This window comes from Salsuginibacillus kocurii DSM 18087, assembly GCF_000377705.1.
GTDB classification, from domain to species: Bacteria; Bacillota; Bacilli; order Bacillales; family Marinococcaceae; genus Salsuginibacillus; species Salsuginibacillus kocurii.
The window spans coordinates 690,652-805,994 of the sequence record NZ_KB898623.1; the positions used below are offsets into that span (position 1 = coordinate 690,652).

The following is a 115,343-nucleotide window of genomic DNA, read 5'->3' on the forward strand; positions in this document are numbered from 1 at the left end:
TGTATAAATCGACACGCAGATTGGTCATAACTCCGCGCACGAGCGAGTCATTACGGATAACTCCGCTTTCCGCCCGCTCATCCCACAACTCAGCTTCGTGGTCGGTCAATTCGCGGCGCTGCTCATCCGTAAGCGGCGGATAGTCCCGGTGCTGCTGTTCCTGCAGGCGCCCATGCACATCCTCAAGCATCTCATTGTACTCTTCGACAAACCCTTCAATCGTCTCAAAGATGTCGTCTGTCTGAATGGAAGTCTCCAGACGAACCGGCGCGCTCCCAGCTTCAAAGGTATCATTTAACGTCAGTTCCACATCACCGACTTCAAATGTATTTGACCGCCGCTCGGTTTCAAGTCCATTAATCGTAAATTGTGCATTGGCTGCACCTTGCAACCCATTATACACCAGTCTGCCCTGCTCATCTGTATGGCCAACCACCTCGCCATCCACAATCAGCTCTTCATTAGCCAGCACACCATTCTCGTCACTCAGTACACCGGCAAAACCCCCGGCAGATGGTTCAAAGGTTACCTCTTCCGGAGCAGTACCAGAAGCCAATTCCCAATCCATTGCCGCGCCAGTGCCGTCAGCAATCACAAGCTCGTCATTCTCACCTGTAGCAAGCTCTGAGTTTTGCAAACCGAGAAAATCAGTAAACAACGCCCCGCTGAATTCAATTTCTTCCCCGGCTTCATTAAAAACACCAGTATCATTTCTCGTTACAGAAAGACGGTCTGAGTAGTCATCATAGAACGCGCTCACGCCGATATCAGCATCATTCAGACGATCAAGAACATCGTCGAAGGCATCATCCCCGCTTACGAGAAAGCGGGCTTCCTGCGGTTCCCCGTCTTCATTGTAGGTCGTGACGCTTCCAGCTGCATACTCTTCTGTGAACTGGACATGAACGTCTTCGGCCGTTGCTTCCCCGAGGACCATCTCCCCGCTCTCAGCGTCGACAAACACATCGCCTGCGCCTAATTCAGCATCAGGATCGGTCACTACATTCAAAGCTGTGGTGCTGTCGCCAACAAACACTTCCACGTTCTCTGCCACAATCCCGCCACGGGCAAGCTCTAGCTCTGTGCGTTCTTCGCGACCCTCAAAATGTTCAGAACCATGAGTTGCAATGCCTTGGATTTCAATTGTTTCATCACCGGGAGCTTCATGAAAAGTCAGTTCAAGCGCGCCATTCACAACCTGCGCACCAACTTGTCCTTCTTCAATGTCACTGCCATCAGTTACAACTTGAAGCGACAATCCATCCTGATCTACAACAAGCTCGTCCAGGCTGTCTTCATCCCAGGCTTCCCCATCTAACGTAATGACTTCATTTGTTTCTCCGCTAATGGATTCACGAACTACGTACCCTTCCTGCCAGGCTTCCCCTTGCCAATCCTGGTCGGCAAACGAGGCATCAGGGTCAATCGATCCAGTGGTGGTTAATGATTGAGCGCTTGAAGCGGAGGCTTCCGAAGCAAGCTGGTCTACTGCTGAAATTGAATACGAAACATCAGAACTAGAACCAGTGACCTCAGCAGATACCCGATCGGCATCCGTCGAAGTTACATCGCGAGCCACCATATTCGAACGCATCATCACCGTATCAAACAAGTTTGTGCGAAGGTCATTGAACTGCGTATTCACTTCACGATACGCATCAATTTTCAATTGTTCCAACGCCATGTCTTGTTCAATTCGTTCGAGCGGCTGCCGCTCCACCTGCATCAAATCGTTAACCATTGAATCAATGTCCATCCCCGAGGCAAAGCCTGCCATTCTCATAACGGGTCACTTCCTTCATCTATATTCTTTTTTGGTTACTATCCAATTGTCTAAAACTTCTTTCCTACTTTTTATATCGGCTAGATGTTTCAAAACGTTTAGCCCGCCATGGAGGTTTTTGTCATCTTTTTAGAAAACATGCAAAAACCCTATGAGGAGCCTTTTGTATGTCCAGTGATAGCTATAACGGCCAGTAACGAAAATACGTTGCCCAATGGTTTTGAAAATATTAGCTTTAAAAACTGGTTGTCACCATTATTTAGTGTCTATAATAAAAGAAAATGATTGGGATCGGAGGGCATTAAAATGTGCGGACGCTTTACGCTAACCGTTGATTTGGAGCACCTTATCGAACAGTTTACTATTGATGAAGTAACCATTGAAGAGTTCGAGGTAAGCTACAACATTGCCCCGTCGCAACAAGTCGTAGCTATCATTAATAACGGAGAAAATAACCGTCTGGGTAAACTGCGCTGGGGATTAATCCCTTTTTGGGCAAAAGACAAAAAGGTCGGATATAAAATGATCAACGCACGAGCTGAAACAGTCGCGGAGAAAACAAGCTTCAAACGTGCCTTAAAAAAACAGCGATGTATCATACCAGCAGACGCTTTTTATGAGTGGAAACAAGTCGATGGTCAAAAGCAGCCGTACCGAATACACCAATTAGATAACACTATCTTTGGGTTTGCAGGTCTGTGGGAAAAATGGACAGATGAGGACGGTACGGATATCTTCTCTTGCACGATCATTACTACTAAGGCAAATGAATTCATGGCTGAGATTCACGGACGCATGCCGGTCATTTTACCGAAAAAGCACTACAAGGAGTGGTTACATCCAGCTACCCAAGACACTCATGACCTCCAGGAATTACTGCAACCAATTGAGTCTTCTAATTTGACCGCCCATGAAGTTTCAAGCGAAGTAAATAACCCCCGTAATAATTATCAAGAGCTCATCAATCCTTTATAAATGAATGGATTTCATCATTCAAAATAAGATGTTAACCTCCGACTAATGAATGTGACCTTCACTTCAGACGGACGCTTTCCCGAGGGCTTGTCTTCAGCTACCTTTTTCGAAAGTAAAACCATCGAAACAGTGGATCTTCAGACTGCGCTTTATCCTCTGGGAGTCGCCGTCTTACGTTTCAGCCACTTTTGAAATGCCGTATAGTAAATAAAAATCAATAGATCGTATTCGTTTTATTGCTCATAAAACGTCATGATGAAATTGATTCAAATAACGGTTAATTTATTTATGTATATCAAGTCATTTATTACTACCAGTCACCGCTATGGAGGCTGGGCTTTTACTTTTAATGAGTACGTACTTGCACAACCTTGCAGAGAGGGGGGATCAAAAAATTGACCATTTCACAGCTTCAACCGCCTAGTAAACGTCATTGAGGAACTGGTTGTCATACGATTAATTACAAGGAATTTATAAACAAGTAAATAGGAGGCTGGTTATCCGTGCTACTTAACATTGAAAATACATTTGTGTTCTTACCTGCTGTTCACAAGTTTAATAGCCGTACATTTGGCATACCAACCATAAATGACTTAACAATACAAGTAGCACACAAAAACGCACAGAACTTAAATCTGTGCGTTTTTACTCATAGTTTCTTCCTTTCTTCAACTAATGCATCCGTTAAAATCATTCTTAGTTAGTGTTCGTTCACTTCTTTTATGTTTTCTTTAGGAACCCAACCTTCTTCTGCATTAGCTCTCCTTTTTACCCATACCCAACCATTTAGTTCCTTAATTTTTATTAGCTGTTCATCAATACTTACATCTAATTCTTTTGCAATATAATTCTCTAAAACCAGTCCCCGCTTATCTTGGATATGGATTATTTGTTTGGGAACCCACCCCTCTAGCTGATGTTTATCTTTCGTGTAACAATATATCCAGTTATTCCAACCCTCATTACCCTCATACTTTTTGCCAACAATAACATCCTGCCCTTTTAACAGTATAATTGGATTGGGATAGTTGCTTGTATGTTGTTTAGTTACTTTATAGACATTGTTATTTCTTTTATCCTCCAAAACTATCCACCTCTTTCTTTAAGTAAACTCTCCATTAGTTGAAAAGTGGCTCTTTTTTCTTACTTGCTCACCCACACCTACAACTAAAATTTTATGACCCGCTAGAAAATTCCTTATTTGTTTCAACTAACGCATGTCGACGTTTATATAAATCCCATATTGCATTAGTTCCAAAGGCTACGAAGGGGAAGGCAGCTGAAAATAGAAACACGTATACTAATGAATAATTCGCAACCGGACTTAACAACATCGAGCCAACTCCCACTCCCATGTATGACATGAGACCAAATATGGCATATGCATCTGATTTTGCTTTAGTTTCTTTTACTACAGCAATTCGATTGTAAAACAGGTTCATAACCCCTCCATAGAAAAAACCGAAAATCATGGCACTTAGTATAAGCAAAAAATAGCCAGGAGATAAGATTAAAAGCAAATTACTACTGCTAATGAGTAAAAAGCTAATGGATAATAATAAGTTCTCACTTATATATTCTTTAAGTTTCAGCATAAAGATTTGAGATAAAATGAAAAAGCTCCAAAAGAAAAAATAAAAAATATCTATTCTTAGGCTTAATCCCTCTAAATATAGGGGGAGAAAAGCAATAACTGCACCATAACTGATAGATGTTAACAGAAAAGTAACGTAACTGGGTAAGTACTGTATACTAAAGGCTTGCTTATTTAACGTATTAGCTCTAAGGGGCTTTCTCTTCCCATTGCGCTTTACTAAATAACTCACTGCCAGGGCAGACAAGGAGGAAATTAATAAAACGAGATAAACAAAAGTCCTTTCTGAATAAGTGTAATATAAAAAAACACCTAAGAAAGGAGCAACAGCAGAGGCTACGCCTAGAAAGGAATTATGAAAACCAATGACTTTTTTAGGATTATCTCCCCTACTTGTAATGATTGTTAATAAAATGGGAGCCACAACCCCTACACCCATACCTAACGTTATAGCCCCGATATAGAAGGCTATAATAGATGTTGATTTAATAAAGAGTATCAAAAAACCTGTGCAATATAAGAAAAGCCCTACTTTAAGCAATAGGTACTCATCTACCTCGTATTTTAATAGAAAGATCCTAGAGACTAATAAAGCTAGCATGAACGTTGTTAACACATAACCCGAAGTGGCAGGGGATTGAGTCACTTCAACTACTAATAAAGGTAAAATGGCGGTCAAAAGGCTGAATAAGAAATTAAACGTAAAAACAATATACAATAATTTTTTCATTTATTTTCGCTCCCATTTTTATGCAAACGCACTTTCTTTTTCATCAAACTTCACCACGATCCGCTTGTAGGCTTCAGCCATTTGTCTACAGATATAGAGGACAGTAATGTGTATCTCTTGGCAATGATCTTAACAACGTCCATACCTCTCTGTAGCAGAGGGAATTTCGGCTCTTGAACTTTCACGAACACAACTAACCTCCGTTTTTAACACCTTTTATAACACTTTCAAGATAGTGATCTATAAGTGATTCATGTTGAACCCAGGGGAAGTCTTTATACGTTATTAATAAAGAAGTAATGCCGTGCAATTGTCCCCATATCATTTGACTAATTAACCTTTCATCAGGATGGATAAAATAGTTGCTTTCAGTTCCCTCCCTCACTAATGAAATGAGTATTTCAAAAGCCTTAGCTCTCTCATTTTCAACTCCCATTAAGGAGTCGTCTTTATCAATGTTGCTGATAAACATCAATTTATAATAATCTTTATGAGACAATCCAAATTCAATGTAAGCACTCAATATGCTTTTGAATTTGAGGTCAAAATGCTCCTTTTTATTGGTCTGATAGGTTGAGTCAAGAGTTTGATAAAACAACTCATACCCTTGTTTTAATAACTCGAATAACAATTCATTCTTATTTTTAAAGTAGTTGTAAATAGTTGTTGGGGAATATTCAATTTTATCTGCAATTTTTCGCATGGAAACATGTTCATATCCATAAAGAGAAAAAAGTTCTGTTGCTGCATTAACGATTTGTTCCTTAATAAAAGCCTTTTCTCGATGTTTACGTTCTGAAATACTCATGAATTTAATCACCTCAACAAAGATACGGTTAACATCGTTATTTAAATTAACGGTGTTAATTTAAGGGTAAAATAACCATTTCTTTTTGTAAAGGAATATTTTTTCCATGTTTAAAAATGGTACATCTCGTTACCACTATTGGAGTTTTCTTATCTTAGCCTCTCATCTAAGGTAAAGCTTGATGGAGCTATTCTTGAATATCGATAAGATTATTCTAATCATTAAAATCTTTAACTCTATTTAGTCAAGAAATCATTCATTTACAGTATAAATCTAATGAGAATAAACATTACGAGAATATCATGATTTTGGTTCTCATTTATCTTCCTCTCTTCGTGCTAAAGGAGTCATTTAAGAAAAGCTGATGGTTTTCTGTTTAGGTAAAACTGACAGAGATATGTGACCTTTTTTCTTCTTTGTTCTGCTATAATATCTTTTACATGAGTTCACAGAAGAAAAAGGAGGAAAACATGCATTTCTCAAACTCAATGATTCTTCCAGCCATACGCGACTTGAAGGATCTGGATAAAGTCGCTCAAACAGATTATGAATACATCGTCCTATTAAATACTCATATCGGCCAGCTGAAATCCATCGTTAAGATGCTCCGCGATCACGATAAGAAAGTATTGCTGCACGCGGATTTGGTACAGGGTTTAAAAAGCGATGAATACGGAGCACAATTTCTGTGCAGGGACATCAGGCCGGCAGGGTTAATATCAACGAGAAAAAATGTTTTGTTAACAGCTAAAAAAGCTAAGTTAATAACTGTCCAACGATTGTTCCTCCTCGATTCGATCGCTTTGGAGTCGAGCTATAATATGCTCGAGACCATACAGCCTGACTGCATCGAAGTGCTCCCGGGCATTATTCCGCATATTATTCAGGAAATTTATGAAAAAACAAATACGCCTATAATAGCTGGGGGACTCATCCGGACAGAAAACGAAGTTCAGACTGCGATTGATGCCGGGGCCACTGCTGTCTCAACGTCCAGAAAAGGGCTTTGGGACCGGGATTACTGACTTTAGTTAAATATCAGACAATTAATTATTTTAATTGTCTCTATTTTGTTGACAACGCTTACATCCTCTGTTTTAATATAGAATAAGTTAATAATTTTTTCGTGGAGACTATGGAGACCAACGGAAATTCACCTGGAGTGAGACTCTAGGGGAATTCTGTTGGTCTTTTTTGTCTTCGAAACTTTTAAAGGGGGAAAAGGAATGTCACCTGTATTAGCTGAATTTTTAGGTACGATGATGCTTATTATCTTTGGAGGGGGTGTCGTAGCAGGGGTAGTCCTTAAAGGGACAAAATCAGAAGGCACAGGATGGGTATTAATAACTTTTGCCTGGGGTCTTGGCGTGGCCATGTCGGTTTATATGATTGGAGAAATAAGTGGAGGACATATTAACCCTGCCGTAACAGTAGGATTAGCGTTAATAGGGGATTTTGCGTGGTCAAGTGTTCCAGCTTATATTGGGGCACAGTTAGCCGGCGCATTTACCGGTGCCGCACTGGTTTTCTGTGTGTATTATCCGCATTTCAGAAATACAGAAGATCAAGGGGCAAAACATGGTGTATTTGCTACAGCTCCGGCAATCAAACATACACCTTCAAATTATTTTAGTGAAGTTTTAGGTACATTTGTATTATTATTTGGAATCGTTGCATTAGGTGCAAATGATGCAGGGGGACTTGACCCTCTTCTGGTTGGATTTTTAATCGTTGTCATTGGTATGTCTTTAGGTGGGACGACAGGGTATGCAATTAACCCTGCCCGTGATTTAGGACCAAGAATTGCTCATGCTATATTGCCCATTCATAACAAAGGCGATTCCGGCTGGGCATATGCGTGGGTGCCTATCGCAGGACCGATTATAGGAGGTGCGTTAGGAACATTAAGTTACGTGGCTTTATTCGAAGGAGTTGTCAATTCGGCTCTATGGCTTTTCATTGCATTGTTTTTCATTGTTTTGTTTATCTCTTATAAAATGGATCAAAAAGAAATACAGCCTAAGAGTTTGGAAGACACTTATCACAATCCTGAACAAAAACAAGCATAGGGGGAATTTAACATGGAAAAGAAATATGTATTAGCTTTAGACCAGGGGACTACTAGTTCAAGAGCTATCTTATTCAACAAAGAAGGGAAAATCGTAGATGTTGCCCAGAAAGAGTTCAGGCAGATTTTCCCTAAGCCAGGCTGGGTAGAGCATAATGCTAATGAAATCTGGTCCTCAATCTTAGGGGTTATCGCAGAAGTACTAAGTAATCAAGATGTCTCACCTAAAGAGATTGCTTCAATCGGGATTACAAATCAGCGTGAAACAACGGTGGTATGGGAAAAAGATACAGGCCGGCCGATATACAACGCTCTTGTATGGCAGTCACGTCAGACTGATGATATTTGTCAGGAACTAAAAGAACAAGGCCATAACGATCTTTTCAGGGATAAAACGGGCTTATTAATCGATGCTTATTTTTCCGGTACCAAAGTAAAATGGCTCCTTGATAATGTTGAAGGGGCGAGAGAAAAAGCAGAACAGGGCAAACTTTTATTCGGAACGATTGATACATGGCTTATATGGAAACTTTCTGGAGGCAAAGCCCACGTGACTGATTATACAAATGCTTCCCGAACGCTTATGTATAATATTCATGAATTGAAATGGGATGAGAACCTTCTTGATATTCTTGGTGTTCCAAAATCGATGCTTCCTGAAGTAAGGCCGTCCTCTGAGGAATACGCTAAAACGGTCAGTTACCATTTCTTTGGAGAAGAAGTGCCTATTGCCGGAGCTGCCGGGGACCAGCAGGCAGCTTTATTCGGCCAGGCATGCTTTGAGAAAGGAATGGCTAAAAATACCTACGGGACAGGGTGCTTTATGCTTATGAATACAGGAGAAGAGGCAGTTAAGTCCAATCACGGGCTATTGACTACCATCGCCTGGGGAATAGACGGAAAAGTCGAGTATGCGCTGGAGGGAAGTATTTTTGTAGCTGGTTCAGCGATTCAATGGCTTAGGGACGGGTTAAGAATGGTTAAATCGGCACCGGAAAGTGAAGGATATGCGTCGAGAGTGGATTCAACTGACGGTGTCTATATGGTGCCTGCGTTTGTCGGACTGGGGACACCTTACTGGGACAGTGAAGTTCGCGGTGCGATATTCGGCCTTACGAGAGGAACGGAGAAAGAACACTTTATACGTGCGACACTTGAATCCCTTGCTTACCAAACACGTGATGTACTGGACGCCATGGTTGCTGATGCCGGTATCGACGTTAAAACGTTACGAGTTGACGGTGGAGCAGTGGCCAACAACTTCTTAATGCAGTTCCAAAGTGATATTCTAGACGTGCCTGTTGACCGGCCGGAGATCCAGGAAACTACCGCCCAGGGGGCCGCTTATTTGGCAGGTCTCGCTGTAGGATTCTGGCAAAATAAAGAGGAAATCGCCCAGCAGTGGCATATTGATAAAACGTTTAAAACCGAAATGGATAACGCCAGACGTGAAGAATTGTATGAGGGCTGGAAAACGGCGGTCGAGGCAACGATGAAGTTTAAGAAAAAGAAAAAACAGACGATTTAATACAATTAAATTAAAAACTATGATACAATGTCCTTAAATTAATAATGAAGGTCTGGAGATATGGAGAGACCACAGCACCTAAGCATAAAAGGATTTCCTTTCATGCTTAGGATGTTGTGGTCTTTTTCTGTATACCCACCTTCTCACCAGGAAGGGATGTCTCAGATGGTAAAACCTTTTTCAGCAATTCAGCGGCAATCCTATTTAAACCAAATGAGTGAAAATGAACTTGACCTTCTAGTAATCGGTGGAGGGACCACAGGAGGCGGGATCGCATTAGATGCAACTTCCAGAGGCATGACGACCGGGCTTGTTGAAATGCAAGATTATGCTGCAGGAACATCAAGCCGCTCGACAAAGCTCGTACATGGCGGATTGAGATATTTAAAACAATTTGAATTTAAAATCGTTGCAGAAGTAGGAAAAGAAAGAGCGATTGTTTACGAGAATGCACCTCACGTGACGAACCCTGAATGGATGCTGCTTCCGATTATCCAGGGGGGGACTTTCGGGAAGTTCGCTACGTCGATAGGGTTAAAAGTCTATGATTTTCTAGCAGGCGTTAAACGTAAAGAAAGACGAAATATGTTAAACAAAAAAGAAACGATGAAAAAGGAACCCCTACTCCGCCAGGATACGTTAAAGGGGAGCGGCGTATATGTCGAATATAAGACGGATGACGCAAGATTAACTCTCGAAATTATAAAAGAAGCTGTGCACAGAGGGACAAAAGCAGTCAACTATACGAAAGCCGAGTCGCTCTTATATGAAAATGGCAAAGTAACTGGTGCTAAAGTAAAAGACCTGGTCAGTGGAGAAACCTATCACATCCGGGCGAAAAAAGTCATTAACGCTGCAGGGCCGTGGGTCGATGAGTTAAGGGAAAAAGACCGCTCTAAGAAAGGGAAGTTCCTTTATTTAACGAAAGGTGTCCATATTGTCATCGACCAGTCACGCTTCCCTTTAAAACAGGCTGTTTATTTCGACACAGAGGGAGACGGCAGAATGGTCTTCGCGATTCCAAGAGACGGGAAAACTTATGTCGGTACGACGGACACTCATTACGCAGAAGATATTGCATCTCCTCGAATGACCGAAGAGGATCTTACCTACCTTATTAATGCGACCAATTATATGTTCCCTGCAGTAAAGCTTAAAAGGGAAGATGTGGAATCGAGCTGGGCAGGGCTTCGCCCGCTTATTCATGAAGAAGGGAAGGATGCTTCAGAAATTTCACGTAAAGATGAGATTTTTGAATCAGAATCTGGTCTTTTATCCATTGCCGGAGGAAAGCTGACAGGTTACCGGAAAATGGCTGAACGTATTGTTGATTTGACAGCAAAAGAACAGGGAATTTCTAAAAAGTGCACCACAGAAAAAATAGTTCTGTCGGGCGGTGATGTCGGAGGCTCTCATCAGCTGGAAACGTTTATAGAGAACTGGACGAAGAAAGGAAAAGAGATTGGTCTGAGTGAGAAAGAGGCCAGGAAACTTACCCGTCTTTACGGTTCTAATGTAGCGAGAGTTTATGAGATTTTAGAAACCTCCGGTGATGAAGGCAAACATTACGATTTACCTGCAAGTGTCTACGCTTCTCTCGTATATGGAATCGAAGAGGAAATGGCAGTTTCACCAATTGACTTCTTTAACCGCCGTACGAGCGCCTTATTCTTTGATATAGATTTTGTTAAACAACATAAAATAGGAGTCTTGAAGTATATGAATGAACGTTTTCACTGGAGTAAGGAAGAACATGACCGGCATATTGAACTTCTTGAAAAAGAAATTTTCTATGCTGAAAATCCTGTGGCAACAGAAGAAAGCAATTAACGTGTGAAAACACAGGGAAGGTTCTCTTGCTACAGAAGCAAAAGAACCTTCCCCTTGTTTTCTAGAATGAATTCACCAATCACTATGATCCCCCGATAAGCTGACCTACCTACTAGCTTATATACATGGTCTAACATCTCGTTAACACTATTGGAGTTTTCTTATCTTAGCCTATCATCTCAAAACAGAATGACTCGGCTGCTAGCCTTGGCTGATTTAAACGCAAATATAAGTATCATCTTTTAAACAAGTTTATCCAGCCTATAGATGTTGCTTCACTTGCTTTATTATATGTAATTTCTTGCATTTGCTGTACTAAGTTAATTTCTCTCATATATTTATCATGTCGTTTTTCTTGTTCAAAAAGATTTAATGCCTCTTTTAAAGTATCAGCTCTTTTATCAACTAAATAAGTTTCTATCCTAGTCAATGCGTAAATGTTTATATAGCTATTAGGTATATATTTTGGCCGTATGTTATTTTCTAAGTCTTCAATTAAACTTTGAATCTCTCTAATTCTAGGTTGATTTCTTATTAGTTTTTTCTTCACATGTACCTTTGGCCAAACAAATAAAAAGTATATGCTTCCTACAAAAGTTATAGTGAATAACAATACATTATCAAGAATAGAAATAAATACAATACCAGATATTAGATATAGCACAAATAATTTTACGAGCTTATTCCAAAGTGTTAAATTGGCTAACGGCTTCGTATGATAATCATTAAATTCATTTTGTAGAGTTACAAATTTATTAACTAGATTCTTGTAATATCTCACCTCTGACAACAACTCTTCTTTACTTTCCATAGATCCCCTTACCATCCTTTCAGTTTATTTTATTATTTCTACTATATTGTATATCGGAAAAAGATTGATTTCTTTTATAAACTTTTCCTATTTTACTTCCTTCCTGTTACGAAAGAAATAAAAAACGAAGCTCCCCACAAGTTTAATAAACTAATGAGAAGCTTCTAAATTTATTTTCAGCACCAGTTTTAGCATTTTAATAACTTACACGTTAGGGAAGTGAGCGGATCTCGGACTAAAATCGCGACGTTCTGTTGCAACACCTAAGCCATCACATTCATGTGAAAGTTACATCATGCCGCCCCTATGGTAAGAGTGTGTAATATCTTACACGCTGTGTGCGTGGAGTGCGGTATATCAAGATTTTGTTAAATTTTGTCTGTAACATCTTTAACGTGAATTGACCGTTTTTAATGAAGTCCGTGAGCATTTATGTGAGCAAATGAGAGCAAGTAAACTTTTACATTCGCTACATTCATTTCCTACGATTAAGTGGTGTTCACCTATATATTTCTTTAAGAGTGTTTCAAAGATCTAGCCCAATTTTTCTGTTGAATAGTATCGTTGTACTGTGCAGTAGTGTACTTCGTTTGTTGCTTTTGCACCAACATAAGTTATCTGTTGACTCAATAAGACCTTTAGACCTTTTACAGTGTACATTTAACTATTTAAAAATGTACAATTGTATTTACTGTGTACTCTTGAAAGTTTATCTTAGCATATGTCAAATTAACAACTGCATATTCTTTAATGTCATTACCCCAGTAAACATCATCAATACTGTTATAACGGCAAAAATCATAACAATAGTCCATACCTCAACACTAGGTGTGGACTATTTTACACTTACAGAAAAAACTAGTTCTATAAAAATATTATACATACCTCTGAAAAAGTCATAGTAATCACCTTCCTTGTCGACAAGTTGCTTATTCTTGATTTGCTGCAGTCTGCTCCATCGCCAATTGGATTTCTTTCGTAGCTTCATGTTCGATAGATTCTTTCTCACCTTCCATCTGAAATTCGCCCATCATCATTACAAAATGTGAATAGTGATTGGAATTAATAAAGATTTGTTTAAATACATTAAAATAAATTTGATTTAACTCCTGGTTACTGTCGACATATAAATCATCATTAATGTGATGAGAACCATCATTTGCCCAAGATAATAGAGAATTACAAACAACCTTATCTTCATCCAAAAACTCTTCAACAATTTCATTCACATCAATGTTACCGAAAAATTTAAAGTAATTCTCCAATATTCTCCTCATTATATTTGGTGTTGTTATTGAATTTGGATTTTCTCTTAATTCTTTCCAAAGTAGCTCATAAGAGTTTTTTATAGGATTTTCTTGATAATCACTAATATAAGATATATTATCCACCTTCCTTACAATCCAGAATGTTTCATCAAGTTGCTTTTGACTACCATGACCTTTATTAAATGAAATTTCCTTGTGAAAATAAACATTATGCGTCAGTATTATTAATTGTTTAAAGTTTGAATCATTACTACGTACCTTTTTCTTCAAATTACTTATCAGATTACTTACCATAAACAATATATTGCTGTCAAGACTAGAAATTGGGTCATCAATTGCAATAATTCTTGATGTATTAACTTTATCGTGATCGTTGCTTCCGTTGATAAGTTGATAGAAATACAAAAATGTAATAAAGGTTTTCTCCCCTTCACTTAATGTTTCATTTGCAACTTCACCATTTTCTCTTACAATCTTGTAATTACCCTTTTCATTAGATTCGGCCAACTGAAAATTTGTGAAACCAAATGATTTAAGAAGAACATTGATTTCATGAATAGAAGGTAAGACACTTGTAAGTTTATTCTGTAAATCAATCGCCTCTTCTTCTAGTCTCTTTTTATGACCCTTTTGAGCTTCCTTACTTCTTTTCATTCCTTCTAAAGCTCTGCTATCTCTTCTAAAATTACTATTATAATGTTCATAATCACTCTTATTCTCTTTTACAATAAATCGCCATACATCGTTTATTAACTCGTCGCTTTCCTCGTTGATATTATCAATTACCCTATTTAATTCTGATATTTGTACATTCGCTAGTTCAATCTCTGAGTTTATCTGATCAATATAACTCATTATTGAATTTAACTCGACACTTATACTTGGTTCATTTCTCTTCTTTTCAAGCAACTGCAGGTTTTCTTTATATGCTGAATTTATTAGTTCAAATAGAGATTCTATTTTCTCTTTATTTATATAAGGTTTATCTTCATTTATAAGAAAATTGTACTTTTCAAAAAAGCCAATTGTATTTTCTCTATAATCTTCTATGGATGAATTTAGAATTTGTATTTGTTCCATGTATGTTTCGTCAAAATACATTTCCAATTTTCCCTTAAAATCCCTAGGTAACTCTTGTTGACAAAATGGACATATCCCATCTGTACCTTCCATATGTATATGCCCTTGCTGTACCCAGTCACTTATATTTAGTTCTGATATTAATTTAGCAATATCTATATCCTTTTTACCTATTATTTTTGTTTGAAATATTGAGTGTTTTTCTAAAGAATTGTCGTAGTTTAACACCGGAATTGGACTGGCTTTATCACGGGAGTTTTTAAAGACGGTATCCACTCTGTTCTTTAGTTCTTCATATGTATATATTTCATTGTTATTATTTGTAGCTTCGACCAAACACCTTTCCATAAATTTCCTTTTATTATTGCGAAGGCCAGAAAATGCCTCTTCGAAAACTTCATCATATTTCTGTTTTAAATCCCAACATTGATTTATAAACCATGTTTGTAAGTTTTCTATCTGTCCTTTTTTTTCCTCTATATTCATTTCTAAGTTTCCAATTCGTTCTTGATGCTTTTCCGCAACTTTCCTTTTTTCGTCAATTAAAGTTAAAATTTCCGTAGATTCCTTACCTAAGGTAAAAATTCCCTTTATATCATTGCGTATATTGAAATTTTCTTCAACAAAATGTCTATTATAAACAAATATGTCAAAGTCAGAACCGCCTGGTCTCCATTCAATATTACAAGAAGAAAACTTTTGATTGTCACTATTTCGTAGCAATTCAGAAATAGTAGTTTTTCCTGTTCCATTACTTCCAAAAATGTAATTGATTTTATCCAAATTAACCTCAATTCCTGTAGAATCATAGGAAGCAACTGTCTTTACCTTAATTTTTTCTATCATTGTATTACTCCTCCCTAACTTTATTTTGCCTAATATCAGCTTCTATTTTACAGGAAAGGTTTTACAAATATAACCAAAACAATAAATATTCAAACGTTTTATATCTTTTTGCGACATTATAGTAACAAAAAGTTTCCTGAACTTTTTGTGATAATTCTTAAAATTTCAATTGTTTGATCTTACAAGCTTTGATTTTATTCCTCTTTCTCACAAAGTCTTCTAACATTCTCATGCGCAGTAAGAGTCTATTGTTAATAGGGAAAAAGCGAAAATCTTATTCAGCTATTGTGCTCGTAAAATTAATGTAGTGATTTATTACAAATGAAAAATCCTTACACGAAAGAATGAGAAAGGACGGAAGAGATGGTCACATTGCTGGCCATCTCTTCCTTGTTAATAATATTAATTCATTTGTTTATCAAACTTTCGCTTCGGCTTAAATCCTTCTTCAAGTAAATATTGCTTCGCTTCATTATACGATGGAAACGTTCCGTCTAGTTGTTCACCTGCATAGACGTTCCACATGTCATCTTCAAGAATGATAGTAAGCTTATGCCCTTCTTTGTCCATCCATATTTCATCAATATTTTGAAGAGTTTCCTCTACTTCACTAACTGCGTTTGATTGCAGAGAGTCAATTGAGCGTTCAATGATCGAACGTAATTCTTCTTCTGAAAAATCACGGATATTAACCATCCCTTTAGGATCTTTTTTCGGCACTTTAAGTGTTGCAGCATAAACAAACCCATTTCCGTTTGGATGCAAATGGTATACGACATTTTTTTTATCACTGTCGCCTCCCACATAATGAAAATTAACACGATTTAGCGATATATCGCGGCGTTCTAATTCTGGGAAAGACTCGATAAGTGCAAGTTTTTGATCAAATGTAAGCATAGTTCCTCCAAATAATTCTAATTTAATAATCCATTATATCATTAGTATATATTAACAAAAAATACACTAAATTGCACATCAACTAATTTTCAGATGGCCTAGTAGTGGGCTTCCCGCGAAAGAAACGAAGTTATGGAACGATGGCTTCTTATTGGTGCAAAAAGCCTTACTACCAGTACCTCTTCTGTAGTAAGGCTTTATCTTTGTTGCGCAGTATCAGTCTACTATGTAATACAAGATTTAACCTGATCCTTTAGCAGAAGACGCATTTAATTGATAAGCCATAATGCATCACTTTCTATCGGAAGCAAGAGAAAAAGGCTTCTCAAAAATTTTCAAAATTAATGAGAAGCCTACAATAATATTCTTTATGTTAGCAAAACACTCTCATCTTACCAACAAATCCTTATAATCAAGGGGTTCAGGGGCAGATCACATCACCCACCCATGCCTCCGCCGCCCATTTGCGACATCATCTGTTGTTGTTGCTGCTGGGCTTCCATCATGGCTTGTTCCATTTGCGTGAACTGGTCCCAGTAGCGGTCTTCGGTTTGTTGGAGGCGGCGTTCAAAGTTCTCTATGTTATCATTTTCGCGTTCGAGTTCTTGGCCGAGGGTGAAGCTTTCATTGGTCATCGAAAACTCATTGCCGGCGCGCTCGCCAATTTGGTCAGAGGTGTGGCTAATTTGGTCACGGAGCTGTTGGGCTACGCCCTGGCCGCTGCCGTCTTCGTCAGAGCCGTCGCTGTTAAACAATTGATATACGGCTTCCGGGTCTTCTTCTACCGCTTCACGGAGCTCGGCTTCATCTACTTCGAGCCGGCCCCCCTGGCGGTAATCTTCTGTTGTCGTAATCCCAATTTCAAATAGGTGAGAGTAAGATGCATTGTCGCCCGTATCGATTTCACTGTACATTGTTTGGCGCATGCTGGTCACGGCTCCAGAGAGAATATCATCATTGCGGAGCAGTCCGCTTTCCGCCAGCTCTTCCCACTGCTCAATTTCTCCGTCGTCTAATTGCGCGCGCTGGTCATCGGTAAGCGGCGCATAGTCGCGATTATACTCTTCATTTAAACGCCCATTCACACTATCAACTAGCTCATTGTAGCCATCGACAAAATTCATGATCTCATCAACCATGTTATCTGTGTCTGTTGAAACCGATAAGTTGACTGGTCCGTCTTCAGCTTCGAATTCATCATGCAGATCAATGTGCACGCCTTCGTGCTCAAAGGAGTTCTCCCGGCGTTCAGTCTCGAGCCCATTCAGAGTGAAAACGGCATTTTGAGCATCTGTTTCATTCTCTTCTGCCAGATTCAAACCGTCTGTCATGAACCCTTCTTCAAATTGGATTTCAGTACCTCCTTCAATGCGTCCGTCGTCATCTGTGCTTTCTTCATTAAAAATGCCCGTGTCTTCACGTGTAATTGAGATTTGCCCCGATTGTTGGTCGAAAAAAGCCTGGACACCAAGATCAGACGTATTAATATCATCAAGGAGATCGTTTAAGGAATCGCCTTCTGCAATTTCAAATGTTTCATTCACTTCTTCTCCATTTTCATTAAAGGTGGTAATCGTAAATTCTTCTTCATCGTAGTCCCACCCATCGATGTACTGAGCTACATCTTCCAACGCCTCGTCCGGATCAAATTCATTTGCTTCAGTATCATCTGTATAAATACTTCCAGCCGATACATTGCTCGCCGCTGCTGCCAATTGATCCACTTCATCAATCCGATAAGCAGCGTCATCCACATCGGCGTTAGCTGTCGCGCTGACTAAATTCTCGTTCGAGCTTTCCACTTCTTTTGATGTCATGTTGCCGCGGCGGGTGACGCCTTCAAACAACTGCTCGTCAAACTCGGCAAATTTCGTGTTCATTTCCCGGTACTGCTCGGTTTTGATTTCAATTTCATTGCGGTCCGCTTTCATGTCCTGGAGTGGTTCACGTTCTGCTTCCATAATTTCGTTTACTTGCGAATCAATATCCATGCCAGAAACCATGCCAGCCATGCGCATCTGCGTATCCATAGGTTAGCCTCCTTAGTTTACTTTACATCGTAGGAAGAAAGGTGAAAAAACAGCAAAAGACAAGCGCTCAAGGTTCGCTTGCCTTTCTTTGATTTTCAGCAGCCCTTAAATTCTTTCATCAACGAGCATGCCGACGTTTTCCATCATGTGAGCCACCATATCGAGGAACTTCTCAGGCGGAACTTCTCGAATGATCTCTTCCGTTCCGCGCTCAAGCACTTGAACGAACACACGCTCCAAATCATCATGAATATTGAACTTCAAATCGCGGAAATTCGCAGAAAGAAATTCATTCATAGAGTCCACTTTTTCCTCGAGCACTTGGTGATCCCACTGATCTTCGCCTTTTTTCACGGTCTCTCGAATAGATTCTGCCAGCGTTTCCTGTCTTTGCGTCATCGGGTTTCTCGTGGTTGCAGCAGGTTCGAGCTGGCTACTCGGAAGACGCACCGAATTACTTGTATTCATCCGCATGGACACTCCCTTCCCACGACGTAAAATAGGGAATCTATATCTAGTATCGGAGAAAATTTAAGGAAGTTTAGCATTATGTGGATTTTTATTTTCAGGCGCACGCAATTGTAGATTTTTGTTTTTTAAAAAATAAAGCACACGGTTAATAGAGAGTTCCGTATTGTTAGCTACCTCCATGGCATTCGCCTGCGGATGATGCTGAAGATACGAGCGAATTCGTTTATAATCTAGACGGTCTGCCTCTTCACACGTCTCGCAAAACGTTGTAGACTGATCAGACTTAATGCGACCACAGTGTGGGCAAAGCCGCCCGGCAGAGTTATGGTTATTCATTCCTCCAACCTCCCAGTGTATGGTGGTACAGCTTATCATACCGCCTCCGAAGAAACGATGGATACCTTTGTAAAACACCATTGTTGATGGATACAAGAGCCGTCGCCTGCGCTGTATTTATATTTAACTAACCTCATTTAATGGAGCCCAATTAACAAGCCACCCGACAACAGTCGAGCGGCCGTAAATGCAAACGTTATAAAGAAACGTCAATGGAGCTGCCTTTGTGCGGTTCTGCTGCTTGCTGCATTTTCATCGATTCCGTCATGTCCTGAATGAAATCCTTCTGTTGGTCGCCGCTGTCCATCGCTTTTTTCATAAGCGACACGTCAACCTGCTGAGCAGCCCGCTGCTCGGACATCACCATAGAAAGACCGCCAATATCCATACTTCCACCTCCCCTACTCGAATTAATGTTCTGTCACTAACGGTCCAAAGAGCGTATTCATTTCATGCTGCCATTTTTTTAAACGGGGGATGAGCGTAAATTGAAGAATTTCATTAGCCTTCCCGTATGTTTCCTCTTCAAAAGCTGTGACGATGTGTTCGATGCTTGCTTCCACCTGTTTCCCCTGCTCCAGCACGGGAAATAGATCTATTTGTTCAGGGTCAATTTGTTCAAGCGCTGACTGTACCGAAGAATATCCAGTCATCACATCATTCATAAGGCGCACGCTCTCATCATAGTTTTCATTGGTCAGAAGCGTTTGCGTATGTTCTGCCCCTTCTATAATCGTTGCGGATAAGTCTAATGATTTTTCAAAAACTTCACGGAGATGTTCCACCTCGGGTCCTCCTAACTATGTAACACAAAATAATCTTCCTCCACTAATATCGGTTAAAGACTGAAAAATATTAAATGAAAAATCGAGCCATGTATAAGCGTAACACACCATGACACGAGAGCAACGGAAGTTTAAGACTCACACTTTTTTCTCAAACAAAGCCCCGTTGTAGAACACAACGGGGTCTTTGCTCTTATGAAAAAAATCCACTTACAAAATCATCGCCGTAATTAAGCCGAAAATGAGTAACGGAATGTTGAAGTGTAAAAACGTCGGTACGCACGTATCCCAAACGTGATGGTGTCTGCCATCGGCATTTAACCCAGCGGTCGGGCCGAGGGTGCTGTCTGAAGCCGGGGAACCAGCATCTCCGACGGCACCTGCTGTTCCAATGAGCGCAGCGGTAGCCATTGGCGAAAAGCCTAACACACTGCATAGTGGCACGAACAACGCAGCCAGGATCGGGATCGTTCCAAAGGAGGATCCAATTCCCATCGTGATAATTAAACCAACGATAAGCATCGCCATGGCTCCGATGAACTGATTGTCACCAATTACAGCGGTAGAAGCTTCTACAAGTTCATCCACTGCCCCGGTCTCTTGCAGGACAGAAGCGAAACCGGAAGCGACGAGCATAACGAACGCGATCATGCCCATCATTTTAATTCCGTCGTTTACAACATGCTCGCCTTGTTTAAACGGAATGACTCTAAACACGACCATTAAAATAATACCTGTCAGCGCCCCTAATATGAGTGAGTCGGTAATTAATTGCACCGAAAGCGCGACAACAATCGCAACGATTGTGAAGATATGATAAATCGAAAACGTGGTCTCTTCTTCTTTCGCCGCGGCTGACTCTTCTTCCGCCCCTTGATGCGCACCTAGCTGAGCACTAGGCTCACGGTCTTTTCGGTACGTAATTAATATCGCAACCAACAAGCCCAAAAACATGCCAAACCCGGGCAGGAGCATAGCAAGTGGAATCTGGCCAAGGCTGATCTCCATACCATTTTCAATCATTTCATCCTGAATGACGCCATGAAAAATAAGGCCGAAACCTACAGGAATCATCATATACGGAGCTTTCAAACCAAACGTTAATGAAGTAGCCACCGCTCTGCGGTCCAATTTCATGCTGTCAAATAAACTCAAAAGCGGCGGAATCAAAATCGGAATAAATGCAATGTGCACAGGCACGACGTTTTGCGACAAACTCGCCACCCCGGCAATAGCAAAGAGCAAGAATGCCTTCTTCCCTTTTAAAACATTGATTAAATGACGAAGCAGAAAACCAGTAATGCCAGAGTAGCCGATCATCACGGCAAACGCTCCCAGCAATATATAACTTAACGCCGTATCGGCCTGTCCACCCATCCCGTCTACGAGTAATTCAACCGAGTCAGTCAGCGATAAACCAGAAATAAGGCCGGCAGTGATCGCAGCAAGTAAAATCGCTACAACCACATTCACCCTCAACAAACTTAAAACAACCATCAAGAGCACTGAAATTACAACAGCATTAAACACAAGATCCATCCTTCCATATAAGAGGAAGCTTCTATCCATATAAGAGCTTCCTTCATTTTCAAATTCAGAATGTATTTCTTTCCTTTTGTTCCTTATCAAATCGTCAGGTGGCGAACACCTTTACTACTTTATCAGACTAAAACAAGCAAAAAAAGAAGCTGTACCGAAAAAATCGTGACAATTTTTCTGGTACAGCTTCCTGCATTCTCCTATTCGTTTTGAAAGCCTGGGTTATTGAATAAATGCTAGTGCATGAGAAGAGGGCACATATTGTACTGTGCCCCTCTTTTATCAATTAACTAAATGCTTTGGTGTTTCCCCTTTGAGCCCTAGTAAAAGATCTTCAGCTGCCACAGCAGCCATTTTCTTCCGGGTGGCAATACTAGCACTTCCGATATGAGGCAAGGTAACTACATTGGAAAGTTCCAATAAAGGATGATTTAGACTGACTGGCTCTTCATCAAATACGTCTAAGCCAGCAGCCCAGATCTTTTTTTGTTTTAATGCAGAGTACAGAGCATCTTCATTCACGATGCCGCCTCGTGATGTGTTTATCAGACAAGCTGAACTTTTCATCAGTTGTAATTCTTTTTCACCAATCAGATGGTGAGTTTCAGCTGTATATGGAGTTAAAATTGAGATGAAATCTGAATCACTTAGCAGCTCCTCCAAGCTTGCATATTGAAGTCCTAGCTCTTCTTCAATTTTTGGTTTGCGTGAGCGGTTATAATAATACACCTCCATATCAAAACCTTTTGCTCTTTTAGCTAGCGCCTGCCCAATTCTGCCCAGTCCGATGATCCCCAATTTCGCTCCATGAATATCTTGTCCTGTTAATTGCATGGGGCTCCATGTTGACCACTTTCCAGCGCGAAGGTAATTCGATGATTCTATAAGACGACGAGCTGTACTCATCAACAAAGCAAATGTTAAATCAGCAGTGGTTTCAGTTAATACGCCCGGAGTGTTCGTAACCATAATATTTTTTTGTGAAGCTGTTTCTACGTCAATGTTATCGTAGCCCACTGCCATGTTACTCACAACTTTTAAATGACTAGCATTTTCAATGATCTCTTTATCAATAGCTTCAGTTAATAAACAAAACAAACCATCTACTTCTCGTGTTTCTTTTACTAACACTTCTCTGGGAACTGGCTGATCTTCTTTGTCCCACATCTTGACATTGCACTCTTCTTCTAGTATTTGTAAGGCTTCATCCGGTATTTTTCTCGTAATATAAATGGTTGGTTTCATACATGTCTCCCTTTTAAAACGATTGAATGAAAGAAAAACCTATTCTAAACAATTAAGAATAGGTTTTTTCAGCTTCCGCGTAAACGAGCGAATGTTTACGGTAGAGAGGCTTTATTGTAGGGTAAATTTCACAAAAAAACTGATAAAGATCTTGGTAGAACGTTTGAAGCTCAGTTTTTGGTTTTATCGTTTTATAAGTTGAATTCTTTAACTGAAAGCTGGACTCTTCAAAACTTGAAATATAACCTAAAGCTTTGGCAGCTAGTAGACAACATCCTATCACTGCTGTTTCAGAAACATTTTTCACGTTAATGTTAGCGTTCAAAATAGTAGCCTTTGTCTGAGCCCAATGTACATTCTTTGACCCACCACCAATTGAACAAAAGGAATGAGGATCCTTTAAATTATAATTGGTGTTAATAATGTCGTAGATTTGTTTCAGGCCATAAGAACAGCCTTCGTATATGGCTTGTAACATATCGGCTTTACTCGTATTAAGATGAAGCCCGAAGAATACTCCCCGGGCATCTCCATCCCAAATGGGTGCCCTTTCCCCTAACATATAGGGAAGAAAAAAGACGCCACTTGCCCCTGGAGCGGAAGATTTAGAGTACTCTTCTAAGACTCTGTCCTTACTTCCATGTTCAGTATTTTTCAAAAATTCATTGTAAAACCATGCTATGCTCGCTCCAGGAGTTGACATTGGTCCATGGGAGAGCCATTCGTTTTTAATGACATGGCATCTGTTTAACATTCTTGTGTCCAGCTCTTTTGGGTTGTCTGTACATACTGTTAACACATTCGAAGTCCCCACAGATTCGAACATTTCTTGTGGTTTTAATCCAATCGCTAAGGAAGAACAAGCAGTATCAGCCGCTCCCGCTACCACCATAGCTCCATCGATAGTCGGGTGCAATGAAGCAACATGCCCTACTTTTTTAGCTGGATCTACTACTTCAGGCAATAAGTTAGAAGGTATGCCGGCAGCGGTTAAACGTTCTTGGGACCAATTATAAGTTTCAATGTTAAATATCCCTGTAAAAGAAGCTTGCGTCCAATCCATGACAAACTGATTGGTTAACTTGTAAAGTATAAACGACGACAGATGCCCCCAATAGGCCGTTTGTTCATAGACATGTGGCAGGTGATTCCGCACCCACATTAAGTTAGTGACGGAACTCATGCCAGGATCAATTCTATTCTGTACATTCTCCTTTGCCTGCGGGGACAAGGCACTCTCCAGCTGGTTAACCTCCTCCTCGCCCCGTCTATCCATATACATGATGCCATTCATAAGAGGAGTGCCCTCTTGGTTTAAAAACACAGAGGCATGGCAAAAGGAAGAAATAGAGATTCCCTCTACGGTGCCACCTAGTCTTTCTACCTCTTGCCCAGTTTCAATCAATAATCCACTAATAACCTGCCAGATATCTTCTAAATCTAGTTCCACTCGATTTTGCTCAAATAGTAATTCATATGATTGGTATTTATAGAATTGAAACGAGCCATGACGATCAAACATTCCAATCTTAATACCACTGGTCCCAATATCGATCCCAACTATATGAGACATAATTTATGCCTCCCTAGGTCTGGCTTACTTTTGTTAGGTCTTCATAATATTCTAACGCTTCTTTTACGCTGGCCTTGCCATGGATAATATATTTTAAGGCTTTGACTATAGAGGTAGGGTCATTCGTATTCCAAACAAAACGGCCAAAGGTGATCCCTGTGCCTCCAGCATCAATTACGTCTCTAGTCATTTTAAAATAATCTTCAGGCTGATCCCCGATATCTCCCCCGGCAACTACAACTTTTGCAGGTGATGAGTCAACAACTCGGGAAAAGGTTTCAGGATCTCCAGTATATTTGGTTTTGACGATATCCACACCTAATTCTGCCCCTGTACGAACGGCATAAGCTACATGCCTCCAATGATCTTTCTCTTCAGTTGGAATCTGGTTTCCACGCGGGTAAATGTGCGCAATTAAAGGAAGTCCGTATTTAAAGGCTTGTGATGAAATGAGACCTAAGTTTCTAAGTTGTTCAGGTTGGTCATCCCCACCAACTATGCATCCCATCGAAACAGCGTCTGCGCCTAATTGCATAGCTTCTTCTGCATCTGCTACCCAGGTGTCGTAATTTGGCTGCCACGGACTAAATGTTGAACATTTTAAAATAAAAGATGTTTTAGTGGCATGCTCCTGGAAACAGGAATGTGCCAGCCCTTTGTGCATGGTAATCGCATCTGGGCCACCTTCAATGATTTCACTAACTTTTCTTTCAATCGGCATTAATTCATCAAACATACCCCGAGCCATTGCTTGATCCACAGCTACTGCCAGCAATCTTCCGTCTTCCTCATTCAACAAACGTTTTAAGCGAATTTCTTTTCCTAGTACACTCACACTATCACTCCTATTAATTATTTAGATCTAGTACTGTTTTCATTCCAGTCCCATTCATCACATCCTGAATCGCTTCATTGATTTGTTCAAGTGAATATCCAGGAGTAGTGAGAACATCCGTATCGATTCTGCCATTTGCAATTAATGATAAGGCTTCGATGTTGTCTTGCCTTGTAGAAGCTGTAGTTCCAACAATATTAAGTTCTTTGTAATGAATCGCATTAGGGTCGATCTCGCTTAAGTCGTTTTTAGTAAAACCAGCAAAAAGATTAAGGGTTCCACATTTTTTTAGTAAGCTTATACATTCAGAAACAAGACCTGAAACTCCAATAGCCATCACCACTTTATCTACGCCTTTGTTCTCTGTGATTTGCATTACTTCATCATAAAGCGATTGTTCCTGCGGATTTACCACAACATCAGCCCCAGCTTGAAGCGCTTTATCACGGCGATGGTCGACAATCTCGCTCACAATGACTTTGCCGGCTCCGGCAATTTTGGCTAATTGAACATGCATTAACCCGATCGGCCCGCTTCCAATAACAACGACGGTATCATTTAATTTGATGTCTGTTTTTCGCAAGCCGTTCACACAACATGCTAATGGCTCTGTAATAACAGCATCTGATAACGCTACTTCCGGTGGGATCTTTAGTAAGTTGCGGTTGCTTACCGCTTCTTCCGGAATTTTCACGTATTCTGCAAACCCTCCATCAAATTCATAACCTATCGCTTTCCGATTTTCGCAAGCATTTTCCATTCCATTTAAGCAGGCATAACAATGTTGACAAGGTATAATAGGGATAACGCTAACCCGGTCACCTGTTTGATAATGCTCCACCCCCTCTCCGGTTTCCACAATTTCTCCAACTGTTTCGTGGCCAATTATTGATGGGGTTCTTACTCCTTTTGTTTTCTTGCCAGTGTAAATGCGTACGTCAGTCCCACACACCGCGCTGTTAATAACTTTGAGAAGCACCTCCCCTGCATGTACTTTAGGTGTTTCTACCTCTTTTACCTGTATATCTTCTTGTTTATTAAAGATTGCTGCTTTCATCTTTCTCCACTCCTAACTTTGCGCTTATAAATCTAACCGTTGGATTGGCTCTGTAATTAGGCCAGGGAAAAATATAAAGATTGAAATCATTAGGATGACAACGATCATCCACGGAAGAATGCTTTTTGAAATCTGTTCGATCGATAAGCCTGTAATATTGGATGCTGCATATAAACAGACGCCTACTGGAGGAGTAATTAATCCAAAAGATAAAACAATGACCATAAATACTACGAAAAAGAGTGGATCAATTCCCACCATATTGATAGTTGGTAATAGGATAGGTGTTAATACAAAGATTGCCGCTGTCGCATCCATAAACATGCCTACTACTATCAAAAAGCCGAACAACAGCAATAATATAACTACCGGATTTTCACTAACCTCGCTAATAAAAGCAGCTACTTGCCCTGGTAAACCATCATATTGAAACACCCATGTTGCTACTTGAGCTGTAACAGCGATAAATAGGATAGTCCCTGTCAACTTGGCTGTGCGATAGAACACACTAGGCAAATCCTTTAGCCCCAAGCCCTTGTATACTAAGGTGGAAATAATTAAAGTGTATAAAGCAGCGATACCGGCAGCCTCTGTCGCTGTAAAGTAGCCGCTTAATATACCACCCAAAAGAATGACCGGAGCCAACAAAGCGGGGAACGCTTTTATAAAACTCTTACCAATTTGAGGGAAAGCAAATTCGGTTCTCTCTCCAATGTTATTCTTCTTGCAGTAAATATAGTTAATCACCATTAGCATCAAAGCTATAGATAGACCTGGAATTAACCCTGCGAACAATGCCTGACCAATTGAAACTCCTGCCGTAGCTGCTGCGATAACCATTAATATGCTTGGTGGTATAACGGTGGCAAGCATGGATGAGATTAATGTGATCGCTGTCGCATAGCTTTTCGAATAACCGTTGCGATGCATAGCATTTATACTGATACGTCCTGTACTTGCCACATCTGCTACTGAAGAACCGGCCATGCCTGCAAATATAAGACTTGCTACTATATTTACATGGCCAAGCCCTCCAGCCATCCACCCCACAATGCTTTTAGCAAAATCAAATATTGATTCCGCCACTTTCCCCTCATCCATTAATATTCCAGTTAGAATAAACAGAGGCACAGCCACCATGATAAAGCTATTCATCGCACTAAACATCGATTGAGCAACAATGTTCAAGGAAATTCCTTCTAATAAAAAAACAGTGGCGAGACTTGATAAGCCGAGCGCTACAGCTATAGGCAAGCCAGTTAACATTAATACAAAAAATACAATTATTAGAAAAATCGACAAGTCATTCTCCTCCTTTCCCTAGAGCATTGGAAGAGGAGAAAACAGACTGTAACAAATTAAATATACTCAGCACTGCACAAAGGGGGACACATAGCCCGATCCAGGCAAGTGTTATTCGAAGCACTGCGCTCGTATCACTTAATTGTTGTGCCATTAAATTAAGCCCAGTAACAAACAATAATACGAAAAAACAAATGGTTAACAATGTGGTGATTACAGCTAATACATTTTGAAATGAACGAGGTAATAACTTTATAAAAAAAGTAATACGTGGGGATTCATCATTGCGAAAACCAATCGCTACCCCTAAAAAAATGATCCAGATAAAAATAAATCTTGTAAGTTCTTCTGTCCAAACGGTTGATAAATCGAGAGGACGACTTATAATCTGAAGTAACACAACAATTAACAAGGAAAGGGTTAATATAATAACAGCAGTATCTACCACATAGTTCACAGAGTTAGTACATTTCTGTAATAATCCTACCTCCTTCTTTTTTTGCATAAATGTGAACCCCTCATCTCTGTTTTTTATATAGAGAAGTTGAGCTATACTAGCACAACTCCTCTTTAATGAACATTAATCTTTTCCAACAAACTCCAAGACTTCGTCAAAGTAATCATCGTCTTCTACAACTTCACGAAACTCCGGATACTGACTTTGAGAAATTTCAACAAATTGCTCTTGATCTTCAGAAGACACTTCGTTAACTTCCATTCCTTCTTCTTCCAAGGTAGCAATCATGCCATCAACTTCTTCATTGTCATAATCGCGAAGCCATCCCTGCATTTCCTCACTCTGATTTTCAATTACTTCTTGCTGCTCGTTAGACAAATCATTAAACGTGTCTTGATTGATTCCTACAACCCATGCATCTGCCATATGGTTTGTCATGCTAATATAATCCTGGACTTCATAGAAGCTGGAATTAACCGGAATTTCTACTGGGTTTTCCTGACCGTCAATGGTTCCTAGCTGCAACGCATTATAAACTTCACCAAAATCCATCGGTGTAGGTGAAGCTCCTGCCTCTTCAAAAAATTCTACCCACAACGGATTATTAGGAACTCGAATGTCTAACCCTTCAAGGTCAGAAGGTTCATTGATTGGATTTACTGAGTTTGTGATTTGACGAAAGTTACGGGGCCAGTAAGTTAGTCCTTCAATATCCAAGACATCAATATCATCTAATAATTGAAGAGCCAATTCATCATTCAACAGGTCTAGATATTGATCTTGGTCATCAAAAAGATAAGGAACACTAAACATGTTAAACCTTGATTCTGAATTCGCGTAAACAGTAGAGGAAAGGGCAAGCATATCCAAAGAGCCATCCCCTAGTTGATTAATTGCAGCTGATGGATCTTCCCCATATAAAGAGCCATCCCCATGAACTGTAACTTCAATGGAACCATTGCTTTCTTCTTCAACCTGTTCAGCAAATTCATTAGCTGCTACAGTAATTGAAGCGCTTTCAGGATCGGGCGTAGCAAAATTTAAAGATACAGACTCAGATTCACTTTCTTCTGCTTCCTCTTCACCATTTTCCTCCTCTACTTCGTCCTCCGTTGCTTCCTCATCTTCGTTTGTACCCTCTGCTTCTTCTACATCGGCATCTTCATCTCCACACGCACTAAGCATAAAAACTAAAGACAGTGAAAAAAGACTCAATTTCCACTTCATCGTATCCCCCCGAATTTTTATTTGAATATTCGAACTCTAAATAGTTCGAATATTCATGACAATTAATTTCTTAAATTGAGTATATAACAAGGTGGTGATTTCCTTCAAGTTTTTTTAAAAAAAATAGAGATTTTTTTCAAAAACATTTTTACAGGCGCTTATTAATAGTAGAGGACCGTGTTTTTTGAATGTTGTTATAAGCGCTGTCATACCTGTTGTTTGCCACTCCAGCAAACAATGTATCGATAATTGTTAATTGAGCAATTCGTGAAGCGGTAGCATCAGTGCGAAACATGGTTTCTTTTGAAGTTGTGTATAACGTGATATCAGCTACCTTGGTGATTGGTGACTTTGAAATATTAGAAATACTTATAACCGTAGCCCCTTGTTCTTTTGCCAGCTTTAAAGCATGCAACGTATCAGTGTGGCTGCCTGTATGAGAAATTCCAATTGCAATATCATTTGGTGTTAACACACTCGCTGACATGGCCTGCAAATTCGCATCTGTATAGGCAAAACACTTAATTCCTACTTTTAAAAACTTATGTTGAGCATCTAAGGCAACATTCCCAGAGCCACCAGCTCCGTAGAATTCAATAGTATTTGCTTTAGAGATGACTTGAATTGCTTGTTCAAGTTCTTCATCCGAACAAATTTCCATCGAATCATACAAGGCTTGAATATTAGACTGGAAGATTTTTTTCTTAATCGTCACTACCTCATCGTGCGGGTCAATAACTTCATGTATATGCTGCTCAGGTTTAATGATTTCTCGCGCTAAATTAATTTTTAAATCCTGAAACCCTTTATAACCTAACTTTTTACAAAATCTCACAACAGTGGATTCACTCGTATTACTTAGTTCAGCCACTTCCGTGATAGATTGGTGAATAATTTTTTCATAATCATTGAAGATATACTCCGCTAATTTTCGTTCTGCTCCTTTTAGTTTTGGAAAAATTGAATCAATACGGGTTAACAAACCCGTGTTAGCATTGACATTAAGTTTAGCCATAATGGTGAACCCCTTTCTAAAGTTATTACGAAGAACCCCTCTCCCCAATAATAAAAATTACATGAGGATAAGGTACGTTTTCTTTTTGTTTCCCTTACTGACCATTATAAAGAAAATCTGCAATTCATTTTACCTAAAATATATAATATTTGCATCATTAAGTAAGTGGCTAAAAAAATAATAGAATCTCCCTGGGAAAATACTCTTTAAAAAAATCCTGCGACGAATAATCGCAGGAATAAGAAACACTATTGTTTAGCACGAATCTTATAAGGAAAGCCACACGCCTACCGCACGCAACTCCTCCGTGGTCCAATCAGAGAATTGAACTTCAATTGTTGTGCCTCCGGAAAGCTCATAAATGTAATCGTAAGTTCCGTCATGCTCGTTTGAAAAGGTGCGAGTTGGCTGACCCCACACATTTCGTACTTCTTGCTGAGTCATGCCGGTTTGGTCTTCCACAAAAATTTCAAGAGTTAGAACGTCATGATTGCCATACGTGTTGTATTGATAGCTCATGTCTTCCACAATGTAGTAGTTACAGTGGTTATAGACGTGATATAACCCGCCGCGCCAATACGCGCTGTCATCCTTGGGTCCATAAGCCTCATACAAGGTTGCGGCTGTGTTGGTATTGTAGCGGGAAATGCCACAGGTCGTGTAATTACCAATTTCGTAGTTGGCCATCGTATTCTCATTAATCACCTGCTGGGAGAGCGGCGTGATATGAGCATCTTCGCTTCTAAAATGCTGCGGCGTGGTCATCCCCTGCTGATTCATTCGATAAAAGAACGTCGCAGCTTCAGCTCTCGTTAACCCACTGTCAAAGCCGAACCGATCAAGTCTGCTGCCGACCGTACTCTGCCCTGTGCTTAAGCCTTCATCAAATAACCAATCAACCGCTGCAGGCAGATCATTTCCTTCCAAACCTTGATGTGCGCTTAAGATCTGCGCCACGATCCCGCGTGGTACATCCCCATTTTTAAATGTTTGATGATATGTACCCGGCAGATAAATGCCTTCATCCGTTAAACGATCGTATTGTCCCTGCGCCCAGTGACCGGTTGCATTCCCATTTTCAGTCTGATTGAAATACCGATTCGTCATGGTGACAAATTCGGCTTCCGTGACATTTGCATTTGGTCGGAAGTCCCCGTTTTCAAAACCGGTGACCAACCCTTCTTCAGCCGCCCATTCAATCTCTGTGTTGGCCCAGTGATCCTGTGATACATCAGGAAAGCCGGCTGCATCCCCACTTTCTACTCCTGCAAATAATATAAAGCCCCCTACCAAGCTGAACAGCCCTGTCTTCAAAAAATGTTGCTTCTTCTTCAATTTCCCCCACCCTTTCATGATGTTTGAGCTAAAAGACTTAAGTCTTTTATATTAGTATAATAGCTGAAACTTTATAAAACTTCCAGTGCTTTACCTGGTTAAAATAAAAAAGAAGCTTTGGGTCCCAAGGATATCTGCCTCACATACCTGGCACCACATAATAGTGGTAAATATCACTCAAAAACTTACTCCTCTATCATACATCTGGATTAGAGCGGTAATATCCTCCACCTTCTTCAGCAGTAAGATCTACAGAAGTGTCTCCATCACCGTCTCTCCAATACGAATCTACTTCTACCCCATCTTCGCGAACATATCCATCTACATGGTGAGGTTCTACGAAGTGTTCACCATTATACTCCACACCTTTTACATCGCTTGTTTCTTCACTTCCAAAGTCTCCGGCTACATCCACAATGCCGACAGCAATTGTGCCAATTGTAGCTGTCTTCGCAACTTCTGCTGCGCCTTTTTTCATTTTCTCTGAATCATTAGTTTTATAACCTTCATAAATATCTTTTCCGCTGTAATATGTATTCTTTGCCGTTCTAGACAAACCTTTAGCAGTCCTAGTTACTGAATCTCCCAATTATGTAGCCCTTGATCCCGTTTAGCCGTATCATCTTGAATGAGCCCATATGTTGTATCTACTACCCCCTCAGTAGCTTGTCCTACTGTATCACCAGCAAATTTTGAAGAGTGATATATTCCATCTCCAATTGAAGAAATAGATTCCTTATTTGATAGTTCCCCGACTATTTTAAACGGACTCCCTAACACTGCACCTGCAGCTCCCCCAAGAAACTTCCCTGTACTTCGAATAAAACTCATTCAAATAGCCTCCATTTATCATAGTTCTTTATGATTATATGGCACAGTGGTAAAAGATACTACTATTTTACCAAATTAAACAAAATATTTAAGATTTTTATTGTTTTAGAAAGATGGTAATCGCTTGTTAATCTTTTATCGCTACTAAAAAAATATAAAAAAAGAGCCCTATGGGTTAAAAGCCATAGAGCTGTTTCTGACTACTATGTTAATAGAAAGCTATTAGTACAATTACTTATTGTTTCTCTGTTAATTGCTTAATTTGTTGTTCTAATTCGTGAATTCGATTTTCAAGGTGATCACTATAAGCATGTGTTTGATGAAGTGAGTTAGAAAACTCGTTTAGTGGACTTTGATTATGATAGACACGGTTCATTGAAATTGTTTCCCAAGCACTATCCCGACCTGTTACATCAATTGTCGCTTTTCATAACGATATTTTATCTAAATCTATTTCTGCATATAATATTCCTTCTTCATTAAGTAATGGACCGGCAAGTCTCAGTATTTCCATAGGGGTAAGTCAGTCCAGTCTTGTTTCTTATAATATGTGATATAGGCAAACTAGAACCGGCTTTGCTTCTACTATGCTCAACACAGAGCTCTTTATTTACAGTTATCACTAGATTACATTAACAATTGCAACACGACATCTGCTCGCTGATTGGCCTGGGCTTGCATGGCGATGGTTGTTTGAGAAAGCAGGTCTGCTCTTGTTTGTTCCATCATTTCCTTTGCCATATCAGCGTCACGAATACGCGATTTGGCTTGGGTGAGGTTCTCACTTGTTTGGTCGTTATTTGCCTGAATATGGTCCAGGCGGTTGACCTTGGCCCCAATATTGGAACGTTCAGTCAGGGTGAAGTCTATCGCATCATCGATGACTTTTAAGCTTTGTTGGGCGTTGTCGTAATTGCGGACGCAAATTTGTTCCGTTTCTAGCAGCATGTTGTCGAATGACCGGACAGTTGCAGTGATCGAATCACCAGATGAAGGACCGACATGGAAGGTGCTTTCATTACTTTCGTATGCCGTAACGTGGCGCACCCGGTAGTCCACTTCAATCGTGTGATTCTCTTCCGGATCGAGACCAAGCGACTGGTCATCAAGCTCGACGGTATCACCAACAAGTGCAAACTGATCGGAAGACAGACGTTCACCGTCTAGTCGCACATCAATGGTATCTGGATCAATCTCTGTAAATAAATGCTTAAGTTCTTCTTCGTTACATTTTACGCGTAAATCCATAGACATGGGGGTTTTGTCGAGAGGAACATCTGTCGAGTTATGATAAAACGCTTCGAGCTTTGTATCTTCCAGTTCGCCTTCGACGTCCGGACGCCAATCACCTACTAAACGAACTTCCCCATTTTCATGAACATATCCTTCGCTCGGTACTTCTTCTCCGTTCCATTCCACCTTGTACACTTCTTTGTCCTCTAGTACAGCCGTGCGAATGGCTTGTTCCTTTAATGTATGCACTTCATATTTACCGGCCTCTTCGCCAGCTTTTGGCCGTGCGTCTCCGTGCAAACGTACTTTACCGCTGCCTTCATCCACCGTAAATCCGTGCTCGCTGTCATTTGCCAGTTGTTCACCGTCTTTAGTAACAGCCACAGATTTTGGCGTTGAATCATCTTCATCCACCCCGTATACAAGAGCGTCAGAAGATAGGCGAAAGTCGTAAGTATCATCCTGCAAACTTACCTGGGGATTTTCATACGCATAGCTGACTTCTATGTCTTCATCCGAGTCAGGACGAGAGTCACCAAAAATGTTAATACGGTTTGTATCACTGTCATACGTGAAGCCATCATTCTCTTTAGGGTCGTACTCTATTTCTTCTCCATCGACTTTCACTTTAATGGATGAGCGGTCTCCATCCAAATCATACGTTTCAGGTTCTTCAGCCAAATCAACCTCAACAACGCCATCTTGCGTAGTGCTATTAATTGCTTGAATAAACTCTACTTCATAGGTGTCGCTCACATTCGGACGTGCATCTCCAAACAATTCAAGCCGATTGTCACTTTCATTGAACTGAAAACCATTTGTATCGTCGTACTCTATTTCTTCGTCACCGTTTCGATACAACCGAATCGAGCGCGGCTGATCTTCATCTTCTTCCCCTAAGTTATAATTTTCCGGTACGTCACTCCTCCAGTTACTAAAATCATCAAAGTGAATGCCATAAACATCTTCATCAGTGGCTCCCGAAATAGCTTCTTCTACGTACTCAACTCGCACGGATTCTCTTTCAGGAATATCCGGCCGCGCATCACCGTGCAGTGTTACTTCACCATTTTCTGGATCGAATGAAAACCCTTCTTCTTTGTTTTCATCATACTCAATTTCTTCGCCGTCTACATAAATTCTCAGCGGCCGAACTTCATCACTGTCTTCCTCAAAGTTATAATCATTCATATCATCAGGAAGGCCATCGTATATGTATACTTCGTTGTTTCCAGCTCCATCATCGCGATAATGAACATTTACATCTTCATGATGCGCTGGCCGCTTGTCTCCGTATAAAATGATTTCGTCGTTGTCCTCATCAACATAAACTCCATCTGCTTCCGCAGGCTCAGAAGGTTTTTCAGCCAGCAGCTCGTCCCGTTCTACAGAAGTGCCGCCAATCTGAATATCAAGGCTCCGCGGGCCATCGCTGCCGTCCATATTATACACATCCGCATTGGCAGGCAGGCTCCGAACATAAGTGTCATGGTCAGTATCTGAAGAACTGACATAGGAAATATCATAGTAGTCTTGCGCGCTGTCTGCCTCTTCTTCTCCAATAATAGCATCACCGAAAAACTCAATCTCTCTTCCGTTTACGATATAACCTTCGTCTGGTGCTTCTCCTTCACCATCCCAAAATTCCAGGCTCCGCTCACCGTCACCGTTCACTTTCTTTACTTCGAGTGAAGCGTTACCTTCATTCATTCGGTAAAGGGAAGGGGCTTCTGAGAGAGAAAGCGTATTGTTTTGTGCGTCTGTATTCAGATTTAAGTCGTCCTCACTTGAAATCAGCATCTTTTCATTAACAACTTCTCGATCCTCTACATCGACACGATGAATACGTCCTTTCTGATCCGAATAGACAAATGAAGCATCATCTGCACTTGAATCCGAGGAAAAACTAAAACTTCCACCAGCGTAGTCAAAACTTTTCACATTCTCCCAACCATCATTGTATTCTTCTAGAATAAGAGAATTGTCTATCGAATTCTCACGTAAACGAAGCGTCTCATCAATTTTGGTAATTTGGTCAACCATTTTAACGTCTTCTGGCTCGTGTTCTACAGAAGGATCACTCCCATCGGCTGGCACTTCATATTTACCGCCATCACGTTCTGAGGTGAAAACAATCTTTTCTCCATCCTCAGACCAGCGCGGTTCAATATCTGCCACTGTAGTGCCCACTTCCTGCAACGATCTGTCTCGATGGTTGGTTATTCTAGGGTTCACCTCACTTGTATGATCTATCCTTTCTGTCATTGCGGGCAATCCATCTGTTCTTGTGCTGTTTTCGACCGTATCCACAGTACGACTTGTAGTAGAGGTTTCTGTGGACGTGTCTTTTGAAGTGGACCGATCTTCGTATACATAATCTTTCGGATCTGTGTTGGAGAACGGCTTCATCGTATTAAATTCCGTCTTCGTCACTAAATCGTTTAGCTCTTTTTTCAACTCATCGATTTCTTGTTGAATGACTTGTCGGTCAGCAGCCACCTTGGTGCCGTTGGAAGCTTCTATAGTTAATTCACGGGTTCGTTGCAGAATCTCATTAATCTCTTCCATTCCACCTTCGGCCGTTTGCAAAAAAGAAACCGCATCTCTAGTGTTGCGGGAGGCCTGCTCCATGCCGCGAATTTGCGCGCGCATTTTCTCTGAGACCGCCTGACCCGCCGCATCATCACTCGCACGGTTAATCCGCAAACCGGAAGCCAGCCGTTCCGAAGCATTCACCTTGGCCCGCTGATTTTGCTGTAATTGCTGGGTGTATTGCATCGATGGACTATTGGCATGAATCATGATAAAACTCCTACGATAATAAAGTATTTAAAGTTAATATCGGCATAATTTTACATATTTAAAGAGGTTTACATAGAAAAGAATCATTTTTTTGCAAAAAATTGATTCCTATTATACAAACAGTTGGACGTAGAATAAACGTTGATTGAGGGACTGGGTTCCTATTGGATAGTAGAGCCATAATAAAAGTAAAAAAGCTCCGGACAAAGTCCGAAGCCTTAAAGAAAGGATACTTCTTATTGCAACAACTGAAATACGTTTTGTGGATCTTGGTTCGCTTGAGCAAGCATCAATTGAGAACCTTGGTTCAAGATATTCACCGGAGTCTGGTTCCTCATCTCTTCAGCCATGTCAGTATCCCCGATACAAGACTCGGCAAACTAGAACCGTCCCTTTGCTTCCCGACGCCGAGACACTTTTATTGTAAAGCATCATTGATTTGATTACGGAATTCCTCCCATCCCTCTGGGACATTTTGATTGCTCCTGAGGAATTGTAATCCCTTTATAATTACTTCATTTACAGGGTCCCCCTCCTCTCGTAGCATTTCGTATCCAAAGTTATCAGCATCCTGTTCGATACGAGACTGAGGGTTTCTAATATAATGTGTTGCTTCCTCTCTTTCCTGATCGTTTAAATCTTTAATTTGACTAACATGTTTTAACTCATGAGCTAATAGAAATTTCATTATAATATGTAAGATTGCCAGTTGGTTCTTTTTTGAGGCAATTGAAATACAGAAATAATTCAGTGCGCTAATAATAGTAGAGCTATAAAAGTATATATCGCCCTTATCATAATACAAAGATGCAAATGAATTTTCTTTTCCATAAGGAGGGTTTCCTTTTATATAAAGGTTGTTATATGAATTTTCAATTTTCAAAATCTCGTTTATAAGATTTTGAAAATGCATGAAATCTTTTGAGTTCATTGTACCTTCTAGATCATTACGTTCTAATATAACCATTTTAATCTTCTCTCTTTCATATTGTAAAAGAGGCCCCGACTTATCGGAGCCTCTTTTATTTCTTTCGTTCTTATTGCAACAACTGAAGTACGTTTTGTGGTTCTTGGTTAGCTTGAGCAAGCATAGATTGAGAAGCCTGGTTCAAGATGTTAGCGCTTGTCTGATTCATCATCTCTTGAGCCATGTCGGTATCACGGATACGAGACTCAGCAGCAGAGAGGTTCTCAGACGCGTTGTCTAGGTTATCAATTGTGTGCTCGAGACGGTTTTGAACCGCACCTAGATTTGAGCGTTGTTCAGATACTGATTCGATGGCATCGTTAATATCAGTAATGGCTGAGTCAGCGGCTTCTTGAGAAGAAATATCAATTCCGCCTACACTGATTTCATTACCCAAGTCGTTCCCCTCATCAGTTACATTAATAACTTGGGTTGCATCACCAAAATCAATAGCATCGTCCGTATCTAACTCTAAACTATCTAACGCATAAAATTCACCATTCTCATTTTCTACGGCTACCGTATTACCAGAAGAATCCTGTAATACTGTTTCATCGCTAAAAGTTTCACCATTTACTTCGACATCCTCTTCACCAATAGTGTATGTGCCGGCCTCTAGACCATGCCCATCAATCGGTCCAATAGGTTCATCGTCAGTACCCGTAACAATTTCTCCATCATCATCTAAGAGTTCTGCGTCAGCAACCACTCCTAAATTATTGGAACCCATATCATCAATAGAAAGTTCTAAATTTTGTCCTTCATTTGCCCCAATATGAAAAGTACCTTCAAAGCTATCATCTAAAAGCTCCTGGGTGTTAAACTCCGTATTTTCAGAGATACGAGAAAGTTCTTCGGCAAGCTGGTCGACTTCTGCTTGAAGCGCGTCACGGTCTTCATCAACGTTCGTATCGTTTGCAGATTGTACAGAAAGTTCACGCATGCGCTGAAGGATGTCGTGGGACTCATCAAGCGCTCCTTCTGCTGTTTGAATAAGAGAGATGCTATCCTGTGCGTTTGTAGATGCTTGATCCAAACCGCGAACCTGTGCGCGCATTTTTTCAGAGATAGATAGACCAGCAGCATCGTCACCTGCGCGGTTGATTTGCTGACCGGAAGAAAGCTTTTCCATTGCAGATTGCTGTTCGCCTTGGTTGATGCCCATTTGGCGGTGCGCGTTCATTGCGGTTACGTTAGTGTTAATAATCATGTGATTATTCCTCCTTGAATGTGTCCGTTCTTGTCCACGTCCTTGTGAACAGTCGGTTTTGATTTTTCAAACGGTACGGATGTGTCGGCCGCCACATCTATGTATCGTTTGACTCATTCTTTATATCGGAGGGATGGGAAAAAAGTTTAGTAAGTTTTGTTATTTTTTTAGATGTTTTCTAAAAGAATGTTGCTTTTTAAAAAAGAGGATTTTTTTATCGATACAGTGGGCACTTTCTGTGAGGCAATCTTCAGCTAGTTTAGTGACCTCCTTGGGGTATCTTTTTTATCCATGGGAAGGCAACATTTCGCTTTGTCTGTTTATTGAGCCATACAGCTTTGCGAAAATTTCTTTTTTTGGCTCTGTCAAAATTCCTTATTGTTTAAGAACATTGATATTTTAGGAATGGCCGACACTCCTGCGGGCCAAGCGAGCCTGGCGAGACCCCGCAAGGCGTTAGCCTGAGGAAGCTCGCGGCTCGCCCGCGGAAAGGGAGGCCATGGATGAAATATCACACCACCTCTTTAACTGAGCCTTCTTTTTATATAGGCTTTGTTGAAGTTTGTTATTAATAAGTAAATACTAAGCGTAAGGCGGCGAGTCCAGCGGATTGAGGTGAAGACCCCACAGGCGGCAAAGGTTGCTGCCGAGGAGGCTGAGGCCAAGCCCGCGGAAAGCGCGTCCGCCTGAAGCGAAAGGCGAATGATATATAAATAATATTCGCATGGAAAGATGAAATTTGAGTTATGAAATTCATTCTAGCTGCTGTTATTCCTTAATAATATTCAACTCAATCGCTCGTTTGACGGCGTGGGTGCGGTCGTTGGCGCCGATTTTGCGGGTCAGGTGGCTGACGTGGTTGTTGACGGTTGAAAGGGCCAGGTAACAGTCTTTGGCGATTTGGCCGTTTGATTTTCCTTTTAAGATTTCATCCAAGATCATCGCTTCGGTTTCAGTTAATAGATGCATCGCTTTGTCGAAGTTAAGTTGGATATTACCCTGTCCTCTGTATTCTTCTTTCAACGGTTGAAAGATAGCTAGTAAATGATGCTGCAAGACGGGATCAACGTAATCTGAGAAATGAATAGCTTCTTCAAGCCGGCTTAGTTTGTCATAGGGCTCTCGTTCTGCTGCCACAAAGCAGGAGCACTCTTTTTCCAGCAATTCATCCAATTTGCTGCTGTTGTCTGGATCAATCAGGGCCCCGATTCGTGCTTCTTTTTTTAATTGTTCGTAAGTCATCTCATCATTTACAATTTCTTCACTCTCTGTTTCCGAAGCGATAAATATGTCATACGGTGAAGCTTCACTTCGCTCTCGAAAGGATTGCAGCGGGAAAATCTGCAACCTTGATTGGTATGTAGTTTCTTTAAGTGTCTTTTCCTCGTTTGGGTGGGACCACTGCAACAGAATCATCGGCCGGTTCAAGTTCTCTCTATTAGTAGGAGCTTTCATACGTGTTTTCATAGCAGCCGGAGCTCCCTCCTTTCTTTGCACCGTAAGAATGTATAAGTAGTTGAAGGAAACGGTACAAGAGCAACTAAGGCTCAGCCTACGCCGTAGCCTTGGCTTTGCCAAGTTTTCTTTATCGAAAAGTGTAGACTCTGTTCACTATACTAAATGGTATAGTTCCAGAAAGCCGGTGACAAGAAAGCAAAGGGACGAAAAACGATAGGGATGAGACCTATCTTGTTGGGTTTATATGGAATTTTTAATATGTTTTAAATGTTTTAATCAGACCTTCCTATCGAGTTTCGACATATTTTTCAATGTGGTTGTACTATTGCTCTAATTCTTTGGAAATAAGTTCAAGGATATTCTTCTCAGCGGAGGCAGCTGCGCTGTTTTCTTCTTGAATGGAGAGATATACTTCCTGGCGGTGAATGTCGACGTGGCGTGGGACTTCGATGCCTAGTTTCACCTGTTCATTCTCATTATAGACCTATAGACCGTGCGTATTTGCTGATCCATCTTATTTAAAAGTAGAACAGGCTGACCTGTTTAATCAGCCTGCTCACTTAATGCTAAATTAACTTCACGTTTTATTCTTTTAATTTTATCCTCTGTTCTTTCATGAGAGTAAAAGCTCTTCCGTTTGTATTTCGGTCTTTGAAGTCATTTGAAGAGCTTCCATTACTTGTTGCAATCGCTCTAAAGTTGCTCCGTAATACTCGTTTCGTTCATCACGGGAGACTTGGGCCGCTGAAACGTCAAGACGGTTAGCTAACTCTTGTTGAGTCAGTCCAATATATATGCGATAAGCAATTAACATTTTCCCTAATTCATGCAAATTAATAATGGGATCAAATTCTCCTCGTTTAATTCGTTCATAATATACTACTTCTTCTTTTAATTGTTCGTGAAAGCTAATAGAAGGGGCTAGCGCACGTTCTACTTGTTCAGAAGTTAACTTCATCTCCTCTAACGTCTGTTTTTGCTTCTCAATCATATCTTTATCTTCTCTTAGTCTTTTCAAAGCTTTTTGGTAGGCAGCTTCCGTTTTAATCATCCATCATACCTCCTCTTCATTTTATAATTTTTATAATCCCTTTTTGGTGAAAAGTGTCTCTTGTTTTTCTGAAGGCTGCAGGAAATTGTTGTTGGTGCCCGTATTCATCAACGATTCCAGACAGTTGCCCATAGTGAGGGTAGAGTTCTACACGATAACGGTGCCACATTGGAAGTTGTTTTTTTGTAAATCCTTTATAAGGTTTTCGACTGTTACTATCCCAAGTCCAAATTTTATAAGGATCAAGAGCATCTAATTGATACTGCAAATCTCCTGATGCTAATTCTTTTAACTCACACTCAAAATAACCATCGATGTCGTTAGGATGAGCTTTTTCTTCTACAAAGGAACCATCAATATAAATTTGTTCAATACCCGATTAATTATCATTTTTGTTAACTTTAATAAACATGATCAATGGTTAAGTTAACTAATATGTTAACTTTACTCCCTGAATTATATCATGATTTGTTCCCTGCACAAAGAAACTCCCCTTTTCAAGATTGAGAAATGGGGAGTTAGTTAACAATTTGGCTAGCTGTATTCATTATTATTTCTCTAATTCTTTGGAAAGAAGTTCAAGGACATTCTTCTCAGCAGAGGCTGCGGCGCTGTTTTCTTCTTGAATGGAGAGATAGACTTCTTGGCGGTGGATATCGACGTGGCGGGGGGCTTCGATGCCGAGTTTCACCTGGTCGCCTTCGACGCTGACGACTTTAATTTCAATATCGTCGCCGATGCGGATCGCTTCATTTGTTTTTCGCGTAAGTACGAGCATCGGTTAACCCCCTTGCCCTGGTTGTCTGGCTTCTGAGGTGGCAAAGATCGTATGCTTGCGACCGTAGCGGTTGTCGTTTAAAGCGATTTGCTTACCGAGGCGCGCTTCTAGATTGATAATGACAGGCCCTTGCAGATTAACCGTAGAGTCGGTAAACGGTTCTTCTACTGTCATAATCGTGAAAATAGCGACATCTTCTTCTTTTTCAATCGCAAGGGTTTCAAGGGTGGCTTCCGGGATTTCGACCTGGTAATCAGAAAAGAATTCGAACGGGTTCACCAGTACAAAGGCAAGTCCCGGCGTATGGACTGACTGGAGGGTAAAAAGCGGCGTTCCTTCTTTAAAGGGCAGCAGGACGTATTCTTTTTCATCTTCAAAGGCAGGGAGGCCGTTTTCAAAGGTCAGAATTTGTTCTTCTTTGACTTCCACCGTGCCTGCGTATTTTGTTTCAATTTGCATATTTATCACCTTTATATTTGTCCACTTGAGCGTGGGAAAGTTATGTTGTCTTCATTGTACGTTGCCTCTTGCAAAATGAAAAGACAGGCTGATCGTTTTTACAACGTGTGATCAACCTGTCCTCCGACGACGTCAAATTGGATCGACGCTTTTTGTTCAATATAAGGATTTAACTGCCAGTTGGGGATGTGGACGTCGGCCCCGCCGCGCTCGACGTTAAAGTCCGGCATCGCTGACTCGATATCAACATGAAGGTCTCCTGACTGGAAATCGATTACCGTTTGGTCGAGGCTCGCTGGCATGTAGCCAATGTTGGCTTCTTTTTGCGGCGGAGCCCAGTTCTCGCGAGCGATGTGTGGAATTGCGCTTTGGCCATTGGCGATGTCCATCATCTGATCGCCCTGACGCACCGTTTTCGATGTGTATTCACTGGCGGTCACGTCAGCCTGCGCATAAAATTCCTGTGCGCTGCGGAGTGGGGCGACAAGGTTAGCCGCATGGAAGGCTTCGGTCTGGTCGACGTTCAGCTCCATCGGTGTATGCGATATCGTAACTGTATCCACGTGATTATTGATGGTATAAATCTCGGCATCATGCTGCTGAATCTCCATGGGCGGGCGTTCCGTTTGCACGCCGAGTTTCGCATCTGTCGTTGAGATTTGAATGTGGGGCATTTGCACCTACACCCCCTCCTCATCTGTTAAAGCGACAGGTCGCTTCCAATTAGTTGAGAAAGTCCATTAAGGTTGGCTGAATAATGCGGGCGCCGGCACCTAGAGCGGCCTGATGGACCGCTTCCTGAGTGCGCAGCTCCGTGATTACTTCTTCCATGTCCGCATCTTCATTATCAGACATAACACGGTTGGCGACGATCTCCTGGTCAGCCAGCCGGCCTTCAATCATTTCCACGCGGTTGACGCGCGCCCCGAGCTCGGCTTGTTCCGAGACGATGTTATCAATATGGCCGTCAAAGATCTCCATTGTTTGTTCGAGTTCCTCACTCGTTGTATCTTCATCACGCAGTTGATCTTCAAATTGTTGAAGATCCTCGAACAATTCCTCAGAAAACACGTTTTGAGGGTTAACATTAACTGGAACCTCAACCCCTTTGTTCAATTCAAATTCAACATTATCTTCGTTATCAGAAACAGCAGTCACTTCTCCGTTCACTTCTTCAACCGGAGGATTGGTCGTATCTGTTCCATTAAAGATGTATTTATCGTTGGAGCGTGCATTCGCATTGGAGATAATGTGTTCTTTTAACTGCCCGACTTCATTGGCCATATTGGCGCGTTCATCGCTGTCATACGTATCGTTTGACGCTTGGACGGCAAGCTCGCGCAACCGGTGCATCGCTTGCGTGGTATCGTCCAACGCACTCTCGGACTCATCCATCCAATTGTGGGCCTGGCCAAGATTTCTTTGAAATTGTTCAATTTCCGTTACGGACGTACGGTTCTTCATCCCGTTCATAGCAACGACTGGGTCTTGTGAAGCACGGGTGATTTTTTTACCCGTGGCAAGCTGGTCTTGATTCATTTCCAATTTACTGAAGCTATTTTGAATGTGACGTACATTGTTATTTGCCATCATCGATTCAGTTACACGCATTTAGCTTTTGCTCCCTTCCTTACCGGCCGACAATACCCATATTGTTAATTACTCGCTCCAGCATTTCATCAATCGCCGTGATGTTACGAGCTGCTGCGTTGTAAGCGTGTTGGAACTGGATGAGGTTTGTCATTTCTTCATCTAATGATACGCTTGAGGTAGATTGGCGGCGATGGTCCACATTATCTCGCAAATTCTCTGCGTTTCCTCTCATTTGCTCCGCTTCGCTTGTATTTACGGCCATTTGGCCAATGAGGCCTTCATAAAAGCTTTGCACATCGTCCGTGGAGTCACCGAATTCCAGTTCTTCATCTTTCACGTTAGCAAGCTCGAGGGCGTTGGAACCGTCGCCGGACGATCCATCAGGCCCTGCGGCTGCAATATTGTCAAGACTGTCTTCAATCTCAGCTGCAACTCTAAGGCTGCTTGCGGCATCTTCTGTGCTTTCATACGTGAAGAAATTCCGCCCTGTCTCGCCATCTAAACCTGATCCTTCCCTGTGCTGCTCATTGAATTCATCGACAAATGTGCTTACCATTTCATTCAAATCAGACAACATATCGGGATACAATCCAGCTTCTCCTCCGTCATCAGTATAGCCGTAGGCTTCAATCATTCCTGTTAACTTCCCGTTCACGTCAAGAATTTGGTCCCCCACGGAGCTGCCGCCAATCTGGACATCAGTGACGGGGCTGCGATTGTCCTCTTCGTCTTGGAATTCGATATTCATTTCTTCAAAGCTAAGATTAGCTCCATTCACAATAGGGTCCGGGTCCCCTGGCCCCATTCGATTACCATCCTGGTCTAACAGATAGATATTATATGCTCCTTCAGCAAGCTCATCGGCTAAACCTTTGCTTTCTTCCGGCTCCACCTCTACATCTACCATTTCCGACAGCTCATCTACAACCTGATCACGTTTATCATAGAGGTCATTAGGTAGGAATCCATTTGGTTCCACACTTGCGATTTGTTGGTTTAATTCGTCAATTTCCCTGAGCATATTGTTAATATCTTTTTCAGCTTGACCGATTTGATTTCCCAGGTCACGCTGGTTTGACTTTAAAGAATCTGAAGTGGTGTTAAAAGCTTCTGCGAGCGCATGACCTTGTTGACGCACGACGGAGCGGTTTCCAGAGTCTTCCGGGTTGGTTGATAAGTCTTGCAACGAGTTCCAAAATTCATCCATTGATTGAGAAATACCTTCTTCACTTGGTTCATTCATTACGTCTTCCATGCGTTCAAGAGCTTGATGCTTGCCGTCCCAGTATCCGAACTTGGCATTTTCACCGCGGAATTGGTCGTCCAGGTAATGTTCACGAACCCGCTGGACCGAACCCGCTTCGACGCCGGTACCAATCTGGCCTGGCTTGCTCGGGGCGTTGCGGCCCGCGGCCGGGTAGGCTTCGGTCTGGTTGAAATTGACGCGCTGGCGCGTATAGCCTTCGGTGTTCGCGTTGGAAATGTTATGGCCGGTTGTATTAAGCGCGGACTGGTGGGTCGTCATGCCGCGGACGGCGGTTTGAAGCCCGTGAAATGTTGAAGTCATGTGTTCTTCCTCCGTTTTTTATGCTTTCGAATCAAACATGGAATAGCCCTCTGCCGGCATGGCTTCGCGTTCATGCGGGGCCGAATAGTTGATGTCGTCGTCCGGGGACGGCTGGATTAAATCAAGCGACATGTGCACGAATTGAAGCGAATCCTTCAGCATTTGCTGGTTGAGTTCGTTTTGCTGCTGGAGGGCGTTCAACTCGCGGACGAGCTTGTCCTGAAACGTGTCGAGCACCTCTACATGCTCGGCTGGAATGAGCGGCTTCAGGTCCTCGAGCGTCGCTTCGGCCGGGACGAGGTCCGCTTTTCTTTCCATAACCAGGCTTGTAATGGCTTTGAGGCGCTCGGATTCGGTGCGGCGCAGGGCTTGCATGGTTTGGTTTTCTTGTTTGGTTAGTTGGGTGAGGGTGTCGAGGTCCTCGGTCTTGATAGCTTGCATTTTGTCTTTGGCCAGCTGGTTGAGGTGCTGGTGTTGTTTGATTAGGTCAGCGAGGGTTTGGAATAGTTGTTTCACTGCCATTTGGTTTGGTGCCCCGCTTTCTAGTTATTGGTCCAGAAGTCGTACATGTTCTGGGCGGTTTGACGTGGGTCTACGTTGTATTCGCCGGCGTCAATTTTTTGTTTGAGTTCGTTGATTTTATCTTGGCGGACGTCTCCGGTTTTTTCGCCTTGTTGCATTTCTTTGGCGGTCTCGGAGATTTCGAGTTGGTCCTTTTTGCCGGGTTGCTGGTTTTGGGCTTGTTGTTTATCTATTTGTTGGCGATACGGGTTGTTCATCGGCCCGAGTGGGTTGATTTTCATTCCGGTCACCTCCGCGGGTTGTTTTCGGATTGGTATTTTTTATATCGGTTGTTTTTTTGAAATGTTTACCTTTTATTTTCGCTTTTCCCCATCGAGGTCGAGCGATTGATAGGTTTTGTATTTGGCTCGTTCTTCTTGAGTGAGGCGGTCTTTGACGTTTTGTTCGGTTTCTAAGGTTTTTAGGTCCTTGTTAATGCCTTCGCGGCAGCTTTCACAGATGCGTCCTTCTTGGATGGCGGTACCGCACGCATCACATGGATAGGTCAGGTTTGGGAATTGACGGGGCTTCAGCCGTCCTTCCTTGACGAAGCGGCTGATATCATCTTCCGGCACTTCGGTCGCTTCGACGACTTGCTCGATCGTGGCGGCGCGGTTTTCGCGGACGCGCATGTATTTATACACTTTTTCAAAGCGTTGGTCGAGCTCTTTTTTACAATGATCGCATATGTCGCGCAACGCTTTCATAAATAACCTTCCACAGCGTGGGCAGTTATCGACATTTTCCATTTATAATGCCTCCTCCACGTACTTTCTTTATTATAATACAACGGCTAGCGCCTGTTAACTGCGGGCAACCGTGAGTGCTGCGACCGAGGCAGCACCGGCTTCGATGAGTGGGCGCGCCGCTTTCCGTACAGTAAGTCCTGTAGTGTATATATCGTCAATGAGGACAAAATGTTTAGCGTGGATTTGTTCGGGATGAGCGGCGAGTTCGAAGGGCCGCGAGGTTGTGTCGTGAAGGCGGGAGTGGCGCGAGCGTTTGCTTTGTTTCTGCTCATGGGAGGTGCGGGTGAGATAGTGGCGAGTGGGAGCCACGGCAGCGATGATGTCGGTGAGCTGCTCGGATTGGTTGAAGCCGCGCTCGCTGTGGCGTTCTGTGGAGAGAGGGATAGGGACGGCGATGGAGCGATCAAAATGTTTGCGATATGTGCGGAGGAGATCGTGGCGGAAAGCAGTGGCGAGGACGGCGTCACCGCGGTATTTCCAGCGGGCAATGTAGTCTTTGAGGAAGTCGTTGTAAGCGTAAAGCGAGATGTTGTGGGTGATGAGATCGTGCCAGTGCGCGCTTTCGGACCAGCGGCGGCAGTCGTTGCAGGGAGTGGCGTGTGGCTGCGGGCGGCTGCAAGTCGGGCAGGTGGTGGCGTGGGTAGCGTGGGCGATGGCAGAGAGGTGGGCGGCGCTGGTGGTGCGGGCGCTCGCTTTAGCGGTGGACGTTTTTGGGGCGGCGTGGAGGAGCGGGAGCTGGGAGCGGCACTCGGCGCAGAGCGGGTCGGGGCGATTGAGGCCGAGCAGGTCGGCAAGCGTGCGGCGGGCGGGGCGCGGGCCGGCGCAGTAGAGGCAGATTTCGTCGGAGGCGGCGTAGAGATCGGTGAGTTTCATAAGGGGGCAGGCTCCTTTCAAGGGTGGGGGTGTGGGGGTTGTGCAGTCACGTTGGTTTGTTGCGCAGTGGCGCTATTTTGTTGCGCAGTCACGCCGTTTGACTGCGCAGTGACGCTACAATGTTGCGCAGTGACCCCTATTGCTTGCACAGTCGCGCCGATTCATTGCGCAGTGACGTTACTTCTTCGATGTAATGACAAAAGATGTAGGGTAGCGCTGCGGAGGCAGCGCTTCATTATGATAATTCAAAAATGCTGTTGCGCTGCGATCGCAGCGCTTCAAAATATATTTTATGATTTTAATTCTTCCTTATTTCAAATAGTATACTCGGTTACTTTGTTTACCATTGTGAACTAATCTCATTGAGCGCAACAGTGTCCTGGCGGTTGTGCGTGAACGTATATTCAAAAACTCTCTGGCTTGTTTGTTGGTGATGGTGTTTCCGAAGAGAAGCGCGTATTCGTTGAGGGCGGTGTGGTGGGCGGTTCTGGAGGTGTGCGCGCAGGAGGGGCATCTCCAGAGGTAGCGTTGTCTTTGCATGAGGCGGCTTTCGCAGTGCGCGCAGTAGACGCCTCTAGTGAGGGCATGTCGGTCTATCTTGTATTTTTCCAAAAGGTTGCGGTTTAAGGGTTTGTGGGATTGGGCGAGGTCGCGGGAGAGTTCGGTGTGGGGGACGGTGTCGGGATCGTAGTGTTGGAAGAGCTCGGGGAGTTGTTCGCTTTGGTGGAATTCGGCTGGGCAGTTGGTGTCTAGGATGGTGTCTGGGTTGGTGAAGATGACGGTGGTGTGGATGGGGAGTTGGGGGTGAGCGCGGGCGCTGAGCCAGTGGCTGAGGGCGGCGTGCTGGCGTTTGATTTGGTGGAGGGGGTTTCTGATGCGTTCGGTCTGGCCGGCGAGGGTGCGGGTGGCTTGGCCGGTGCGGGGGTCATAGTGGATGGTGCCGGCGATGTTTTTGATTTCGATGATGTGGAGGGTGCTGGCGGTGATGATGAGGAGGTCGAGTTGGAAGTAGTTATGTGGGCCTTTGAGGCGGAGGTCGTGGAGGAGATGGGCGGATGCGGGCGCGGTGTGGAGGTAATATTCGATGGATTGTTCGCCGTGGTAGCCGGCGCGGGTTTGGGCGAGGTCGTCATTGATACGCGGTGCGGACGGATGGCGCGCGGGCAGGCGGCGGGCGAGGGTTTCGAGTTTGCTGAGTTCGGTGGATTTGGTGCGGGGTTTGATGGTGATGGGCATGGGGGTCTCTCCTTTTTAGTTGGATTGCGTGGTGGGCTCGTCGTGTTGCGTAGTGGAGCGTCGGGGTTGCGTAGTCACGCTGGTTGATTGCGCAGTGGCGCTATTGTGTTGCGTAGTCACGCCGTTTGATTGCGCAGTCACGCGACTGCCTTGCGCAGTGAGGCTATTTCGGCGTTGTGGATGACAAAAGATGTAAGGTGGCGCTGCGGAGGCAGCGCTTCGTTTTGGTAATTTGTAAAATGCTGTTGCGCTGCGTGGGCGCAGCGCTTCCGAATGGAATTACGGGGGATTGGTTGTTTGGCGGGGTTGTGGCGTCACTCCCCCCGGTTGTGGCGTGATGCTCCTCTGTTGTGGTGTCGAAATAATTTGTTGGGGCGTCGTGTTCTCCTCTTGTGGCGTGACGTCCAAATGTTGTTGCGTCGTGCTCTCCTCTTGTGGCGTGACGACCAAATGTTGTTGCGTCACGCTACGTGAGCGCGCCGTGCCGCGTCATTCATCTTCTACAACGGGGCGCGGCCGTGGTTCATGGCGTCGATATAGCGGCGGCAGGCGACGATGGCGTCGGTTTTGCCGTGGTGGAAGAAGGTGACGTCAGCAGCGGGGGCGCTAGCGCTGCGGCCGGCGCGGCCTGCTATTTGCGTGAGTGCGCTGGCGGTGAAGATGTCGTCATCGGCGCCGATGACGGCGACTTGGGCGTTGGCGATGGTGACGCCGCGTTCTAGGATGGTGGTGGTGATCAACACGGGAATGTGGCCGGCGCGGAAAGCGGCGACGCGTTCGCGCCGCTCGGGGTCGCTGGCGTGGACGGCGGGAGCGCCGGTGAGCTCCGTCAGTTGTGCGGCAGAGGAGATGCTCGGCACAAAGAGGAAGACGGAGCGGCCGGCCTTCTCGTGGGACTCAAGCCAAGAGCGCAAAGCGGGCGGGACACGGCCCTTCTCCATTTGCTTCTGCCAATTACCGATCCACTGCAGGCGCGGCCGCGGCAGATCGAAGCCGTGGTAGCGGCGCGGGATGAGCGTGTAAGGAAGGGTACGGCGGCGCAAACGGGTCTTAAGGGCGTTTGTTGGCGTGGCGGTCAGATAGATGGTGGTTGCGGTCGGCCGGGCCGCTTGCGAGACGGCGTATTGCAGCGTTTCGTCAAATGTATAGGGAAAGGCGTCGATTTCATCAATTATGACGAGGTCGAAGGCGCGGGCGTAGCGACGGAGCTGATGGGTGGTGGCGATGACGAGCTGGCCGTAGCGGTCACGGTCGGAGCTGCCGCCGTATAAGCCGGTGATCTCTGTCTCGGGGAAGGCTTGCTTGAGGCGCGGGAGCAGCTCCAGAACAACGTCGGCGCGCGGCGTGGCAATCACGGCGCGTTCGCCGCGGGCGAGACTTTTCAGAAGCGCGGGAAAAAGCATTTCTGTTTTGCCGGCGCCGCAGACGGCCCAGATGAGGTGTTCTTCTCCCCTGCCGACGGCGGCTTCGAGCGCGGCAGCGCCTTGCTGCTGCGCGGGCGTGAGTGTACCTTCCCAGGCGAGGCGGGCCGGACGGGCGCTGGGCGCCGGTCCGCGCCAGCTGTAGAGAATGTCTCCTTCGGTCATGCGGCCCATGTCGATGCAGAGGCGGCAATAGGTACGGCCGTCGGGGAGCTGGGTGAAGCCGGCGGCGGACGTGTTGCCGCAGCGGGTGCAGCGCCAGGCGGTGCGCCGCGGGAAGCGGTGGAGCGGGCTGAGGGCTGGCTCCCGCTTCAGGAGGCGGAGAACGTCTAGGAGCGCGAGGTCGCTGGCTGTGCCAGGGACCTCGCGCGTGGGGAGGCGGCGGCCGCTGAGGTGGCGGCTGGTGCCGTGGAGGCGGGCTCGGGCAGCCGGGGGCTGGGCGAGGGCGGCGGACGGGAGGCGTGTCCATATATAAAAGCTGAGTTGCTGCGTGGCGGTGTGGAGGGGATTGGGATCGGGAAGGTGCATGTGGGTATCTCTCCTTGTGCGGGGGTTTTGGTGGGGGTGAGTCGGGCGTATTTGGTCCGCGCCCTTGGAAGACGATTGGTCAGCTAAACAGCTGGCCGCCCCCACGGATGGGCGCGGCTGCAGTCGTTCGCTCTATACAGGACGTCTATGCTTTTGTTTTATACCAACCAAGACCTAGGCTGTGTTCGCCGAGGTGGGTGGCGATGACGGGGCCGAAATAGCTGATGTCGATGGTGATGTTGTCGTGTTTGGCTTCGAGTTCGGCTTTCATTTTTTCGGCTTTGTCGGGGTGGTTGGCGTGGATGATGGTGGCGCGGATGTGGTCGTTGGTGTTGGCGTCTTCGGCAAAGAGTTCGTAGACGCGGTTTAGTGCTTTTTTGGCGGTGCGTACTTTTTCGTACGGGACGATGAGCTTGTCTTCAAAGTGCAGCACTGGTTTGATTTGAAGCAGGCTGCCGACGAGTGCTTGGGCGCCGCTTAGTCTGCCGCCGCGGTGCAGGTGATTGAGATTATCTACGACGAAGTAAGCTCTCATGTTTTGTTTCATTTCGTTGAGTCGGTCAAGAATATCGTCGACGGTGTAGTCTTCGGCTGCCATTTTGGCTGCTTCGATGGCGTAGTAGCCTTGGGGGGCGCAGCTGATTTCGGAGTCGAATCCGTATACTTCGATGTTTTCGACGGATTCACCGGCGCTTAGGGCGGTTTGGTAGGTGCCGCTGATGCCGCTCGATAAATGGATGGTGATGATGGCGTCGTAGGTTTGGCCTAGTTCTTCGAAAAGCTCGAGGAAGCGGCCGAGTGGCGGTTGAGACGTGGTTGGCAGCTGGTCGCTGGCGCGCATTTTGTCGTAAAACTCTTCGGTGGTGAGGTCGATTTCTTCTTCATAGACTTTGTCGCCAAAAACGACGCTTAGTGGGATCGTATGGATACCGTATGCGTCAATGGTTTCTTGGGATAAGTAAGCGGTGCTGTCTGTTACGATTGCTATGTTTGCCATGGGTAAGCCCTCGCTTTTTAATTTCGTTTTAGTCTTTTGGCTCTAGTTTTTCTTGCATAGGTCGATTCTCATCTCTTTTTATCTTATCCTGCGCTTCCATGTGATTCAAGAGAGTTTGGAGATTATTTTCAGGAGGGCTAAAAAAAGGTTGGTTTGAAACTGCAGTGTTCTCGTATAAGTAAAGATAAAAGGAGCTGTCCCTTCGCTTGAGACAGCTCCTTTTATCTTAGCGGACAATAACGTAGCCTTTTTTGATCGATTCTACGACGGCTTGGGTGCGGTCGTTTACGTTCATTTTTTGCAAAATGTTACTGACGTGGTTTTTGACTGTTTTTTCACTGATGTAGAGGGTTTCGCCAATCATGCGGTTGCTGTATCCGTCAGTCATAAGTTGGAGCACTTCGCACTCGCGGCGTGTGAGTAGATGTAGCGGTTTGCGGTATTCGACTTCTTTGTAGCCGATTTCGTTGTCGCTGTCCTCATCGCCACCCGTGGCCAAACGGCGGTACTCTTTAATGAGGTTATGGGTGACTTTAGGGTGAATGTAGGCTCCGCCTGAACTAACGACTTTCACCGCTTCAATTAAAGCATCGGCATCCATTTCTTTTAATAAGTAGCCGGCGGCACCAGTTTTTAAGACGTGAGTTACGTAGGATTCATCATCATGTATTGAAAGAATGAGGACTTTCACGCCAGGGAATTGAGCAGTAATTTCTTTGGTTGCTTCTACGCCGTTTACTTCCGGCATGTTGATGTCCATAAGCACGACATCCGGCTGGTATGTGGCTACAAGAGTTGCGGCTTCGTTACCATCATCGCCTTCTGCTACAATATCAAAGCCTGGTTCCATGGCAAGGATACGCTTCACTCCTTCACGGAACAATTTATGGTCATCAATTAATAGTAATTTTACTTGGTTCTCGATCCGTTCTTGCATATTCTCTCATCCTTTCAAAGTCGTTCATGTCATTTTGTATCTTGGTGTATAAACTAAGCTGAGACGAAAGATGCCCTCTTTTTGGTACACTTTCCTATTATTTTTGTTCCCATTTCTAGGTTTTTTTACGCATGACTATTCGTTCAGAGGGACACGAATAATAATCTTTGTCCCTTGATTAGAGGCAGATTGGATGTCCAGCTCTCCTTTTAAGTTCTGGACACGCTCTCTCATACCGATTAATCCAAAGGAATCGTCTCGTTTGTTTTCCTGGTCGAAGCCTTTGCCATTATCTTGAATAATCATATTAATGTGCTGAGGCCTCATTTCGATTTTTACGTGGATGTCTGTTGGTTCTGCGTGTTTTAGTGCGTTTTGAACAGCTTCTTGAACGAGTCGAAACAGCCCGACTTCGAAGTTAGGAGGAAGGCGTTTCTCATCCCCATAATTCGAAAATCGAAGGGATAGATCCGTATTTTCATTTAAGTTCTGCAAGTATTTCCGTAAGGTTGGAACTAACCCGAGATCATCTAAAGCCATCGGCCGCAAGTCATAAATAATGCGGCGAACTTCTGCTAGACTCGTTTTGACCATTCCTCGTACGTCTCTTATTTCAGCAAGAGCTTGTTGAATGCCTTCTTCTTGATACACTCGTTCGACAAGCTCTGAGCGCAGCAAAACGTTTGCTAACATTTGGGCCGGACCATCATGAATATCCCGTGCTACCCGTTTTCTTTCTTCTTCTTGCGCTTCAATAATCTTAAGACCAAAGGCCTGTTTTTCTTCAGCATCAGCTACTATTTCGCCAACCTTTTGTAAATCTCCTGTTAAGAAGTTTTGAACGACTGATACTTGTCCAACTAGTGATTCTGCTCGATCAATGGTTTCTTCTAGGTTTAAAAGGCGCCGTTCAATTCGGTCTCTTCTCGACCTAAGCTGTTCTTCTTCTTGTTGCAAAACAGCTAATGTTACTTGGTATTCATTGGCGTCTTCATAAGCCTTACGAACCTCTTCATTGGAGAAATTCTGAAATTCTCGGCTGACTTGGGCAAGCCGATTTCTTGCAAGTTTGGCCTTATTCTCGTTAGTATCAACCTTATCAATCACTTCATTGACTCGAATTCGAACGGCTCTTAATTCTTCTTCTAATGTCTGATATTCGGCGCGAGACTGCTCGCTAATGTTAAAAATCTGTTCTTTGCTTTCACTCACTGTATCTAGCATTTTGCCAATCACTTGATCCAAATTGTTCGTTGGCTGCATGAGAAATCCCCCAGCTTCACATAACGAAGAACGTTTGTTTATTTTAAACAAAATCGCTTCGTTATGATTATTTTAGCACATTCATGAAGACCTATTAGGGGAAGAAAAGTAAATCTTCATGAAATCACACAATTCTGCGAGAATAGACGCCTAAGACATCCGACCCTATTAGCATATCATGACCCGTCCTTTGCAAGTTTTACAATCCGATTATGGTATAATTACAGTAAGAAAGGCGGAGGGCGTTTGTTCAGGGGCGACAAGTTTTTCTAGAACTGCGTAGAGTTGCCCGAAACTCGGAGTCAGGACTAGAAAAAACCTCGAGCCACTAACGCCCGCAGCCAGACAAGAAAGGCGGAGTGTGCTTGAATAACGACGCAGAGCTCTTCTCTCCCACCGAGGAGGACGCGTCCGCCACAGTGTGGGAGAAAGAGATCTCAAGTCGTTAGCACGCGCAGCCAGACAGTAAGAAAGACGTAGTAGGAGCGACCAATGCAATATCGAACTATACATACGTCTCTTTTAAAGTAACAAGCTTCAAACTGGGAAGCGCTTATTTACAAGCTCACCCTTCTCCCCCCTAAGCTATAGAGGACGTGCTTGCTGGCTTAAAGTGATAAAGCGGCGGTTAGCGACGTTATTCCGATGGCCAATCAGCTATCATTGTGTTATATAAATATTTATTAAGCCCTCTACTCAGCTAGAGCGGTTTGCCGGCACGGTAATTCGTGAGGTCTTTACATAGAGCAACTTTCATCTACATTAACCAAAGGAGCCGTTTGTTATGCTTACTTCTTACTATACTGTTAAACAATTTGGCGAGCACGAAATTGTAATTCAGAAATCACGTTTTATTGCTTATCTTGAACGGGTGACGACGGAAGCAGAAGCGATGGATTTTATTGCCCGCATTAAAAAGCAGCACGCGAACGCCACTCATAACTGTTCTGCTTATATTATTGGCGAAAATGATGAAATTCAAAAGGCGAATGATGACGGAGAACCTAGTGGCACAGCCGGAGTGCCTATGCTGGAAGTGTTAAAGAAAAGAAAATTAAAAGACACCGCTGTTGTTGTTACCCGCTACTTTGGCGGCATTAAGCTAGGCGCGGGCGGCCTGATTCGCGCATATGGAAGTTCAACTTCTGAAGGATTGAATCATATTGGCGTGGTGGAGCGTCAGTTAATGGATATATTTACTGTAACTGTCGATTATACCTGGATTGGAAAAGTGGAAAATGAACTGCGTGAGTCGTCGTTTGATTTAATGGATATTCGCTATGAGGAACAAGCAACGTTCTTCATCTATGTCCCCGTCGCTCAAAATGAAGAATTTCATAATTGGATCACAAACATGACGAGCGCCCAGGCGAAAATCGCTGCCGAGGAGCAAACATACATTGAAGTCGATGTAACCGATACGTCGGGACGTGAATGATCGGACCATTGAACATTAAATTACTTTAAACGTAAAATCCCTTTACTCATTGGCTGGTTTTAAAATTTCCCGGGAAATTTATATATATATGAATAAATATCTTCTATATTGTGATTTCTTCTTTATGTATAACTGCCCTTCTCGCCATATTAAACAAAAATAATGGAAGATAATTAACCAGCTAAGCGCGTAAGGAAATACAGCTAGAATAAGAGCCAAGGAGACGTCTGCAACACTCCTTGGCTCTTCTAATGGTTAAGTGCCTGGCGGCTGCAGAATGTGTCTGCAATCACCGTTCATAATCACCCCAGCTGCAAATTGTGTCTTATTGTCTCCACCTCTACAGGTTACGTTTTCCATGGGTCCCCTTTTCCTGATAAGTTGTATACTTTCATTTCTCCATTTCGACTCTCATTCTCCGATATGCGCTGGGTTAAGTCTGTGCGTGTAAAGATGTCTTCGTTTAACTCTATCCCTAGGCCGGGCCTTTCTGGAGGGACAATAGATCCATTTGCAACTGTAGGTATGCCATTAACTACATCCTCAAAATACGTATCATAAAAAGCACGCACCGTTTCCATCATTAATAAGTTGGGGATGTTAAAACAAAGATGAGCGATCGTTGTGTGAAGGATGGGCCCACCACAATTATGGGGAGCAAAAGGGAGGCCGTAGATTTCAGCAAGGTCTGCTATTTTCTTTGTTTCGGTGATGCCTCCCGTCCAAGCTGGGTCAGCAATGACGACATCTGCCCCGTTTTTTTCTAATAGCTGGTGATATTGATATCTAGTGAATAATCGCTCGCTTGCACCAATCGGAAGTTGAGTTGATTGTTTTAACTGGGATATCGTATCAAGATTATGAACAGGCATAAGATCTTCAAGCCAAAGCAATTCGTACTCTTCTAGTTCTTTTGCAATACGGGTGGCGCTAGTTAGATTCCAGCGTCCGTGGCCTTCAAGAATAAGTTCCATTTCTGTCCCAAACTCTTGTCGTATTTTCTTAAAAGGTTCTATTCCTTTTTTTAAAAGACTGGGAGAGATATAATTCCCCTGACTCTCAACGCTTAATTCGTCAAATGGCCATATTTTCATAACCGAAATTCCTTGCTCGAGTAATTCTTCCGCTAGTTTTTCAGGCTCTTCAATAAAGCGGTCTCGATCATTATTCTCCATGTAGCCAACACTGGTGTTATATACTTTTATTTGTTCGCGCGAAGCTCCGCCTAAGAGCCGATATAATGGCTGCTTCGATACTTTCCCGAGGATATCCCACAACGCAATATCGATAGCGCTTAATGCTCGCAGCTCTGTTCCAGCATAGCCATGATGATTAAACATTCGATAGAAAGTGGACCATATTTTTTCGATATTAAGGGGATTTTCTCCGAGTAGTAATTCTGAACATACGCTATGGATCATCTCTTCTACCGCAGAAGGTTTAGCATTTGTTTCCCCTAAACCGGTTACTCCTTCATCTGTATGAATGCGGACTATAAGTTCACGTGGATGTTCACTCATTCGTATCGTTTCTATTTTTGAAATAAGCAGTGATAAGCACCTCCTGTAAAGCTGAATGCGTCTGTTCCTCTCTGTTTTATATGAGGATTGGGTTTACTGCGTAATGAAGAAAAAGGCCACTAATGGCCTTCCTCCTCTTTACGGGGTTGGTGTGATCGTAATGGTTTTAATAGAGGTGAAGAATTCTTTTGCTGCTGTCCCTTGTTCTCTCGAATGGGAACTAGAAGCTTTCATCCCTCCAAATGGGGCTTGAGGTTCTACCCCTGCACTTTCCCCATTCACTTTAATAAGGCCGGCTTCAATTTCAGAAACAAAATCAAATGCTTTAGCAATATCTCTAGTAAATAAAGAAGCGCTTAATCCATAATCTGTATCGTTAGCTAGCGTTAATGCTTCATCAAAATCGGATACTCTGATCAAACACAATACAGGCCCGAAAATTTCATCCTGAGCAATAGCCATTTGGTTTGTCACGTTCTCAAAAACGGCAGGTTCAATGAAAAATCCATTAGCGAATTCTTCGCCTTGAGGAACCCCACCTCCATAAATAAGGGTGGCTCCTTCTTCTTCCCCTTTTTTAACATAGCTCTGCACTTTATCGATTTGCTGCCGGGAAGCGAGTGGTCCCATATAGACGTCTTCCTGCAAGCCATCTCCTACCTTTATCGCTTTTACTCTGTCTAATACTTTCTCTTTAAAACGATCGTAAACAGCGTCTTGAATGAACACGCGGCTTGTGGCTGTACACTTTTGTCCGGTATGTTTCATGGCACCGTTCACACTTAGTTCGGCTGCGAGGTCTAAATCTGCATCTTCGAGGACAATAGCCGGGTTTTTCCCTCCCATTTCGAGCTGATATTTAGCTCCTTTAGCGATAGCTCCTTCTGCAACTTGTTTCCCAACTTGATTCGAACCTGTAAACGTTATCGCGTTAACATTTGCGTGATCTATTATTTCTTGACCTACTACCGATCCTTTTCCTGTAACCAAGTTAATTACACCTTCAGGAAAGCCTGCTTCATTCATTGCTTCAACAATTTTAACAGCAGTGATGGCAGTTTCAGTGGCTGGTTTAAATACAACCGTGTTTCCGTAAATCAGGGCAGGCGCCATTTTCCAAATGGGGATAGCAATTGGAAAGTTCCAAGGTGAAATAACCCCAACAACGCCTACTGGTACTCGTTGAGTATAGAGAAAGTTTTTCTCTCCCATCGACGGGATGACTTCTCCAGTTTGACGCAGTCCTTCCTGTGCGTAATAGCGTAAAATGGCAACTCCTCTCATGACTTCACCTTTTGTTTCTGCTATGGTTTTTCCCATTTCGAGGGTTGCGGTTGTAGCTATATCGTCAAGTTGATGTTCTAAATGATCTGCTGCTTTGTTTAAAAGAGTTCCTCGTTCTACCGGGGATTTATTTTTCCATGTTCGCAGCGCATGTTTAGCACCTAATGTCGCTTGGTGTACATTTTCTTTTGAAGAATTCTGTACTTCTCCAATCACTTCATTATTTGCTGGATTTATACTTTCAATGGTTTGATTTGTTTCTGAGGCGGCCCATTCACCATTTATAAAGTTTAAATAGGTTTGTGTCATGCTCTCCTCTCCTTACGTTATAAAAATAGTTGAGCTGTTACGTTCGGTCTTATCACTAAAAACACCAATTATGTTTGATGTAATGTGCTGATCGCTTTATCAACCGTAACTTGATCTGGGTCAGTCTTTAGTTCTATTAAAGCCGGCATATTCGACTCCATCGCCCGCTCCAATGCTTTGGAAAATTCTTTGTTACTTTCTATCGATTCACCATATCCACCCATCAGCTCCATCATTTCAGCAAAATTCGGATTATTTAAAGAGGTACCAACCACTCTGGATGGGAACTTGATCTCCTGATGCATGCGAATCGTTCCATACATGTTGTTATTAGCTACAATCACTATAATTGGAATCTTATAGCGAACGGCAGTTTCTAACTCTTGGACCGTCATCATCAGCCCCCCATCACCACAAAAAGCTACCACGGGCTTATCAGGTTGGGCAATTTTGCTTCCTATTGCAGCTGGCAGACCGTATCCCATAGCGCCTGAGGTTGGGCCGACATAGGTTCCCTCAGTTTTAAATTGGTAGAACCTAGATAACCACCCGAAGAAGTTACCTGCATCTGAAGTGATTACAGTATCTTCTGGCAGGATTTGATTAAAATCATAAATAAGGCCTTCTAAATTAACGAACTGATCATCATATTTCTCTCGCGGGGTCGCTATACCTTCATAGTTTTTTCTAGCTTCCTGTGCAAATTGTGTCCGTTCTGGTGGAACAACAAGGTCGGCAGGTAATTCTTCTAACAGCGTTTCAATGAACGCTTTCGCATCTGCGACAATCCCTACAGTAGGGGAATACACTTTATTGATTTCCTCGGAAGAGATATCGACGTGAATCAATTTCGTGTCCGGGGTCAGTAATGTATAATCCTGGGTCATCGTTTGAGAAAAACGAGTGCCCACTGCTATAACAAGGTCGGCTTCTTGCACCATATCTATGACGTATTTTTTACTTCCTAACCCAAGCGTACCTGTATAATTTTGATGTTGGTTAGGGAAAGCATCATATCTTCTAAACGAAGTCAGCACCGGAATATTCAATGTTTCTGCTAATTGTGTTAATGATGATGCTGATTTCGTTAATGTAACCCCTCCACCGGCTATAATTACCGGTTTGCTTGCTGCTTCCAATAGCTCTTTTGTTTTAGCAATTGCTGCTGGGTGAGGCGATGGATTATCATAAATCTCATGAGCTTGAAACTGCATTTCCGCCACTTCAGATAAGACATCTTGAGGGAGAGATACTAACACAGGCCCAGGCCGCCCCGTTCTTGCAGTATGAAAAGCACGGTGCACTAATTCTGGCACGCGCGAAGCATCATCTATTTCGATCGACCACTTGAGAATATGATTAAAATATCCTGCCAAATCGATTTCTTGAAAGCCCTCTCGATTTCTAAACTGCCTTTCTACTTGACCCACAAAGGCTACAACTGGAGTAGAATCCTGATAGGCGGTGTGTAAACCAATTGAAAGGTTTGTAGCTCCCGGTCCTCGGGTGGCCATACAAACCCCCACTTTTCCTGAACTCTTTGCATATCCCTCTGTCATAAAAGAGACTCCGCCTTCGTGTCTCCCACTAATTACTTCAATACTTGAATGACAATAGAGTTCATCAAGAACGTCGAGATAACTCTCTCCAGGTACACAGAAAGCTTTTTCCACGCCTTCTCTCTGCATAACTTCAACTATAGCTTTAGCCGCAGTCATCTCCATAGGCAGCTCTCCTTTCTATTAGTTATTTTGGAGGGAGAAGTCCCAGCCTTCTATAATGGCTGCTACTTCTCGTTTATCTTGTTCATTCAATGGGCCTACCGGTTCTCTTGGAACCCCGCCGATCATTCCTAATTGTTCCATCGTTTCTTTAATAACCACCACATTATTGCCATTATTATATTTAGCCCGCAACTCTTCAAAAGCTAAAGCATCTTCCCATGCCATCCACATACTTTCCGTGTCACCATCACGCATAGCACGTAACATTTGCTGAGACTTTTCCGGGTGAACGTTAATTAATCCAGAAGTAAATCCGACTGTACCTGCAAAATGGAAAAACGGAGCCCACTTTTCTGCTGTCCCACAAATCCATGCAATATTATGTTCAGCCGGCGTCTGTCTAATCAGTTTGGTGATCCTTGGCACATCATTCACCGCATATTTAACACCTACTAGTTTCTCCAGGCTGGCTAGTTCTGTTAATACATCATCACTTAGATGAGGGTCTTTAAAGTAAATAACAGAAGGTATATCTAAAGCTTCTATTATTTTTTTAAAATAGGAAACGGCCCCTTGATCAGTGATAAACGGATGAACAGGTTGATGAATCATCACACAATCTGCTCCGTCGTCTTCTGCTGCCTTCCCTAACTCAATGGCTGTATCAACTGAATAACCAACCCCTGCCACTACTGTCGCTTGCCCGTTTACCAGGTTAACCACTTCTCTAGTAACCTCTTTTGCTTCTTCAACGGTTAACGTATAAAATTCACCCGTATTTCCATTGGGTATAATCACTTCCGTATCGTTATCTAAGAGAAAGTTTATATTTTGGCGCAGCCCTTCCCAGTGAATGTCTTTAGATTCGTTGTGAAAAGGAAGCATGCTAATCGCGTTTATAGTAGCTAATTTATCTCGAAAACGTTGATAATCCGTCAAATCATTCCCTCCTTTTGTAGTCACCCTTTTATCTTACAAGACAAGGCTGTTTCGGGTTAAAGCTCCAATCAGAGATTAAATACTTCATAGCAATCGAATCGTCACGCGCATTTAAATTGTTCGTTACATATCGTTCATGCGCTTTTTGCACTTCATCCATATCTAGTTCAATCCCTAAGCCTGCTTTTTCAGGTACAGTCACATAACCGTCTTTAATCTCAAAAGGTTCCTTCGTTAAGTTTTGACCATCCTGCCATATCCAATGAGTATCAATGGCGGTGATGTCTCCTGGGGCTGCAGCTGCTACGTGGGTAAACATGGCTAATGAAATATCAAAATGATTATTCGAATGAGATCCCCATGTTAATCCCCAATCCCTGCACATTTGAGCAACCCGCACTGACCCTTGCATCGTCCAGAAATGGGGGTCAGCTAAAGGTATATCCAATGCATGTGATTGAATCGCATGCCCCATCTCTCTCCAATCAGTAGCAATCATATTTGTAGCCGTTGATAGTCCCGTCTGTCTCCGAAACTCTGCCATGATCTCTCGTGCAGAAAAATTCCCTTCTGGCCCGCAAGGATCTTCTGCATAAGCTAGCAGGTGATGTTTATCTTTACATAGCCTAATAGCTTCCTCTAATGACCAGGCACCGTTTGGATCCAGCGTGATACGAGCTTCTGGGAACCGTTCTGCCAAAGCAGTAATGGCTTCTATTTCCTCCTCTCCAGCAAGGACGCCTCCTTTAAGCTTGAAATCTTTAAAGCCATATCTCTCTTGAGCTGCTTCAGCTAAGTTGACAATAGCTTCAGGAGTAAGCGCTTCTTCATTACGTAAATAACACCAGGCATCTTCACTATCCGGTTCCCCTTTATACGGGAGGTCGGTCTTTCTTCGTTCGCCTACATAAAATAAATAACCTAACATTTGAACATGCTTTCGTTGCTGGCCTTCCCCAAGTAATGCTGCCACCGGCACTTGCAGATATTTCCCTAATAAGTCTAGGAAAGCCGCTTCCAATGCTGTAACTACATGGATCGTCGTACGCTGATCAAATGTTTGTGCTCCTCTTCCTTGAGCATCCTTGTCTCCAAATTGTCGATATACCATATTTAAAACTGAATTGTACTCTCCAATAGACTTGCCAACCACTAATTCTTTCGAGCTTTCCAATGTTTGACGGATCAATTCACCACCTGGCACTTCACCGACCCCAACATCTCCCGAATTGTCTTTTAAAATTACTATATTGCGGGTGAATAAAGGACCATGCGCACCACTTAAATTAAGGAGCATACTGTCTTTTCCAGCTACAGGATAAACAAGCATTTCCGTAATAACTGGGGTTTTAAGCGTCTTATCTTGATCTGTGTATTGTTTATACATAACATCCCTCTTACCGTTCATAATTTTTGAAACGTAACGCGCTCGTTTTATGACTTTTTCACTTCACTCATGTCTGCTAGTGGATAACGTTGAAAGGCCCGATTAATGACGTTTTCTAACTGTTGGTAGTGCTCTCTTTCTACTGGCACTAATGGGGCTCTCACCACTTCTCCAACAGGCAGGCCTACAATTTCCATACCTGCTTTAATCAGCGAAACAGCGTAACCTTTTTTCAACTTCCTGATTTGGTTTATTGGTAATATGACATCTTGATACAGTTCGGATACACGATCTTCCTCCTGGTTTTTCAGGGCCTCAAAAAACATTCTGGAGATATGAGGAAGATAATTAGAAAGGGCAGAAGAATATGTCTCAAAGCCGATAGAGTAATAAGAAGGCATCGTTACTTCTGCAAATGGCATGCCGTTCATTAGCCTCAAACGATTTCTTAGAGCATGACTTATTTCAATATTTAATTCCATATCACCATGCCCATCTTTGAAACCGACCACTTGCTCAAAGTCTGCTAATTTTTTCAATGTATCGGTCGTAAAAATGGCATTATCTCTTTGATACAGAAGCGCTTTAAGGTTCGTGCTTTCAATAATTGTCTTATAATAATGGTATAGGCCCTCTTGTTCACCATGTATCAAATATGGCGGCATAATGAGATAGCCTTCTGCTCCCTTGGCTTCTGATAACTCTGCTAATTTAACTGCCGCGCTAATGTTCCCTCCTACGCCCGTATATACAGGTACCTTTCCATTCGTAGTTGCTAAAGTAACATCAAGCATTAATTCATATTCCTCTGTACTTAAGGATTGAAATTCACTAGAGCCGGCATTGATAAAAATGGCTCCTAATCCTTCTTTCACAAGAAAATCAACATTACTTTCAAGCGCCTGTTCATCAACTTGCCCGTTGTTTGTAAAAGGAGCGATTGGAAATCCTAGTATTCCAGTTGGTCCTTTATATTTTTTCTCCATACCATCACCTGCATCATCTTATTTTTATACCAGTGGCAACTCATAAACCCCAATTGGCAGTTCATGAGTCACCAGCTGATGGAAACACTCTTCTTTTCTACTTTAATTATTCATCCACATCTGCTAGCAGCTCTTCATAGAATTCTTTTGATTCATCCAATAGGTCATAGGCTTCATCCGGATCTAAATAAGTTGGTGAGACGTAAAAGTCTTCAGCATCTTGTTGATATTCTTCATTTTCCTCAACGACAGTTTGCAAGGCTTCTGTAAATGTATTCACAATATCGTCTGGTGTTTCAGGTGGAAAAGCGAAGAAGAAGAACTTCTCAAAAGAAATATCGACTCCTTGGTCTCTAAAGGTTGGTACATCATCCATTAATGGAACCGTATCTTCAGCTAAAATTCCTAATGTTTTGAAATCTCCAGAATCGATATATTCCTTAACCAACCCGTATTGCGTTGGGTTTACATCAATTTGTTCACCTTGAAGAGCGGCTACTTTATCTGAGGCCCCGCCGACATCAACAATGTTAAAGTCAGCACCTGTCTCATCTTCCAACGCCAAAAGCTGCAAGTGAGTAAACGCGCCAAACTCTGTTGCTACATCGACATCCCCTGGATTTTCCTGTGCATGCTCTACTAAATCATCTATCCCATCAAATGGGGAGTCTGCATTGACAAAAAATCCATTACCTTCATCTAAAATAGGAATGCCTGCTAGTTTAAAATCTTCATAGCCATAATCAGCCAACCCTAAAATCTCGTTAATTAACATGGAGTTATGGAAAAACAATACTTGGTGACCATCAGGTTCGGCATTTAAAATCTCACTTGAACCTGTGGTACCACCCGCTCCTTCAACATTCGTTACTACCATGTCTTCTCCTAATTCCTCTTGTAATGGCTCACTTAACGTCCGGACGTTTAAATCCGTATCACCACCAGGGCCTGCCGGGACCACAATTTCAATTGTTTCAGAAGGATAATCACCAGTATCAGATTCTTCTTCATCCTCATCATTACTCTCAGCTACTACATCGTTTTCCTCTTCACTTTCATCATCTGCTCCCCCATCATCAGCACCTGTATCTACTTCTTCTTCCCCACAAGCCACTAACAGCATCGAAGTTGATAAAAGTAACGCCCCAACTAATTGTACTGGTTTAAAAGATGCTTTCACTTTAACCCCTCCAGATCTTATTTATTTCAATAGGAATAACCTATTAAAATCAAAATTTGCCTCTTCGTAAGCTCAAGTACTGCTTTGTTCCGGTCTTTCTTTATTCTTAAAGTTTTGACGCGCTTTAATTAAAACTGAAAGTAGCGCTAAGATTAAGAACGTTGCAGCGATAGGCTGCGTCAAGAAAGGTAAGAAATCACCTTGCGTCTGCATTAAGCCTCTACGTAAATTTGTTTCAGCTATAGGCCCTAAAATAAATCCTAAGATGACGGGTACAATTGGAAACTTGAATTTCAAGAGCACGTACCCTAAAATTCCAAAGAACACCAAAGCGCCAGCGTCAAACAAGCGGTTATTCACCCCAAAAGCCCCTACTACACACAAGATTAAGATGATAGGTAAAAGGATATGTTGGGGGATGCTTAATAGTTTAATAAAGAATCTCATTCCAAAGAATAAGAGTACGATCATCACTACATTGGCGACGATTAAAGCAGCAAAGATAAGATAAACAACTTCTCCACTTTGTTCGAATAAGAGTGGCCCAGGGTTTAAACCGTGTAACATGAGTCCACCTAATAACAGGGCAGTTACGGTATCACCCGGAATACCGAGCGCAATTAAAGGTACCAATGCTCCTCCAATTGCTGCATTATTTGCTGATTCTGAGGCAACAATGCCATCAGAGTGGCCTGTTCCAAACTTTTCTGGATGTTTGGATCGGTTTTTTGCTGTGACGTAAGAGATAATGTTAGCGGTACCTCCCCCGATCCCTGGTAAGATACCAATCCCCACTCCAATTACACTAGAACGGAACCAATTCCACCCTTGTTTCGTAAATTCAACCACTGAAAAGCCAAAGCCTTTTACTTTATAATTGGTTGGTGTTTTCGTGTTCAGTGGATTGTTTTTTCGTTCAGCAATCTTTAACACTTCCGAAATGGCGAAAAGTCCTATCAGTACCGGCAGCAAATCAAACCCTGCATCCAATTGATTAAAACCAAACGTAAATCGTGGGTATGAGTCTATGGGGGCTGAACCAACCATGGCTAAACTTAGACCAATAAAGCCGCTGATGATCCCTTTGTTGATAGAATCTCCTGACAAACTAGATATCATAGTTAAAGCGAACATCGTCACGGCAAAATACTCAAATGGACCAAATCGTAAGGCAAAGTCAGCTAACGGAGGAGATATAAACATGAGGATCAATATACTAAATAACCCACCCAAGAAAGAAAAGACTAGCGCTAATCCAAATGCCTTTCCTGGTTGCCCGTTTTGAGCCATAGGATACCCATCGAAAGTGGTAGATATATTAGAAGGAGTCCCTGGTATGTTTAACAATATGGCTGGAATCAACCCGCCAGACACCCCGCCGATATATAATCCCATTAGAAGTGCCATGCCGTCTGTTGCTTCCATCCCAAACGTGATGGGCAAACATATAGCAATGCCCATCGTTGCTGTTAAACCAGGAATAGAACCAAATACTAATCCTAATGCTACTCCAAAGAGGACTAAGAGCATCGTGTCTAGTGTAAACACTGTTGAAAAACCTGCTTGAATTAATTCGAACATTTAATCCCTCCCTTCTTTAGCCGAGAATCCCCGTAGGTAGCATCAAATTGAAGAAATAACGGAAAACGTAATAAACGACACCAGCTACTACTACAGCAATTACGAGGAATAGGGGTAAATTTCTTTGTGCTGGTTTAGCCAACACATACATTTGTAATACTAAATATATAGTAGTCATGATAAGAAAACCTATTTCTCGTAGTAACAAAAGATAGACGATAATTAATCCCATCGTAGCTAGCACAGGGATGGCTTGCTCTTTCGAAAAACTAGGAGTGGAATCTTTCTGGCTTGTATTTAACTCTTTTTGTTCCATCTTCTTTAGTTCTCTTCCAGTTTTTAAGCCTTTGATTAGTAAAGCCGTGCTAAATATGAAAATACCTGCTGAAGCTAATTGCGGAAAAAAATCTGCTCCTATTGCATCTACCGTTAATCGCTGAATATTCTGACTAGAAAAGTACATAACAATAGACAAAATGATAAAAAATATAGCAGCATAAATATCACTGTTTTGTTTCAACCTTTCACCCCTTTACCACGTTATTTGCAGCGCTCTTACCTTTTACCAACAAATTCAGTCAAAGCGGCTAATAAGGCTTTAATATAACCTATTGAATACCCCCATCCCATGCTTGAAGTACTCCAGCCGATATTGGAATACTCCCACGCTTTGTTCTGTTCTATATTCTCACCGTCTAAATGGGGGATATGATCAGGATTTAAGCATCCATCATATCCAACTTTATACAGTTCCCATAAAATCTTAAACATGTTCATATCTCCCTCATCCAATAACGCTTCCTCAAATGCTCCCGCTGTCGGCAAACTGCCTCTTACATTCCTAAAGTGAACTAAGAAGATCCTCCCTTTTCTTCCGTACTGATTAATTTCATCCAGTACTAACGAGCTGCCTCCTTCTTCGGCTCTAGTTCCTACACAATAAACGTAACCTACATTTTTGTTAGGAAAGGCATCTATAATTCTCCGATAGCCCAACCCGCCGAAAGGGGTATCATGATTAGGTGTATCAGATGGATGCATAGCTAGTTTAACTTGATGCTCTGTAGCTGCAGGAACCAAATATTTATAAGCCTCACAAAATCTATCCCACCAATATGCAGACTCTTCTAAAGTTGGAGTAGGCTGTGCAGTTTTTGTAAATCCTAGACTTTCCCCTCGTGCTTCAGCTCCACCTCTTTGGCGGGCTTTATAGTTCGTCGTTAAATGGGGGAACGTATCTTTAGCAAAACGCTGCCTTACAATAGGGATCTTTGCTTCAGAAAACACTTTTATTGCTTTTACCGAATTCTCCACTTCCTGAAAGGCTTCAGTATCTCCTTCCATAAACTTTTCGCTAATATTAGGCAGGGTTACTCGATTTATATCAAGCCCCCAGGACTGGAGTTTTCTTTTCATCTTAAGCACTTCATCCAGATCTGGAAATCCTTCCTCGTTAACCCCCGGAAAAGATTGCCCATTTCCAAAGTCTACATAATCTATACCGATTTGACTCATCTGCTTAAAATCTTGTTCAGTTAATTCAAACCTATTTGTAGTAATGGAAATATTCATCATAACTTGTTCCCCCTTAAACCGTTTTGGTGTTAATTGTTATAAGGGTGATATTTTAAATTAAGTAGTGCTGTTTGCTGTTCGGTCTTGTAATTGATGAACAGTAACTTCTCCCCAACTTAAATCGTTAACTTTTAACCGTTCTAGAGCTCTATGATCTAGTTCAATTCCTAAGCCGGGGCGACTGCGGTTGGGGACAAGTAAATAGCCGTTTTTATACTTTATCGGCTCTGTTACGACATCGTCAGTATACAAACAAGGTCCAGTAGGGTCTGATACATAGTCTAAATTTGTCATCGAGCTTCCTAAGTGTGCCATTGCAGTAGTAGCAATAGATAATTCCTGAGTGGTGCCTAGCAAACAACTCTTCCCTGCAACCTCTGCTGCATTTATAATCTTGCGAGCACTTGAGAGCCCGCCAATAAAACTAGGAGATACATTGAATATATCTACAGAGTCCTTCTTGATCATTTCGTATTGTTGTCGTAAGCTCCAGACGTGTTCACTTACGGGGTGGTCAATTTTTAACCTAAAATGATACAAACCATCAAAATCGTTTCGATACGCTGGGCTTTCAATTAAATCAAAATCATACGATGATAACCTTTTCACCGCTCTAGCAGCTTCTTTCCAGTTTAATAAATGACTAAAATCTAGAGATTTAATGCGTATCTTAGTTCCAAACTCTTGCTTTACCTGCGACAAAAAGGCCTCGTCTGCTTCAAGGTTTTTCCCTACGTATAATCGAAAAACATCAAAGCCTTCTTTGTACCGCTGGCGTACTGTATTTACATTCTCCTCTACTTCACTCAAAAAACGATGTCTAAAAATGGGATAGCAAACCTTAATTTCATCATGAATTTGACCACCTAAAAGTTCAGATACAGAAATTCCTAAATATTTGCCGCACACATCATATAATGCTTGATCGACACCATTTCTAATGAAACTACCTTTCTCATAGTAATACATAGCTTCAGGGAAATTATCTAATAATTCATTGTTGATGAGGGCTACATCGAAAGGGTTTTTTCCAATTAATATATTTTGCAACACTACTTCTAAGTCTCCTACATCCGGAGAATAGCGAGGCAGATGAGAAAAGTCAGACATTTCACCTATGCCAGTAATATTTTCATCGGTATTTAATTGAACGATAATATGTTTATTAACAAAGCCAGTAGTTCTTGGCACACCTACTACACGTAAAGAAACATCTGTAATTTGAATAAAAATTCTCCCCTTTTGCATGAATGTTTTCAAACTAATCAGAAAATTAGACATGAATTTCTCTTTATTTATCCTAATACTGCTCCTTTATCTGCAGAGCTAACACTCTTGGCATATCGTTGCAAAATTCCACTGGTGAATTTAGGAGGTTTTGGCTCCCATACCTGTCTGCGCTGTTCTAGTTCCTTCTCATCCACGTGCAGCTTAATCGCTCTATTTTTTGTATCTATTGAAATGTGGTCTCCGTCTTCAACGAGTGAGATTGGTCCTCCAGCTGCTGCTTCAGGTGAGACGTGCCCAATGCAAGGACCTCTAGTAGACCCGGAAAAACGCCCATCAGTGACCAAAGCAACACTTTCTCCAAGTCCCATCCCCATTAAAACGGTAGTTGCTGCTTGCATTTCCCGCATTCCTGGTCCTCCGCTCGGCCCTTCATATCTAATCACTATCACATCTCCACTGATAATTTGATCATTTTTCATCGCTTCAATTGCTTCCTCTTGGCTATCAAATACTCTTGCAGGCCCGGTATGTTGCTTCATGGCGTCCACCACTGCTCCTTGCTTTACGACACACCCTTTTGGTGATAAATTGCCTTTTAATATAGCTAGACTTCCCTGTGAGGAGTATGCCTCCTTTAAGGGTCTAATCACATCTGGCCTTAAGTTTTCTACATGTCGGACCGATTCTTCTAAACGATCGCCATAAGCGGTTCTTTGACTCATATCTAAGAGTGAAGACAATTCCTTAATGACAACTGGTACCCCTCCTGCTTCATCAACGTCGTAAAGGGTGTGATCTCCTGATGGTTTGGCTTTGATAATTAATGGAGTATTCTGACTCGTTTCTTCAAAATCATCTGGTGTAATTGTAATTCCAGACTCTCTCGCAATTGCTGGTACATGCAGCAACGTATTTGTGGAACCACCTATTGCCATAGACATCGTAACAGCATTTTTAAACGCCTGCTCAGTCATCAGGTCTCTAGGTTTCAGATCTTCTTCTACCATTTCCACTATTCGCTTTCCGCTTTCTCTAGCAATGTAGGCTTTGGCCTCATCTACAGCATGAGAAGTAGCACACCCTGGGAGGGAAAGCCCTACCAATTCGGTAAGTAAACACATCGTATTGGCTGTGCCCATCATGGCGCATGAGCCAGGTCCTCGTGTGATCTTTTTTTGATAATCTTCATATTCTTCTTCTGTTATTTTCCCTCGTTTTAATTGGCCGGCAGCTTCTCGTAGTTCATATATGGCCCGGCTTTTCCCATCGTATTTGCCAGGTTTCATCGGTCCTCCTGTTACTAGTAAAGAGGGGATGTTAAGTCTGTTTGCTGCCATTAACATACCTGGAACAATCTTGTCGCAGCTACCAAGCATAACTAATCCATCCAAACGGTGGGCTTGCGCTGTCAGTTCAATCGAATCTGCAATACATTCTCTACTTGGCAACACATAATGCATCCCTTCATGGCCCTGAGCAATACCATCACATAAAGCTATAGTGCCAAATTCAAACGGTAAGCCATTTGCATCGTTAATCCCTTCTTGCACAAGTTCAGCCAAACCATTCAAATGAACATGCCCCGCATGCATTCCATTGTACGTATTAACGATGCCGATAAAAGGTTTAGATAAATTTCGTTTCTGGACACCTGATGAGGCTAACAATGCTCGTTGAGCTCCCCGGTCATGACCTTCTACTACTTCTCGGCTTCTTAACGTTTTATTTGTCATAAGTACCCCCTCGTTTATTTTAAATAATAGCCTTTATTGTAAACGCTATCATTTTTCGCGAAAATTTTGTTCACTATAATAATGGGGCTCTCGTGCTTATAGTGAACAATTTTTTATCAAACGAATATACCTCTACTGTTCAGGAATATACTTCATTTTTTAAATGCGATGCAAATTATTAATAGCTTTATTTTTCACATAGTTAAGATGATGGTACATGCTAGCATAAGCTTCTACGGGGTCTCTTTTAACTAAAGCGTCGTAAATATTAATATGATGTTCTAAAGTCACTTTCAAATCTCTATCTTCAATTGGAATATTGCCTAACATTTGGTCATGGAATTGTTGAAGGGGGTTGATCACTCCTTCAAACAAAGGATTTTTTGCACTATGAGCAATTATTTTATGAAATTCCTTATCCTCTTCACTTGAATCTTCCGTAGGCAACTTTTTCATTTTTTCAATCGTTTCTTTTAACCTCTCTAAATCTTCATCTGTTATCTTTTCTGCAGCTAGAGTCACTAACCCTAGTTCTAATGCAACTCTTATTTCTATAATTGATGATAAATTAGAAGCCGACAAAGCTAACATCATTGCAAATGGTCTACTGCCAATTTGTTCAGAAAAAAAAGTGCCATGCCGCGTCTTCCGATTAACGATCCCCATAACTTCTAATGAAGCTAATGCTTCTCGAATGACTGGCCTGCTGACATTACACATTTTCATGAACTCTTGTTCGGAAGGTAGACGGTCTCCTGGTTTCAACTTCCCTGTCATTAATAAATTAATAATTTCATCTATCACTTGTTCAGAAAGCGTTTTCCGTTTTAACGATTTCATGTCTATTTCCGTATTATTGTTATCGTCCATATAAGTAAGCCTCCAATATAATTTAATAAACAATTATATTTGTTTTATATTAATATTGTCTGACAAATAAAATATTACATTTAAATTGTAAGACAAATAAATTAATGGGTCAATGCTGATCATTCAAAAATTTCAAATAATTTATTTTGTTAATGAGACATGTGCTGCTTAAACCGCACCGGATGGCTTAAAATACGATATAATAAATCACTCGTTAGTTTGAATTAATTTCATAATTGAATATAAGATGTGAACATCCGAATCATGAAGGTGACCTTCTCTTCAGCCGGACGCTTTCCCGAGGGCTTGTCTTCAGCTAACTTTTTCGATGGGTTTTACCCTCGAAAAACTGGATCTTCAGACTGCGCTTGATCCTCTGGGAGTCGCCGCCTTACGTTTCAGTCACTTTTGAACTGCCGTATAGTAAGTCAAAAAATAAATAGATATCATTCGTTTTATTGCTCATAAAATGTCATTATGAAATTGAATCATTTTCGGTAATTAATATACTTCTTCTAGTGTCGTTCAGGCTACCTACCGACAAAGGTGGGATGAACGCCCCCCTGCCTAATACCTAGGAGAATAACAGCCTGGTTCACGGCGCGAACCACCTGAAAAAAGTCAACAATAATGACCACAGGTACCTTTTATTTAAAGAAGTTGTAACGTTTTAGGTATGAAAGCGACAATACAAAAAGAGGCATTGTCTAAGTTTTGTAAGTCGTGTAAAATTAATGCGTCTGAATATAGGTATAAAGGGGTCCGTCTTATGGACAATAATGAGTCTCGTACGGTCGGAAGGCGTTCTCGCCAGAAGCACAGGCGCTCGCGTCACATATGGCGCTGGTTTGTGATTATCGGACTGACGTCTTTTATAGTGTTGGGAGGAGCCAGTGCTTATATTGTATATCAAATTATGACAGTGACGGCTGATAATAATGAGCCGCTTGAGCGCGGGGAGAAATCAGAGATGCGTGAAGAGGCGGTGGACCCTGGCGATGACAGTATTTCGATGCTGTTTTTGGGTGTCGATTCTCGAGATGGCGATCTATCCGGGCGCACGGATGCGATGATTTTAGCGACATTTAATAAGGAAGATGATTCCGTAAAAATGGTAAGCATTCCACGTGACTCGCTTGTTCACATTCCTGGGCGGGACAGTCGTGATAAAATTTCACATGCCCACGCGTTTGGCGGAACAGATCTCGCTGTGGAAACGGTCGAGCAATTATTTGATATTCCGGTAGATTATTATACGAAGATGAATTTTACTGCATTTATAGAGATTATAGATACGCTTGGCGGTATTGAAGTCGATTCACCGCTTGCTTTTACGGAAATGGATAGTGAGGATAATCACGATGCCATTACGATTGAAGAAGGTGAGCAAGTATTAGATGGTGAAGAAGCCCTCGCTTATGCGCGGATGAGAAAGCAAGATCCAGCCGGCGATATTGGCCGTGGTAACCGCCAGCAAGATATTATTGAAGGTGTGATTGAGCGCGGAACTTCATTTTCTACAATCACACAGTTTGGCTCGGTGCTCGATAGTATTGACCGACACATGGTTACAAACTTAAGTTTCGGCAATTTGCTTTCGCTGCACAATTATGCCGGCTCAGTCGGTGAGATTGAGCAGCATACCCTGGATGGAACAGACTTACGTCTGGACTATGGGTATTATTTTGAAATTGACGAAGGGGCTTTACAAGAATTATCGGGAACGTTGCAAAATCATTTACAAATGAATGAAGATGTGCAAAATGCAGAAGATGAATAAACGTATTTTGAAGGTAATAATGAAGGGGCTGTCCCAAAAAAGCAGCCCCTTTTCTAATCCTCATATGAAAGCTACGTGATTCCGTATGCATCGCTGACATAAGTGCAAATACAGGAGGGGAAACATGCGAAGCTGCACTCATGAGCCGGGAACCTTATAATGAGAAAGAGTTGAGGAGGCGAGCAAGTGAGTCTCTTGGCCACGAACTAGGCGTAAAATGCATGTAAATAGCAACTCTTAATGAGCGGCTGGAGATCGAGTGCGTTTTGTCAAATTAGAGGAATAAGATCACCATTCGATAATAAAAAGGCCATAATTGAATAATAAGCGGAATCAATGTCCGTGAAGAAGCGCTCAATGAACAGCAATCCATACGTCGCACCTGGCTCCGCCAGCCCGCTCCGCACCACACATATTTACCGAAAGCAAAAAGGAGCTGTTCCTTGTCTTGGAACAGCTCCTCTTCTTATACGAGTTTACGGAACACGCCGTGTATTATTTAAGCGGCGCATGAAGTTGCTGACAGGACGAAATTGGTCGTTCACAAGGCCAATTCGTTCTGCTAATAGCTCAATCATTACGAGTAATCCCGTCATAATGAATAGAGCTACCCATAGTGTTGATAAGGTGAACATGACCGCTGCCAGACCGAAAAAGCCACTCATTGCATAAATTAATAATACGGTTTGGCGATGGCTGTAGCCTGCCCGGAGTAAACAGTGATGCATGTGTGATTTGTCCGGCGCAGAGAGCGGTTGTCTGTTTACAATTCGGCGGATAATTGCATAGAACGTATCCGAGATCGGCACAGCAAGTACAATAACTGGAACAACTAACGAGAATAAGGTTACGTTTTTAAACCCTAAGAGAGAGATGACGGCTATCATAAAGCCGAGAAACATGGAACCGGTGTCTCCCATAAATATTTTCGCTGGGTTAAAGTTATGCACAAGAAAGCCGAGCGTACTTCCTAATAGGATTAATGCGAGTCCTGCGATATATATATTACCCTGTAAGGCTGCCAGTATAGATATGGTAAGCAGGACAATTGATGATACACCTGCCGCCAAGCCGTCCAGTCCATCAATCAAATTAATTGCATTCGTAATTCCGATAATCCACAATAGCGTCAGCGGAATGGATAAAATGCCGAGCTGGAGCTGAGCATCAAAAGGCAAGTTGATAAAATCAATCTGCACACCGCCAATGATCACAACTGCTGCTGCAGCTATTTGACCAAACAGCTTTAACTTAGCCGATAATTCGGTTAAATCATCAAGGAAGCCGGTTAAAATAATGATGGAAGCCCCGATCAAAATGGGCCACATGTACGGACTGTCCGGCTGAAGGATGGCGTAACCGATCAGAAAGCTAAGGTAAATGGCTAGGCCGCCGAGGCGCGCCATTACTTTTTGATGGACTTTTCGATTGTTGGGCTGGTCAGTTGCACCAATTTTTATGGCGAATTTTTTAACGACTGGAGTTAATACTAAAGATGCAATAAAACATACGACAAGCGTCAATATAAGCAACATTGACCCTCCTTCAATGATACAGGAACCATTAGCGTATTTTTGGTTTCCTTTAGTCTGGTGCGTAGGTATAGGCGAATATAAATGAAAAGATGACCGCTGGTAGCTGCTCCCTGTAACGGCTGGGCAAAAATGTTGCCATATGCAGCTGAAACTGTGTGCAAAGACGCGATCTTAGAAAGTTACCAAGCCTACGTATAAAGAATAAACTATCTGGTTAAAACAGATAAAGGTAAGTTCTAATTTGGTTTCTTTTTTTGAGTTCTCGTGCATTCAACACCAAAAATTATAGCATATCCTTTATGACAAATATATTTCTTTTTCGTGAATTATAATAGATTCTACATTTTTACATAAAATACTGAGCATGTGGCTAAGCTTTTTCACATATATAAAGCCCGTGTGGTGCTTCTCTTAAAATAGTATCCAAAAACAGAAGCTTCATAAAAAAGGAACCTACCTGCGCTAGCAATAGGTTCCTTTTTCATAGGTTAAACTTATATGCGTTATTTTGTAAAGACGTCGATTGCCTTTTTACTCGTCTGGTCTACTTCCTGCTGCGCTTGTTCTACATAACGCTCCAGTTTTTCTTTATATACAGTCTTCTCTTTAACAAAATGATCCACTGTTGTTATGAGTTCATCTGCTTCCAGCTTATCTTCTACGTGTCCTAACAATGGCTGTTCAGCCATATCGATAAAGGCATCAATTTTTGGGTCATACGATAAAGCAAGAAATGGAGTACGTCCAATAGCCGCAAAAATTAAAGCATGCAGTCGCATTCCGATTAAAAATGCAGAGCGAGCGATGAACCCGATTTTTTCTTCAATTCCTAGAGTACTAGGAACGATTACTGCTTCCTCTTCCATTTTCGCTTGTACCAGAGCGCTTGCCTCTTCATCTTCACCAGTATGCATTGGTAAAAAAGCAATCTGATAACCGCGCCGGGCTTCATGGTCTAGAAGGGCAGATAGTGCATCTTGATACGAGGTTGACGAATCCCAAGGACGTACGGAAACCGCCAAGATTGGTTTGTCAAATTCCTGTTCATCCAGCCATGGGCAGCTCTGGCTCGTGCCATCCAATGCTAGCACCGGGTCCGGGACAACCTCAATGGGCTTATTCACACCCAACTCTTTTATAAACTGGTGAGATCCTTCATCTCTTACCGTGAGCAACGCCGAGCGTTTTAATGCATGCGCCGCTGTCCTGCGGGCCCACTTCCGTTCAATCGGGCCTATCCCTTGCGCATAGACGACATACGGCTTGCGAAAGAAGCGGGCAAAATTCATGATGGCTGTATAATATACAACGCTCCGCGGCCCGGTTTTATCTTGGAGCAGGCTGCCGCCTCCACTGATCACTCCATCAGCGCGGCGAATGGCTCGTATAATCTCTTTTCCACTCCAGCGGTTCACGGCATGAACGCCATGTGTTTGTTTCGTTTCTTCTGGATCATTGGATAATACTGTGATTTCAATATCCTGCTTTTCTTTTCTCAGGGAAGCAATGACTGCTTTTAAAATCGCTTCATCTCCCACGTTTTGAAAACCAAAAAAACCAGATAGAACGACGTGCATCTTAAAACCACCTTTTTTTAATCCATGGACATACACTGTACCTGATCAAGCGGTAGATGCCGATAAAGACCATTCCAACACCCAATCCGATGACTAACCCGTAAAACATACGAAGGCCGGAAATAATCAATGGCGTGTGTAAATGCGTAAACGTTCCGACCATTGAAGCAAACCCGAGCAATCCAAAGACAAGAAAGAACGGGGCCAGCCAATCTTTTTTCATCATCATATAAAGACCAAGCGTAAAGAAAGGCATCCCGATTAAAAACTCAGTCGTCCGCGGACGAACGTAGAGAATAGTTTCAAGTCCCTGGCGAATTTCTGCTTCATACGGGAGAACTACACCTTCATTGCCAGTACGCATCAAATAAAAGAATAAGAGGCCGCCAGCGATACCCAACAATACTAAGTGCCAGTACCGTACTTGAAGCCGAAGCAGCCACAACACACGGTGGCGGAAAATGTAGAGCCCACCAACAGCAAATGGAAGTCCGGCCAGTACTTTCACTCCGGTGAATTGGTCGGTGTGTACGATAAATTCATGTCCATACAACATATGAATAATGAGCCATGCTCCTAGCAGCGTAATGGCTGCCGAGCGGATATACACTAAGAATAAATGCTTCCAAGATTGAACTTCACGTACGGATAACACTGCATAGATGGCCGCCACTACACCAGCTAACAGCGCAAATCCTTTCAATAGCAGGTCCATTCCTGTTACGGCATAGGCTGCTGCGATAAGCGCAAGTCCAGCCATACCTGCCCACTTTATGCGCGGAAATGTATCATGCAGCAAAAGACCGCTCAATACAATTGTCCCTAAGATCGTCAAAGCTTTTAACCAAGTAGGCTGGTGAAGTTCAGCAAATGTTCCGGCTCCAATATCTTCACCGCCGCTGAACGAGGCTGGCATGTCTGTATGGATCATTTCAGCCAGAGCCGTCGTATCTTCCAGCCCCTGCTGAGCCTCTTGTGGGGTATAGTACGTTTCGCTGAAATCATTTCTATCAATGAGTGGGTTTACATGGAAATAACGAATATTGCGTTCTTTTGCTGCCCGTGTCAGTACAGTAGCATGCTCCGCCAGTTCATTACCGCCATCTTTACCAATCGTGCGACTGATCGAGCGAATGACTCGATCATCCATATCTTGCGAACGAATCATATAGCTCAGGCCATTCTGATCCGAAAATTCAATCGGCATGAAATGATAACCCATATCTCTCAAATTCTCAGCAAACACACGCATCCCTTCAAGCTCTCCACCATATCCTGGTACTTCTGACCCTAAAAACATGACTTGTTGCGCGTCATATTCTGTCATCCGTTCCAATTCGCCGTACATATAATGCGTAGGATCTTCAACATAATGTAGATCGTCTGATGGACGAGGCAACGGCTTAAAGCCGTGATCAGCCAGCTGTTCAATTCGCTCCCAGTCGTAGCCGATCGGCATCGAAAGCAGCCGCTCAGCATAAGGCAAATAATAAAACTCTTGATCTTCCCTCGAAAAAGAAGTTACTGAAAAGCTGTCATCCTCATCGATGAACGTTGTTTCTGCCTCTTCTACAAATTGTTCCAAGTGAAAATTAAAAGCTGTCTCTACTTGCTCTAACAGCTCATGTTCTGGTTCATGGATTTTTAAAAATAAACCAGGATGTTCTGGCAGTTCTTCTTCCTCCATGCCATAATCTGCCACTAAGTCCACTTCATCAATTTCATCTATAATATCCTTATCTTCCAAATCACTTAGCGTCAATGATTCGACCGCGACTGAGCGGACGCCCGATGCTCTTAATTCATCTAGAATATCCTCTTCATCCTGAAAAGACTGAAGCGCATCAGCCATGTCTTCGATTTGTTCATCGGGGACACCTATTTCATAATACGGGTTTGCTTCTTCAGTCTGCACCCGGTCCCACGTCGCCGGCAAAGCAAGTAGGACAATTAGTACCAGCAGACCCCAGCTGATTTTTTTAAACATTGATGTTTCATCTCTCCTTATTCAGGCACGGAACCTTCACACATTTATTTCACCCATCGTTTAACGACAGGAAGGTTTCTCAATTCTTCTCGGCTAAGGACACGTCCAGCCAGCACAAGCGTAGTGAAAATCACTCCGCCTACGATCACACCAGCTGCCACGTAGGCCAAAGCCGCGAGGCGCGACCAATCTGCCATGTCCACAAAGGCAAACGGAGCCATCAAGACGGCGGCCATTAACACACTTGCTCCTAAACAAACAGCAAACTTGCGCCACTGCAGGGAGTGTGGCAATCCGCGTTTCATCATCCAAATGTTACAACCACTTACAAGCGTATAAACGATTAACGTCGACCAGGCCGCAGCTAGTGTCCCATACATCGGCACAAACACCAAGTTCAGAACCGCTTTTATCACAGCACCCGACAACACAATCACAGCGGCGTGCATCGAACGGTTCATTCCTTGCAAAATCCCCGTCGTTAGTACAGCAAAGGCGGTGGAAGCTGCACTCAAATGCACAATCATAATCACCGTTGTACCAAGCGTATCGCCAAACAGCGCGACATTGAGCGGAAGCGTAAGCGCCACGAGCCCGAATGCGGCGGGCCAGGAAGTGAGATGACTAAATGTCATCGACTTCTCCACCAATCGGACCGCCTCCTGCTCTTCTTTTTTAGCCAAAGCTCCTGTAATTGCTGGAATTAAAGGCAGAATCAAGGCGCTTGCAAACACGACTGCAATCTGGACAAGCGCAAGCCCGCGCGAGTACACGCCGTACGCATCCGGCACTTCAGCCTGGGAATAGCCGAAGTCACTGAGGCGAACTGGCACCGTTACTGAATCAATCATCGTCAACACCGGCATAACCAGCGCGCCGGCACAGATTGGCAATGCCACCTTCAAGATGCGAACGCTCCAGAGCTTAAATCGCTGCCAGGAAAAAGGGACCTGGGCTTTCGGCTTCACCCCAGCAGAGCTGAAACGGCGTCGCAAATAGAGGAACGAGGCTAACGCCCCAAGCGAGGAACCGATCATGACGCCGCCTGCGACCACGTCACTTGCCGCACCGTACTCCACGAGCACGATCGCCATAATGAGAATAAAAGCGACTCGCACTAGTTGTTCAAGAACTTGAGAAATGGCCGTGGGGCGCATATCTTCATATCCCTGGAAAAACCCACGGTACACAGCCATATACGGGGCGATAATGAGCGCAAATGCAACCACCATCACTGCATACGTAGCGTACGCCCCGCCTAACAGGACGGCGATTTGTTCGGCGAAAAAGAAAAGGGCAAGAAAACTGAGCACGCCGGTCGCAGCACCTAACAGGCTAGCACTCACAAATATATCGCGGATATCATCAGGCCGGTTATCAGCTCGCGCTTCAGAAATCAGTTTTGAAATTGCAATCGGAATGCCCGCCACCGATAAAATGAGCACCGTCATATACACGGGGTAGACCATGTTAAAAATGCCGAAGACGTCATCCCCCGCAATATTTTGCAAGGGAATGCGAAAGACACTGCCAAGCAGCTTCGAAATAAACGTAGCTACTGTTAAAAAGAGTGCACTTTGTAGTAATGACTTACTCATTCGTTTGTTTTTTCCTGTGATGTTTTCGTACGGCAGCTACAAAGACCGGGATCGCAAGCATTCGCTTCCAACGTGATGGTTGCTGGAGCAGGCGGTATAGCCATTCCAGGTTGATTTTCTGCCAAAAAACTGGCGCACGCTTTACTTCGCCGGCTAAGACGTCGAAGCTTCCGCCGATGCCCATAAAGATGCCTTTCTGAAAACTTTCAAACCGTTCGGACACCCAACGCTCCTGGCGCGGAAAGCCGAGCGCGAGAAAGACATAATCCGGTTGGAGGGCCTGAATTTCTTCTTCTATTGTGCGGTCGTTCCAGTCAAAGTAACCATGATGATACCCAACAACTCGTACTTCTGGATAACGACGTTTAATTTCAGTAGCAGCTTTTTCGATTACATGTTCTTTTGCTCCCAACAAATAAATGGACTGCTTGTTTTCATTCGCTCGTTCCAACAGGCGCATGAATAAGTCAAAACCTGTAACACGCTCTGGCAGCGACTGCCCTGTCCAGATAGCAGCTTTTACGATCCCGATCCCATCGGCTGTGATATAGGTTGCGTTATTTAAGAGTGCCCGTTTTTCCTCACTTTTGTAAGCAGCCAGCGCAATTTCTGGGTTAGCTGTCACCACAAATGCTTTTTCTTCCTGGTTTGCATGGTTCGCCAGCGTCTCTACCATGCCTTCGGTTGTCGTATGTTCAAAAGGTAAGTCTAATATATTTACATTCGTCTTTTTTTCAGTCAAACAAATCACCACTAGATTTAGATAGTCTACAATCACCTGTAAATCATATCAAAATTTCAGGGGAATGGGAATCAACCTTTGTTAACCCACATTCAGCTTCCTTCTTTTGACTCATAGGCCTCATCGCACTCTATAAATAATGAAGGTTTTCGTGCTATACTTAATAGAGTGTGTAGAGTTTTCCTGATTTACCATTCGATTTAACAACGAGTTAAAAAACAGCTTATTATTCTTCTTTATTAATGAAGAGTTTTGAACGTGAACGGTTCATTTTCCATGTCGAAAAAACCTCTATCACATCGGATAAGCAAATGGGGGACATAATCAGTCCTTTATTACAAAACTAGCGGGAATAGGATCGCTTTCCCTACAGGCATAGGTGCGATGGTTCAGCCTTCTTTAGAGCCGCAACTGCTCACTGCGGGACCTAACCCTGTCATCATTCCTGTAAGAGTCTTTCGTTTCCCGTCTCTTTGATAACTTAAAAACAACCTCTCGGACCCTCTTACAGCTTATCGCTATGTTTAATAACACAATAGCAATGCATTTACTTTCATATATTTGAAACCTCAAGGAGCGAATGACATGATCGGTGCTTTAAAGAAAATCATCGGAGACCCACAGGAAAAACAGCTAAAGCAATATTATAAACTAGTAGAGACAATGAACGCTTATGAGCCAGAGATGGAAAGCCTCAGTGATGGTGAGCTGCAGGCTAAGACAGCGGATTTTAAAGAGCGGCTGGCCGACGGCGCTAGTCTTGATGACGTGAAAGTCGAAGCGTTTGCTGTTGTCCGAGAAGCCTCACGACGAGTGATTGGCATGCGCCATTTTGACGTGCAGCTAATCGGCGGGCTTGCTCTCTTTGACGGTGATATCTCGGAAATGGCTACAGGTGAAGGGAAAACACTCGTTGCTTCGCTGGCAAGCTACGTGCATGCTCTTACTGAAAAAGGGGTCCATGTGATTACCGTCAATGAATACCTCGCACGGCGTGACCGTGATTTAATCGGGCAGGTCCATGAATTTCTAGGCTTAACTGTAGGCTTGAATGTCCCACAAATCCCCATTTCAGAAAAACAGAAAGCGTACAAAAGCGATATTACATATGGAATCGGCAGTGAGTTTGGCTTTGATTTTCTGCGTGATCACATGGCATACAACCCGAAAGACCGAGTACAGCGCCCCCTCAATTACGCAATCGTCGATGAAATTGACAGTGTGCTCGTAGACGAAGCAAAAACGCCGCTTATTATCGCGGGAAAAAGCCAAGTGAACCCAAACCTCTATCATATTTGCGCAAAAATGGCCCGCAGCTTTAAAGCAGATAGCGACTATACGTATGACCCTATCACTAAATCTACCAATCTAACCGACGAAGGTATTTCAAAAATTGAACGAGCTTTCGGTGTGGATAACCTTTATGACCTAGAGCACCAAACTCTTTATCACTTTATGCTGCAAGCGTTGCGCGCCCATGTCATGTTCACGCGTGATGTGGAGTACATCGTAAAAGAGGGTGAGATCCAGTTAGTGGACATGTTCACCGGACGAATTATGGAAGGACGTACCTTTAGTGAAGGACTCCATCAAGCTCTTGAAGCGAAAGAAGGCCTGAAGATTACGGAAGAAAATAAAACTCAGGCTACGATCACTATCCAGAACTACTTCCGCATGTATGACCGGCTCTCCGGCATGACCGGTACAGCTAAAACGGAAGAAAAAGAATTCCAAATGCTTTACGGCATGGATGTGCTCCAAGTCCCGCAAAACAAAGAACGCATTCGTGAAGATAAAGAGGATCTCGTCTTTGCGTCCGCCGATGCAAAATACCAGGCCGTGGCCGAAGAAGTCGAAAAACGTTACAAAAAAGGGCAGCCCGTACTTGTCGGCACTTCTTCAATTGTGCAGTCAGAAACAATGGCGGGCTACCTTGATAGCAAAAAGGTGCCTTATGAATTGTTAAATGCAAAGAGTGTGGAACGGGAAGTTCAGTTAATCTCTCTTGCTGGCCAGCGCGGCCAAGTTACTATTGCCACCAATATGGCCGGGCGCGGTACTGACATTATGCTTGGCGAAGGTGTAAAAGAATTGGGCGGGCTTTGTGTGATCGGCACGGAAAAACACGAAAGCCGTCGAATAGATAACCAACTGCGAGGCCGTTCAGGTCGTCAGGGTGACCCTGGCGACACCCAGTTCATGGTCTCCCTCGAAGACGATATGCTGCTACGCTTCGGCCATGAAGAAATTGAAAAATTCATGCCAAAAATGAAAACAGACAAGCAAGGCGTTATTTCTAATAATGAAATCGATGAGGTTGTAGAAAAGATCCAAATCGCCTCTGAAAGCCAAAATTATGCAGCCCGTGAATATACGTTAAAAATGGACGATGTCGTTAATGAACAACGTCAGGTTATTTACGACCTGCGGAAAAAAGTACTCGAAAGTGAGGATGTTTTTGCCGAAACGGCTCTCCCAATGGTAAAACGAAGTGTGGATTATGTTATTAAACAATTCTGTCCCGACCACGAAGTACCTGAAGAGTGGCAGACCGATGAGCTGCTGCAACATTTACCGCAGCTCATTATTAAAGAAGTCGAGGCGCTGCCAAAAGACGTGGAGTCGCGCAAGGATATTGAAAAACATCTCCAACCGCTTGTCGATGAATATGTAGGACAGCTAGAAGAATTAAAATCCAACACTTCTTTTCATGAAAAAGCACGTAAGCTGATTTTAACAACGATAGATATGGAGTGGATTGCTCACATTGAAGCAATGAGCCGCTTAAAAGAAGGGATTGGCCTTCGCGGCTACGAAGAAGACCCGATGCGTGTCTATACGCGGGAAGGGTATGAGCTCTTTACGATGATGTATTCCACCCTGGAATACAATGCATCCATGCGACTAAGCAAGATTGCCAAACCTCTAATCTACCGGAAGGAACGAAAATAGAGCACCGTCGGCGCGTACTTCCACCGTAAGCGTTCAGCCCGCAGCCACAAATTGCTCTCTTAAAAGAGCAGGTAGAAATGAGATATCAATGAAGGAAAACTACTAAAGGGGGATTCCACCATGCTTCCTTTTTTCAAAAAGAAAGATGGGAAAAAGCCACAGCTAGAGGGTGCAGAAAGTACTGTCTCCTCAGACGAATTATTGGAGGAGGGAGAGAGTGCAGCTTCGGGTAACGAAGAAGTGATGACGGAGCTTTCCATCCACCCGGCCTGGAATGTGCCAAAAGAGGATCAATATTCATTTCAATTTTTAAATATGGAATGCCCGCCACTTAAGCCAAACCAGCTCTCGCTTTCAGGAATTAACATCATGGAGGAAAGCAAAGGAGTATACAGAGTTACGGCCTTTGTCCGCAATAGTTTGGATAAAGCGGTCGAGTTGAAGGAGACGAACCTAGTTCTGCTTAATCCGAAGGACGAAGTGATCGGGCGCAAGACGTTTGATTTGTCGGGATTGGAGAAGCTGCCAGGACGGAGCAGCCGCCCGTGGCATTTCTATTTTAGCGCAGATGATTTGTTTGTCGACGAAGTTCCGATGGAAGGCTGGAAGCTGGCGTTTCAATTAAAACCATCTTCCCGCAAGCATTCACTGGACTTGGCTCAGAGCTGGCAAAGCTCGCTGGCAGAAGGAAGCAAGAAGCAGCTTGAAGAAATGGTCGAGCGCTTAGACCCTCCCAAAACCGGTGAAGTTAACTTTATGGGCCTGAAAGCTGAGCAAAAAGAAAATGGTGATTTGCATGTCACCATTTTAGTGCGAAACGGAAGCGAAAAGTCGATTCATTTACAAGAGCTTCCGCTTGAAGTGACAGATGCAAGTGGTGAAGTTGTCGCTCGCGGTGGTTTTAAACTCGAGGACTTCTCAGTCAAAGCAAACACTAGCAAACCATGGACCTTCATTTTCCCAGTAAGTATGTTAAACAACGAAACGCTCGATTTGTCATCCTGGAGTGCTGCTCCGCCAAAACAGGCTAAGACGTCGATTCAGTCAAAATAATGATAGGTAAAATACTAGGAGCTGGTAGGAGCTGGCCTGATAAAGGACAGCTCTTTCTTCTGGTCAAATCTCTATCTTCGCTTTAGGATTTTGTCTTTATCCTCTTGCTACCCTCTTTTATCCACACTCCGCACTCTTTTTATGCCACGCCGCACTCTCCTGTCCACACTCCGTACTCCTTTTACGCCACGCCGCACTCTCCTGTCCACACTCCACACTCTTTTTACGCCACGCCGCACTCCTTTTATGCCACCCCGCACTCTCTTCCACTCACCCGACAACCTTTTCTCCCCAGTATGCCTTGTTTCTTCTTGCCTTTTCACTTGTTCATCAACATGTTGTTCACACTCTTCTGTCTCATGATTGTTGCATATAAAAAGCTATCCACAGACCTATAACGGCCGGTGGATAGCTTCTCCTCATTTCAGTCCTATTCTACTCTTCATAAAAATTCTCAATTCCTTCTACAACTGCTTCTGCTGCTAGTTCGCGGAAAGAATCGCGCGCTAGTTGTTCAGCGTCATTCGGGTTTGTGACAAAAGCGACTTCAACGAGAGCACTTGGCATAGATGTTTCTCGGATTACATGAAAATTCCCTTCATGGATGCCGCGATTGTGCGTCTGCAACTTATCTACGAGCCGTTCTTGAATTTCTGCTGCAAGCTCCTGGCTTTCTTCTGCGCTATTTCCCCCGTGCCAATACGTTTCAGAGCCGTGAGCTTCTTCGTCGAAGGCATTGGCATGAATACTTACAAACGAATCAGCATCTGCTTGTTCAGCAATCTCAACGCGTTCTGCTAATTCAAGGTATTCATCTTCTGTCCGGGTCATAACCACATCTGCGCCTCGTTCTTCCAGCATTTCTTCAGCGTATAAGCTAACATCTAAGGCAATTTCTTTCTCTTTAAGGCCAAACGCTTCAGCCCCGGCATCACGGCCGCCATGTCCTGCGTCGATCACAATTTCCTTGTCTTCTAACCCTTCACTCGTACCTTCGCCGCCTCCTGCACTGCCGTGTACTAAATCAAGGTTCAAATACCCATCCCCATCATCAACCTGGGCAGAATAACCTTCCTCCAGGTCAAAATCAAGATACGTTTGATTGCCCTCTTCACGGTATCCTACGTTTTCAATACCCGGAGTAGAGGTATCTACTTGTTCTCCCACCTCAGCATCTGTTGCCAAAGTAATCGTTTGTCCATTCGTAATTTCTGATGATGAAACCGTGCCGCCGATATTCGCCCATTCGATATTTGTTTCATCTTCAGCAGTGTCTACCGTTGGCGAGCCAAGGATCGTTTTTTCGCTTCCACTTTCACCTTCAATATCTAAGTATGCGGAATGAACCCAGCCTTCTGCCTCACCAAGGTCCAGCTCGGCCCAACGGTCGTCAAATCCGACAATCTCCACTTCACTGCCCAGAGTTAAGCTGGAAACTTGGGCTGAGTTAGCGTCTGGTTCTGCCCGAACATTCAAGTTATCAGGGGTAGAAGTGGCTGTATAGCTCCCTTCTTCATCAGCTACTCCATCGGTATCAGATGGGGGCGAAGATTCTTCCTCTCGTTCGATAGAAGCAGTCCGCGTCGCTGCATTCCACTCCACTTCTGCATCAAATGTTTCAGCGAAAAAGCGCAGCGGGAGCAGAGTTCGATTATTAAGCATTTGCGGAGCTATATCAAGCTCTTCTTCTGTCCCATCTCTTGTAACGCTGGATTGGTTCATTGTAAAGGTAACTTCAGTGTTGTCATCTGTGGCATATACTTGCTTTGTGCTACCATCCCACTCTACGTCAACTCCAAGTTCTTCACTAATCGCACGAAAAGGAACTAGAATTCGATCGTCTACCATTGGCAAATCATTAACCGGGGTCTCTACTTCTGCTCCATTAACTTCTACGCTCACATCGCTTCCTGCAGCTGCATGTTCTGTATGATGGGGTTGAATAGCGAGTGAAGTGGCAAGCAAAATAGCTGTACCTGTCATCGCTCCCTTTCTTAAGACCATTTAAGGTCCTCCTTTTCGCTGTCATTAAATAAAATCATAAATGGTTTCAAGCACTTGGCATAACCTGAGAAGTAGTTCTGACTATTGCCTTCGAAATGCATAAAACAAAAAAGCGGATTGGGCCGATGATACGTCTCCCTTTCCGCTTTTTTGTTTTATCGCTCGCACATTTTCAATCTAGTTATTAATGCGATCTATATAACTACTGTGGACATAGGCGGTTTCTTCACCTAACTGATCAGAATAGATTTCATACCATATGGCTCCACCTTCTCCTTCAACTGCATCTAGTATGGCAACAGAATGATTTTCTTGTTCTAGTTCATATAATGGCTCATTATTTACCGTTGTTGGTTCACTTCGTACGTTTAATCCTGCAGTATTGCTCACCCCGAGATCGTAACTATGAAGGTCTTCTCCTCCAAGTACTTGGTCAGCTCGATACATATGTCCAGCAATTTTTTGTCCCCAATGTGGGTCAGATGCATAGTAGACATTCATGCCTCCGCTTTTAGTTCCTAAAAAGGAACCTCTAGCTGACCATCCCTCTGGGTCAATGTACTGCTGCGAGAGGCGTTCGCCTGCTGCGTCAACACTATCAGCTGGCTCATCAAATTGAGAAGCACCGTCATAAGCGCCGTCATCGATCGCATCAAGACCAAACAGGTTGTTATGATCATTGGCAATCTCACTTGTACCTAGTGCACTTTCAGAAAGAGCAATGCCAAATAATAGAAAGGCATTAATTCCATGATCTTCTTCAGCTTCAAGGAAAGCTTCTCCTAAGTCTTCCATTTGACTAGAATCTATATTATCAAATCGACTATGTGTAGCCATTAGATGTTCAATATAAGAATCAAGGTCTTCAGCTGTATAATTAGTAGTTGAAGAAGCCGGCAAGTAGTTAAAATATGAGTAATGCTGGCCAGCAAACTCCCCTTCCGGCGTGTAAAAATCACGGCCGTTCGAACTGCGATACTCTACTCCTTCTTCCATAAAGGCGGGGGCATCATCGAAAGCATATTGACCCTGGGCAATTGGATCGGCAGGCTCTTCTAAGCTTCGTGAATAAATATGGTGATAAAGCATGCCTGAACCTATTGTATAATGGGAGCGTGATTCAGCCATCTCGGTTGGAACGAGCTCAACTTCTTCTTGATCAACAAATCCTACGCTCCCTGCTACCTCAACTTGCACCCAGTCTTCCCCGGCATCAACATAATCCATTTCCATTCCGTTAGTAATATACGTTAGTCGGTCAGTAAGACCTTCATTTTCGTAAACATAAGTGATAGCTGAATCAGGATTATTAGCGTACACAACCCCTTCATCCATTCTTACAATCTCTTGACCATAAAAGACAATCGGATCACCGCTTTGTTCAGCTTGCTGCACAGCTTGATCAAAGGTTGCTAGATCCTGAGGCTGGAACTGAACCTCTCCTTCTTCATTGATTGATGCCACCCGGTAATCTATGAGCGGCTCGCCGTCTTCCTCTATTACTGTAAGCATGCGCTCAATAAAAGCGGCTGCTTGCGCTCTAGTAGCATCATCGCGCGGAGAGAAACGAAATTCGCCAGATGCCGTTGGCGCACCTAAAATGATTCCGTAGTGAGCACTGGCAGCTACAGCTCCTTGAAAATCAGGATGGATATCGTCTGCATCTGCGAAAAGTGCCTCTTCTGCATCAACGCTCAAGCCTTCATTATTTAAAACACGCTCTACCATGGCCGCCATTTCCTGTCTGGAAATATTATCGTCCGGCCGGAAGGTTCCATCTGGGTACCCTCCAACTAAACCTGCTTCAGCTGCTCGTTCAATACCAGCAAGTAACTGATGGTCTTCTACATCCTCAAACTCCGAACTGCCTCCTCTTGGAAGATCAAGAGCACGAGCAAAGAACGTAGCAAATTGAGCTCGAGTCACATCTAAGTCCGGAGCGTAATAATTCTCTCCCATACCGCGCAGGAATCCGCGATCAATCGCATCCCGCATCTCCTCTTCAAGCGAATGACCACTTAAATCATCTTCAGCCGCTGCCGGGTCTGCTTGATATGTAAAAAGTGAACCCGTCAAAAGGACTACCGATGCTCCTTTTAAAATTGCCTTTTTCAATGAACATACTTCCTTTCTCTATGTATTGTTTATGTTTATCTTCTGTCCGAGACTCTTGCAACCTATGAAAATCATGGAAAAATAACAACATCTTACTATTTCTATTCAAATTTATCTATTATCTTTCATCATTCTACCAAAGTTGTCATCTTTCATCATCCACAATTCCTGATTTTAAACATTACATCTTTGTAACAAAAACCATAAATAATAGATAAGGTGAATCAATTTCAAAAGGGACTGAAACGTAAGACGGCGACTCCCAGAGGATAACGCGCAGGCTGAAGATCCACTTTTTCGAGGGGAAGCCCATCGAAAAAGTTAGCTGAAGACAAGCCCTCGGGAAAGCATCTGTCTGGAGAGAAAGTCACATTCATTATTCGGATTTGAACATCTTATTTTGAATGGTGAAATTGATTCAAGGTGTTTACATAAACTTCTGCACGTGGGCCTGCTCGTTGTCTAACCTCCTAAAAAAACCCCTTTGGAAGGTAAAGACTTTTACCTGTTTCCAAAGGGGGTGAACTACTAGTTTTAAGAATGAAAATCATCAATACCTTCTACAATTGCTTCTGCGGCAAGAACACGGAACCAATCTTGGGCCATGCGTTCAGCATCAGCCGCGTTATCGATGAAGGCTACTTCAACAAGGGCGCTCGGCATAGTCGTTTCACGAATCACATGGAAGTTACCTTCTTTGATCCCACGATTGTGAGTTTGCAGCTTTTCAATTAAATGATTCTGAATGGATTGAGCTAGCTGACGACTTTCTTCAGCATTATGATTTGGATGCCAAAAGGTTTCGGAGCCATGGGCGGTACCGTTAAACGAGTTTGCATGCACGCTTACAAATGAATCGGCATTTGCCTGTTCAGCAATGGATACCCGCTCTGCTAATTCCACAAAGTAATCGCCTTCTCTTGTCATAACAACATCATAGCCCATATCCTCTAGCATTTCTTCAACATGTAAGCTTACGTCAAGCACGAACTCCTTTTCCGTCATACCATAGCCAGTGGCGCCACTGTCGCGACCACCGTGACCGGCATCAACTAATATCGTTTCATTCCCGCCTCCGCTGCTGGCTTCAGAAATCGTCGCGGTAACATAACCATTTGAAGCAGACGCTTCCACTTCATACCCGTCGGCTAAAGTCATATCAAGGGTCGTTTGCTCTTCTCCACCATGCTGATGTACTCCAACAATTCCTTCAATTGAGTTGTCTATCATCGCAATTTCTGCTGCCTCAGCTCGCAAGCTGAAGACCGTCCCGTTTTCATACGTGTTTTCATAAGGACTGATGTCTACTGAACCGCCAATTTTTGGCCACGTAACGACAGTCTCAGTGCCCGAAGTCTCGATTTCAGGTTCACCTAATAACGTAATTCCATCGCTGTTGTCGCCTTGCAAGTCTAAATAATTGGAGTGCACCCAGCCATCTACATTCTCAGCCTCGATTTGAGCCCATTGGCCCTCAAAATCTAGCACCTCTACTGTTGTGCCACTTGGCAGCCCTGTGATTTGATTATGCTCAACTCCCGGCCCACTCCGTACATTTAAGTTAGCAGGTGTCGTAGTTGCTGTATAAACTCCTTCCACATCAGAGCCTGGCTCTTCCGAAGGTGGCTCAGGCTGTTGTGTTTGACGGTCTACCGTTGCTACCTGATTGTTGTGGTCCCAATTCACTTCTGCTCCAAATGTTTCAGAAAAATACCGCAACGGAATCAGCGTACGATTATTATGAATGGTAGGAGCAGTATCTAATGATTCCTCTACACCGTTCTGTTCTACATAAGGTTGATCAATCGTAAAAACTGCAGTTGTACCACCATCTTGAGCCGTTACCTGCCGAGCACTTTGATTCCAAGTCACATCAATTCCTAAGGCTTCACTTATTGCGCGAAAAGGGACGAGAATTCGACCATTTTCTGTTTGCAGCCCTCCAGCAGGAATATCGATCTGCTCTCCGTTTACCACCACACGTTCACTATTGGCCTGTGCGACACCGTCACTCAAAGGTCCGTTCATTGACGGTTGAATAAAAAGAGATAAGACGAACACAAAGGCCAGCGCTCCGACCGAGACCTTTTTTCTTTTGAACATTATGTACCTCCCGAGTAGTTTTTTCTGCTAAAAGTCTTCCTTCCTAGCAATCGATAGAATAGTTTCTGATTTTCATGATTTCATATTTTATCTATCTTCCTATTTCATTATATAAAGAACACACTTGCTATATCTATTCCTAAATGGTTGATCTTGTTAAATCATGTCTAAAATTCTCACCGATATCTTATATTCTACCAATTTTTTTCACTTTACACATAGAGGGGATGCTCTATCTTAGGTTACAATTGTGTAACAATCTCTTTACATTCGGTATTTTGCTCCCACTTTACTAGGTAGGTCACAGTTCTTTAAGATTCAAAAAAAGCCGTAGGGTAGCCAACTGGCTTACCCTATAGCATGTATTCAACGCGTAAAAGTTAGTGCTCAACAGCTGTATGATCTATTCTTGCTCCAACCGATCTAAAAAGGTCGAGAACTCCTGCCTGGAAATTGCTTCATCCGGTCGATAACTCCCGTCTTCATAACCTGATGTTAAATCATTGGCTACTAACACCTGCACATCTTCATAGGCCCAGTGTCCTTCATCTACATCTGTAAACTCCTCATCCGATTCACCTTCGAGGTCATACACCCTTCCTAAAATAGCTGCCATTTCCGCCCGAGTTAAGTTAGCCTTTGGAGAAAAGCGGTTGTTTCCTTGGCCTTCAATCCACCCTTCTTCTGTGGCAGCGGCAATCGCATCATAAAAGGTCGGTTCTTCTTCAACATCGTTGAACCCAGGGTCCTCCCGTTCATCCGTATCAACACCTGTTTCACGAGTGAGCATTAACGCTGCCTGCTCTCGTAAAATAGAGTCGCTTGGACGGAACGTACCGTCTGGGAAGCCAGTGACTACGTTGCGGTCATTCAAGCGTAAAATGCTCTCATATGCCCAGCTCCCGTCGTCCACATCAGGGAACCGCTCGACTTCATACTCGGAGTCATAAATCGCTTCAAGTTGATCAACGTAAATTGTTCCTTCGTTTTGCTTATCTGCAGACGGCTGAGCTGTATACATCTGGCGAAATGCAAGTGGATAATGAGCGCCAGCTGGCAACTCAGCAGTCACATAGCGCCAACCAACCCAATCCATCTCATTTTCTTCTGTAAAATCAACTGTATGTGTTTCACCGTTTCGGTCTTCTACGTGAGCACGGAGCCAGTGTTCTTCTCCATCACCATACACCCAAGCACCAAGTTGTTCAGGTTCGCCTTCTAACAGCCTTGAATGACTACGTTCGAGGTATACGGCTGCTGTCCCGTTATCTCCATTGCTATAATCATATTCAATTTTAGCTGCCCCCGGTCCAATTCGGGAAGGTTCTCCGCTTGCACGGTCATGTAAGTCTGCTTCTGCACGAGCCGTACTGACTTCCCAACCTGCAGTCGTGCCAAATGTCTCAATAATACGTGCTTGTTCATCAATAGAGGAAGCTGGTTCAGAGGTGATGGCCTGCAGGGACGTTGATACTGAGCGTTCGCTGCCATCTGAGAGACGATTTACCACAGGCGCAAATTCATATCCATCCAAACGGCTGACCATCGTGGTAGAACCACCGCCATCTAAATTAATCGCATAGTCAGCTCCCAACGATATCATATATTCAGAGAGTTCACGCATGGTGGCTCCGTCGCTATAGCCTGACTGCCGGCCATCAATCGTTGCCATGAATATGCGGTCTTCTGCTGCATTGTATCCTACCGCCGTACGCGGATGACGATTGTTGGCCAGATCTACATCTTCATTCATGCTGATTGACACTTCACCCTCTTCGACAAGCGTTGGCCCGGTAGCAATCATAAATTCCGAATCAGCCCATGGCTCATTGATACTAGCTGAAACTTGGACCTGGTCTCCTTCTTCAATCCCGCTCAGTTTATCAGCCAGGTCGCCGCCGTTTGCCCCTAGCACCATGCCGTCATCCGGGATCTCTGAATCTCCCCCCTCACCCATCAAACGAACTTCTTGTACGGTCCCGCTTAATTCATCGCCAAAAGCCATATCAGTGCTATCTTTTTCGAAGCCATCAATTACGACTTCAGTTGCCCACTCACTCGAACCAGTTGACTCGTCGCGGTAATGCGGTGTAAACACAACCGCTTCACCCGTTTTCCGTCCGGTATTCACCCCAGCTACATCCACAGTGCCGCCATCAAAATTAAATGACATGCTAGCTTCATAACGTCCAATATGAGGCGAGCCATCCTGTCCCATACCAAACGCCTTCATTTGATAAAGAGCACCTGTTTCATTTTCTTCAAGCGTCATATTCAGGTTATAAATACTTCCATCATTTACAATCAGTGATTCGGGCTGCATAAATGAAGCATTAACCCCTCCTGCCACGTGGTGGCCGTCCCACGACCTGTGTGCAGCTTGGTCACTCGTAGTAGCTAAACTCCCCAATGGTTCCGGAACACTGAGCTCCAACTGAGTTTGATTCATATTTAACTCGAGCACTTGCGTTGAGCGATCCAGATCTCCATTAGCAAAGGAAGACGTCCTCAGATCAACTCCTGGGGCTATATCAAAATGATCTTCCCCGACCGAATCTCCAAAACTATGAGCATCGGCTGTAATAGGTGCTATCCCAAGTAAAACAACCAACCCTACAGCCAAGCCAGCTTTTATGTTCATATTTCTTTTTCTCATATGTATATCTACTCCTCTTTCCAAACCCTAAATGAAATTCTTACATAATTTGATAGATTCCGCTTACTCGACTTTGAAAACTACTTCTTTTGAGTCCATTCTATGAATTTTTCCCATATCTTCAAACGCCATTTCAAATTATACCAATTTTTCACACAAAATTCGATCATTCTAAACATAAATTACTAGGGTTTTCATTATAAACCTAGAAGCTTATATCCCTTGCACAATGAGCGGTTTCAACGTTTAGGAAGCTCACTGTCACCTACCTGTAACTAAAACGTTATAATTTTAATAAAACACTGATTCCCATCTTCTCTTTGTCCAACTGCCTGCCTCACGAGCATTATGTATCTGGAGTCACACGGGCTAAGCTATTTGCAGAAATCATAAAGATGGTGTTCATAAATAGAGAAAAGCCTCGATCCAAAAGATAGATCGAGGCTCTTACACAGCCCTTCAAGACAGCTCTGTTTCTTGTTTATTGAACAGTCAGCTTATACGGCTCAAGCACTGAATGGCCAAAGAAATCTCCTACTTCAATTGTATACGTACCAGCTTCTAATGATAACGAGAGGGTTTCATTATCCCCTTCCAGGTAATGGTCGGCCTCTCCTACGACCTGGCTATTTTCATCGTATACAGTCAAGCTTCCATCCATGCCGGAAGGAACTTCAAGCTCCATCGTGACGTCACTAGCTTCAGACACGGTGAATTCATGTTCAGTGCCAGACTCTAAGCCAAGTGGAATATAATCCTCTACGTAGTAGCTGCCATCATCCTGTTGCTCTAATGAAGCTCCCGTTGACCGCTCAGCATCTATTGGTTCCACGTTCATTTCATACGGAGTTAGATTCACATTTGCTGGATTCATCATCCCGTTTTCATCTAACACTGCGACAAAATAACCTTTGTCTGGGTCTGCTTCAAACGAACCGGAAACATCAGAATCAAGAGTGGAACCAGAGAACATCCTTACCGTTTCCATATCCAGCTCACTTAGATTTCCAGTTCCATGAATGTCTTCAAATACAGCCACTACCGACCATAGCTCCTGAAACAATTCATCAGGGAGCTCAGCTTGAAGCTCTTCGTCGGCTTCTCCTTCCTCAAGATTGAAACCGATCATCCCTTCTTCTTCGGGCTGGAAGTAGAAGACATTTATTCCTTCACTCAGCGCAAAGTTGCTTCCAAATGTACCTTCAGGCATCGAGGATCACCGTGCCGCCACCCATACCAACTTGCTGCAGCATATCCTCTTCTTCATCATATTGATATACATCAAGCATTGGATCAAGTGTGCCTTCACGGTTGTAGTTAAATTCGTAGATCGCATCCTGGTCAGGCGTAACCGTAAACAAATCGGCGTCCCCTTCAAATTGAAAATAACCAGATTGAGCTGCTCCACCTTCAAGTGGACGAGCCTGTTCAATCATTTGGGCTGGATCTTCCATTAGCAGGGACACCATGCCAGGGTCAACACCATCTTCACTAATAATCACGTCATCCGTTTCAGGTTCTGGAGGGGGATCAATTGCCTCCTCCTCGTCTGCTACTTCATCAAGTTCATCTTCAGGTATTGGCTCTTCTTGCGTTGGATAATTATCTTCATCGGCTGAAAGTTCTTCAGCTTCAATTTTCACTTCATAAGGAAGGGGAGCAGATGGAACAGCCAGCTCTTCTGCCTCGGCGCTTGGGACTGGTTCAGGCAACGGCAATGGCGTTCCCATAATTATTTCATTTACGAGCTCCATGCCATTTGCAACTCCAATTACATCATCCATGCCAGGTTCTACTTCAAAGGCTACTTCCTCTCCTTCACCGATTCCATTCATATTAGAGGACGGTTATGATACTACTTATGGTTACGGCATGGTAGATCCTGTCGCTGCTTTAAATTATGATATTTCCAATCAGCATCTTCTTCTGGTTCTAACGCGCGCACCTGCTTTTCACCATCACTATGTCCAAGCACAATCGGCTCGTTGTGATCATCATAATCAAACAGAGGTTAGGTTTAAAAATATAAAAACTCCCAAATGCGTTCAAGCACTTGGGAGTGAATGATCAAGTTATAATTCATTTATTGGCTGGTGAAAAGCTGGGTCCAGTAAGGCTGTGTTCCACTCGCTTCTTCCACACCGATCCGTTCATAATTTTCATTTAAAATATTTTGGCGGTGGCCTTCGCTATTCATCCAGCCTTCTGTTACTGATTCAGCATCAGGGTGTCCTCTAGCAATATTTTCACCAAAGGATAGGTAAGAAACCCCGTAATAATCAAGCATATCTCGTACCGAACCATAGGTAGGAGAATCATGGGCAAAATAATCATTTTCGATCATGTCAGTAGATTTTTGCAACGAGACATAGCTTAGCTCTGCATCAATAGCTAAAGGTGAAGCTCCGTTCGCAATTCGTTCTGCATTTGCGTGAAACATAGCTTCAAAGCCCTCATCTGAAGGGTAATGATCATAACGATGGTAGGTATACGAAGTGAAACTGTCAGAGTCCGTTTCAAGACTATCCGTAGAATCAATATCTACCGTCCGGCTTTCTTGGTCCCAGGAGACATCATACCCGAAGGCCTCCCCCGAAATACGAAGCGGAATCATCGTACGATTCTCTGATAAGTAGGGCGCGGCATCAATTTCAATCACCGAGCTGCCTTGATTGATCAATCCTTTAATAACATAGAGGGAATCCATATGCATAATAACATTTGCCGTTTGATCTTCCTCAAGTTCAGCAAATACCCGCTGTGCTTCATTATTCCATTCTATTTCTGCCCCCATCTGTTCATAAACTGAACGCAGCGGCACAAACACCCGTTGATCTACTACTTCTGGTTCAACATCAGTAAAAGAAACAGCTTCGCCATCTACATTTACAGTGATCGTCTCTGCGGATACATCATTAGAAAATAGAAAAATTCCAGATGTTAAGGCTGTTACTGCTGCAGCTTGGAACCATGCGCGTTTTAAAAAAGACCGTTTCATTCGTTTCACCTCAACCGCACCAATTAATAATAGATTATATATTCTAAAGTAGTGGTACCCTCTTCCAGCTCTTTTTAAGCATTGGTATTTCAGAGAATACGAGAAGTATATCACAGCCATCAGCATAGGAGCATCTAACCTTCGACATAAATCGGCAGCATTAAGCAAGTATAAAAGACCTTGTTAATCACCAATTCTCTTTTTACCTTGGTCCAAAGACAGGGGGCACGTGAGCTACTTAGTTGGAGTTACATAGTTTTGAGTGAAATAAGGTTTGTCATCTTCATGAGCCACGCCAATACCAACATGAGTAAAGTCTGCATTCAATATATTTTGCCGGTGAGTAACTGAATTTAACAAATCCTCCGTCGCATAAATAGAGCTAATTTGCCCAACGGCTAAATTCTCCCCTGCCCGCACATAGTCGATTTGCGCAGCACGCATACGGTCAAATGGGGACTGACCGTCTAGGTTATCATGGGCAAAGTAACTATTTTCCGCCATGTCCTCACTATGAGCTTTGGCTATCCTTGCCGCGCTTTCATGCCAGGTTAATGGTTCAATCCCGTGTTTGACCCGGATTGCATTTAAGAGATCTAGCATTTGCCATTCATACGCTTCTTGTAACTCCGTAGATGGATCCCCATAAAATCCATCCTTTTCCTTTTTCACATCAGCATCGATAAGTTTCATCCCAGTTACTTCACGCTCATTTTGCAAATCATAAAAGGCGGTTAAATAAGTATCTTCAAACTGATGAATGCTCCATTCTTCCTTCTCTTCATACTGATAACTGACTCCGTTTTTATCAATTCTTGATATAGAGTCTCCAAATAATTGATTCATCTCTGCTTCTTGTAGATAAGCAGGAAGGGAGTCAGCCCATAATGTTGGCTCGTTTGTAAATAATGCGACTATTTCTTCCTCGGCGTTCACTCCAACTTGGATGAAGTTTTCATACTGATTGTGGTATGTGTGCCAGTTAAAATCGTACGCACTTGTCGTAATGCGCCTTGCCTCTTCTACCAAAGCATCAACCTCACCTATGTCCTCACCTAACTCAATTCCAGCAATAGAAGGCAGCTGCTCAGCTGGCGGTTCTCCCTTAACTTTTGGCTCAGTGGTTATGTGTATCTGTTGCGTATCTCCCTCATAATTTACTTCTGCTCCGATAGACTGGGAGACAAACCGTAAGGGCACGAACGTCCTCCCATTTACTAATTTGACTGCTGTATCCAACTGCTTAACCTGGCCGTTCACAAATGCTTCGGTACGATTGATTGGTAGCACTAACGAATACTCGCCCATGGATGCACTTACTTCTTGTTGTGCCTGGTCCCAATAAACCTCCGCGTCAATCGCTTCAAATAACGCTCGCATAGGTAATAGCGCGCGTCCATTTTCAATGATTACATTTTGTTCAAACGCTTGCTCCTCCCCATCAATGGTAACTTGAAGAGCATTAGTTTGAGCAGGAAAAATAAAAAACAGCAGGAAAGAAAAAAAGCCCCCAATAAAGATCCCCTTCACCTTATTTCACCCTTTCCGTCCACTTTCACACTCTCTAACTTTTATTTATATGCCTAAATTGCTTTGTCTATGACTTTAGGAAAAAGAATTCATAGTTTGGTCCTGTTTTCATCAATTTGTTCAGTATTTCGCAAATTTTGTTCGAGTTTGGTGATCAATTCTTTATTGAGCTTGTTATCCCTGCCGCGAAAAAAGCGTTTCATGCGTTCTTTTTTTAATAAGCGGAGTAAATACTTTTTTTCTACTTCCGTCAGCAACATCTCTATCCCCTCGTTTAAGTAAACCCGGTCTCTTCTATAAATTAATTAGCTATATGTAGCCCTATTCCCTGCTCCGAGTCTAAACAAACGCCTGTATCTCCCCATATAAAATATGCTATACCCGTCTGGATATAGCACTCTGTTCTTATTCCCACGGTTTTTTAAGTGTGATAAAAGAAGCTAATTCACGACTGTCCCGTCTCCGTTCTTTCCTGGCTTGAGCTCTTCCTTCACCTGTTTCATGAAGTTTTGCTTCTTCTTCGGATTCCGGCACCACTCCCGGCACAGGCTTAGGATTCCCTTCTCCATCAATAGAAACAAATGTTAAAAATGCCGTAGCTGCAATATTTCGCGTTCCAGTGTTCAATTCCTCCGTAATGACTTTAACAAATACTTCCATTGAAGAACGGCCCGTCCAGCTAACAAAAGATTCCACACAGACGGAATGAGACGGGCGAATGGGGTGCAAAAAGTCTACTGAATCCGTAGAGGCGGTTATCACCTCAGAACGTGCATGGCGGCTGGCAGCAATAGACGCCACGGCATCAATCCGCTTCATTAGAATACCACCAAATAACGTATCATGATTGTTGGTATCGTTTGGTAAAACAAGATCTGTCTGAACCACCCGTGAATCTTTAATAGGTTTTGCTTCCATTTGATCACCTGCTCACTTGTTTATGGGTCTTCATGATTTTGATCATATTGTACCTTATTTTTTAAAAACTTACGAACAAGAATCATTTGTTATTATGCTCCCGCCCGTTACGTTCTATATGGGTTAAAGAGAATTATGTGCTCCTCACCATTATTCTTTGTTTTTTTCCTCTCATACATTTTGTAAATACATGTACACACTCACACGGCAGAAAAGTTGGGAAAGGTGCGCGAATTCCCTATAGACTCATGTACAAAAAGTATCAACATGTGATTTTTGTAGGGTTTTTCGAACCAGTTCACAAAATGTTCACAATTTTCTGCTTATATTTCTCCTGTTTTTTACAATTTGTGCTACGATATATCTACTTTCTAAGAAAGGAGGCATGCAATGACTGATAAACCACGTATTTCAAATGCTCCTATCATCCGTTACGTTCAATCATCCGGCTATAGGAACCAGCTGTTATTTCAAAAGTTCACAGAATACCGTACGTACGTGGAGCGATTGAAATACGTGAGCGCAACTGCAAAACTGCAAGTATTTGCTTGCTGTTTGCTTCCAACAAGCATCCACATCATCTATCGAGAAGAAAGCCCTGTAACTCCTATGTCCATCCGGCGCATAAATAGCATGTATGCAACGTATGTAAACCGGTGCACCGACAAAAGCGGACCGTTATTTAATGGGCGCTCTCAAAGCAAAGCTCTTACAAAAGAACAAGACCTGCAATCGTATGTTGATGCCATTCATCACCTACCGGTTAAGTTGGGCCTCGTCCAGCAGGAAGATGACTACTTTTGGAGTAGTGCCTCATTATTTACTAACTCCTCAAAGTACAATCCGTTTCGTTCCATTATTATGAAACGGGCAACAGGTTAACAACTTTGCTTTTCCTCTTATACTCACCACCCAAAGGTATACCTTCAGCGTAATTTATTCACTTAAAAAAAGTAACTTACCCCATTACTTATAGCTGAATAAATGAGCTGACTCAGCGCACCATTTTTTGCCTACACGCAAAAAGGATGGTTATTCCAGTTCTCTCACAACAAAGCTTTTCCCTACTTGCTAATGGATAAGAAACCCTTATCGACATGAGCATAGTGTAGAGCCTCTCCCCGCATTCACGCCTCAATCTTTCTTCAGCAAAATTGACCTCGAATTAATCCACTCAATTGAAACACCGCTATGCTCCGCTGTCTTCATTTACTTCAGAAAGGAGAACGGCATGAACCAAGTCTCGCTTGTTGGCCGAATGACCCGCGACCCTGAAATGAGTTATACAAAAGACGGCATTGCAGTGACGCGCTTCACTATAGCTTGCCGCCAAACTTTTAAAAACCAGGAAGGGGAATTTGGCGCTGATTTCGTTCCCTGTGTCACGTGGCGAAAGCAAGCTGAAAATACAGCAACGTATTGCCACAAAGGAGCTCTCGTATCAGTAACGGGAAGAGTCCAAACCCGCTCGTTTCTAACGAAAAAGAATGAACGAGCATTTGTAGTAGATATTCATGCAGATAACGTTCAGTTTTTAATTACATCTAAATCAGAAAGCAATGAAACGCCGGTAGAAAAACCGTCTCCGGCCCTTGCAAAAGCAGAGAATCCTATCATCCCCGAACCTCCCATCTAGATAACGTTTTCAACCTTTCTTACCCCTTTCACTTACTACCACCCATAGTTACACCGCATCTTTCCATCAACATGACCCCGATGGCGTTATGATCAGCATCGGGGTCATTTTCAATCAATATTTTCCATCAATAAAAGTGGACACAATTACGATTAATACACCACTTATAACGAGGAACATACCCCAAGGTGATAATTCTTTCATATATAATGCTCCCTTCCTATCTCTACACTAATGTCTCTACCTATCTTACCTCATTTTGTCTCTTTTAAAAAAGAGGGTCCCTCCTTTAGCGTCTTCAAGGTATAATGAAATCATTGCCAATTTTGTCTTACTATCATCATACACCGTTTTAAGTTGACCTCTAAGGAAAAAAGCTTGTAAAAAGAAAGGAGAACAACTAATGAGACGCAACCTGATTTTTAAGTTTACTGTTCTTGCCAGTTTTCTCGGCTGGTTCAGCCTGGTCATTTCACTTGAACACAGCCAGGCTCGAGAATTTGGCTATTTAGAGCAAACAGAAAACCGAACGCTTGTCCCGATTCGGTTCATTAGTGAACAACTTGGGGCCGAGGTAAGCTGGAATGCAGATTCTCAAGCTGTGCAAGTCCAACATAATGATACGACTATTGATTTAACGATCGGAAGTACGCATGCGTACATAAACGGGGAGCAGCAAACAATCGATGTATCACCACAACTCCAACAAGGCAGAACCTATGTCCCCTTACGATTTATTAATGATGGACTGGGATTCACTACAAGCTGGGATGCTTCAAATTACATCGCCACGGTAGAAAATGAAGCTGACACAATTGAAATAACTGTAGATCAAGGCAGAACGAGCGAACATCAAAATGGTACGGTATCAGGTATTTCAGCCAACTATTCGATTATTGATTTAACCAATCGCCACTTGGACATCGACCTTGGAATAGCGGAGGACAACGTTGGTCAAGTGGAGCAGCTCCCTTCTCTTGCTTCTCGTCATCAATCCACACTTGCAGTAAATGGGACATTTTTTGATGCCTATACGGAAAACAATGACCCATACGGTGTCTTAATTGACAAGGAAGAATTACTTCATATTGGTCGTGATCGTACAACCATCGGCTTTACTGATCAGCATAAAGTTGTGATGGATGTAATTTCTCCGCGGGTCGAAGGTAGCACAGATGGGGATGACTCTTGGAGTGGAAGTTGGTATACAACGTGGGTTAATCGTTCTTCGAGCGGGGGTGGCGATGAATCTATCATGTATACCCCAGCTTACGGAGACTCAGTTACTCACCAGTCGGGACAGCAAATCGTTATCGAAAATGGCACAGTCCAGGAAATCACCAATGGGACCACTTCCATTCCACGTAACGGATATATTTTGTTCTTTGATGGGTCACCGGCAGAGCAAATGCTAGATCGCTTTTCAGTCGGAACCGAAGTAGATTACTCCATTGATTTTCAAGCTGATACTACAGAACAAGCGGAATGGGAAGATGTAATAACAGCTGTGGGAGCAGGCCCTAGGCTCGTGCGTGCGGGTCAAATTGATATTGGTACCAAAGCAGAAGGATTTAATGATCCTTCAATCACCCAACAGGCAGCTGCTCGCTCTGCCATCGGAGTTACTAGTGACAGGCGCTTAATTGTGCTTGCTACCCCAAGTGCTTCCATGCAACAGCTAGCGCAAGCGATGCAATCGCTCGGTGCTGAAGAAGCGATGAATCTTGACGGTGGAGCTTCAAGTGGACTTTATCGTAATGGCGCTTCTGTTGTTTCTCCAGGCCGTCCGATCTCAAATGCTCTCTTGTTTAATGAGTAGAAAAACGAGGCTGAGGTGTCAGCGAAAGAGAAAGGCGGCATAAATTCTGCTTTTTGACTTGGAAAGGGTAGCGACTTTTGCTCTTAAGCTCCCCCTAAAGCTAGATAGCGAAAAATTCAGCAAAACATTTATTCTTCAATTGCTATCTCCTCTCTTAACGTGCTATTTTTCTCTCTCCTCATTAAAAAACCGGCGCTGAGCTAAGTGCTCCCGCCGGTTTGCTTCTTTATTCTTCTTTCATATCAGCTTTTACATCATGCAAACGATCAGGAAAATCTGTAAAGATTCCAGTCACGCCCCAATTAATCAAGCGCTCCATATCCTCTTCTTCGTTAATCGTATAAACGTGGAACATTAGATCATGTTCGCGAGCTTTCTGTACAAAATCTTCATCGATGACTTCTGTACCGTCATAATACTCAAGGTGTGGGCCGACACCTACTGCATAATCTTTGATTTCTTCAAAATCTTCGTCCGTCATCTCTTCTGGTGCTGGTGTCACTTCCAACCATTCTTCCATTTCACCTGTTTCTTCATCTACTTCCCACCAGAGCAATTGAACGAGTGGAATATCCGCATTTAATTCGTGGATTTTTTGCAGACTGTCATCATGGAAGGATTGAATAATGACATTGCCTTCTTCGACTAAATCATATTCTTCCACTAACTCCACCATCGGCTCTTCCATATCTTCGTTTAGGTAGGTCGATTTTGTTTCAATGTAGTAGTTAATATCATTCCCATACATTTCAAAAATCTCTTCAAGACTTAATATTTCTACCCCTTCAAAGTCTTCATCTGCTTTGTCAGGATATTCTTCATTAAACCAAGACCCAGCATCTAGTTCTTTTAATTCTTCTAAGGTATGGTCGCCAATTTCACCTTCCCCGTCTGTTGCACGGTCAATTTCATCATCGTGAAAGGCGACAAGTTCGCCATCTGCGGTTTGTTGAATGTCTAATTCAATCCAATCTGCATCCATTTCAATGGCTTTATCAATAGCTGGTTCCGTTTGTTCAGGTGCATGGCCGCTCGCCCCGCGATGCGCAATCACTTTAACGTCTTCATTTTCATCTACTTCTTCAGCAGCTTCTTCTCCGTTTTCTTCCTCTTCTTCCTCAGGTTCTTCTGTTTCTTCAAGCTCTGGTTCGTCTATTTCTTCACCCTCATCACCTGCTTCTCCATCTCCACAAGCAGAAATGACAGTGGCAAAAGCTACTACTCCAATTGCCTTCAACCAATACTTTTTCATGTTCGTTCCTCCAAATGTTAAGTGTTATATTCCTGCTTCCTTTTTCACAAGGCTTGTTAAATGTTGCTGTTGACTTTCAGTAAAAGACGCTCGCTTGCCTCGGGCATTGCTTCCTTCCTTGTGAAAACCACCCTGCAAGATTAGCTAATACTATTTCCGCAGGCGTCTCGCGCTTTGATCTACAAGCAACATACTTCTAAACTAGCAACATTCGCCTTTAACAGAGCCTTTTATTAAAAGGGCAGTTGGTGCATGTAAGCTGTTAAAACATACCTCTATTATTGACCAAGCTTGTTGATATTTAGGAAATAGACCTGCTTATCTGCGGAAAGAAAGACTATCGCAGACATATCAACATTACACTTTAACTAAGTCAAAACAAAAGAAACATTAAATATGTTTTTAACAACAGTTATAAATTCTAAGCCCTTATTCCTAATACGTAAAGCCTTAAATATTGGGGTGTAAGCTTTTGCTGTCGAAAATACTCGAAAGAACTGATTTATTCTAATCTTACCCTTTATTTTTTTAATATATCTCTGCCCTTGAAATTTGTTTAATTCACTCCCGTTAGTGGAAGTGTTTATACAAGTTTAACCATATCTTAATCAGGAGGTGGTGGATCTGAGTTACGAAAGGAGCAGAACAGCTTGTATAGAGGCGATGCACGCAGCTAATATGTGCTTTAATGAATGTTTAGTAGATAAAGACGTAAAAGAAATGGCCTCTTGTATCAGATTATGCCGAGAAGTGGCGGAATTATGCAGTGTAACAATTCATGCATTAGAAAGAAGCAGCCCTTTTATTACAGCTATCACAGAAATTTGTGCAAAAGCCTGCCAAACCTGTGCCGATGAATGCCAAAAGCATGACGCCAAACATTGTCTAGATTGTGCGAAAGCCTGTTACGACTGTGCAAAAATCTTAAGAGAACTTGAAGGTTAAATGTCCGGTTTTTAACTTTCTGGCGTTAAAGAAAACGTGGCCAAGCCTACGGCGTAGGCTGAGCTTCGTTGCATGTCTATCGTTTCCTTCAACGATTTATACATTCTTACGGTGTAAAAAGAGCACTATCCTCTGGTTGCGAGTAGTGCTCTTAGAATTTGTATTTTATTATCAATAAATGTATAATATTAACATACAAGGTAGTTAATTCACATGACTTGATGGTCTATAAATATAACTATAATTATATTTTGCTTTACTAAACCTTTTCATTGCAGAATTTTGCCGAATCAGCACTTCTCAACGTCTCTCATCGCTTTTACACAAAATTTTGTTTCGCTTTATACTATACATGAATTGATTGATGGAGCATTTCCGTCATTCGTTTACCTGTGGATTGACGTTACCTTCGGGTGGCGTCCTTTTTTTATGAGCACTCCCTTTTTAGGCTTCAATGACTTTATAAGAATTGCTAAGATTATTTCTCTGTGGAGGCTTCTATCATGATTTCTCTCCCCGCAAGGAGACTCGATATATTATGCTGGGTAAAATCGATACGCTGGTCTAACTGAGTAAAACTTCGTTGAAATGCGCCCCATTGTTTGGTATCTTCTGCATAATACATGGCTGTTTCCGGCCGTACTTGCAGTTGGAGCTGAAATGTAAGACCTCGGCGTACTGCTTCATACAGCCTGTTAGCCTCTTCCTGTAAGCCTAAATCCTTTGCCAGTCTATACGTTGCAGCCAGCCCCTCACTCCGGCAAGCAACTGGTGTCCCTTGCGGAGGAGTAATAGAAGCTGAGTAACCACCGTACCAAGTGCCATCTTTCTCTTTTGAAGTGAACTGCTTATTTAGCATAGCCTCTGCAATAAACAGCGCATGACGAACATACATTTCTTCTGGTCGGGCTCGATACAATTCATTCAGGGCATACAAAAACCAGTGATCATGAGCTATCGTGTCTACTGACTCATCTTTATCCCGACGCTGTATGATATAAGCGGCTGCCCGTTCAGCTACATTAAGCCAGCGCTCATTATTATCAAGCTGGTATAGACGGACCAACGCGAGTATGGCCTCACCTGGATAGTAATGGGATTCAAAGTTGATTACGTTACCAGTTGAATAGGTTTGCTTATGCACCACGAAACGTCCTCTAGCATCTTGAACATATTCTATATACTTTGCCAGGTCCTGCATGAGGGAAAGGTCAGCTTTATTTCCAGAGAGGTCAACATATTTTGCTAAAGCGATGATAGCTAAAGCGTTCCCTCCTAATTTCATAGTATCCTTTTCAACGACTACCCGAAAGACTTGATCATTTTCGTGATACGTTTTCATCTGGGCACGTAAGTAATTGAACGCCCTATCTGCTTCGTCCCATACCTCTTCATCACCTGTAAACTCATACGTTTCCAACATCGAATACGTTGTACCAGCATGGCGAAGAATATTGTATTTTGCTTCAACCTCTTGTTTATGCGGTAGATATGAATAAACAAACTTCCCTTTTTCATCAACGACTTGTTTAAAGTAATAATCGTTTGTATAACGAATGGCTTCTTCCAGATCAGCGGCGTCCACCTCCTTATAGAGCAGATGCCCATTTTCAATGGCCTTCACTTCGTTCTTATGTAAAGCAAAAGCTTGGGTGCGAAACGTATATAAAGGGAGTTTTTCCGCTTGACTTAACTGAAAAGCCAACTCCTTTTCATTCGCTAACAAACGTTGAGGAAGGGCAGCTAACACGTGCTCGATTTGCAGCTTTTTAGATTGAAGCATAGTATAAGCTGTCACTTCTTCTGGAAGGAAAGCTACATTCAGCTCGGAACCGATCGCAAGCCCTTCCTGCTGCTTTTGCAACAATAGCTCTCTTTCTTGTGGATTCATAACTCGAGCTTCCCGATCAACTGGCCTTACATAAGAAATGATGTCTATTTTGATTGTTTGTTCCGCTCTCTGGCTAATATCTCCACTGTTCACTTTGTCTATATATGAATTAGCACAAAGAGCTACCGCTTCACCCACCGTTGCAGCTTGTGCTTGTAGAACCTTGGCTCGTCCATTTGGCTGGGCAACGGACAAAAGAACAAACTGGTGTTTTCCCTGACCGCGTCCGTATTGGGCCAATGTCTGAAAAGGATCGGCGCCCACCCTTTTTCCTTTTCGTAGTGCTCTGTTTAAATGATATAGTGCTTTATCCAAAATGTTCCCTCCTACTTATCGCTGTCGTACCACTAGCGCTGCTAAAACTGGCCATAGCGCTTCAATTTTTAGATAAGTATTCAATATAGTGGTGTTAGTCCTTGCTCCAGGCCGACACTTTCACCACCGGCACAATCGCGACATCGGCTTGGTCTTCACTTCGTTTGCAACGCTAGTGATGTCATATTCTATATTTCCAATTTAATTACATGTAAAACGTGAGCCCTATAGAGGGATGAGAAGTAAACAAACGCCTAGCACTTCTAAATATAGTTAGAAGATTAACCAGTATGGAGATAGTCCTTCATGCTATTCTCAATTTAAGTGTGAATATACCGGCCATTACCACCACGCAAAAAAATATAAAAGAATTCATATTGCGAAAACCGTTGTCAGACGCCCCATAGCGAGATTTTCCGACAATAAATTATATATTTTTTTCGTCAAATAGGTTTAAGTAGATCATCTCCCGGGAACCGCAATGACTGAAAGCGATATTAACTATTTAAAAGGAGGCATATTTCATGTCAGCAACTACTGAGAGATTTAGCCTGAAGTCAATTATGATGGTGTTTGCAGCGTTCATGCTTACGCTTGGGCTTACATTCGCCAACGCGTCAATGGCCTTTGGAGCGGAAGACGACGACGATGACAATGGTGACGATGATGATAACGGAGTAGAGCTAGACGATGATGATGACGATAACGGCCTCGACGATGACAATGGTATTGAAGAAGACGATGCAGATGAAGACGCAGATGACGATAACGGAATTGAAGAAGACGACGCTGACGAAGATGCAGACGATGAAGATGGTTTAGAAGATGAAGACGAAGATGAAGACGGTGTAACTGACGACGATGAGGACGAAGATGAAGAAGAAGGCGATGAGCTGCCAGACACAGCTACCACATTGCCAATGACTCTTATGCTTGGTCTTGCAATCGCAGGTGCCGGAGCATATATGCTTCTTAACCGCCGTCAAGCAGAACAATAAGGTCTGAAGAAGTTAAAAGATCCGCTCGGCTTGGCCGAGCGGATCTTTTATGTTATATTTTGTGTTTATATAATACTGCGGTAACACTGTCGAAAATCGTCCGTACCGAGACATTATGCGTTTGGGCCAGACGTTTCATATCTTCATATTCAGGGCTTTGTTGGTAAATTACCCCATCTTCACTTCCTATTTTTACACGGATGTTTCCATAAGGAGTTTGCACTTCTTCATACGTGCGATCTAAAATTCTGCGATGTTTTTTTGATTTTCGAATACCAAACGTTGTCGTCTCTTGAAATAAAACAGTTTCAATTTCATATACGCGAGACGGAGGGGTTAAAACTGTCAGCAGTGTTCCCGGTCGATTTTTTTTCATATAGATCGGGGAATAGTATGCATCTAAAACGCCCAAGGCTAAAAGACGTTCCATTACGTACCCTAATTCCTCTCCTGATATATCATCAAAATGACATTCCAGCACTTCTATTTCTTCGGTTCCTGGTTGACTCTCACTTGATAAAATCAAGGCCCGCAGTATATTAGGATGGTTTTCAAACTCTTTCTTTCCTGCCCCGTAACCAACCCTCTCAAGTGTTAAAGCTGGTATGGCCCCATACTGTTCAGCTAATACCTTGGCAAATGCTGCTCCGGTTGGTGTCGTTACTTCTGTAGTAACTTCTAGTGGAGAAATAGGAATCCCCTTTAATAATTCCAAGGTTGCTGGAGCCGGAACAGGATATAAACCATGGTCAATCTGAATCTTGCCTGAACCAGTCGGGATAGCTGAACAAATGATATGTTCGATATTAAGTGACTCAAGTGCTAAAGCCACCCCAATTACATCAATAATAGAATCCAGCGCTCCTACTTCATGAAAGTGAACCTCTTCGGGTGAAATGCCGTGGATTTTCCCTTCTGCTTCCGCGATTGCTGCAAAAACTGCTTCACTTCTTTCTTTTACCCGCTCTGGAAGTGAGCTTGCACTGATCATGTGTAAGATGTCAGCAGCATGACGATGATGGTGGTGTCTCCATGCGTTATGTTCTTTTTTTCTTGCTTCGTGTTTCTCTTCTTTTATATCTACGTCAAGCTGCTTTGCTGAGATTCCTGTCTTTATAGTGCTAGAAACATGCAGGGAAAACCACTCTAACGGTAATTGTTCAAGGTGTGAAGTAATATATTCCAAGTCTGCTCCTGCATCAATTAAAGCTCCTAATGTCATATCCCCTGAAATTCCATATGTAGCGTCCAAATAAAGCGTGTTCATGGGACGGATTCTCCTTCCGAGCATCAGCCATTATACTAGTTTTCAAACGTTCAAACCCTATATCATATAATGCTTGCTCTTCTACATTAAAAAGCATACCATTTGATTTTTAACTTGGTTGGATTTCCTCTTTTAAGGAAAGGTACTGACGCTGTAGATCTTTTAGCGCAGCAATTAAAGCATTGGTAGCCTTTCCACGATAATGGTGTTCAATTAACGAAGCAGCTTCTTCTACCCCTTCTTTAATACTAATTCCTTTTAAAATATCATTAATCATTTGACGACCATGGTCTGTTGCTAAGGTACAAGACGCTTCAATGATCACCCCATACCGTTTATCTACTTCTGCCGTAATAGTTAATGAATTGAAAATGCTTTGGGCTGCCATTCCTTGTGGAAGACGGGCATGACCTGCAATAAAACATGTATGGTGTATCGACATGAAAACTCATCCCCTTTTAATTTTATATCACGCCGCAGCAACGTCAACGAACAAGTATGGTGAATGCTTGCTCCAACGTTGGTTTTGCTTCTTTCTAAAGAAATAAAACCCATACAATAAGAGGTAACGTTACAACTGATATAAGAGTGGTACATACGATAGCTTGAGTAGCAAACATCCCTGCTTTTTGATGTTGCTCAAAAATAATAGAAGCTGCCGCCACGGTAGGCATTGCTGTTTGAAGAACGAGCACGTTTCTAAGCAGTGGATCAGTAACAAGAAAATACAGGCCACTATAAACAATCATTGGTAACAGAAGTAATTTGATGGTAACAATGCTACCTATTTCAAAAAACGAAAGAGGCAGCTTGCCTAACCGAAACATTGGCGGAATGTGCATGCCAATAAACATCATGGCAAGCGGGGTGGCTAACAGAGCCACGTATTCGACAATATCAACAATAAGTACGGGTGCTTCGAAATTAAAAAGCATCCACATGAGGCCAATAACAATAGCAGCGAACGGAGGGGAAACGAGAGCAGCTCGAAAAGCCCCCTGCCAATCGGTGGTCTGTGCTAATAGAAGAGGAGCCACTGTCCAGAGCACAATATCAAGACTAATATCTACAACAGCAGCGTAGACCGCACCTTCTGGACCAAAAACTACAAAACATAGTGGTATGCCAATAAATCCAGTATTGCCAAGTGTTGAAAGAAGCGCTATTTTTTTAGTTTCGGCAGAGAACACACTTTTTCCTATAAGAAAAAGTAGACAAATTCCGACCAAACAAATTGTAATCATTAAGCTCATTAGGAGAAAAAGGTTAAAAAGGGGAATCGTATTTTCACTAGAAATGAAGCTATATAAAATTAATCCAGGCATAGCAATGGTTATCAATATCTCAGCAATGATGGTACCTTGCTTTGGATGAAAGCTAGATTTGATCGAAATGATAGCACCCAAGCCCATCAACGCAAACATGGCGAACACATTAAAAAACGTTTCTTGTAATCCCAAGAATGGGAAGGGAGCTTAAATCGCTCCCTGCTCCTTTAAAGCTTCAATGTCTTCGTCGCTAATCCCATATTCTCTCAACACTGTTTCGGTATGTTCACCTAGTAAAGGCGGATGCTCTTCCATTTCAAGTGTCGTGTTTGCAAAACGGATTGGATTTCGAACAGTTTCCACTTCCCCTAAGGTAGGATGGGTTGTTTTTTGCGACATTTCTCTAGCCTTAACTTGAGGATGGTCAAACACTTGCTCTATGTTATTGACCGGCCCACAAGGAATGTAGCAAGAAGAAAGAAGCTGTTCCCATTCATCGGCCCCTTTTTTCACAAATTCATTTTCTAATTCTTGCCGCAGCTCGCTTCGATGTTCAATTCGATTCGCATTCGTGATGAATTTTGGATCCTTTTTTAAATCTTCTCTCTCCATCACTTCAACTAATTTATAAAACAAGCGATCATTACCTGCGGCAACCATAATCGGTTTATCCTTACATTTAAATGTTTCATAAGGGGTGATGTTCCCATGAGAATTCCCCATTCTTTCAGCTACTTCTCCTTTAAGCAGATAACTGCTTGCGATATTCCCCAACGAGCTAACCTGTACGTCCAGCAAGGATAAATCAATGTGCTCTCCTTCCCCGGATTGGTCTCGTTTTCGAAGTGCTGCCAATACACTAATTGCCACATAATGAGAGGTCATAATATCTACAACCGGTGTGCCAACTCTAGTCGCCTCCCCATCTGGTTGACCTGTAATATCCATAAGTCCACCAACAGCTTGGATGACTGGATCATAGCCTGGTAATTCCTTATATGGGCCGGTCTGACCATAGCCAGTGATAGAACATAAAATGACGTCCGGTTTTAGTTCTTTTAACGTTTCATAACCCAATCCGAGGCGGTCTAATGTTCCTGTTTTGAAATTTTCGATGATTACATCTGCATCCTTCACCATTTTTTTGAATACTTGTTGTCCTTCTTTATTTTTTAAATTCATAGTGATAGATTTTTTGTTTCGATTAGCCGAAATATAATAGGTGCTCTCTTCTTCGATAAACGGATACCAATAACGAATGTCATCTAAACCTTCAGGTGCTTCGACTCGAATCACTTCAGCCCCCAGATCAGCCAATTGCATAGAGCCCAATGGTCCAGCAAGCACACGCGATAAATCAAGAATTTTAATCCCTTCTAACGGTTTATTCATATGTGGCACACTCCTAGTTTTAGTCTACAGTGCTTTGACCAGTCCACCATCAACCACGAAGGTTTGCCCAGTTACATAGGTGTTGGCCCCTGAACCTAAAAACACAGCTTGCTTTGCGAATTCTTCTGGTTGGCCGTAACGCCCAATAGGTATAGCTTTCTCTGTATCCGCACGTACTTGTTCATACGTCTTCCCTACTTTTTCAGCCCGTGTTTCATCAAGTTCAGCTACGCGATCTGTCCCAATTCGCCCTGGCCCGATTGTATTAATTAAAATGTTGTCTGGAGCCAGCTCTTGTGACAAGCTTTTCGCTAAGCCGACAATTCCAGCTCGAAACGTATTCGATAAGATTAAGTTATCTAGGGTTTGTTTAATTGAAGATGAAGCAAAATTAATAATACGTCCTTCTTTTTGATCTTGCATATGAGGCAAGACTTCTCTAATTAAACGTATGAAGCTCAGCAGATTTAGCTCAAAAGCTTTCTGCCATGCTTCGTCGTCAAATTTTTCAAAAGTGCCTGCTGGAGGCCCGCCGGCATTATTAACTAAAACATCCACTGTGCCGTATTCATCAACTGCTTTTTGAACCAGGGTTTTAATTGAACTGTGGTCGGTAATGTCACACACCTGATAATTGACTTGCTGGTTGCCCGTTTCTTGTCGTATTTCATCCACTGCCTTTTTTAATTCCTCTTCATTCCGACTGGAAAGAAGCACTCTCGCCCCTTCCTGAGCATACTCTTTCGCTGTTGCTTTTCCTAACCCTTTACTTGCTGCGGTAACAATGACTGATTTATTGCTTAATTTTAAATCCATTAATGTTGTCCTCCTTCTTTTTCTAAAAAGTAGTTATATCTATTGTTTCAAATCTCTTACGTTATTACGAAGTGGAGTGAATCCATCAATGTGACACTCAACAACATCTCCGTCTTGAATATGAATCGCACCAGGTGTCCCTGTAGAGATAATGTCGCCTGGCTTTAACGTCATGACATTTGAGTGAAACGATACTAGATTCCATGGCGTAAAGGTCATATTCGAGACTACATTTTTTCGATGAAGCTCCCCGTTTATTCGTGTCGAAACATTCAAATCATGAACGTCGTTCACTTCATCTGTTGTTACAAGTTCCGGACCAAAGCTGAAAAATGTATCAAAACTCTTTGAACGAGTTAAATAACGTGGATTTTTTTCTAAAATATCTTCAGCCGTCATATCAATGATCGTTGTATAGCCTGCGACATAATGAATGGCTTCTTCTTCGGAAACGTTTTTACATTCCTTTCCAATAACAATTCCCAATTCTGCTTCTGCAGTCGTGCGCTCGGATTGGTGAGGTATTTCAATCGTGTCGTTCGGCCCTATGATCGTAGTTGTTGGCTTCATGAAACTTGCCGGCTCTGTGCTAGGTGCTTTTTCACTTAAATCGGAGGCATGATCCACATAATTAAGCCCAATCCCCCATATCTTCCCAGGATTTCGATAAAGCGGCTCGTAGTCATTGGCTTCTATAAAGCCTGCTTCCTGTAAATTGTTCGAATTATCCCCTACCCAATTACGCAATTCTTCGACCCTTTCAGCTGTAATTAAATCGATGATTGTTATGGGAAATTCGGTATGAAACGTTTGATTAATAGATTCAACCTTTACTACTCCCTCACTTGTGACAACGACTGCTTTTTCTTGCCCCTGGTCTTTAACTGTCGCTATTCTCATTTTTATTCTCTCCTTTTTTTAAATGAGTGAATTTCATAATTTAAAATAAGTTTTTAAAATCCGAATAATGAATGTGACCTTCACTTCAGACGGACGCTTTCCCGAGGGTTTGTCTTCAGCTAACTTTGTCGAAGGCAAAACCCCCGAAAAAGTGGATCTTCAGACTACTCTTTCTCCTCTGGGAGTCGCCACCTTACGTTTCAATAACTTTTGAAAATTCTATATATTAAATAAATATAAATAGATATCATTCGTTTTATTGCTCATAAAACGTCATGATGAAATTGATTCAAATAAGATCTACTACGAGTCTTGCCCTGACCTCCCTATCTACAGTGAGAGGCGGACAACTCTGGTTTATAGAATCTTGAGCTAAAACTTACACGTTTACTTGATTAATAATGTGGGCGGTTTCTTTTCCAGCTAAATAACTCTCTGTATTGGTAAAGGCCGTATTTAATACTTTCTTCAATGTATCTTTCGTCCCTGCACCGATATGGGAAGTGGCAATGACTTGGTCCATTGATAGAAGCGGATTATTTTTATTTACTGGCTCTCCTTCCCATACATCTATAGCAGCACCAGCAATTTCTTTGGTAGCGAGTGCCTTGGCAAGTGCCGCCTCATCTACTATTCCTCCACGTGCTACATTGATAAGAATGGTATTTGGTTTCATCGTCATAAATTCACCCATGCTTAGCAAATGTTTCGTTTCCGGTAAAAGCGGCACATGCAAACTTAAAATGTCTGCTTCAGCAATGAGTTCTTGAAATGGTTTATACACAAGACCCAACCGTTCTTCTTCTTCAACCGGGAGACGGAATTTATCATAATAGAAAACGGTGGTGCCAAATGCTTGAGACCGCTTCGCTGTTTCCTTCCCGATATTGCCCAGCCCAATTAATCCATGAATTTTTCCTGCCATTTCATAGGATTCAAGCCGCACGTCCCACATCGGCCAATCGCCTTGCACTGTATGCTCATGTACATATAGTAAATTGCGATAAAGGGCTAGCGTTAGAAGAATCGTTAATTCGGCCACTCCCGTTGCGTTCATTCCAGGCGTATTAGCTACTGGTACCCCTTTTCTGTTTGCCGCCTCTACGTCTATGTTGTCAATCCCTACACCTGTTTTTTGAATGAATTTCAGGTTTTCAGCTTGGTTAATGGTGTGCTCATCTACTACTTCTGTCGCGACTACAATAGCGTCTACTTTTTTTAATACTTCGTCATACTCTTTATCTTTCAGTTCTTTGGCAAATGAAAGTGTTAAAGAACTCGGTGCAGTTTCCAGCATTAAATCTTTAAACGCAGGAAACACATCGTCAACGTACATAATATGGTATGCCAAGGCGCTCTCCTGCCTTTCCTTCTATAAATTCTAAGGAACACGAGTAATGCAGAATAATTCATCATGGCCAAGAATTTCAGCTTTAACTCCTTTTCCCGAGGCAACTTCTATAATTTCTTGATAGATTTCTTCACCTAATTGTTCTAACGATGCTTCTCCATCAATCACTCGACCAACATTAATATCAATATTTTCTTTCATACGCTGATACGTCTTGGAATTACCTGTGATTTTCAATACTGGTACCCCT

The 115,343-nt window shown here is 42.9% G+C and carries 99 protein-coding genes (2 of these 99 only partly in view); 14 read left to right on the top strand and 85 right to left on the bottom strand.

Features of this window, described 5'->3' with window-relative positions:
* Positions 1-1,783, bottom strand: partial view of a flagellar filament capping protein FliD gene (fliD, locus tag D469_RS20900; protein ID WP_018921960.1) — the 5' portion only. 452 nt of this gene lie to the left of the window's left edge; 1,783 of the gene's 2,235 nt are visible here — the first part of the coding sequence; the start codon lies at positions 1,781-1,783; its stop codon lies off the left edge, out of view.
* Positions 1,784-2,089: 306 nt separating this feature from the next.
* Here fliD (D469_RS20900) and D469_RS0103395 point away from each other — a divergent pair, with 306 nt between their 5' ends.
* Positions 2,090-2,758, top strand: coding sequence for an SOS response-associated peptidase (locus D469_RS0103395; RefSeq protein WP_018921961.1), 669 nt, complete (start codon positions 2,090-2,092; stop codon positions 2,756-2,758).
* A gap of 700 nt (positions 2,759-3,458) precedes the next feature.
* Here D469_RS0103395 and D469_RS0103405 read toward each other — a convergent pair.
* From D469_RS0103405 to D469_RS0103420, 3 genes are all read right to left on the bottom strand, one after another.
* The gene (locus tag D469_RS0103405; RefSeq protein WP_018921963.1) at positions 3,459-3,842 is read right to left on the bottom strand and encodes an SH3 domain-containing protein; all 384 of its coding nucleotides are present in this window, start codon (positions 3,840-3,842) and stop codon (positions 3,459-3,461) included.
* A gap of 91 nt (positions 3,843-3,933) precedes the next feature.
* Positions 3,934-5,082, bottom strand: a complete 1,149-nt coding sequence (locus D469_RS0103410) for an MFS transporter (RefSeq protein WP_018921964.1) — start codon at positions 5,080-5,082, stop codon at positions 3,934-3,936.
* A gap of 193 nt (positions 5,083-5,275) precedes the next feature.
* Positions 5,276-5,890 carry a TetR/AcrR family transcriptional regulator gene (locus D469_RS0103420; protein ID WP_018921966.1) on the bottom strand — a complete coding sequence of 205 codons (615 nt, stop codon included), beginning with the start codon at positions 5,888-5,890 and terminating at the stop codon, positions 5,276-5,278.
* A 470-nt stretch (positions 5,891-6,360) separates the two neighbouring features.
* Here D469_RS0103420 and D469_RS0103425 point away from each other — a divergent pair, with 470 nt between their 5' ends.
* The 4 genes from D469_RS0103425 to D469_RS0103440 all read left to right on the top strand — a co-directional run bounded on the left by D469_RS0103425 (position 6,361) and on the right by D469_RS0103440 (position 11,316).
* Positions 6,361-6,915, top strand: coding sequence for a glycerol-3-phosphate responsive antiterminator (locus D469_RS0103425; protein WP_018921967.1), 555 nt, complete (start codon positions 6,361-6,363; stop codon positions 6,913-6,915).
* 201 nt (positions 6,916-7,116) lie between these two features.
* A complete protein-coding gene (locus D469_RS0103430; RefSeq protein ID WP_018921968.1) occupies positions 7,117-7,959 on the top strand; it encodes an MIP/aquaporin family protein in 843 nt (280 codons plus the stop codon).
* A 12-nt stretch (positions 7,960-7,971) separates the two neighbouring features.
* Entirely contained in the window at positions 7,972-9,486 is a 1,515-nt protein-coding gene (glpK, locus tag D469_RS0103435; protein WP_018921969.1) for a glycerol kinase GlpK, read from the top strand.
* Between the two features lie 165 nt (positions 9,487-9,651).
* Entirely contained in the window at positions 9,652-11,316 is a 1,665-nt protein-coding gene (locus D469_RS0103440; RefSeq protein ID WP_018921970.1) for a glycerol-3-phosphate dehydrogenase/oxidase, read from the top strand.
* A 235-nt stretch (positions 11,317-11,551) separates the two neighbouring features.
* Here the strand turns inward: D469_RS0103440 and D469_RS0103445 are convergent, their stop codons facing one another.
* The 43 genes from D469_RS0103445 to D469_RS0103675 form a co-directional block, all read right to left on the bottom strand.
* A complete protein-coding gene (locus D469_RS0103445; protein WP_018921971.1) occupies positions 11,552-12,127 on the bottom strand; it encodes a hypothetical protein in 576 nt (191 codons plus the stop codon).
* A 929-nt stretch (positions 12,128-13,056) separates the two neighbouring features.
* Positions 13,057-15,321, bottom strand: a complete 2,265-nt coding sequence (locus D469_RS0103450) for an ATP-binding protein (RefSeq protein WP_018921972.1) — start codon at positions 15,319-15,321, stop codon at positions 13,057-13,059.
* A 402-nt stretch (positions 15,322-15,723) separates the two neighbouring features.
* Complete coding sequence (locus D469_RS0103455) at positions 15,724-16,218, bottom strand: hypothetical protein (RefSeq protein ID WP_018921973.1); 495 nt, start codon at positions 16,216-16,218, stop codon at positions 15,724-15,726.
* A gap of 437 nt (positions 16,219-16,655) precedes the next feature.
* Positions 16,656-18,248 carry a flagellar filament capping protein FliD gene (gene fliD / locus D469_RS0103460; protein WP_018921974.1) on the bottom strand — a complete coding sequence of 531 codons (1,593 nt, stop codon included), beginning with the start codon at positions 18,246-18,248 and terminating at the stop codon, positions 16,656-16,658.
* 105 nt (positions 18,249-18,353) lie between these two features.
* Positions 18,354-18,716: a flagellar protein FlaG gene (locus D469_RS20905; protein WP_169577107.1), complete on the bottom strand. Its 363-nt coding sequence runs from the start codon at positions 18,714-18,716 to the stop codon at positions 18,354-18,356.
* A gap of 63 nt (positions 18,717-18,779) precedes the next feature.
* Positions 18,780-19,055 (bottom strand): hypothetical protein, encoded by a 276-nt coding sequence (locus tag D469_RS0103470; protein WP_018921976.1) that lies wholly within the window; start codon positions 19,053-19,055, stop codon positions 18,780-18,782.
* 196 nt (positions 19,056-19,251) lie between these two features.
* Positions 19,252-19,443 carry a YjfB family protein gene (locus tag D469_RS0103475; protein WP_018921977.1) on the bottom strand — a complete coding sequence of 64 codons (192 nt, stop codon included), beginning with the start codon at positions 19,441-19,443 and terminating at the stop codon, positions 19,252-19,254.
* A 22-nt stretch (positions 19,444-19,465) separates the two neighbouring features.
* Positions 19,466-19,840 (bottom strand): DUF8042 domain-containing protein, encoded by a 375-nt coding sequence (locus D469_RS0103480; RefSeq protein WP_018921978.1) that lies wholly within the window; start codon positions 19,838-19,840, stop codon positions 19,466-19,468.
* 210 nt (positions 19,841-20,050) lie between these two features.
* Positions 20,051-21,409 carry a Na+/H+ antiporter family protein gene (locus tag D469_RS0103485; RefSeq protein ID WP_018921979.1) on the bottom strand — a complete coding sequence of 453 codons (1,359 nt, stop codon included), beginning with the start codon at positions 21,407-21,409 and terminating at the stop codon, positions 20,051-20,053.
* Positions 21,410-21,661: 252 nt separating this feature from the next.
* Positions 21,662-22,624 carry a 2-hydroxyacid dehydrogenase gene (locus D469_RS0103490; protein ID WP_018921980.1) on the bottom strand — a complete coding sequence of 321 codons (963 nt, stop codon included), beginning with the start codon at positions 22,622-22,624 and terminating at the stop codon, positions 21,662-21,664.
* 52 nt (positions 22,625-22,676) lie between these two features.
* A complete protein-coding gene (locus D469_RS0103495) occupies positions 22,677-24,197 on the bottom strand; it encodes a xylulokinase (RefSeq protein ID WP_018921981.1) in 1,521 nt (506 codons plus the stop codon).
* Between the two features lie 13 nt (positions 24,198-24,210).
* Positions 24,211-25,032: a class I fructose-bisphosphate aldolase gene (locus tag D469_RS0103500; RefSeq protein WP_018921982.1), complete on the bottom strand. Its 822-nt coding sequence runs from the start codon at positions 25,030-25,032 to the stop codon at positions 24,211-24,213.
* A gap of 13 nt (positions 25,033-25,045) precedes the next feature.
* Positions 25,046-26,089, bottom strand: coding sequence for a zinc-dependent dehydrogenase (locus D469_RS0103505; protein WP_018921983.1), 1,044 nt, complete (start codon positions 26,087-26,089; stop codon positions 25,046-25,048).
* Positions 26,090-26,113: 24 nt separating this feature from the next.
* Positions 26,114-27,391 carry a TRAP transporter large permease gene (locus tag D469_RS0103510; protein ID WP_018921984.1) on the bottom strand — a complete coding sequence of 426 codons (1,278 nt, stop codon included), beginning with the start codon at positions 27,389-27,391 and terminating at the stop codon, positions 26,114-26,116.
* A 1-nt stretch (position 27,392) separates the two neighbouring features.
* The gene (locus D469_RS19495) at positions 27,393-27,896 is read right to left on the bottom strand and encodes a TRAP transporter small permease (protein ID WP_018921985.1); all 504 of its coding nucleotides are present in this window, start codon (positions 27,894-27,896) and stop codon (positions 27,393-27,395) included.
* A 75-nt stretch (positions 27,897-27,971) separates the two neighbouring features.
* Positions 27,972-29,075 (bottom strand): DctP family TRAP transporter solute-binding subunit, encoded by a 1,104-nt coding sequence (locus tag D469_RS0103520; protein WP_018921986.1) that lies wholly within the window; start codon positions 29,073-29,075, stop codon positions 27,972-27,974.
* Between the two features lie 148 nt (positions 29,076-29,223).
* Complete coding sequence (locus D469_RS0103525; protein ID WP_018921987.1) at positions 29,224-30,090, bottom strand: MurR/RpiR family transcriptional regulator; 867 nt, start codon at positions 30,088-30,090, stop codon at positions 29,224-29,226.
* A gap of 267 nt (positions 30,091-30,357) precedes the next feature.
* A complete protein-coding gene (locus D469_RS20910) occupies positions 30,358-31,425 on the bottom strand; it encodes an S-layer homology domain-containing protein (RefSeq protein WP_018921988.1) in 1,068 nt (355 codons plus the stop codon).
* Positions 31,426-31,621: 196 nt separating this feature from the next.
* Positions 31,622-31,981, bottom strand: a complete 360-nt coding sequence (locus D469_RS19505) for a hypothetical protein (protein ID WP_156816885.1) — start codon at positions 31,979-31,981, stop codon at positions 31,622-31,624.
* Between the two features lie 17 nt (positions 31,982-31,998).
* Complete coding sequence (locus D469_RS0103540) at positions 31,999-32,256, bottom strand: hypothetical protein (protein ID WP_018921990.1); 258 nt, start codon at positions 32,254-32,256, stop codon at positions 31,999-32,001.
* Positions 32,257-32,491: 235 nt separating this feature from the next.
* Positions 32,492-32,632, bottom strand: coding sequence for a hypothetical protein (locus D469_RS21940; RefSeq protein WP_156816886.1), 141 nt, complete (start codon positions 32,630-32,632; stop codon positions 32,492-32,494).
* A 251-nt stretch (positions 32,633-32,883) separates the two neighbouring features.
* Positions 32,884-36,291, bottom strand: a complete 3,408-nt coding sequence (locus D469_RS22415) for a flagellin N-terminal helical domain-containing protein (RefSeq protein ID WP_018921991.1) — start codon at positions 36,289-36,291, stop codon at positions 32,884-32,886.
* Positions 36,292-36,527: 236 nt separating this feature from the next.
* Complete coding sequence (locus D469_RS22420; protein WP_420834847.1) at positions 36,528-36,656, bottom strand: flagellin; 129 nt, start codon at positions 36,654-36,656, stop codon at positions 36,528-36,530.
* Between the two features lie 53 nt (positions 36,657-36,709).
* Complete coding sequence (locus D469_RS0103555) at positions 36,710-37,258, bottom strand: hypothetical protein (protein WP_018921993.1); 549 nt, start codon at positions 37,256-37,258, stop codon at positions 36,710-36,712.
* Positions 37,259-37,328: 70 nt separating this feature from the next.
* On the bottom strand, positions 37,329-38,468 hold the full coding sequence (locus D469_RS0103560) for a flagellin N-terminal helical domain-containing protein (RefSeq protein WP_018921994.1): 1,140 nt from the start codon (positions 38,466-38,468) through the stop codon (positions 37,329-37,331).
* A gap of 768 nt (positions 38,469-39,236) precedes the next feature.
* On the bottom strand, positions 39,237-39,935 hold the full coding sequence (locus D469_RS0103565) for a response regulator transcription factor (protein ID WP_018921995.1): 699 nt from the start codon (positions 39,933-39,935) through the stop codon (positions 39,237-39,239).
* A 313-nt stretch (positions 39,936-40,248) separates the two neighbouring features.
* A complete protein-coding gene (locus tag D469_RS21470) occupies positions 40,249-40,389 on the bottom strand; it encodes a carbon storage regulator (RefSeq protein WP_018921996.1) in 141 nt (46 codons plus the stop codon).
* Positions 40,390-40,539: 150 nt separating this feature from the next.
* Positions 40,540-40,977 carry a helix-turn-helix domain-containing protein gene (locus D469_RS0103575; RefSeq protein WP_018921997.1) on the bottom strand — a complete coding sequence of 146 codons (438 nt, stop codon included), beginning with the start codon at positions 40,975-40,977 and terminating at the stop codon, positions 40,540-40,542.
* A 16-nt stretch (positions 40,978-40,993) separates the two neighbouring features.
* Complete coding sequence (locus tag D469_RS19520) at positions 40,994-41,350, bottom strand: DUF6932 family protein (protein ID WP_420834848.1); 357 nt, start codon at positions 41,348-41,350, stop codon at positions 40,994-40,996.
* Positions 41,351-41,527: 177 nt separating this feature from the next.
* Positions 41,528-41,755, bottom strand: a complete 228-nt coding sequence (csrA, locus tag D469_RS0103585) for a carbon storage regulator CsrA (RefSeq protein WP_018921999.1) — start codon at positions 41,753-41,755, stop codon at positions 41,528-41,530.
* A 3-nt stretch (positions 41,756-41,758) separates the two neighbouring features.
* The gene (gene fliW, locus D469_RS0103590) at positions 41,759-42,214 is read right to left on the bottom strand and encodes a flagellar assembly protein FliW (RefSeq protein ID WP_018922000.1); all 456 of its coding nucleotides are present in this window, start codon (positions 42,212-42,214) and stop codon (positions 41,759-41,761) included.
* Between the two features lie 98 nt (positions 42,215-42,312).
* A complete protein-coding gene (locus tag D469_RS0103595) occupies positions 42,313-42,888 on the bottom strand; it encodes a DUF6470 family protein (RefSeq protein WP_240473312.1) in 576 nt (191 codons plus the stop codon).
* Positions 42,889-42,937: 49 nt separating this feature from the next.
* The gene (flgL, locus tag D469_RS0103600; RefSeq protein ID WP_018922002.1) at positions 42,938-43,825 is read right to left on the bottom strand and encodes a flagellar hook-associated protein FlgL; all 888 of its coding nucleotides are present in this window, start codon (positions 43,823-43,825) and stop codon (positions 42,938-42,940) included.
* A 19-nt stretch (positions 43,826-43,844) separates the two neighbouring features.
* A complete protein-coding gene (flgK, locus tag D469_RS0103605) occupies positions 43,845-45,374 on the bottom strand; it encodes a flagellar hook-associated protein FlgK (protein WP_018922003.1) in 1,530 nt (509 codons plus the stop codon).
* 18 nt (positions 45,375-45,392) lie between these two features.
* Positions 45,393-45,896 carry a flagellar protein FlgN gene (locus tag D469_RS0103610; protein ID WP_018922004.1) on the bottom strand — a complete coding sequence of 168 codons (504 nt, stop codon included), beginning with the start codon at positions 45,894-45,896 and terminating at the stop codon, positions 45,393-45,395.
* Between the two features lie 20 nt (positions 45,897-45,916).
* On the bottom strand, positions 45,917-46,177 hold the full coding sequence (flgM, locus tag D469_RS0103615) for a flagellar biosynthesis anti-sigma factor FlgM (RefSeq protein WP_018922005.1): 261 nt from the start codon (positions 46,175-46,177) through the stop codon (positions 45,917-45,919).
* 72 nt (positions 46,178-46,249) lie between these two features.
* Positions 46,250-46,684, bottom strand: coding sequence for a TIGR03826 family flagellar region protein (locus D469_RS0103620; protein ID WP_018922006.1), 435 nt, complete (start codon positions 46,682-46,684; stop codon positions 46,250-46,252).
* 54 nt (positions 46,685-46,738) lie between these two features.
* Positions 46,739-47,557: a ComF family protein gene (locus tag D469_RS21945; protein WP_156816887.1), complete on the bottom strand. Its 819-nt coding sequence runs from the start codon at positions 47,555-47,557 to the stop codon at positions 46,739-46,741.
* 309 nt (positions 47,558-47,866) lie between these two features.
* Positions 47,867-48,793 carry a nuclease-related domain-containing protein gene (locus D469_RS21475; protein WP_083910705.1) on the bottom strand — a complete coding sequence of 309 codons (927 nt, stop codon included), beginning with the start codon at positions 48,791-48,793 and terminating at the stop codon, positions 47,867-47,869.
* A gap of 500 nt (positions 48,794-49,293) precedes the next feature.
* Complete coding sequence (locus tag D469_RS21480) at positions 49,294-50,742, bottom strand: ATP-dependent helicase ComFA (RefSeq protein WP_083910706.1); 1,449 nt, start codon at positions 50,740-50,742, stop codon at positions 49,294-49,296.
* Positions 50,743-50,887: 145 nt separating this feature from the next.
* Entirely contained in the window at positions 50,888-51,739 is an 852-nt protein-coding gene (locus tag D469_RS0103665; RefSeq protein WP_018922014.1) for a DegV family protein, read from the bottom strand.
* A 226-nt stretch (positions 51,740-51,965) separates the two neighbouring features.
* Positions 51,966-52,676, bottom strand: coding sequence for a response regulator transcription factor (locus D469_RS0103670; RefSeq protein ID WP_018922015.1), 711 nt, complete (start codon positions 52,674-52,676; stop codon positions 51,966-51,968).
* A 135-nt stretch (positions 52,677-52,811) separates the two neighbouring features.
* Entirely contained in the window at positions 52,812-53,939 is a 1,128-nt protein-coding gene (locus D469_RS0103675; protein ID WP_018922016.1) for a sensor histidine kinase, read from the bottom strand.
* A 784-nt stretch (positions 53,940-54,723) separates the two neighbouring features.
* Between D469_RS0103675 and D469_RS0103680 the strand changes: the two genes are divergently transcribed.
* Positions 54,724-55,377: a YigZ family protein gene (locus tag D469_RS0103680; protein ID WP_018922017.1), complete on the top strand. Its 654-nt coding sequence runs from the start codon at positions 54,724-54,726 to the stop codon at positions 55,375-55,377.
* A 347-nt stretch (positions 55,378-55,724) separates the two neighbouring features.
* Here D469_RS0103680 and D469_RS19530 read toward each other — a convergent pair whose 3' ends face one another.
* The 13 genes from D469_RS19530 to D469_RS0103745 form a co-directional block, all read right to left on the bottom strand.
* Complete coding sequence (locus D469_RS19530) at positions 55,725-56,897, bottom strand: mandelate racemase/muconate lactonizing enzyme family protein (RefSeq protein WP_018922018.1); 1,173 nt, start codon at positions 56,895-56,897, stop codon at positions 55,725-55,727.
* Between the two features lie 138 nt (positions 56,898-57,035).
* Entirely contained in the window at positions 57,036-58,490 is a 1,455-nt protein-coding gene (gucD, locus tag D469_RS0103690; RefSeq protein ID WP_018922019.1) for an alpha-ketoglutaric semialdehyde dehydrogenase GucD, read from the bottom strand.
* A gap of 68 nt (positions 58,491-58,558) precedes the next feature.
* A complete protein-coding gene (locus D469_RS0103695; RefSeq protein WP_018922020.1) occupies positions 58,559-60,214 on the bottom strand; it encodes a thiamine pyrophosphate-dependent enzyme in 1,656 nt (551 codons plus the stop codon).
* Between the two features lie 18 nt (positions 60,215-60,232).
* Positions 60,233-61,153, bottom strand: a complete 921-nt coding sequence (locus tag D469_RS0103700; protein WP_018922021.1) for a dihydrodipicolinate synthase family protein — start codon at positions 61,151-61,153, stop codon at positions 60,233-60,235.
* 28 nt (positions 61,154-61,181) lie between these two features.
* Entirely contained in the window at positions 61,182-62,540 is a 1,359-nt protein-coding gene (locus D469_RS0103705) for an enolase C-terminal domain-like protein (RefSeq protein WP_018922022.1), read from the bottom strand.
* Positions 62,541-62,587: 47 nt separating this feature from the next.
* Complete coding sequence (kdgD, locus tag D469_RS0103710) at positions 62,588-63,526, bottom strand: 5-dehydro-4-deoxyglucarate dehydratase (RefSeq protein WP_018922023.1); 939 nt, start codon at positions 63,524-63,526, stop codon at positions 62,588-62,590.
* Between the two features lie 106 nt (positions 63,527-63,632).
* On the bottom strand, positions 63,633-64,706 hold the full coding sequence (locus D469_RS0103715) for a tripartite tricarboxylate transporter substrate binding protein (RefSeq protein ID WP_018922024.1): 1,074 nt from the start codon (positions 64,704-64,706) through the stop codon (positions 63,633-63,635).
* A 72-nt stretch (positions 64,707-64,778) separates the two neighbouring features.
* On the bottom strand, positions 64,779-66,287 hold the full coding sequence (locus D469_RS0103720; RefSeq protein WP_018922025.1) for a tripartite tricarboxylate transporter permease: 1,509 nt from the start codon (positions 66,285-66,287) through the stop codon (positions 64,779-64,781).
* 16 nt (positions 66,288-66,303) lie between these two features.
* Entirely contained in the window at positions 66,304-66,807 is a 504-nt protein-coding gene (locus tag D469_RS20925; protein WP_018922026.1) for a tripartite tricarboxylate transporter TctB family protein, read from the bottom strand.
* Between the two features lie 35 nt (positions 66,808-66,842).
* The gene (locus tag D469_RS0103730) at positions 66,843-67,862 is read right to left on the bottom strand and encodes a mannonate dehydratase (RefSeq protein WP_018922027.1); all 1,020 of its coding nucleotides are present in this window, start codon (positions 67,860-67,862) and stop codon (positions 66,843-66,845) included.
* 57 nt (positions 67,863-67,919) lie between these two features.
* Positions 67,920-69,143 carry a mandelate racemase/muconate lactonizing enzyme family protein gene (locus D469_RS0103735; RefSeq protein ID WP_018922028.1) on the bottom strand — a complete coding sequence of 408 codons (1,224 nt, stop codon included), beginning with the start codon at positions 69,141-69,143 and terminating at the stop codon, positions 67,920-67,922.
* Positions 69,144-69,157: 14 nt separating this feature from the next.
* Positions 69,158-70,825 (bottom strand): dihydroxy-acid dehydratase, encoded by a 1,668-nt coding sequence (gene ilvD / locus D469_RS0103740; RefSeq protein WP_018922029.1) that lies wholly within the window; start codon positions 70,823-70,825, stop codon positions 69,158-69,160.
* Positions 70,826-70,984: 159 nt separating this feature from the next.
* Positions 70,985-71,695, bottom strand: a complete 711-nt coding sequence (locus tag D469_RS0103745; protein ID WP_018922030.1) for a FadR/GntR family transcriptional regulator — start codon at positions 71,693-71,695, stop codon at positions 70,985-70,987.
* A 769-nt stretch (positions 71,696-72,464) separates the two neighbouring features.
* Between D469_RS0103745 and D469_RS0103750 the strand changes: the two genes are divergently transcribed.
* Positions 72,465-73,475 (top strand): LCP family glycopolymer transferase, encoded by a 1,011-nt coding sequence (locus D469_RS0103750; protein ID WP_018922031.1) that lies wholly within the window; start codon positions 72,465-72,467, stop codon positions 73,473-73,475.
* Positions 73,476-73,951: 476 nt separating this feature from the next.
* Here the strand turns inward: D469_RS0103750 and D469_RS0103755 are convergent, their stop codons facing one another.
* The 5 genes from D469_RS0103755 to D469_RS0103775 form a co-directional block, all read right to left on the bottom strand.
* A complete protein-coding gene (locus D469_RS0103755; protein ID WP_018922032.1) occupies positions 73,952-75,010 on the bottom strand; it encodes a glycosyltransferase family 4 protein in 1,059 nt (352 codons plus the stop codon).
* Between the two features lie 503 nt (positions 75,011-75,513).
* A complete protein-coding gene (gene csaB / locus D469_RS0103760; RefSeq protein ID WP_018922033.1) occupies positions 75,514-76,587 on the bottom strand; it encodes a polysaccharide pyruvyl transferase CsaB in 1,074 nt (357 codons plus the stop codon).
* A gap of 1 nt (position 76,588) precedes the next feature.
* Positions 76,589-78,574, bottom strand: coding sequence for a DUF5693 family protein (locus D469_RS0103765; RefSeq protein WP_018922034.1), 1,986 nt, complete (start codon positions 78,572-78,574; stop codon positions 76,589-76,591).
* Positions 78,575-78,618: 44 nt separating this feature from the next.
* Entirely contained in the window at positions 78,619-80,172 is a 1,554-nt protein-coding gene (locus tag D469_RS0103770) for a putative polysaccharide biosynthesis protein (protein WP_018922035.1), read from the bottom strand.
* The gene (locus D469_RS0103775; protein WP_018922036.1) at positions 80,165-80,914 is read right to left on the bottom strand and encodes a WecB/TagA/CpsF family glycosyltransferase; all 750 of its coding nucleotides are present in this window, start codon (positions 80,912-80,914) and stop codon (positions 80,165-80,167) included. The genes D469_RS0103770 and D469_RS0103775 overlap by 8 nt, the downstream gene beginning before the upstream one ends.
* A 585-nt stretch (positions 80,915-81,499) precedes the next feature.
* Here D469_RS0103775 and secA2 point away from each other — a divergent pair.
* Both secA2 and D469_RS0103785 read left to right on the top strand, forming a co-directional pair.
* A complete protein-coding gene (secA2, locus tag D469_RS0103780) occupies positions 81,500-83,866 on the top strand; it encodes an accessory Sec system translocase SecA2 (RefSeq protein WP_018922037.1) in 2,367 nt (788 codons plus the stop codon).
* Between the two features lie 120 nt (positions 83,867-83,986).
* A complete protein-coding gene (locus D469_RS0103785; protein ID WP_018922038.1) occupies positions 83,987-84,919 on the top strand; it encodes an accessory Sec system S-layer assembly protein in 933 nt (310 codons plus the stop codon).
* A 435-nt stretch (positions 84,920-85,354) separates the two neighbouring features.
* Here D469_RS0103785 and D469_RS20930 read toward each other — a convergent pair whose 3' ends face one another.
* The 10 genes from D469_RS20930 to D469_RS0103840 form a co-directional block, all read right to left on the bottom strand.
* Complete coding sequence (locus tag D469_RS20930; protein ID WP_018922040.1) at positions 85,355-86,923, bottom strand: N-acetylmuramoyl-L-alanine amidase; 1,569 nt, start codon at positions 86,921-86,923, stop codon at positions 85,355-85,357.
* A gap of 177 nt (positions 86,924-87,100) precedes the next feature.
* Positions 87,101-89,038, bottom strand: a complete 1,938-nt coding sequence (locus tag D469_RS0103800) for an S-layer homology domain-containing protein (protein WP_018922041.1) — start codon at positions 89,036-89,038, stop codon at positions 87,101-87,103.
* A gap of 534 nt (positions 89,039-89,572) precedes the next feature.
* Entirely contained in the window at positions 89,573-91,141 is a 1,569-nt protein-coding gene (locus D469_RS20935) for an N-acetylmuramoyl-L-alanine amidase (RefSeq protein ID WP_018922042.1), read from the bottom strand.
* A 403-nt stretch (positions 91,142-91,544) separates the two neighbouring features.
* Entirely contained in the window at positions 91,545-93,797 is a 2,253-nt protein-coding gene (locus D469_RS0103810; RefSeq protein WP_018922043.1) for an S-layer homology domain-containing protein, read from the bottom strand.
* A gap of 481 nt (positions 93,798-94,278) precedes the next feature.
* Positions 94,279-95,007: a hypothetical protein gene (locus tag D469_RS0103815; RefSeq protein WP_026286090.1), complete on the bottom strand. Its 729-nt coding sequence runs from the start codon at positions 95,005-95,007 to the stop codon at positions 94,279-94,281.
* Complete coding sequence (locus tag D469_RS0103820; protein WP_026286091.1) at positions 95,000-95,632, bottom strand: hypothetical protein; 633 nt, start codon at positions 95,630-95,632, stop codon at positions 95,000-95,002. The genes D469_RS0103815 and D469_RS0103820 overlap by 8 nt, the downstream gene beginning before the upstream one ends.
* Before the next feature lie 248 nt (positions 95,633-95,880).
* Entirely contained in the window at positions 95,881-96,795 is a 915-nt protein-coding gene (locus tag D469_RS22505) for a stalk domain-containing protein (RefSeq protein WP_018922044.1), read from the bottom strand.
* A gap of 234 nt (positions 96,796-97,029) precedes the next feature.
* Positions 97,030-98,325 (bottom strand): stalk domain-containing protein, encoded by a 1,296-nt coding sequence (locus tag D469_RS19555; RefSeq protein WP_018922045.1) that lies wholly within the window; start codon positions 98,323-98,325, stop codon positions 97,030-97,032.
* Between the two features lie 89 nt (positions 98,326-98,414).
* On the bottom strand, positions 98,415-98,585 hold the full coding sequence (locus tag D469_RS22275; RefSeq protein ID WP_018922046.1) for a hypothetical protein: 171 nt from the start codon (positions 98,583-98,585) through the stop codon (positions 98,415-98,417).
* Positions 98,586-98,730: 145 nt separating this feature from the next.
* Entirely contained in the window at positions 98,731-99,243 is a 513-nt protein-coding gene (locus D469_RS0103840) for an acyl-CoA thioesterase (protein WP_018922047.1), read from the bottom strand.
* Positions 99,244-99,633: 390 nt separating this feature from the next.
* On the opposite strand from D469_RS0103840, the gene D469_RS0103845 reads away from it, so the two are divergent.
* The 3 genes from D469_RS0103845 to D469_RS20945 all read left to right on the top strand — a co-directional run bounded on the left by D469_RS0103845 (position 99,634) and on the right by D469_RS20945 (position 102,698).
* Entirely contained in the window at positions 99,634-100,125 is a 492-nt protein-coding gene (locus D469_RS0103845) for a hypothetical protein (RefSeq protein ID WP_018922048.1), read from the top strand.
* Positions 100,126-100,474: 349 nt separating this feature from the next.
* On the top strand, positions 100,475-100,879 hold the full coding sequence (locus D469_RS19560; RefSeq protein WP_018922049.1) for a single-stranded DNA-binding protein: 405 nt from the start codon (positions 100,475-100,477) through the stop codon (positions 100,877-100,879).
* 403 nt (positions 100,880-101,282) lie between these two features.
* Entirely contained in the window at positions 101,283-102,698 is a 1,416-nt protein-coding gene (locus D469_RS20945; protein ID WP_018922050.1) for a stalk domain-containing protein, read from the top strand.
* 226 nt (positions 102,699-102,924) lie between these two features.
* Here D469_RS20945 and D469_RS0103860 read toward each other — a convergent pair whose 3' ends face one another.
* Positions 102,925-103,950, bottom strand: a complete 1,026-nt coding sequence (locus D469_RS0103860) for a glycerophosphodiester phosphodiesterase (protein ID WP_018922051.1) — start codon at positions 103,948-103,950, stop codon at positions 102,925-102,927.
* Between the two features lie 618 nt (positions 103,951-104,568).
* Here D469_RS0103860 and D469_RS0103865 point away from each other — a divergent pair.
* Complete coding sequence (locus D469_RS0103865; RefSeq protein WP_018922052.1) at positions 104,569-104,895, top strand: four-helix bundle copper-binding protein; 327 nt, start codon at positions 104,569-104,571, stop codon at positions 104,893-104,895.
* A gap of 478 nt (positions 104,896-105,373) precedes the next feature.
* On the opposite strand, the gene D469_RS0103870 is transcribed toward D469_RS0103865, so the two are convergent.
* The gene (locus D469_RS0103870) at positions 105,374-107,101 is read right to left on the bottom strand and encodes a glycoside hydrolase family protein (protein ID WP_018922053.1); all 1,728 of its coding nucleotides are present in this window, start codon (positions 107,099-107,101) and stop codon (positions 105,374-105,376) included.
* Between the two features lie 524 nt (positions 107,102-107,625).
* Here D469_RS0103870 and D469_RS20950 point away from each other — a divergent pair.
* A complete protein-coding gene (locus tag D469_RS20950; protein WP_018922054.1) occupies positions 107,626-108,099 on the top strand; it encodes an LPXTG cell wall anchor domain-containing protein in 474 nt (157 codons plus the stop codon).
* Between the two features lie 52 nt (positions 108,100-108,151).
* Here the strand turns inward: D469_RS20950 and larC are convergent, their stop codons facing one another.
* The 8 genes from larC to D469_RS0103915 all read right to left on the bottom strand — a co-directional run.
* Positions 108,152-109,366: a nickel pincer cofactor biosynthesis protein LarC gene (larC, locus tag D469_RS0103880; protein WP_018922055.1), complete on the bottom strand. Its 1,215-nt coding sequence runs from the start codon at positions 109,364-109,366 to the stop codon at positions 108,152-108,154.
* 109 nt (positions 109,367-109,475) lie between these two features.
* Positions 109,476-109,808: a DUF3870 domain-containing protein gene (locus D469_RS0103885; protein ID WP_018922056.1), complete on the bottom strand. Its 333-nt coding sequence runs from the start codon at positions 109,806-109,808 to the stop codon at positions 109,476-109,478.
* Positions 109,809-109,902: 94 nt separating this feature from the next.
* Positions 109,903-110,790 (bottom strand): AEC family transporter, encoded by an 888-nt coding sequence (locus D469_RS0103890; RefSeq protein ID WP_156816888.1) that lies wholly within the window; start codon positions 110,788-110,790, stop codon positions 109,903-109,905.
* 51 nt (positions 110,791-110,841) lie between these two features.
* Entirely contained in the window at positions 110,842-112,026 is a 1,185-nt protein-coding gene (locus D469_RS0103895; RefSeq protein ID WP_018922058.1) for a CaiB/BaiF CoA transferase family protein, read from the bottom strand.
* Positions 112,027-112,050: 24 nt separating this feature from the next.
* Positions 112,051-112,842, bottom strand: a complete 792-nt coding sequence (locus D469_RS0103900) for an SDR family oxidoreductase (RefSeq protein ID WP_018922059.1) — start codon at positions 112,840-112,842, stop codon at positions 112,051-112,053.
* Positions 112,843-112,881: 39 nt separating this feature from the next.
* Positions 112,882-113,742: a fumarylacetoacetate hydrolase family protein gene (locus D469_RS0103905; RefSeq protein WP_018922060.1), complete on the bottom strand. Its 861-nt coding sequence runs from the start codon at positions 113,740-113,742 to the stop codon at positions 112,882-112,884.
* A 379-nt stretch (positions 113,743-114,121) separates the two neighbouring features.
* Complete coding sequence (locus tag D469_RS19575; protein ID WP_018922061.1) at positions 114,122-115,093, bottom strand: 2-hydroxyacid dehydrogenase; 972 nt, start codon at positions 115,091-115,093, stop codon at positions 114,122-114,124.
* 30 nt (positions 115,094-115,123) lie between these two features.
* Positions 115,124-115,343 carry the 3' portion of a UxaA family hydrolase gene (locus tag D469_RS0103915; RefSeq protein WP_018922062.1) on the bottom strand. Its footprint extends 950 nt past the window's final position, so only the last 220 of its 1,170 coding nucleotides appear in the window; its start codon lies off the right edge, out of view; its stop codon occupies positions 115,124-115,126.

What these genes read in the sequence shown, in the direction of transcription:
- secA2 (WP_018922037.1), top strand. Translation starts at nt 81,500, where the DNA reads ATGATCGGTGCTTTAAAGAAAATCATCGGAGACCCACAGGAAAAACAG.
- D469_RS0103595 (WP_240473312.1), bottom strand. Translation starts at nt 42,888, where the DNA reads ATGCCCCACATTCAAATCTCAACGACAGATGCGAAACTCGGCGTGCAA.
- D469_RS19560 (WP_018922049.1), top strand. Translation starts at nt 100,475, where the DNA reads ATGAACCAAGTCTCGCTTGTTGGCCGAATGACCCGCGACCCTGAAATG.
- D469_RS0103440 (WP_018921970.1), top strand. Translation starts at nt 9,652, where the DNA reads ATGGTAAAACCTTTTTCAGCAATTCAGCGGCAATCCTATTTAAACCAA.
- D469_RS0103730 (WP_018922027.1), bottom strand. Translation starts at nt 67,862, where the DNA reads ATGATGAATATTTCCATTACTACAAATAGGTTTGAATTAACTGAACAA.
- D469_RS0103840 (WP_018922047.1), bottom strand. Translation starts at nt 99,243, where the DNA reads ATGGAAGCAAAACCTATTAAAGATTCACGGGTGGTTCAGACAGATCTT.
- D469_RS0103575 (WP_018921997.1), bottom strand. Translation starts at nt 40,977, where the DNA reads ATGATTAAAACGGAAGCTGCCTACCAAAAAGCTTTGAAAAGACTAAGA.
- D469_RS20905 (WP_169577107.1), bottom strand. Translation starts at nt 18,716, where the DNA reads ATGAATACAAGTAATTCGGTGCGTCTTCCGAGTAGCCAGCTCGAACCT.
- D469_RS22505 (WP_018922044.1), bottom strand. Translation starts at nt 96,795, where the DNA reads ATGAAACGGTCTTTTTTAAAACGCGCATGGTTCCAAGCTGCAGCAGTA.
- D469_RS0103770 (WP_018922035.1), bottom strand. Translation starts at nt 80,172, where the DNA reads ATGAGTAAGTCATTACTACAAAGTGCACTCTTTTTAACAGTAGCTACG.
- gucD (WP_018922019.1), bottom strand. Translation starts at nt 58,490, where the DNA reads ATGACACAAACCTATTTAAACTTTATAAATGGTGAATGGGCCGCCTCA.
- D469_RS0103420 (WP_018921966.1), bottom strand. Translation starts at nt 5,890, where the DNA reads ATGAGTATTTCAGAACGTAAACATCGAGAAAAGGCTTTTATTAAGGAA.
- D469_RS0103845 (WP_018922048.1), top strand. Translation starts at nt 99,634, where the DNA reads ATGACTGATAAACCACGTATTTCAAATGCTCCTATCATCCGTTACGTT.
- D469_RS0103885 (WP_018922056.1), bottom strand. Translation starts at nt 109,808, where the DNA reads ATGTCGATACACCATACATGTTTTATTGCAGGTCATGCCCGTCTTCCA.
- D469_RS0103410 (WP_018921964.1), bottom strand. Translation starts at nt 5,082, where the DNA reads ATGAAAAAATTATTGTATATTGTTTTTACGTTTAATTTCTTATTCAGC.
- D469_RS0103860 (WP_018922051.1), bottom strand. Translation starts at nt 103,950, where the DNA reads ATGAAAAAGTATTGGTTGAAGGCAATTGGAGTAGTAGCTTTTGCCACT.
- csrA (WP_018921999.1), bottom strand. Translation starts at nt 41,755, where the DNA reads ATGCTCGTACTTACGCGAAAAACAAATGAAGCGATCCGCATCGGCGAC.
- fliD (WP_018921974.1), bottom strand. Translation starts at nt 18,248, where the DNA reads ATGGATACGCAGATGCGCATGGCTGGCATGGTTTCTGGCATGGATATT.
- D469_RS0103670 (WP_018922015.1), bottom strand. Translation starts at nt 52,676, where the DNA reads ATGCAAGAACGGATCGAGAACCAAGTAAAATTACTATTAATTGATGAC.
- fliW (WP_018922000.1), bottom strand. Translation starts at nt 42,214, where the DNA reads ATGCAAATTGAAACAAAATACGCAGGCACGGTGGAAGTCAAAGAAGAA.
- D469_RS0103495 (WP_018921981.1), bottom strand. Translation starts at nt 24,197, where the DNA reads ATGTCTCATATAGTTGGGATCGATATTGGGACCAGTGGTATTAAGATT.
- glpK (WP_018921969.1), top strand. Translation starts at nt 7,972, where the DNA reads ATGGAAAAGAAATATGTATTAGCTTTAGACCAGGGGACTACTAGTTCA.
- D469_RS21940 (WP_156816886.1), bottom strand. Translation starts at nt 32,632, where the DNA reads ATGAACCGTGTCTATCATAATCAAAGTCCACTAAACGAGTTTTCTAAC.
- D469_RS0103665 (WP_018922014.1), bottom strand. Translation starts at nt 51,739, where the DNA reads ATGGCAAACATAGCAATCGTAACAGACAGCACCGCTTACTTATCCCAA.
- D469_RS0103555 (WP_018921993.1), bottom strand. Translation starts at nt 37,258, where the DNA reads ATGGTTATATTAGAACGTAATGATCTAGAAGGTACAATGAACTCAAAA.
- D469_RS20950 (WP_018922054.1), top strand. Translation starts at nt 107,626, where the DNA reads ATGTCAGCAACTACTGAGAGATTTAGCCTGAAGTCAATTATGATGGTG.
- D469_RS0103620 (WP_018922006.1), bottom strand. Translation starts at nt 46,684, where the DNA reads ATGGAAAATGTCGATAACTGCCCACGCTGTGGAAGGTTATTTATGAAA.
- ilvD (WP_018922029.1), bottom strand. Translation starts at nt 70,825, where the DNA reads ATGACAAATAAAACGTTAAGAAGCCGAGAAGTAGTAGAAGGTCATGAC.
- D469_RS20935 (WP_018922042.1), bottom strand. Translation starts at nt 91,141, where the DNA reads ATGTTCAAAAGAAAAAAGGTCTCGGTCGGAGCGCTGGCCTTTGTGTTC.
- D469_RS0103720 (WP_018922025.1), bottom strand. Translation starts at nt 66,287, where the DNA reads ATGTTCGAATTAATTCAAGCAGGTTTTTCAACAGTGTTTACACTAGAC.
- D469_RS0103540 (WP_018921990.1), bottom strand. Translation starts at nt 32,256, where the DNA reads ATGAGTTTTATTCGAAGTACAGGGAAGTTTCTTGGGGGAGCTGCAGGT.
- D469_RS0103445 (WP_018921971.1), bottom strand. Translation starts at nt 12,127, where the DNA reads ATGGAAAGTAAAGAAGAGTTGTTGTCAGAGGTGAGATATTACAAGAAT.
- D469_RS0103755 (WP_018922032.1), bottom strand. Translation starts at nt 75,010, where the DNA reads ATGTTGCTTATATTGACGCTTGTCGTATGTTTTATTGCATCTTTAGTA.
- flgK (WP_018922003.1), bottom strand. Translation starts at nt 45,374, where the DNA reads ATGACTTCAACATTTCACGGGCTTCAAACCGCCGTCCGCGGCATGACG.
- D469_RS0103475 (WP_018921977.1), bottom strand. Translation starts at nt 19,443, where the DNA reads ATGGATATTGGCGGTCTTTCTATGGTGATGTCCGAGCAGCGGGCTGCT.
- D469_RS0103680 (WP_018922017.1), top strand. Translation starts at nt 54,724, where the DNA reads ATGCTTACTTCTTACTATACTGTTAAACAATTTGGCGAGCACGAAATT.
- D469_RS21475 (WP_083910705.1), bottom strand. Translation starts at nt 48,793, where the DNA reads ATGCCCATCACCATCAAACCCCGCACCAAATCCACCGAACTCAGCAAA.
- D469_RS0103560 (WP_018921994.1), bottom strand. Translation starts at nt 38,468, where the DNA reads ATGATTATTAACACTAACGTAACCGCAATGAACGCGCACCGCCAAATG.
- D469_RS0103610 (WP_018922004.1), bottom strand. Translation starts at nt 45,896, where the DNA reads ATGGCAGTGAAACAACTATTCCAAACCCTCGCTGACCTAATCAAACAA.
- D469_RS21480 (WP_083910706.1), bottom strand. Translation starts at nt 50,742, where the DNA reads ATGCACCTTCCCGATCCCAATCCCCTCCACACCGCCACGCAGCAACTC.
- D469_RS0103450 (WP_018921972.1), bottom strand. Translation starts at nt 15,321, where the DNA reads ATGATAGAAAAAATTAAGGTAAAGACAGTTGCTTCCTATGATTCTACA.
- D469_RS0103820 (WP_026286091.1), bottom strand. Translation starts at nt 95,632, where the DNA reads ATGAATGGAATCGGTGAAGGAGAGGAAGTAGCCTTTGAAGTAGAACCT.
- D469_RS0103890 (WP_156816888.1), bottom strand. Translation starts at nt 110,790, where the DNA reads ATGTTTGCGTTGATGGGCTTGGGTGCTATCATTTCGATCAAATCTAGC.
- D469_RS0103765 (WP_018922034.1), bottom strand. Translation starts at nt 78,574, where the DNA reads ATGTTTAAAAAAATCAGCTGGGGTCTGCTGGTACTAATTGTCCTACTT.
- D469_RS22275 (WP_018922046.1), bottom strand. Translation starts at nt 98,585, where the DNA reads ATGTTGCTGACGGAAGTAGAAAAAAAGTATTTACTCCGCTTATTAAAA.
- D469_RS0103900 (WP_018922059.1), bottom strand. Translation starts at nt 112,842, where the DNA reads ATGGATTTAAAATTAAGCAATAAATCAGTCATTGTTACCGCAGCAAGT.
- D469_RS0103425 (WP_018921967.1), top strand. Translation starts at nt 6,361, where the DNA reads ATGCATTTCTCAAACTCAATGATTCTTCCAGCCATACGCGACTTGAAG.
- D469_RS19495 (WP_018921985.1), bottom strand. Translation starts at nt 27,896, where the DNA reads ATGCAAAAAAAGAAGGAGGTAGGATTATTACAGAAATGTACTAACTCT.
- kdgD (WP_018922023.1), bottom strand. Translation starts at nt 63,526, where the DNA reads ATGGAGAAAAAATATAAAGGACCAACTGGAATACTAGGATTTCCAATC.
- D469_RS0103430 (WP_018921968.1), top strand. Translation starts at nt 7,117, where the DNA reads ATGTCACCTGTATTAGCTGAATTTTTAGGTACGATGATGCTTATTATC.
- D469_RS0103395 (WP_018921961.1), top strand. Translation starts at nt 2,090, where the DNA reads ATGTGCGGACGCTTTACGCTAACCGTTGATTTGGAGCACCTTATCGAA.
- D469_RS0103705 (WP_018922022.1), bottom strand. Translation starts at nt 62,540, where the DNA reads ATGTATAAACAATACACAGATCAAGATAAGACGCTTAAAACCCCAGTT.
- D469_RS0103895 (WP_018922058.1), bottom strand. Translation starts at nt 112,026, where the DNA reads ATGAATAAACCGTTAGAAGGGATTAAAATTCTTGATTTATCGCGTGTG.
- D469_RS20945 (WP_018922050.1), top strand. Translation starts at nt 101,283, where the DNA reads ATGAGACGCAACCTGATTTTTAAGTTTACTGTTCTTGCCAGTTTTCTC.
- D469_RS0103750 (WP_018922031.1), top strand. Translation starts at nt 72,465, where the DNA reads ATGGACAATAATGAGTCTCGTACGGTCGGAAGGCGTTCTCGCCAGAAG.
- D469_RS0103815 (WP_026286090.1), bottom strand. Translation starts at nt 95,007, where the DNA reads ATGCCTGAAGGTACATTTGGAAGCAACTTTGCGCTGAGTGAAGGAATA.
- D469_RS0103565 (WP_018921995.1), bottom strand. Translation starts at nt 39,935, where the DNA reads ATGAAAACACGTATGAAAGCTCCTACTAATAGAGAGAACTTGAACCGG.
- D469_RS0103810 (WP_018922043.1), bottom strand. Translation starts at nt 93,797, where the DNA reads ATGAGAAAAAGAAATATGAACATAAAAGCTGGCTTGGCTGTAGGGTTG.
- D469_RS0103785 (WP_018922038.1), top strand. Translation starts at nt 83,987, where the DNA reads ATGCTTCCTTTTTTCAAAAAGAAAGATGGGAAAAAGCCACAGCTAGAG.
- D469_RS22415 (WP_018921991.1), bottom strand. Translation starts at nt 36,291, where the DNA reads ATGATTCATGCCAATAGTCCATCGATGCAATACACCCAGCAATTACAG.
- larC (WP_018922055.1), bottom strand. Translation starts at nt 109,366, where the DNA reads ATGAACACGCTTTATTTGGACGCTACATATGGAATTTCAGGGGATATG.
- flgL (WP_018922002.1), bottom strand. Translation starts at nt 43,825, where the DNA reads ATGCGTGTAACTGAATCGATGATGGCAAATAACAATGTACGTCACATT.
- D469_RS0103455 (WP_018921973.1), bottom strand. Translation starts at nt 16,218, where the DNA reads ATGCTTACATTTGATCAAAAACTTGCACTTATCGAGTCTTTCCCAGAA.
- D469_RS0103505 (WP_018921983.1), bottom strand. Translation starts at nt 26,089, where the DNA reads ATGAAAGCAGCAATCTTTAATAAACAAGAAGATATACAGGTAAAAGAG.
- D469_RS0103905 (WP_018922060.1), bottom strand. Translation starts at nt 113,742, where the DNA reads ATGAGAATAGCGACAGTTAAAGACCAGGGGCAAGAAAAAGCAGTCGTT.
- D469_RS0103675 (WP_018922016.1), bottom strand. Translation starts at nt 53,939, where the DNA reads ATGCAGCCAACGAACAATTTGGATCAAGTGATTGGCAAAATGCTAGAT.
- D469_RS0103470 (WP_018921976.1), bottom strand. Translation starts at nt 19,055, where the DNA reads ATGAATAACCATAACTCTGCCGGGCGGCTTTGCCCACACTGTGGTCGC.
- D469_RS0103490 (WP_018921980.1), bottom strand. Translation starts at nt 22,624, where the DNA reads ATGAAACCAACCATTTATATTACGAGAAAAATACCGGATGAAGCCTTA.
- D469_RS19530 (WP_018922018.1), bottom strand. Translation starts at nt 56,897, where the DNA reads ATGAGTGAACATCCACGTGAACTTATAGTCCGCATTCATACAGATGAA.
- D469_RS0103520 (WP_018921986.1), bottom strand. Translation starts at nt 29,075, where the DNA reads ATGAAGTGGAAATTGAGTCTTTTTTCACTGTCTTTAGTTTTTATGCTT.
- D469_RS0103735 (WP_018922028.1), bottom strand. Translation starts at nt 69,143, where the DNA reads ATGTCTAATTTTCTGATTAGTTTGAAAACATTCATGCAAAAGGGGAGA.
- D469_RS21945 (WP_156816887.1), bottom strand. Translation starts at nt 47,557, where the DNA reads ATGAAACTCACCGATCTCTACGCCGCCTCCGACGAAATCTGCCTCTAC.
- D469_RS0103745 (WP_018922030.1), bottom strand. Translation starts at nt 71,695, where the DNA reads ATGGACGATAACAATAATACGGAAATAGACATGAAATCGTTAAAACGG.
- D469_RS0103485 (WP_018921979.1), bottom strand. Translation starts at nt 21,409, where the DNA reads ATGGATAGAAGCTTCCTCTTATATGGAAGGATGGATCTTGTGTTTAAT.
- flgM (WP_018922005.1), bottom strand. Translation starts at nt 46,177, where the DNA reads ATGAAAATCAACCCACTCGGGCCGATGAACAACCCGTATCGCCAACAA.
- D469_RS0103695 (WP_018922020.1), bottom strand. Translation starts at nt 60,214, where the DNA reads ATGGAGATGACTGCGGCTAAAGCTATAGTTGAAGTTATGCAGAGAGAA.
- D469_RS20930 (WP_018922040.1), bottom strand. Translation starts at nt 86,923, where the DNA reads ATGGTCTTAAGAAAGGGAGCGATGACAGGTACAGCTATTTTGCTTGCC.
- D469_RS0103525 (WP_018921987.1), bottom strand. Translation starts at nt 30,090, where the DNA reads ATGGCTAAACTTAATGTCAATGCTAACACGGGTTTGTTAACCCGTATT.
- csaB (WP_018922033.1), bottom strand. Translation starts at nt 76,587, where the DNA reads ATGCACGTCGTTCTATCTGGTTTTTTTGGTTTTCAAAACGTGGGAGAT.